We start from the raw sequence: 111,506 nt of genomic DNA on the forward strand, positions 1-111,506 counted from the left end.
GACGAGGCCGAGGTCCTTGTGGCGGTAGGGCGCCAGCGGCTTGCCGCGCACCGAGGCGAGGATGTTGCGGGCCGCCGCCCAGCCCTGCCGCATCGCGTGCTGCGCGGTCGGCGGGCACATCGCGTCGCCGCCCTTGACGATGTCGGGCACCGCGGCCGCGTCGCCGAGCGCGAAGACCCCGTCGAGTCCGGGCACGGTCAGCTCGGGCGTCACCACGAGCCGCCCGCGGTTGGTCTCGGAGCCGAGGGTCGCGACGAGCGGGCTGGGCGCGACGCCGGCCGTCCAGATCAGCGTGTGGCAGGGCAGTTCGCGCCCGTCGGTGAGCGTCACCGTGTCCTCGGTGACGCTCGCCACCGACACCCCGAGCGAGACGTGCAGCCCGCGCCGTTCCAGGATGTCCATCGCCTTGTCACCGAGCCGCTCGCCCAGCTCCGGCATGAGTTTGGGCGCCACGTCGACCAGGTGCCACTTGATGAGCTTCGGGTCGAGTCCGGGATAGCGCTTGACCGCCGCGGTCGTCAGGCGCTGCAGATACGCGGCCGTCTCCGTGCCGGCGTAGCCGCCGCCGACCACCACGAACTGCAGCCGCGCCTCGCGCTCGGCCGGGTCGGAGCTGGCCGCCGCCAGGTCCAGCTGCGTGATCACGTGGTCGCGGATCCAGGCCGCCTCGGCGAGCGTCTTCACGCCGACCGCGTACTTGTCCAGGCCCGGGATGTCGAACTGGCGCGTCACGCTGCCCGGCGTGAGCACCAGGTAGTCGTAGTGTTCGACGCTGACCTCGCCGTTTATCTTCCGTACGACGACGGCCTTCGCCTGCGGGTCCACGCCGATCGCGCCGCCCGGCACGATCTGGGTGCGCCGCAGCATCCTGCGCAGCGGCACGGCCACGGACTGCGGTGTGAGCACGCCGGAGGCGACGTGCGGAAGCAGTGGCAGATACAGCTGGTGCGCGGTGGGGCTGATGAGCCGCAGCACCGCCTCTCCGGGCTTGAGCTCCTTCTCCAGCTTGTGCGCGCACTCCATCCCGGCGAATCCCGCGCCGATGATCAGGATCCTGGGGACGGACGGCGTACGGGAAGCGCTGGTGTTCCGCGGAGTGGTCATGTCGGATCTCTCCTGGGGTGGGCTGCGTGCGACCGGTGAGACGTCGTTGGTCCCTGCGTATCCGGATTCGGCACGCCCGAATCCCGAACTCCCGCCATCCTGCGTCCCGGGCCGGGCCCCCGCACGCGATCGGGAGACCGTACGGACGGTATGGGACACCCCGTCCGCGCCCCACCGCGCCAGGACGACCACCTGCGCAGGGCGCCCCGGCCTAGGCCGTTCGAGCGAGGAGGGCGCAGGAGGGTGTCCAGGGCTCAGATCCCCGGCCGGTACCGGATCGGATGCTCCTGCGGCACCTCGACGAGGACGATCTCGTGGCCGTCCGGGTCCGTGATCCACATTTCGATCAGGCCCCACGGCTCCTTGACCGGCTCCCGGACCACCGTGACGCCCCGCTCGGCCAGCTCCGCGTGCGCCGCGTGCACGTCCGCCACCTGCATCCACAGCTTGAGGCTCGGCACCGGAGGCTCCGCGGAGCGGCCCGCGACCTCCAGGTACCCGCCGCCGAGGAAGTACACGGTGCCCCGCTCGGGCCCGGTGCCGAACTCCCGGTAGACCGCGAGGCCCAGCGCCTCCCCGTAGAACGCCCGCGAACGCTCGGGATCGGTCGGCCGGATCAGGACCCTGCTGCTCAGTACGTGAACCATGCCGACGCAGCGTAGTGCCGTCGCGTTAATCTCGACGGCGCCCCGCACGCTCGTCGCCCCTCACCCTGGAGGCCCTCACATGACCACCGTCGACCTCGTCTTCCGTGACGCCGGGCCCGCGGACGTCGACGTACTCGTCGCCCTCATCGAGTCGGCCTACCGAGGGGACTCAAGCCGCACCGGCTGGACCACGGAGGCGGACATCCTGGAAGGGCAGCGGACGGACCCGCAGGGGGTGCTCGAGGTCATCGAGGACCCCGACAGCCGGCTGCTCACGGTGGAGCGGGACGGCGCGGTCGTCGCCTGCTGCCAGCTGGAGCACCGCGGGGAGCACGCCTACTTCGGGATGTTCGCGGTCAGCCCCGCCCAGCAGGGCGCCGGCCTCGGCAAGGCGATCATCGCGGAGGCCGAGGGCCGGGCCCGCGAGACGTGGGGCGTCAGCGAGATGCACATGACGGTGATCGACGCCCGCGAGGAACTCATCGCCTGGTACGAGCGCCGCGGTTACCGCCGCACGGGACGGTTCAGCCCGTTCCCGTACGGCGATGAGCGCTTCGGCATCCCGCAGCGCGACGACCTCAGGTTCGAGCTGCTCGTCAAGCCGCTGGGCTGACCGTTACGCCGTGAAGCGGCCGGTCCGCTTGATCTCCGGGTAGTCCGTGGTCGCGCCGTCGAGGCCGAGCGCCCGTACGAGCCGCAGATCGTCCTGGGTGTTCACGACCCAGCCGATGATCCGCAGGTCGGCCTTGCGGGCGTGCTCGACGACCTCCTGTGTGAGCCGCCGGATGTTGAGCACCAGCGTCGTGGCCCCCGCGGTGACGGCCCGCTCGACGACGCCGGTGCCGTAGCGGCTGGCGACGAGCGCCGTGCGTACGCCCGGTACGAGCCGGGCGATCTCGGCGATCGCCTCGTCGTGGAACGAGATCACCTCGACCCGGTGCACCAGGTCGCGGCGGAGCATCACATCGGCGAGCGCCCGCGCCGCCGCCGTGTCCTTGATCTCCGCCTGCAGCGGGGAGCCGACCGCGTCGAGCACCTCCTCGAAGACCGGCACGCGCTCGCCGCGCCCGGCGTCGAGGCCGCGGATCTCGGCGAGCGTCTTCTCGGCGATCGGCCCCTGACCGTCCGTGGTCCGCCCGACGTCGGCATCGTGCATGACGACGAGCGCGCCGTCCTTGCTCAGGTGCAGGTCGAGTTCGATGATGTCGAGTCCTCCGCGCTCGGCGGCGACGAAGGACCTCAGGGTGTTCTCGGGTTCGACACCCATGGCTCCGCGATGTCCGATGGTGAGGAAGTTCAAGGTCGTCTCGCCTCCGTCGACTGCGGCTCGGTACTGCCGCGCGGACGCGACAGACTCGTACACTAACGGGCCGTCTGCGCGAGGGAACCGTGCCTGCGAGAAGGAGCGGAGTCGTGGGTTCTGGCTCCCACGACTCCGAGGATCAGTCCAGTGATCACGGCGGCGACGAGGACGGCACGGGTACTCATGGCGGATGCGCCTCCGAGCGGTACGGGCAGGGGTCCGGCCCGTCCTACCGGGCGGGTCACCCTCGGCGCGAGTTCGCTCACCCGGTGGTGGGCGCGTCCCCGTCGGCGTTGACTTCGGGGACGGCGGGCAGCGCGTCCAGGTCCGCCAACATGCCCCGCGCCAGCTCGACTTCGGCCGCGAGGTGCCGCTCGCTCCAGCGCAGCGCGATCTGCGGGTGCGCCCACGCCTCCACGCCCTCGGCCCGCGCGGCCGCGTCCCGCACCTCCTTCAACTCGCCCTCGGTGCGCGCCACATGCTCCTCGACCAGGGTGCGCAGCCGCCCCGGGGCGGCGAGATGCCCCAGCCATACGCGCAGCAGCACCGGGTGCCGCAGCGACACGGCGGCCGTGTCCCGGTCGCCGGCCGCCCAGGCGGCGAGCGCGTCCCGGCCCGCGCGCGTGATGGCGTACGTGCGCTTGGTGCGCGGCTCCTCCGGGCCCGAGCGCCTGGACGTGGCGTAGCCGAGCCGCTCCAGCCTGCGCAGTTCGGCGTAGATCTGGCTGAAGGCGGGGGAGCCGTAGAAGAAGCGCAGTGACGCGTCCGCCCACTTCTTCAGCTCGTACCCGGTCCGCTCGCCGGGCGGGAAGGACAGCAGCCCGAGCACGGCCCAGGCGGTCGGCGGCAGCTGAGTGGTCGGCATGGCTCCGCATTGAAGTCAGCGGAGGTCACGGACGCAAGGGGTCCGAACCGGCCGTGCGCCGCAGCTGTGCCGAGAGATGGTGCTGCGAGGGTCGGCCGACGGCCGCCATGTCGTGGGTGAAAGAAAGTGTGACGGAATCAGCGAATGTGTAACGCCTTTTCGAGCTGTCGACCTGCTTGGCCGTCGGACTGAGGGCCACGTGGTGCGAGGCGAGCTCGACCGTGCCGTCGGTGACGGCGCCGACCATGATCTCCGCGATGCCGGTGGGCTGGGTGATCAGCGCCTCGATGCGGCCCTCGGGCTGGATCCGCCACCAGCCGCTCTCGCGCGCGGCGGGCCGCACGGGGGCGTCGTCGGCGTCGATCAGCCAGGCCCGTGCCTCGTACCGCAGGAAGGGCCTGCCGTCGTGGCTGAACGTGACCTCCTGTGCGTAGGTGAAGTCGCCGTCCAGGGTGGGGTATTCGCCGCGGCCCCGGCCGCTCCAGGAGCCGAGGAGCCCGAGGACGGGCGCGAGTTGCGGGTGCGGCTCGGGGGTCCCGTCGTACGGGTACGAGGGTGCGGGCGCGGGGTCGAACACGAGTGGCTCCTGGGGCTAGGGGGTTACCGGGGAAGCGTAGAGCGTGCCCGGATCGTCGGTGGGGAGCGTCGTGCCTCTTCCCATCTCTGACGGCACGTCATATAGCTATTAGTCATATGGCAGCTCCATGTCCGGGAGGCACCGTGAAGTTCAGCGTCATCTTCGAGGCCCAGCTCGCCGACCCCACCGTCGAACGCGAGCACCAGCTGCTGCGCGACAGCGTCGAACAGGCCGTGTTCGCCGAGGAGATGGGCTTCGACCGGATCTGGGCGGTCGAGCACCACTCCCTCAAGTGGTACGCGCACATGTCCGCGCCGGAGATCTTCCTGACCTGGGTCGCGGCCCGCACCTCCCGCATCCGCGTCGGGCACGGCGTGGTGTGCATGCCGTTCAACTTCAACCACCCCGCGCGCGTGGCCGAGCGCGCCGCGATGCTCGACCTGTTGTCCGGTGGGCGGCTCGACCTCGGGGCCGGGCGCGGCGGCACCACGCAGGAGACGTCGCTGTGCGGGGTCGACAAGGAGCGGACCACGCAGGAGGTCGAGGAGGCGCTGCGGATCATCGGGAAGGCGTGGGAGAAGGACGAGCTGGAACACCACGGGCCGCTCCTCGACATCGACCCGCACCCGATCCTGCCCCGACCTGCCCAGACCCCGCACCCGCCGCTCTTCCTCGCGTGCAGCCGCACGGAGACGCTGCGCCAGGCCGCCGAACTCGGCGTCGGCGCCCTGGTGATGGGGTTCGCGGGCCCGGAGGCGATCGCCGACATGCGCGGCGCCTACGACGCGGCGCGCGCGGCCCGCACCCCGGAGCGCCATGTCTCCTCCGTCGTCAACGACCACTTCTCCGTGCTCTGCCCGACGATCGTGCTCGACGACCGGGAGACGGCCCGCAGCATCGGCATCCGCGGCCAGCGTTTCTTCGCGCAGTCCATCGGGCACTGGTACGGCGGCGCGGGCATCCCCGACGAGGCCGTCGTGGAGGGCGCGGACGAGGCGGAGGAGATGCGCCGGGCCGCCGAGCAGGTCGTCGCCCGCCTCCACGAGCACCACATCCCCGTCCGCCCCACCGCCACGGCCACATTCAACGCCGACCACGCGTACGGCACCGCCGACGACGCCATCGCCTACGTCGAACGCCTCCGCGACGCGGGCGCCGACGAAATCATGTGCCTCATCCAGATGGGCACGGTGCCGCAGGAGGCGTGCATGGAGACGCTGCGCCAGTGGGGCGAGAAGGTGATCCCGCACTTCCGCAACGAGCCGGGCCCCTCCGGCGATTGACCGTTCAAGCCCCGTCGGCAATTGGCCAATCAGTCTCTCCCGTGATGGGCCATTCAGGCCCGCCGCCGATCGACAAATCAAAGCCCCGCCGGCGATTGAGGCGCGGGGTCCGGGGCAGAGCCCCGTGACGTCACCCCCGGCCGACCGCAACCGAGCACCCACCCGCCGACCCCCGCCGAACCAAGGAGCCGCCCATGACCCCCGACCCGCTCGACCGCCTCGCCCCCGAGGCCCGCCCCCTCGTCGACGCCATCGCCGCCGCCTTCCCCGACCTCGGCGGCACCGTCACCGATGCCGCCGAGGCCCGCAGGATCCTCGCCGCCGCCCCGGAGCCGCCGTTCCCCGCGCCCGTGGTGGGGGCCGTCGAGGACCGCGAGATACCCGGGCCGCCGGGCGCGCCCGCGATCCCCGTGCGCGTGTACCGGCCGGAGGCGGACGCGGCGCCGGAACCCCGCCCCGTCGTCGTCTTCTTCCACGGCGGCGGCTGGGTCATCTGCGACCTCGACAGCCACGACCACACCGCCCGCGCCCTGTGCAGGGACGCGGGCGCCGTCGTCGTGTCGGTCGACTACCGGCTCGCGCCCGATGCCCCGTTCCCCGCCGCCGTCGAGGACGCGTACGCCGCCGTGTGCTGGACCGCCGACCATGCGCGCGAACTGGGCGCCGATCCGGGCGCGTTGACCGTGGCGGGCGACAGCGCGGGCGGCAACCTCGCCGCAGTCGTCGCGCAGATCGCGCGTGACGAGGACGGCCCCGACATCGCCCGCCAGGTCCTCGTCTACCCGGCCACCGACGCCCGCCAGAAGTCCGGATCCTTTGCTGCCAACGCCGAGGGCTACTTCCTCACCGCCGCCCACTGCGGCTGGTTCCGCGAGCAGTACCTGGGCGCGGACGGCGACCCCGCCCACCCCCACGTATCGCCGCTCCTCGCCGAGGACCTCGCCGGGCTTCCCGCCGCGCACATCGTCACCGCCGGCTGCGATCCGCTGTGCGACGAGGGCCGGGCGTACGGGAAGGCGCTGCGCGACGCGGGCGTCGCGGTCACGGAGGACCACTTCCCGCGGATGTTCCACGGATTCTTCGGGTTTCCCGAACTGCTCGACGACTCCCGGCAGGCGCTGGCCGGCGCGGCAGAGGCGATCGTCACTACCGCCCGTCACAGGAAAAACAGCGGTGATCTAGGGGGTAGCGCAGGATAATTTCCCGAGACCCCCCTTGTGGTCGGGAACCTCGCGCGCATACGGTGTTCTTACGCGAGGTTCTCCCGTGGAGGTTGGGACATGACGGAAATTCTTGTGCAGGCTGGCGCGGGGGAGACGGTTTCTCCGGCCTCTCCGGTCCAGATGGTCGGACCCAGGGTGGTAGAACACCCGGCCTGGCCCTTGCTCAAGGACGCCGTGGAGGAGTTCAGGCCGCTGCAGAGCAAGGACGGTTCGATCGACTTCGAGGCCGAAGGCGCCCCGGCGAAGGCCGACGCCGAGCGGATCCTGAGCCGTGTCGTAGCGGCGGTCGAGGAGCTCGCGCCGCTGCTGCCGCACGACGCCGCGTACCACGAGGCGCTCGTGCGCGACCTGCGCCGCTGGGCGCAGGGCGGCTTCGAGGTCCCTGACTTCCTGGACTCGCTGCTCGCCTTCCAGCCCGCGGCCCAGCGCCGGGACGGCCTCCAGCACCTGGTGCTCTTCGCGATGTACACGCAGAACGGGAACCCGGACCGCAACCTGGAAGCCGTCGTCCTGAAGATGGTGTGGCCGCAGTGGCTCGCCGAGCTGGAGGCGACCCGTTACGACAACCCGCTGTTCTGCGGCATCACTTTCGAGGACTTCACCTCCGGTTACGACACGAACTCGGCGGTGCTCTTCCCGGAGACGATCGCCGTGCGCGAGGCGCCCGAGCGCTTCTCCTGGGGCGGCATCTTCTGCGACCGCGAAGCGGCCCGCTTCCGTCGCGTCACCGAGGCCGCCGTCGACATCCTCGGCGTCGAACTGCCCGCGGACATCGAGGAGATGGTCGCCGACCAGGACCGCTGCCAGCAGGCGTTCGTGCTCTGGGACATGGTCCACGACCGCACGCACAGCCACGGCGACCTGCCCTTCGACCCGTTCATGATCAAGCAGCGCCAGCCGTTCTGGATGTACGGCCTCGAGGAGCTGCGCTGCGACCTCACCGCTTTCAAGGAGGCCGTGAAGCTGGAGGCCGACGGCGTCCCGCAGGCGCGCGACGTGCAGTACGCCGTGCTCTTCGACCGGATGTTCCGCTTCCCGGTCACCGGCGACCGTGTCAAGAACTACGACGGCCTGGGCGGCCAGCTGCTCTTCGCGTACCTGCACAAGCACGACGTGGTGCGCTGGACGGACAACAAGCTGCACATCGACTGGCAGCGCGCCCCCGAGGTGACCAACCAGCTGTGCGGCGAGATCGAGCAGCTGTACCGCGAGGGCATCGACCGCCCGAAGCTGGTGCACTGGTTCGCCGCGTACGACCTGGTGTCCACGTACCTGTCCCCGCACCCGGGCTCCACCTGGGCGAAGGGTCCCGACGCCCTGGACACGTCCCTGCCGCCGCGCAAACTCGTGGACGAGGTGCTTCCCGACGAGTTTCCGCTCAGCATGTTTTATGAGGCGCTTTCGAAGAAGCTGAAGAAGGTGATCGCTTCTACGAAGGGGATCACCGCGGAGAGCGTCGAGAAGGTGGCCGCGTGAGCCACGGCGGAGAGCAGCAGGAGGCGACTGACATGACCGACACCAACGGGACCAGGGACACGCTGGACGGTGCGGTGATCGCGGTCGCGGGAGCAGGTGGCCCGGCGGGCCAGGCCACCCTCAAGCGCCTCGCGGAAGCCGGCGCCACCGTGATCGGGGCCGACGCGGACGCGGAGCGCCTGGTGACGGCCGTCGACGAGGCGCGCTACGCGCACGGCGGCGCCACGGTCATCGGCGACAACGTCGACCTGCTCGACCTGCACGCCACCCGCGACTGGGCAGGTCGCATCGAGAAGGACTTCGGCCGGATCGACGGCCTCGTGCACCTCGTGGGCGGCTGGCGCGGCGGCGCCACCTTCGCCGACACTGACCTCGCCGACTGGGACCTGCTCGAAAAGCTCCTGATCCGCACGGTGCAGCACACGTCCCTCGCGTTCTACGAGGGCCTGTCCCGCAGCGACCGCGGCCGCTACCTGCTCATCAGCGCAGCGGGCGCCTCCAAGCCGACCGCGGGCAACGCCGCGTACGCCGCCTCCAAGGCCGCGGCCGAGGCCTGGACGCTCGCGCTCGGCGACTCCTTCCGCAAGGCGGGGGGCGAGGCGGGACCGCAGCAGGCTGCTGCGATCCTGGTGGTCAAGGCGCTGGTGCACGACGCGATGCGCGCCGAACGCCCCAACGCGAAGTTCGCGGGCTTCACGGACGTCACGGAGCTGGCCGAGGCCATCTCCGGCGTCTGGGAGCGGCCCGCCGCCGAACTGAACGGGACCCGTCTGTGGCTGACCGAGAAGCCGTGAATCCCCCCAACCCGGTGCAGAGGACCGATGCCCACCGGCACCACGACCCCACCACGCAGGGGTTCGCCAGCGACAACTACGCGGGAGGCCATCCCGAAGTGATGGCGGCACTCGCCCTCGCCAACGGCGGGCACCAGGTCGCGTACGGCGGGGACGAGTACACGGACCATCTCCAGACGGTCATCCGCAGCCACTTCGGCCCGACCGCCGAGGCATTCCCGGTGTTCAACGGCACGGGCGCCAACGTCGTCGCGCTCCAGGCGGTCACCGACCGCTGGGGCGCGGTGATCTGCGCCGAGTCCGCGCACATCCACGTGGACGAGGGCGGCGCCCCCGAGCGGATGGGCGGCCTGAAGCTGCTCACCGTGCCGACCCCGGACGGCAAGCTCACCCCCGAGCTGATCGACCAGCAGGCCTACGGCTGGGACGACGAGCACCGGGCGATGCCGCAGGTCGTCTCGATCACCCAGTCCACCGAACTGGGCACGCTGTACACGCCCGACGAGATCCGCGCGATCTGCGAGCACGCCCACGGGCACGGCATGACGGTGCACCTCGACGGCTCCCGGATATCCAACGCCGCCGCGTCCCTGGACGTCCCCATGCGGACGTTCACGAACGCGGTCGGCGTCGACATTCTGTCGCTCGGCGGCACCAAGAACGGCGCACTGTTCGGCGAGGCCGTCGTCGTCCTCAACCAGGACGCGGTGCGCCACATGAAGCACCTGCGCAAGCTGTCCATGCAGCTGCACTCCAAGATGCGCTTCATCTCGGTGCAGTTGGAGGCGCTGTTCGCCAAGGACCTGTGGCTGCGCAACGCGCGGCACGCGAACGAGATGGCCCAGCGCCTCGCCGAGGGTGCCCGCGCCGTCGACGGTGTCGAGATCCTCTACCCGGTGCAGGCCAACGGCGTCTTCGCCCGCCTCCCGCACGACGTCTCCGAGCGTCTGATGAAGAAGTACCGCTTCTACTTCTGGGACGAGGCGGCCGGTGACGTGCGCTGGATGTGCGCCTTCGACACGCGCGAGGAGGACATCGACTCCTTCGTGGCGGCCCTCAAGGAAGAGATGGCACGGTAGCCGCCCCCACCAGCATGACGCATAGATATGCGATCGCTCGTAAATGTATTGACTTACGAGTGGTCGCATTTCTATGCTCGCGTGCCATGCAGCTGATCCAGCAGAACCCGGACCTGTCCGCGTACTTGGCGGCCGACGACGTCATCGACCACCATCATCCGCTCGTACGAGAGACGGCGGCGCGCCTCGCGCGCGATGTCGCCGATTCATATGTATACGCCCAGGCGGCCTACGAGTTCGTACGGGACGCCATTCCGCACTCCGCGGACAGCGGGGACCCGCGTGTCACCTGGCGGGCGTCGGACGTCCTGGAGAAGGGCACCGGTATCTGCCACGCGAAGGCGCACGCACTGGCGGCGCTGCTGCGCGCCGAGGACATCCCGACCGCGCTCTGCTATCAGCGGCTGACGCACGACGCGGGTGCGGGCTGGTGCGTGCACGGGCTGGTGGCCGTGCGGCTGCGCGGGGCGTGGCACCGGCAGGACTGTCGGGGGAACAAACCGGGTGTCAATGCCCAATTCTCCCTGGACGGGGAGAGGTTGGCGTGGATACCCGACCCGGAAGCGGGAGAGGCGGACTATCCGGCGCTCCACGACACGCCGCACCCGGCGGTGCTCGACGCGCTGCGCGGCGCGCCGGACCGCCCGTACCTGTGGGAGAGCCTTCCGGACGCGCTCCCGGTGTGACTCAGCCGGCCTCTGCGGCCTTGACCTCTTCCGGGGTCGGGGCGGTGCCGCCCAGGTGCGCCGGCATCCACCACGTGTCGTCCGGGCCCTTGGGGCGCACCGGATAGGCGCGCTGCGCGGCCTCGAGCAGCTCCTGCATGCGCGTGCGCAGCCGACGCGTGATCGCTCCTGCGTACTGGTCGCTCGGCGCCTCCATGGCCTCACCGACGCGGACCGTGATCGGGATGTGCTGCCGCTTGAAGTTGCGCGGACGCCCCTTGGTCCACAGCCGCTGCGTGCCCCACAGCGCCATCGGGATCAGCGGTACGCCGGCCTCCTGGGCCATGCGCACGGCGCCCGTCTTGAAGCTCTTGAGCGTGAACGACTCCGAGATCGTCGCCTCCGGGAAGACACCGATGATCTCGCCCGCGCGCAGCGACCGCAGCGCGTGCTGGTACGCGTGCTCGCCCTGGGAGCGGTCCACCGGGATGTGCTTCATGCCGCGCATCAGCGGGCCGGAGATCTTGTGCCGGAAGACCGACTCCTTGGCCATGAAGCGGACGAGACGCTTCTGCGGCAGGGCCGCCAGGCCGTCGAAGATGAAGTCCAGGTAGCTGATGTGGTTGCTGACCAGGACCGCTCCGCCGGTACGCGGAATGTTCTCCGAGCCTTTGCAGTCGATCTTCAGGTCGAGCGCCTTGAACATCGTGCGGGCGGCGCCGATGACCGGAGGGTAGACGAGCTCTGCCATGGAGGGGGTTGGCCCTTCAGTAAGTTACGCGGCCGTAGGTTTTCCGGCTTGCGCAGATGGTGCCCCATCAACGGCCGGGTGGCCAGTCCTGGTTCCAGCACCGTACGAGATCCTGGTCACGTGCCGGGAATACGCGAACGGCCGGAAATCGCTGCACGGAATGCGGCGAAATGGAGGAGGAGCAGGGTGACGGTTGGCGAACAGACGTGGAACGCCGGGCAGTTGGGCGAGGAGCTGGGGGAGCGGGCGACGCTCGTCCAGTTCTCCAGCGCGTTCTGCGCACCCTGCAGGGCCACCCGCAGGGTGCTCGATGAGGTCGCCGCGATGGTGCCGGGCGTCTCCCACGTGGAGATCGACGCCGAGGACCGCCTCGATCTCGTGCGCGACGTGGGCATCATCAAGACCCCGACCGTGCTCGTCCTGGACGCGCGCGGACGCGAGGTGCGCCGGGCGTCGGGACAGCCGCGCAAGGCGGACGTCATCGCGGCGCTGGGCGAAGCCGTGTGAGGCGCCGGGGTGCGGAGGGGAGTGGGCTGGGGGAGAGGGGTGCGTGACGCATTTCCCAGATGACGGAACGCACTTGACTGCATGCGCCACGTATCGTCAGAGTGACCTTATGCCTCCGGAACTCCTTCTCGTCGAGCGGGTCCACGTGGACCTGGCTCGCTGTTCGAGCGCCCGCTGTCCGCGTGTCTGACGCAACCACGGCCCCCCGCTCGAACCCTCCTGCCAGAAGGACAATTCCATGACGGCCACGCCCGACCTGCGCACTGCCCAGGCAGCGACCCCCGACCTGTTCCGCTCCGTCTTCCGACAGTACGCGGCAGGTGTGGCGGTGGTCACCGCTCCCGGTGCGGCTCCCGTCGGCTTCACCGCCACCTCCCTCGCCTCCGTCTCCGCGCGACCCCCGGTCGTCTCGTTCGGCATCGGTCTCGGCTCGTCGAGCTGGCCCACCGTCGCCGAGGCCGAACACGTCGGCGTGCACATACTCGGCGAGCACCAGGCCGATCTCGCGGCGACGTTCGCGAAGAGCGGCGCCGACCGCTTCGGCGCGTCCACCCGCTGGTTCGAGGGGCCCGAGGGCGTACCGATACTCGACGGTGTGCTCGCCTGGCTCGTCTGCAAGGTCATCGCACGGGTGCCCGCGGGGGACCACCAGATCGTGCTCGCGGAAGCGGTCTGCGGCGACCCGGCGGGCGCCGGCCGTCCGCTCCTGTACCACCAGGGCCGCTTCAACGGCCTGCGCGACTGAGAGTTCCTGTGCCGCGCGATTACACAGCGTTGGCAAGGTCACAGTTCAAAGCGCTTGCTCAGTGGGCATAACCTGGGTGTACTGGCGAGTAACCTTCTATTCGGAGCGCGGGCCGCCCCGACCGGAAGAGTCCGCACAAGGCGCATATGCTGCCTGCGAGAAGGCGTTTTCAGCCGTAGCAGTACAGCTAGGCGTGTGGCCAGTACAGCTGGCAGCAAGACAGCCGCCCAGATAAAGACGATTGCAGTAGGAGAGCCGGCGTGAGCTTGAGGATCGTTGTCACCGTGAAGTACGTGCCGGACGCCACGGGCGACCGGGGTTTCGCCGATGACCTGACGTTGGACCGTGACGATGTCGATGGTCTGCTGTCGGAGCTGGACGAGTACGCGGTGGAGCAGGCGCTGCAGATCTCGGAGAACTCCGATGACGACGTGGAGATCACCGTGTTGACGGTGGGCCCGGAGGACGCCAAGGACGCGCTGCGCAAGGCGCTGTCGATGGGCGCGGACAAGGCCATCCACGTGGAGGACGACGACCTGCACGGCACGGACGCGATCGGCACCTCGCTGGTGTTGGCGAAGGCGATCGAGAAGGCCGGCTACGACCTGGTGGTCTCGGGCATGGCGTCCACGGACGGCACCGCCGGCATCGTGCCGGCGCTGGTTGCCGAGCGTCTGGGTGTGCCGCAGGTGACGCTGCTGTCCGAGGTCGCGGTCGCCGACGGCAAGGTGACCGGTCGCCGTGACGGTGACACCGCCTCCGAGCAGCTGGAGGCTTCGCTCCCGGCCGTCGTCTCGGTGACGGACCAGTCCGGTGAGGCGCGCTACCCCTCGTTCAAGGGGATCATGGCGGCGAAGAAGAAGCCGGTCGAGGCGTGGGACCTGGACGACCTGGACCTCGAGGCCGGGCAGGTGGGTCTGGAGGGTGCGTGGACGAAGGTCGCCTCGGCGGATGAGCGTCCGGCGCGCACCGCGGGCACGATCGTCAAGGACGAGGGCGAGGGCGGCAAGCAGCTCGCTGAGTACCTCGCGGGCCAGAAGTTCATCTGAGCTTCCCGCCCACCCATTCCGTCGCCCAAGTTCTTTGTGATTGCAGGAGATTGAAGTCCCATGGCTGAAGTTCTGGTCTTTGTCGACCACGTGGACGGTGCCGTCCGCAAGCCCACCCTGGAGCTGCTCACGCTGGCCCGCCGGATCGGTGACCCGGTCGCCGTCGCGCTGGGCAACGGCGCCGGTGACACGGCCGCCGCGCTGGCCGAGCACGGCGCCGTGAAGGTGCTGACCCACGAGGCCGCCGAGTACGCCGACTACCTGGTCGTGCCGAAGGTGGACGCGCTGCAGGCCGCCTACGCGGCGGTGTCCCCGGCGGCCGTGCTGGTGCCGTCCTCCGCGGAGGGCAAGGAGATCGCCGCGCGTCTGGCGCTGCGCATCAAGTCGGGCATCATCACCGACGCGGTCGACCTGGAGGCCGGCGACGGCGCCCCGGTGGCCACGCAGTCGGTGTTCGCCGCCTCGTACACCACCAAGTCGACGGTCACGTCGGGCACGCCGGTGATCACCGTCAAGCCCAACTCCGCCCCGGTGGAGGCCGCCCCGGCCGCCGGCACCGTCGAGGCCCTGAACGTCGCCTTCTCCGCGCAGGCGACCGGCACGAAGGTCACCTCGCGTACCCCGCGTGAGGCGACGGGCCGCCCGGACCTGACCGAGGCCGCGATCGTGGTCTCCGGTGGCCGCGGCGTCAACGGCGCCGAGAACTTCTCGGTCATCGAGGCGCTCGCCGACTCCCTGGGCGCGGCCGTGGGCGCCTCGCGTGCCGCCGTGGACGCGGGCTGGTACCCGCACTCCAACCAGGTCGGCCAGACCGGCAAGTCCGTCTCCCCGCAGCTGTACATCGCCTCCGGCATCTCGGGTGCGATCCAGCACCGCGCGGGCATGCAGACGTCCAAGACGATCGTCGCGATCAACAAGGACGCCGAGGCGCCGATCTTCGACCTCGTCGACTACGGCGTCGTCGGCGACCTCTTCGACGTCGTCCCCGCCCTCACCGAAGAGGTCAAGACCCGCAAGGGCTGAGACGATTCGCCTGGTCAAGGTTGCCGACGGGGCCGCGTGGTGTGTTCGCACCGCGCGGCCCCGTCCGCGTGACGGGACGAGGTGAGGGGCGACGAAAGTGACCCATTGACGCCGATCACGCCGACGGTTAACTTCGCTATACGGATTGTTGATTCCGTGAAGTGGAAACATCGAGCATATGGAGAGTGCACGAATGGGTCAGCAGGAGAAGGTGTCGACGAGCCTCGCGGGCGCGGTCAGCGAGAGCATCAGCGCCTCACTCGCCCCGGTCGACGCGGAACTCGCCCGCCGCTACCCGGGAGACCCCGGCACCCGTCAGCCCGTTCACACGGTCTACGTCCCCGGTGACGCCTTCGACGCCGAGACCATCCGCACCTGGGGCGACAAGGCGCTCGCGCAGCTCGACGAGCACGCCCCGGACGCCGCCTCCTTCGCCGCCGTACTCGGCCTGAGCGAGGAGCTCGCCGAGCCGGTCTACACCCGCGTACGCGCGAAGCTGGAGCGTGAACCGGTGGAGGACCTGCGGGTCGACTTCGAGGACGGCTACCGGCCCGCCTCCGACGCCGACGAGGACGAGACCGCCGCCCGCGCCGCCCGCGTCATCGCCGAGGCGTACGCCAACGGCACGGCCGCCCCGTACATGGGCATCCGCATGAAGTGCATGGAGGAGGCGGTCCGTGAACGCGCCATCCGCACCCTCGACATCTTCCTCACCGGCCTCATGGAGCACGGCGGCCTGCCTGAGGGGCTCGTGCTCACCCTGCCCAAGGTGACGTACCCGGAGCAGGTCACCGCCATGGTGCGGATCCTGGAGGCGTTCGAGAAGCAGCACGGGCTCGAGGCCGGCCGGATCGGCTTCGAGATCCAGATCGAGACCAGCCAGTCGATCCTCGGCGGCGACGGCACCGCCACGGTGGCCCGCATGATCGAGGCGGCGGAGGGCCGCGCGACCGGCCTCCACTACGGCACCTTCGACTACAGCGCCTGCCTCGGTGTCTCCGCCGCGTACCAGGCCAGCGACCACCCGGCCGCCGACTACGCGAAGGCGGTCATGCAGGTCGCCGCCGCCGGTACGGGAGTTCGCGTCTCCGACGGCTCGACGAACGTGCTGCCCGTCGGTTCCACCGCCAAGGTCCACGACGCGTGGCGCCTGCACTTCGGCCTCACCCGGCGCGCCCTCGCCCGCGCCTACTACCAGGGCTGGGACATGCACCCGGGCCACATCCCGACGCGCTACGCCGCCGTCTTCGCCTTCTACCGCGAGGGCTTCGAGGCCGCCGCCGCGCGCCTGTCCGCCTACGCCAACCAGGCCGAGGGCGACATCGCCGACGAGCCCGCCACCGCGAAGGCCCTCGCCGGTTACCTGCTGCGCGGCCTCGACTGCGGCGCCCTCGACGTCGCCGAGGTCGCCCGCCGCTCCGGCCTCACCCGCACCGACCTGGAGTCCTACTCGGCCCCGCGCCGGGGGGACCTGACGGCTTCGGCGCAGTAAACAGCTTCGGCCCAGTAAGAAGAGCCCACTTCAAGCCCGGTGCAGCCATATAAAGCCCCTGCGGCGATTGAGCAGCGGGGTCCGGGGCGGAGCCCCGAGGCGTCAACCACGGCGCCGCCTGCTCAATCGCCGCAGGGGCTTGATGGGGCCGCACCGGCACTGAGCCGCCCCGGCCCGTCCCCGCTCAGTCCGCCGGCGGCAGTTCGCCCGAGCCGCGCTGGATCAGACGTGTCGTCAGCTCTATCCGCTCGGGCGGCAGCGCCGCCCCGTCCAGTTGCAGGAAGAGACGGTCCGCCGCCGTGCGGCCCAGCTGCGCCGCGTCCTGCGACACCACCGTCACGCCCGGCTTCAGCAGGTCGCCCAGCTCGATGTCGTCGAAGCCCACGAGGGCGACGGGCCGCTCGCGCTCGGCCAGGACGCGGATCGCGGTGACGGTCACACGGTTGTTGCCCGAGAAGATCGCCGTGACCGGATCGGGCCCCGTGAGCATGTCCTCGGCCGCGCGCCGCACCCGCTCGGGTTCGGTGGCACCGAGCGAGACCCACCGGTCGGCGACGGCGAGCCCGGCATCCTCCATGGCGGCCCGGTACCCGCGCACACGCTCGACCGCCGTGTGGATACGGGGCTGGTCACCGATGAAGCCGATCCGGCGGTGCCCCTGGGCGATGAGGTGGGCGACGCCGTCGCGCGCGCCACCGAAGTTGTCGGACAGCACCACGTCCGCGTCGATCTTCCCGGCCGGCCGGTCCACGAAGACGGTCGCGACACCGGCCGCGATCTCCGGCGCCAGGTACTGGTGGTCGATGCCCGCGGGGATCACGACGAGGCCGTCCACGCGCCGCGCGCACAGCGCGAGCACCAACTCCTGCTCCCGCTCCGGGTCCTCGGCGCTCGACCCGTTGATGAGCAGCGCCCCGTGCGCCCGCGCGACCTCTTCGACGGCGCGGCTGAGCGGCCCGTAGAACGGGTCGGCCAGATCCTCCAGGACGAGTCCGATGCTCGCCGTACGCCCCTTGCGCAGGACGCGCGCGCTGTCGTTGCGCCGGAAGCCGAGTGCGGCGATCGCCTCCTGTACGCGGCGCTCGGTGTCCTCGGTGACACCCGGCTCCGCGTTGACGACGCGGGAGACCGTCTTCAGGCCGACCCCGGCCCGCGCGGCGACGTCCTTCATCGTCGGTCGGTTGCCGTAGCGGTTCTCGGTGCGGCGGGCGGTACGGTCCACTGTGCGCTGTCCTGTCCTGTCGTCCCGGCGTGTGGCGTCGAGCATAGGGCCTGGACAACGTTGTCAGATGCGGGAGAGACTGTCCACCACTGATCGGTTGCCGACCGCAGCCGCCCATCCGACCTGCCGTTCCGGGGGAACAGACACTGATGCACATGGACCTCGTCGCCGCGCTCGACATCGGCGGCACCAAGATCGCCGGTGCCCTTGTGGACGACCGGGGCCGCCTCCTCCTGCGAGCGCAGCGGCCGACCCTCGCGCAGGAGGACGGCGAGACGGTGATGGGCGCGGTGGAGGAGGTGCTCGGCGAGCTGACGGCCTCCGACCTGTGGCCGCGGGTACGCGCCGTGGGCATCGGCAGCGCCGGACCCGTGGACCGCTCGCGGGGCACGGTCAGTCCGGTCAACGTGCCGGGCTGGCGCGGGTTTCCGCTGGTCGACCGGGTTCGCGCGGTGACGGGCGAGCTGCCCGTCGAGCTGATCGGCGACGGCGTGGCGATCACGGCCGCCGAGCACTGGCAGGGCGCGGCCCAGGGCCATGACAACGCGCTGTGCATGGTCGTGTCGACCGGTGTCGGCGGCGGCCTGATCCTGGGCGGCGAGCTGCACCCCGGCCCGACAGGCAACGCCGGGCACATCGGCCACATCAGCGTCGACCTCGACGGCGACCCGTGCCCGTGCGGCGCGCGCGGCTGCGTCGAGCGCATCGCCAGCGGTCCCAACATCGCCCGCCGCGCCCTCGCCGAGGGCTGGCGGCCGGGGACCGACGGCGACGCCACCGCCGCCGCCGTGGCGCGGGCGGCCCGCGCCGGTGACCCGGTGGCGACCGCCTCCTTCGAGCGCGCGGCGCAGGCGCTGGCGGCCGGAATCGCGGCGACGGCGACGCTCGTGGAGATCGACATCGCGGTGATCGGCGGCGGCGTGGCGAAGTCCGGCGACGTCCTGTTCACGCCGCTGCGCCACGCGCTGCGCGACTACGCCACGCTGTCGTTCGTGCAGGGCCTCACGGTGGCCCCGGCGTCGACCGGCACGGACGCCGGTCTCGTGGGCGCTGCGGCAGCGGCGCTGCGCGTGGGCCCGGGCGTGAACGGGGTGCGCCGGCAGGCGGTTTGAGGCACCGGCGGGCGCACCGTCGTCCGCTGGGGCCTGTCGTGTGGATCAGGCCCTATCCGGGCGGTTGCCGGTCCCGGCTCAGGGCCTCGCCCACCGTCCAGGTCGGCGCCAGCAGCCCGGTCAGGCCGCCCAGTGCGATGAGGCGGAGGGTGAGGCGGTGGCGGCAGACCACGGTGACGCGGCCGTCGTGCTCGCGGGCCCTGTGCGCGGCGCTCTCCAGCAGCCTGAGGCCGGAGCAGTCGAAGAACGTGCTGGCGGTCAGGTCGACGATCACCACGCGGTAGGGCCCGGCGGCCAGCGAGTTGAGCAGCGGAGAGAGCCGGTGGAACGTCAGGATGTCGATATCACCTGTGAGTTCGACCACGACGCAGTCACCGACGGTGCGCAGGCGGGGCGAGGGTACGTCGTCCTCGGATGCGGACGTGATCTCGATGGTTCCGAAGGCGCTGAAAGCGCCGTCCTGTTGCCCACTCTGTAACATCTGGCCCCCCGGGTCACGTGCCCGGCCGGGTCTGAAGGCGGTACCGGGCGGGCGGAACGAGGCCACCGGGGTCCGGGGTGCCTGGGCGATCACGCTAGTGGCAGGCTTCCCTCGCTGTGGTGGCGTAACGATTCACAAGCGGCTTACGTCACTTGAAGGGGTGAATAGGCCCGAAATCGCTTGACGTCCAGGGTTTTTGCGCTAGAGATGCTGCCCGTGTGTTTCGTGCACCCCCCGTGTGAACTCCGCACCGTCACCGGCCGCGCGCACACGGTGTCGCCCGTCCTCGGGGCGCGCTTGACTGTCTCGGAGAAAGTGCGGGAGGTCATGATCAGGGCCGGTCGTCGACCGCCGGGCAGCGGTGGGCGCCATCCGTCCTGCGGGTCTCCCGTGCGCGACTCCGGGGCTCCCCCCGATACTCCGGAGTCGCACGGGCGGTGTCATGGCGTGCGACCGCCTGGTACGCAGAGCCTGCCTGCCGCGACTTCCCTGGGCGGTGGGCGGGCTCTGCGTACGGCGGGCCCCACGGTCGGCCGTGAGGTCGCTGGCGTGTACATCGATCCCCTCATCAGCGGCTGGTTTCCGTGACAGGGTGTTGCGGGCAAGCCACAGGGGGCCGATGGATGAGGGGGAACCGTGATCGTCTGGATCAACGGGGCGTCCCGCGCGGGAAAGACCACCGCGGCGCGGGAGTTGATCGACCTGCTCCCCGACTGCACACTCTTCGACCCCGAAGTGATCGAAGGCGAGCTCGAGCGGCTGCTGCCCGCCAAGCGTCTCGCCGAGGTGAGTGACCATCAGGACCTGCCGATCTGGCGGCGCCTCGTCGTCGACACCGCCGCGGCGCTCCTCGCCGAGCTGGGCGGCGTCCTCGTGGTGCCGATGGGGCTGCTGCGCCAGGAGTACCGCGACGAGGTCTTCGGTGGGCTCGCGGCCCGGCGGATTCCTGTGTGCCATGTGCTCCTTGCTCCTGGGGAAACGATCCTGCGCGCCCGTGACCCCGCTGGCGAGGCCCCTGCCGACATCGAGCCCTACCGGGCCGCACTCGACGGCTGGCTCGCCGCCGACGCCTACCCCGTCGACAGCGGCGCCCTGTCCCCGTACGAGACCGCCGTGCGGATCGCCGCCGCCCTGCGCACCGGGGACGCGCCGTCCTGCGACATCGTGCAGACGCCCGAGCCCACCGCCGAGACCGTGGCCGCGGGCGTGCTGCTCTTCGACGACGAGGACCGGGTGCTGCTCGTCGACCCCACGTACAAGCCCGGCTGGGAGTTCCCTGGCGGGGTCGTCGAGGCCGGCGAGGCTCCCGCGCGCGCGGGGGTGCGTGAGGTGGCGGAGGAGACGGGGATCCAACTCGACGACGTGCCACGGCTGTTGGTCGTCGACTGGGAGGCGCCCGCGCCGCCCGGCTACGGCGGCCTGCGCCTCCTCTTCGACGGCGGCCGGCTCGCGGGCTCGCGGGCGCGCGAAGTGCTGCTGCCGGGCCCCGAGCTGCGCGCGTGGCGGTTCGTGACGGAGAGCGAGGCGTCCGCGCTGCTGCCCCCCGTGCGTTTCGAGCGACTGCGCTGGGCCCTCAGAGCGCGCGAACGCGGCGCTGCCCACTACTTGGAGGCAGGGGTGCCAGTGGGGTGAGCGTGCGCCACCGCCGCCCGCAGCGCCGCGCCCGCCCGGCCCACCACCGGATCGCCGTGCCCGAAGCAGGCCACATCGCTGTCGAGTGCAGCGAGCCGCCGGTAGGAGGCGATCGCCCGCTCCTTGTCGAGGTTGAACACGCCGAGCATCACCTGCCCGTCCAGTGGTGACACCGCGATCGCGTCGCCGGTGAACAGCACGCCGTGGTGGGGGAGATGGAGCGCGATCGACCCCTCGGTGTGTCCGGGCGCCGCGACCACGTGCGCCCCGTCGCCGAAGTCGAGCACGTCACCGTCGTCCAACTCCCTTACGTAGTAAGGGAGCACAGGGCCGGCCGGAGGCGGCGGGAGCTGGGACAGCGCCTGGGCATGGAGGGGGCGCTCCCAGTCCTCGTACACCGGACCGGGCCCCGCCGCCTCGCCGCGCACATACGGCGCGTCGAGACGGTGCGCGAACACTTCGGCCCCGCTCAGCCGCGCGAACTCCCCGGCCCCGCCCGCGTGGTCCTCGTGGAAGTGCGTGAGCACGATCCGCCGTACGTCGCCGGGCTCGTGCCCCCACGCGCGTACGGCCTCGGCGATGGGGTGTGCGGCGCCGGCCGCACCCGCGTCGATGAGCGTCAACCCGGCCGCGTCGCGCCAGAGGTAGGCCTGCCCGACGGCGAACCGGAGCATCCGGAGCCGGGGCGTGACGTCGATGGTCCCGGTGATCGGATACGCGTCGGTGGTGTCCATGCCGCGACCGTACGAGGCCCGTGCCCCGAGCCGCGTACGACTTGGCTCAGGGCAGAGACGGGTGGTGCGAGGTCAGTTGGCGGCGGCGTACTTCTGTAGGAAGAGGGCCTCCGCCACCGAGAGGCGCTCCAGCTCCTCGGGGGACACCGACTCGTTGACCGCGTGGATCCGGGCCTCCGGCTCGCTGAGGCCGATGAGGAGGATCTCCGCCTCCGGGTAGAGCGAGGCGAGCGTGTTGCACAGCGGGATCGAGCCGCCCTGGCCCGCGTACTGCATCTCCTGGCCGTCGTACGCCTGCTGCATGGCGTCGGCCAGTGCCGCGTACGCGGGGCTCGCGGTGTTCGCGCGGAACGGCTGGCCCTGCCCGACCTGTTCGACCAGGACCTTGGCGCCCCACGGGGTGTGCGCCTCGATGTGCGCCATGAGGAGCTTCGTGGCCTCCGAGGCGTCGGCGCCCGGCGGGACGCGCAGGCTGATCAGCGCGCGGGCGCCCGCCTGCACGGACGGCGTCGCGCCGACGACCGGTGGGCTGTCGATGCCGAGGACGGTGACGGCGGGGCGCGCCCAGATGCGGTCGGCGACCGTGCCGGAGCCGATCAGGCCGACACCGTCGAGCACCTTGGCGTCGGAGCGGAAGGATTCCTCGTCGTACTGGAGGCCGTCCCAGGACTCGGCGGAGTCCAGGCCGTCGATGGTCGTCGAACCGTCCTCGGCGCGCAGCGAGTCCAGGACGCGGACCAGGGCGGCGAGCGCGTCCGGGGCGGCGCCGCCGAACTGGCCGGAGTGCAGGTTGCCTTCGAGGGTGTCGACCTGAACGCGGACCAGCGTCATGCCGCGCAGGGTCGCCGTCGCGGTGGGCAGGCCGACACGGAAGTTGCCGGCGTCGCCGATGACGATCGTGTCGGCGGTGAGCAGTTCGGGGTGCTGCTCGGCGTAGCGCTCCAGGCCGCCCGTGCCCTGCTCCTCGGAACCCTCCGCGATCACCTTGACGTTGACGGGGACCCCGCCGTTCGCCTTCAGTGCGCGGATCGCCAGCAGGTGAAGGAGTACGCCGCCCTTGCAGTCGGCCGAGCCGCGCCCGTACCAGCGGCCGTCCGCGCGCTCCGTCAGCTCGAACGGGGGCGTCACCCACGCCGCCTCGTCCAGCGTCGGCTGCACGTCGTAGTGCGCGTACAGCAGCACCGTCGGCGCGCCCTCGGGTCCTGGCAGGAATCCGTACACCGACTGCGTGCCGTCCGGGGTGTCGAGCAGTGCCACATCCTGGAAACCCTCGGTGCGCAGCGCGTCGGCGACCCAGTTGGCGGCGCCCTCGCTCTCGCTCCTCGGGTACTGCTCGAAGTCCGCCACCGACTTGAAAGCGACCAGTTCGGTCAGCTCCGCCTTGGCCTTCGGCATGAGCGAGGCGACGGTCTCGGCAATCGGATGCGGCGACATGGGCACGCTCCTCGTAGGTGCGACGTTGTGCAGGGTGTGCGGAAGATCCTCCCACAGAGGGCTCGCGCACGGCCCGCCGTAGGATGCCTGGGACAGGTGCGGCAGGCATTCCAAGATGGCCGAAACGGGAGCAGCAGACCATCGTGAGCAGCGAGAATCCGGCGACGGACGGCACGGACGGCAACGACACGGGCGACGGCGGGCCCTCCGGGAGCGTGTGGGACGTCGTCGTGGTGGGCGCGGGCCCGGCCGGCGCCTCCGCCGCGCACGCGGCCGCGAGCGCGGGGCGTCGGGTGCTGCTCCTGGAGAAAGCCGAACTGCCCCGCTACAAGACGTGCGGCGGCGGCATCATCGGCCCTTCGCGGGACGCGCTGCCGCCCGGCTTCGTGCTGCCGTTCAAGGACCGCATCAACGCGGTGACGTTCTCCCTGAACGGCCGGTACACCCGCACCAGGCGTTCCAAGAAGATGCTGTTCGGGCTCATCAACCGGTCCGAGTTCGACGCCCAGCTCGTCGAGCACGCGCAGAAGGCGGGTGCCGAGCTGCGCACCGGTGTCACGGTGACCAGCGTCGAGCAGCACGGCAGCGCGGTGCCCGACCGGCGCACCGTCGCGGTCGGCCTTCAGGACGGCGAGACGATCCTGGCGCGGGCCGTGGTCGGCGCCGACGGCAGCGCGAGCCGGATCGGGGCGCATGTCGGCGTGGAGATGGACCAGGTCGACCTCGGCCTCGAGGCGGAGATCCCCGTCCCCCAGAGCGTCGCCGATGACTGGCAGGGGCGGGTCCTCATCGACTGGGGGCCGATTCCCGGCAGTTACGGGTGGGTGTTCCCGAAGGGGGACACGCTCACCGTGGGCGTGATCTCCGCGAAGGGCGAAGGCGCCGCCACCAAGCGGTACTTGGAGGACTTCATCGCGCGGCTCGGACTCGCCGGCTTCGAGCCGTCGATCTCGTCCGGGCATCTGACGCGCTGCCGGGCCGACGACTCGCCGCTCTCGCGCGGCCGCGTCCTGGTGTGCGGGGACGCGGCGGGGCTCCTGGAGCCGTGGACCCGGGAGGGCATCTCGTTCGCGCTGCGTTCGGGGCGGCTCGCGGGGGAGTGGGCGGTGCGCGTCTCCGAGGCGCGCGATGCGGTGGACGCGCGGCGCCAGGCGCTGAACTACGCGTTCGCCGTCAAGGCCGGGCTCGGCGTCGAAATGGCCGTCGGCAAGAGCATGCTGGCGCTCTTCGAGCGCAAGCCGGGGCTGCTGCACGCGGCGCTCACCTCGGTGCGCCCCGCGTGGAACGCGTTCGCGAGGATCACGCGGGGCTCGTCCACCCTGGGCGAGCTCGTGCGGACGCACCCGATGGCGGGGCGGGCGCTGTCGCGGCTCGACCGCTGAGGGGCACTCGACCGCTGAGGGTCGCCCGGCTGCTGAGGGTCGCCCGGCCGCTGCAGGTCATTTGAACGTGATGCGGAAGACGGGGTGGTCCGGCGCGATGCGGCGCAGCTCGGCCTCGGGGGAGTCGGGGCCCACCCCGTTGAAGAACACGCCGACCTCCGCCTTCCAGCGCTTGAGGTAGGCGCGCAGCAGGGCCGGCTTGTCGTCGTCCCCGACCTCGGCCGCGGTGAAGGCGTCGGCCCGCTTGCCCAGGCGCAGTTCGCCGCCGCCCGCGGCCCGCATGTTGTGGGTCCACTGGACGTGGCCGCGCGGGGCGACGAGGTACTGCTCGCCATCGACCGTCATGAGGTTGACGGGCGTGGTGCGCCACTCACCGCTCTTGCGGCCCCGGACGGCGAGGACGCGGGATCCCCAGACGCTGAGGCCCCGGCGGGTCAGCCACGCCACGGCCCGGTTCATGACGTTCACGGTGAACCAGCCGGGCTTCTGGACGTGCGCGGACGCGGACATGAGGTCCTCCAGGAAAGTGTGAGCGGTGCTCTCGCTTGAGAGCAGTGTGCACCGGTCCGGTGATCCAAAGCAAGAGCGGTGCTCTCTTATTTGAGCGGCGCACCGAAATGTGTGCACCGCTCCGTATCCGTGGAACACTCGGACCATGAGTACGAGCCGCAGCACACCCCCACGAACCAAAAGTGCCGCCCAAGGAGCCCGCGCCCGCGCCCGGCAGGAGGTCACCGCCGCCATCAAGGACGAGGCGCGCAGACAGCTCGCCGAGGACGGCGCGGCCAAGCTCTCGCTGCGCGCCGTGGCCCGTGAACTCGGTATGGTCTCCTCGGCCCTTTACCGCTACTTCCCCAGCCGCGACGACCTGCTGACCGCGCTCATCATCGACGCGTACGACGCCATCGGCGCGGCCGCCGAGCGCGCCGACGTCGGCTTCGTGCGGACGTCCTCGGCCACCGAGCGCTGGGGCGCGGTGTGCGGGGCGGCGCGGGACTGGGCGCTGGCGTACCCGCACGAGTACGCCCTCATCTACGGGTCGCCCGTGCCCGGGTACACGGCTCCGGACAGCACCGTCCGGGCCGCCGCCCGCGTCGGACAGCTGCTCATCGGGATCGTCCGGGACGCGCACCAGGGCGGTGCGGTGACGCCGCCCCCGCTCTCCGACGCGCTGCGGCCCGAGGCCGAGCGGCTGGCCGCGGACCTCGCGCCGGATCTGCCGCCGGAGACGGTGACCGCGCTCGTCGCCGCGTGGGCGCAGCTCTTCGGGCTCATCGGTTTCGAGCTGTTCGGCCAGTTCAACCGGGTCGTCGAGGACCGCTCCGGATTCTTCGCGCACGCCGTGGAGCGGCTGGCCCGTGATGTCGGGCTCGCCGCGTAGCCGTACTCCGCCGGACGCGTAGCCCTACTGCAGCGGACGCGTAGCCGTACTCCTCGGGAAGTACGCGTGATCACCTCGCACGGCGGACGCCCGACGCGGCCCCCGGCGCTTAGCGTGGCGGCATGGACGAGCAGCGCGTACGAGACGGTGGGCCGCCCCCGCAGTGGGACGGCCCACCGTGGCTGCGCGCCCGGTGGGGGAGCGGCCCCGGTACGGGGGACGGGGCGTGGCCGTGGCGGTCCACGCTGCTCGTCACCGCGTTCGTGCTCGTGGGGACGAACTTCGCCGCGCACGGGCAGGCGGGCGAGCGCGCCGACCTGGACGTCTTCGCGCGGCTGCTGATGCTGGCCGGCGGCGCCCTGCTGCTGTGGCGCCGGCGGTATCCCGTGCTTGTCGCGTTCGGGACGGCGGCGTGCGTGACCGTGTACCTGGGCGCCGGGTATCCGTACGGCCCCGTGTTCCTGCTCGTGGCCCTCGCGTGCTTCTCCGCGATCGTCGCGGGGCGCCGGTGGGCGGCGTGGGCGGCCGCCGGGGTGCTCTGGGCGGGGCATCTGCTCATCGGGCACTGGCTGTACGCGTATCTGCCGCCGCCCGGCGACGGGCCCGCCGGATGGGGCGAGGAGGGCATCGTCGCGGCCTGGGTGCTCGCGGTGATGGCGATCGCCGAACTGGCGCGCGTGCGGCGCGAACAGTGGCAGCACGCGCGCGTGGAGCGGGAGAAGGCGGCCAGGCGGCGGGCCGACGAGGAACGCCTGCGCATCGCCCGCGAACTGCACGACGTGCTCGCCCACTCCATCTCCGTGATCAACGTGCAGGCGGGCGTCGGTCTCGCCCTGCTCGACACCGACCCGGAACAGGCACGTACCGCGCTGACCACCATCAAGAGCGCGAGCAAGGAGGCGCTGGGCGAGGTGCGGCAGGTTCTCGACACCCTCCGGACCCCCGGCGACGCGCCCCGCGCACCCGCACCCGGCCTCGACCGCCTCCCGGAACTCGTCGACCAGGCCGCGGGCGCGGGCCTCACCGTCGACGTCAGCACCGAGGGGGCGCGGGCCGCGCTGCCGCCGGGCGCCGACCTCGCAGCGTTCCGCATCGTGCAGGAAGCGCTCACCAACGTCGTACGGCACTCGGGCTCACGCCACGCGCGCGTACAACTGTCGTACGGGGACGCCGCCATGACGCTCACCGTCGACGACGACGGGCCCGCGACCCGCGTCGAGGCGGGCGGCAGCGGCAACGGGCTCGCCGGAATGCGCGAGCGCGCCGCCGCCCTCGGTGGCACGATCGAGGCGGGCCCGCGCGCCGACGGAGGCTTCCGCGTCGTCGCCCGCCTGCCCTTCACCACCACGCCTCAGGAGGCCCCGGAGTGATCCGCGTACTGCTCGCCGACGACCAGTCGCTCGTCCGCGCGGGGTTCAGGGCGCTGCTCGACGCGCAGGACGACATCGAGGTCGCGGGCGAGGCCGCGGACGGCGAGGAGGCGGTGCGCCTGGTGCGCGAACTGCGCCCCGACGTCGTGCTCATGGACATCCGCATGCCGCTGCTCGACGGCCTCGCGGCGACCCGCCGGATCGGCGAGGACGCGGACCTGGAGGCGGTGAAGGTGGTCATGCTCACCACTTTCGAACTCGACGAGTACGTCTTCGAGGCGATCCGCTCCGGGGCCTCCGGGTTCCTGGTCAAGGACACCGAGCCGGACGAACTGCTGCGCGCCGTACGGGCCGTCGTGCACGGCGACGCGCTCCTCTCGCCGGGTGTCACCCGGCGCCTGATCGCCGAGTTCGCGGCGCGCTCGAAGGAGCCGGAGGCCGCGGCCCCGCTCGCCGAACTGACCGAGCGGGAGCGGGAGGTGATGGCGCTCGTCGGCATCGGCCTGTCCAACGAGGAGATCGCCCGTCGCCTCGTCGTCAGCCCGCTCACCGCGAAGACCCATGTGAGCCGCACGATGGTGAAGCTGGGCGCCCGCGACCGCGCCCAACTGGTCGTCCGCGCCTACGAGTCGGGCCTTGTGCGGCCGGGGTGGCTGGGCTGAGCCCGGCCTGATCCACACGACAGGCACCAGGTCACGCGGGACCCCGCGGGGCCACCAGGCCGGATTCGTAGGCGAGCACCACGAGGTGGGCGCGGTCGCGGGCGCGGAGCTTGGACATGGCCCGGTTGATGTGCGTCTTCGCGGTCAGCGGCGTGATCACCATACGCTCGGCGACCTGGTCGTTGGGGAGCCCGTGGGCGACCAGGACGACCGCCTCCCGCTCACGGTTCGTCAGCTCCTCGAGGCCCTTCGCCAGGCCCGGATGCGGGGGCTGGGTGACGTACCTGTCGATCAGCTTGCGGGTGATCGACGGCGCGAGCAGCGCGTCGCCGCGCGCCGCGACCCGCACCGCGTGCAGGAGGTCCTGCGGCACGATGTCCTTCACCAGGAAGCCCGCGGCGCCGGCCCGCAGCGCGTCGAAGACGTACTCGTCCAGGCCGTAGTTGGTCAGGACGACGACGTGCACCTGGTCGAGCGCCGGGTCCGCGGCGATGCGGCGGGTCGCCTCGATGCCGTCGACGACCGGCATCCGGATGTCGATGAGCACGATGTCGGGAAGATGCCGCCGGGTGAGCGCCAGCCCCTGCTCGCCGTCGGCGGCCTCGGCCACCACCTCGATGTCGTCCTCCAGGTCGAGGAGCGCGCGGAACCCGCTGCGGATGAGCGGCTGGTCGTCGACGAGGAGGACGCGGATCGTACCCGGAGCCTCGGTCATAGTGTGCTCCCCGCCTATGGTGTGCTCCCCGCCTGTGGTGTGCGTGCCGCTCATGGTGTGCGCTCCACGGGAAGTTCGGCCAGGACCCGGAAACCGCCCTCGGCGCGCGGCTCCGCCCGCAGGGTGCCACCGAGCGCGGTGACGCGTTCGTGCATGCCGAGCAGGCCGATGCCGGGCAGCGGGGCGGCGTCCGGTGAGGCCAGGCCGTCGTCGTCGACGCGCAGGACGAGGGCGTCCGGGCGGTGGTCGACGGTGACCTCGGCGGTGCGGGCGGCGGCGTGCCGGGCGACGTTCGTCAGTGCCTCCTGGACGATGCGGTAGGCGGTGCGCTGGACGGCGGCCGGCACATCGCGCGGGCGGCCCTCCGTCGTCAGCCTCGTCTCCAGGCCGCCGGTACCGGCCCGCTTCACCAACTCCGGTACGTCGTCGAGGGTGTGCGGCGGGCGGGTGTCGTCGTCCCGCAGCGCTTCCAGGGTCGCCCGCAGCTCCCGGCTCGCCTCGCGGCCCGCCTCCTGGATCGCCAGGAGAGGTTCCGGCACCCGGTCGCCGCGCTTGTGCGCCACGTGCACGGCGACCTCGGCCTGCAGCTTCACGATCGAGATTTGGTGGGTCAGCGAATCGTGCAACTCGCGCGCGATGCGCAGCCGTTCCTCGTCGGCACGCCGCAGCGCGGTCTCCTCTCGCGTGCGCTCCGCCTCGTCCGCCCGCCGCTCGGCCTGCCGCAGCGCTTCCCCCGCGGCGGCGGCGGCGACGAGCCAGCCCAGTTCGAGGGCGCCGCGCGAGTGTGTGAACGCGTCTCCCACCGAAGTGCCGTGCGGGGACACCAGATAGGCGAAGGGGAGGGTCGCCAGGACGGCCACGGACGCCACCGCCGTGCTCGTGCGGTGGCCCTCGCGCACCGCGGCGTACACCGCGAACAGATAGGCCACGACCGGTACGTCGACGCCGGTCGCCTGATACCCGACCGCGCACAGGCCGGTCACCGCGAGGACGGCGACCGGGGCCCGGCGGCGGGCGAAGAGCGCCAGACCGCCGACCAACAGCAGGGCGCAGCCCACGAGTTCGAGTGGCGTGTCGGGACGGTCGCCGGAGAGCGCGGCGGCGAGCAGCATCGCCGCGACGCCGACGGCGATCACTGCGTCCCTGACGCCCGCCCGTACAGCGAGCCGTTCGGTGCCCATGCGCGCAATCTAGCCGCGGGAGGCCCTGCGCGGACCCTGCGTACGGATGATCGGCGGACTACCGCAGTGGCGGCAGCGGCCGGGGGACTACCGCGCCCGCGGTAGTCAACTGCGGCGCCGGGCGCAGTCCGAAGAGTCCGCGGCTGCTGGACGACGGCCGCCGCGCCCCGGCGACATGCTCGAAGCGTCAACTCGGGACGTACCGAAGGCGAACGTACCGAAGGCGAACGTACCGAAGGCGAACGCACCGAAGGTGAACGCACCCAAGGCGAACGCACACAAGGCGAAGGAGAACCGCCATGTCAGGTCTGCTGTCCGTACAGTCCGCGCTGGTCTCGGCTCAGGCGGCCGAGGTCGACTCCACCACGCTCACCGCCGACCGCGTGTGGGCCACGTCCGCCGCGCTGATCGGACTCATCGGAGTGATCGTCGCAGGCCTGGCGTTGGCCCGTGCCGACCGTAGGTACGCCGTCACGGCGCAGGCCGCCGGCCTGATGGCCGTGGTGATCGGCGTCCTGAATCTGGCCCTCGCCGACGGCGGACCCGGTACCGGGAACGGCGTCGTCGGTGGCGGCATCGCCCTCGTGCTGGGCGCGGCCGCCGCGGTCGTCGGACGGCTGGCGCAGCATCGCACCCGCCACGACGGGGCAGTACCGCACCAGCCGAGCCGGTGAGGTCAGACCCCTGAGTTCTCCCGCCAGAGCGCGGCGAGTGTGGCGTCGCCGCGCACGTCCGGGAACGGCAGCCGGTTCCACAGCGCCAGGTACAAGCGCGCCGCTGGACCGGCCAGTTCGCACTCCGCCTCGCCCGAGGCGCCGCGCTCGGTGGCCGGGGGATCCTGCGTGATGCGCACCGTCCATACGGCGTCGGGGCCGGCGTCGGTGGCCCGTACGCGCAGGGTCCGGGGCACGTCCGAGCGGACCCGGCTGCGCGTCCGGGCATGGAAACCGGTGAGCAGCTCGTCGATGCCGTCGGCCGCGAACTCCGGGGTGATGCTGGTGGGTTCCTCGCCGCCGATCCGCGCCTGGGCCGACTGCGCGTCCACGCGGTGCACCGTCGTCTCGTGCGCCTGGCGGCGCGCCCAGAACGCCAGCGGTGAGGGGGCCGGGAGGAAGGCCCAGCATTCCACGTCGGGCCGAGCGTTCGTGAGGGTGTCGACGAGCTGCCGGTGGCCGTCGCGGTACCAGTCGAGCAGGTCGGCGCCGTCCAGGTCGGAGCGGTCCTCCATGCCGTGCGGCTTCTGGAGCCCCTCCGCCACGTACGACGTCGCCCAGCGGTGCACCGCACCCTGGTGGCGTAGAAGATCGCGCACCTGCCAGCCGGGGCACGTCGACACCTTGGCGTCGACGCCCGCCTCCGTGGCGGCCGCGGCCAGCAACCGGCCCTCTTCGTCGACCATTCGAATGTGTTCGGCAATCTGCATGGGCTGAGTCTGCCGCCCGAAGTGCGCACCCATGCAAGCCGATTGATTCAGTTCGTCGCCACGTGCCGTGTCGCGAAGCCGATCGTGGCGGCGACGGCGGCGAGCAGCGCCACGCTCGTCAGGGCCGCGGACAGCGAGAACCAGTCCGCCATGAAGCCGATCGCGGGCGGGCCGAGCAGCATGCCGCCGTAGCCGAGCGTGGACGCGGCCGCGACGCCCGTGGGCCCGGCGAGCGCCCCGGCCCGTTCGATCGCGACGGGGAAGAGGTTCGCGAGGCCGATCCCGGTGATCGCGAAGCCGATCAGCGCGAGCCACACCGTGGGCGCCAGCGAGCCGAGCAGCATGCCGAACGCGCCGGTCAGTCCGCCGGCCACCAGCGTCCGGGTCCTGCCGAGCCGTTCGAGCAGGGTCGTGCCGGTGAGCCGGCCGATCGTCATGGCGAACGCGAAGCACGAGTAGCTGGCCGCCGCGATGCCCGGGTGGGCGTGCAGGTCCTGCTCCATGTGCAGCGCGCTCCAGTCGGCCAGCGCCCCCTCGCCGTACGCCGTGCACAGCGCGATGAGGCCGAAGACCAGGACGAGGAGACGGGTGCGGCCGTCGATGCGGACCGGCTCGCGTCCGCCGTTCCGGGGCGTGCGGTCCGCGGGGACCGGCGCCGGGTGGCGCAGCAGCGTCGGGGCGGCGCACGCGGTGACGATCAGGCCGAGCGCCGCGATCGCCATCAGGTGCTTGGTGGGTGTCAGGTGCGCCGCGACCAGGCCGCCGAGGCCCGAGCCGACCATCCCGCCGAGGCTGAACGCGGCGTGGAAGCTCGGCATGATCGGCCTGCCGAGGGCGCCGACCAGGTCGACGGCGGCGCTGTTCATCGCCACGTTGATGCCGCCGTACGCCGCCCCGAACGCCAGCAGGACGAGGCCGAGCGCGAGGGGCGAGTGCGTGAGGGGCGGCAGGATCACGGTCAGCGGGAGCAGCACGCCGCACGCGACGGTCACCGCGTGCGAGCCGAAGCGCCGGCACAGCCGTCCGGTCAGCATCATCGTGATGACAGCGCCGGCCGATACACCGAGCAGCGCGAGGCCCAGCTCGCTCGCGGACGCCCCGGTCTGCTCCTTCACGGCGGGGATGCGCACCACCCAGCCCGCGAAGACGAAGCCGTCGAGCGCGAAGAACGCGGTGATGGCCAGGCGCAGCCGGGCAAGGGACGCGGCGCGGGGGTCGTCGGCGCTGACGGACCCGAGTTTGTTTAGTAGCGACACAAAGTCAGGTTAGAGCGCGACTCCGTGGCCGAACAAGGGGTTGCCCGCAGGTGTGTGTAGGTCACACGGTGGGCACTCGCACCCCGGTCACACGGTGAGCACCCGCACCCCCGCCTCCTCGAACCGTCCCAGAGTCGCCTTGTCCGCCGCCGTGTCCGTGACGAGGATGTCCACCTGCGTCACGTCGCAGATCCGCGCGAAGGCCCGGTGGCCCAGCTTGCTGGAGTCGGCCGCGACCACCACCCGCTCCGCCCGCTCGCACAGCATCCGGTTGATCGCCGCCTCCGCCTCGTCGTGCGCGGACGCGCCGTGCGTGACATCGAGGCCGACGACGCCGAGCACCGCCGTGTCGAGCGTGACCTGGCCGAGCACTCCGTCGGCGAGCGGGCCGATCAACTCGTACGACTGCGGGCGCGCGACCCCACCGGTGAGCACGATCTTGAACTGGGGCCGCACCGCAAGCTCGTTGGCGATGTTGAGCGCGTTCGTGACGATCGTCAGCGCGGGCGTCCCGGACGCGAGATCGGGCCGGACGGCGAGCGCCCGCGCCACCTCCGTCGTGGTCGTGCCGCCGGTGAGTCCGACCGCCTCGCCCGGGGTGAGGAGTTCGGCGACGGCCTTGGCGATGCGCTGCTTCTCGGCGGCGCCGAGCGCGGACTTGTAGCGCAGTGGGAGTTCGTAGCTGACGCCGTGCACGACGGCGCCGCCGCGGGTGCGCACCAGCATCTGCTGCTCGGCGAGCCCGTCGAAGTCGCGGCGGATGGTCGCGGCCGAGACGCCGAGCTCGCTCGCCGCGTCCTCCACGTCCAGGCGCCCGCGCTCGACGAGCAGTTCCAGGAGGGACTTCCAGCGGGCGTCGCGGGACATCGGCGGCTCCAACTCGTCGTTCGGTTCGGGTTCGGTTCAGATTCGTCCGACGGGCACGACCTTAACTGGCATGCGCACGAATGCTTGATTGTGCGCGAAAGTTGGCTATATCTTGCAGGAACACGCAATCAGTGAGCGCGCCCCCAGAGGCGTGACCAATCGCGGAGTGGGGGCACGGCATGAGCGACACCCAGAAGCAGAGCCACGTCGAGAACGAACTGAACAGCCAGCCGGAGTGCTGGACGCGGGCCGCGGGGCTCGCCACCCGGCACAAGGCGGCGCTGCCCGCCGCGGGGGAGCGGGTGGCGATCGTCGGCTGCGGCACCTCGTGGTTCATGGCGCAGGCCGCCGCCGCGCTGCGCGAGCAGGCGGGCCAGGGTGAGACCGACGCGTTCGCGGCATCGGAGTTCCCGGCCGGCCGCTCCTACGACCACGTGATCGCGCTGACCCGGTCCGGCACCACCACCGAGGTCCTCGACCTCCTCGCCGCCCACCGGGGCAGGTCCCGCACCACGGCGATCACCGGCGACCCGGCCACCCCGATCGCGGACGCCGCCGACGACCTGGTCGTCCTCGACTTCGCCGACGAGCAGTCGGTCGTCCAGACCCGCTTCGCCACCACCGCCCTCACGCTCCTGCGCGCACACCTGGGCCTGCACCCCGAGCAGGCGGTCGCCGACGCGCGCACGGCGCTCGCCGAACCGCTGCCCGAAGGCCTCGTGGAGTGCGAGCAGTTCACCTTCCTCGGCCGCGGCTGGACGGTCGCCCTCGCCAACGAGGCGGCGCTGAAGATGCGCGAGGCGTCCCTGTCGTGGACCGAGGCCTACCCGGCGATGGAGTACCGCCACGGCCCCATCAGCATCACCACCTCCGGCACCGCGACGTGGATGCTCGGCGAGGCGCCCGATGGGCTCGCCGAGCAGGTCGCCGCGACCGGCGGGCTCTGGGTCGAGGGCCGCCTCGACCCGCTGGCCGAACTCGTCCGCGCCCAGCGCCTCGCGGTCGCCGTCGCGGCCCGCAGGGAGCTCGACCCGGACCGCCCGCGCCACCTCACCCGCTCGGTGATCCTCGACGCCAACTGACCCGTCCCGCAAGGCTCTTGAGAAGGGAGGGGCAGTGCCCCTCGCAGCAACAGGGACCCTCGTGGGCGCGGCGGCGGCCCGGCGCGGCGCCGTGGCCGCGTTCAACGTGATCACCCTGGAACACATCGAGGCCGTCGTCGCGGGCGCCGAGTCCGCCGACGCCCCCGTCATCCTCCAGATCAGCGAGAACGCCGTCCGCTACCGCTACGGCCGCCTCCTGCCGCTTGCCCGCGCCGCGGTCGCGGCGGCCGAGGGGGCGCGCGTCGACGTCGGCCTGCACCTGGACCACGTACAGAGCGACGAACTGTTGCGGCAGGCCGCGGACGCCGGGTTCGGTTCGGTGATGTACGACGCCGCGCGCCTGCCCTACGACGAGAACCTCGCCGCGACCCGCGCCGCCGCCGACTGGGGGCACGCGGGCGGGCTGTGGGTGGAGGCCGAGTTGGGCCAGGTCGGCGGCAAGGCGGGCGAGCCGCCCCTGGACGCGCACGCGCCCGGCGCCCGCACCGACCCCGGCGAGGCCCGCGCCTACGTCACCGACACGGGCGTGGACGCGCTCGCCGTCGCGGTCGGCTCCTCGCACGCGATGACCACGCGCACCGCCATGCTCGACCACGACCTGCTGAAGCGGCTCGCGGACGGCCTCGACGTGCCGCTGGTGCTGCACGGCTCGTCCGGCGTGCCCGACGACGAACTGGCGGCGGCCGTCCGCGGTGGCATCGCCAAGGTCAACGTGGGTACCGCCCTGAACATCGCGATGACCGCGGCCATTCGCGAGTTCCTCACCGCACACCCGGAAGCGGTCGACTCCCGCAAGTACCTCAAGGTGGCGCGCGAGGCGATGGTGCGCACGGTCAGCGAACTCATCGGGGTGGTGCGGGGCTGAGAGGGCCGACGCCGTCGGTTCGGGGTCGGCCCCGGGGCAGTACCCGTCCTTCCGCGCCCGCCGCGGTGCCTGCGGTACGTGTGCCGGAACGCGGCCACCGCCCCACTATCCGAGCGTCGCGGGAGGCGCACACCGGCTGAGCCGGCCTGCTTTCACAGGCCGCGCACCAGCCCGCCGTCGACGCGCAGCGCCGTCCCCGTGATGTACGCGGCAGGCGCCGAGCACAGGAACGCGGCTGCCGCGCCGAACTCGTGGGGTTCCCCGTAGCGGCCCGCCGGGATCGTGGCCCGTGACCGCGCCGCGACGTCCTCGGGGGTGCTCCCGAGCCGCGCGGCCTTGGCCGTGTCCAGCTCCGCCACCCGCGCGGTGCCGATGCGCCCCGGCAGCAGCAGGTTCACCGTCACCCCGTCCGCCGCCACCTCTGCCGCGAGGGTCTTGAGGTGGGCGGCGAGCGCGGCCCGTCCGGCGTTCGACGCGGCGAGTCCGGGCAGCGGCGCGGCGATCCCGCTGGAGCCGACCGCGAGCACCCGCCCCCAGCCCTTCGCGCGCATGGCGGGCAACGTCAGTTCCACGAGCCGCTGTTGGGCCAGGAAGAGGGTGTCGAAGGCGGCCGCGTACGCGTCGCCGCTGGTGTCCGCGGCGGTGCCCGGCGGCGGGCCAGGACCGTTGAGCACCACGATGTCCGGCGCCCCGTACGCCTCGTGCGCCGCGTCGACGAGCTGCCGGGGTCCGTCGGGCGTCCGCAGATCCACGGCGACCCCGACCGCCTCCGGCAGCCCGGCGGCGACCTCGGCCGCCCGCTCACCCCGCCGCCCGCTCACCACGACCCGGGCACCCTCGGCGGCCAGCGCCTCGGCGACCGCGCGGCCGAGACCACCGGTGGAGGCGGCGACCAGCGCGACGCGTCCCTTGATTCCGAAGTCCATTCAGCGCACCTCCGTCAGCCGGCTCGCACGGTGAACGCCGTGCGGGCGTTGTGCTGTGTCGTGTCCGGGGCCGGGCACGGTCGGCGCGGTGTCGACCGTGCCCGGACCCCGCATCACGGCCCTCGTCATCGGACGTCCAACCCCGGGGCCAACGCCCCTGGTGTGGCCGCCAGATGGCGGTCCAGCTGTGCGCGGAGCGCCGCGGGCATCGTAGGCGCGGGCGGCCGCACACCGGACGCCTCGATCATGCCCCGGCGACGTATCGCCTCTTTGCGGATGGCCAGGCCGATGCCCGCCTGCGCCTCGAAGTTCACGAGCGGCAGATTCGGCAGGTAGGCCGCGCGGGCCGCCTCGTAGCCGCCGTCGCGATATGCCTTGACGCAGGCCAACAGGCCCTCGGGGCAGGAGAATCCGGTCATCGCGCCGGCCGCGCCCGCCGCGAGTTCGTCGAGCAGGCCGAGGCCGCCGAGCCCGCCGAAGACCGGCACGTCGAGCGCCTCGGTCAGCGCGGCGACGGCGGCGGGCGTGGGCGGCGCCTCCGCCTTGACGGCGGCCGCCGAGGGCAACTCCCGTACGAGGGCGATGAGATCGGGTGTCGTGATCCGCACGCCGCTGCTCACCGGGTAGTCCTGCACCACGATCGGTGCGCCCGTCGCCTTGTGGACGGCCTGAAGGTGCTCGCCGGCCACCTCGGGGCGCGGCGAGTTGACCTGCACCATGAGCGCGGCGAGCCGGTCGCCGAGCGCCGCGCGGATCTGCTCGGCCTCCTCCACGGCGGGCGCCGTGGACAGTGCGGTGACACCGACCACGAGCGGCAGGTCCACCGCGGCGGCCACCGTGTCGAGGACCCGGCGGCGTTCGGCGGCGTCGAGCCGGGCGGCCTCGCCGAAGACGCCGAGCACGGTGAGGCCGCTCGTGCCGATGTCCGCGTAGTGGCGCACGAGACGGGCCAGCGAGACCTCGTCGACGTCGAGCGAAGGACCGGCGAACGGGGTGGCCACCACACCCCAGACGCCGGGCGCGAGGTGATGTGTCATGTCGAGCGCTCCTTGTCGTACGTGGGGTGGTGTGTCAGCGGCCCGGCCACTGCGGCCTGCGCTTTTCGCGGAAGGCGCGGACACCTTCCTGTCCGTCCTCGCTGTCGAGGGCGGCGGTGAGCGCGGGCAGCCGCATCGCATGCGCCTCGCGGGGCGGCAGATGGCCCGCGCGCTGAACCATCTGCTTGATGGCGCGCAGGGACGTCGGCGCGCAGGCGAGCACGTCGTCCACCCACCGCTCGACCGTCGCGTCAAACTCGTCCTCCGCCGCGACCTCGTTGACCAGGCCCATCCGGTGCAGCTCGGCGGCCGGTGCGCGCCGCCCGGTCAGCAGCAGGCCCATCGCCTGGGTGTGCGGCAGCCGGTGCAGGAGCTGGAACACGCCGCCGTCGAGCGGGATGCGGCCCACGCGGGGCTCGGTGAGGCCGAACTGCGCGTGCTCGGACGCGATGACGATGTCGCAGCCGAGGACCATCTCCATGCCGCCGCCGAGCGCGTAGCCGTTGACGCGGGCGATGACGGGGATGTCGAGCGTGGTGCGCAGGCCGAGGCCGCCGAAGCCGTTCGGGTCGAGGTCGGCCCAGTATTCGAGGCCTGTCTTGGGGGTCGCGTCGGCGGACATGTCGGCGCCGGTGCAGAAGGCGCGGCGGCCGCCGCCGGTGACGACCACGGCGCGGATCGCGTGGTCGGACTCGATCTCGGACCAGATGTCGTTCAGTCGAGAAGTCGCTTTGGCATCCAGGGCGTTGAGGACGGCGGGGCGGTCGATGGTGACGCGGGCGACATGGCCGTCCCGGTCCCGCTCGAAGCGGATCTCGTCCACGGGAGGTGTCGTGTCGTCGCTCATCGCAGCACTCCCTGCTCCCGCAGCGACGCGATCCGCTGGGCGTCGTATCCGAGCTGCGTCAGGATCTCGTCCCCGTGCTCCCCGAGCCGGGGCGGCACCCGCCGCACCGTCGCCTCGGCCGCCGAGAGCTTGATCGGTGCGTTCAGCGCGCGGACCGTGCCGGCCACCGGGTGCCGCATCTCGACGATCATCTCGTTGACGGCGGTCTGCTCGTCGGCGAGCGCGTCGGCGAGGCTGCGCACCGGTGCGCACAGGATGTCCTGCTCCTCCAGGCGCTTGACCCAGTACTCGGTGGAGCGTCCCGCGACCGCCGCGCGGAAGATCTCCTGGAGCTCGGGCCGCGCCGCGAACTGCTGGTCGAGCGTGGCGAGTTCGGGACGGAGCGACAGGTCCTCGTCCAGTTCCAGGGCGATGCTGATGTGGTGCAGCGCGTTGTCCCGGAAGCCGCCGACGAAGATGACGGCGCCGTCCGTGGTCGGAAAGACGCCGGTCAGCGGCATGGCCGCCCAGTTGATCTCGTCGCCCCTGTTGAGCTGCTGGCAGGCCTCCTGCATCTGCATGTGCAGCATCGAGTCGTACATCGACACCTCGACCCGCTGCCCCTCTCCCGTGCGGTCGCGGTGCAGCAGCGCGAGCAGGATGCCCTGGAGCAGGTGCATGCCCGTCGTGTAGTCGCACAGCGTGGTGGCGTACAGGCCGACCGGGTCGTCGTCGGCGGGCCTGCGCCACATCACCCCGCTGTAGGCCTGCGCGACGGCGTCCTGACCGCCCTTGTGTGCGTACGGCCCCGAGCTGCCGAAGCCGGTGCCGCACGCCCAGATCACGCGCGGGTTCAGGGCCTTCAGGTCCTCGTAGCCGAGGCCGAGGCGTTCCATCACCCCCGCGCGGAAGTTGGACACGACGACGTCGGCGGTGCGGGCCAACTCCCGTACTGCTGCCAGTCCTTCGGTCGTACGGGTGTCGATGGCGATGCTGCGCTTGTTCCGGTTGATCGACAGGAAGATCGGGTTGTCGAGTCCGGCCTCGTCCGGGATGGACGTGCGGGAGATGTCTCCGGTCCCCGGGCGCTCGACCTTGATGACGTCGGCGCCGTAGTCGCCGAGGAGCTGGGTCGCCGACGGGCCCATGAAGACCTGCGTGAAGTCGAGGACGGTGACACCCGTCAAGGGCTGAGCGGCAGTCATACGAGGGACTCCTCAAGAGGCTGTGCGGTCGTGGCGTTCTCGGCGGGTACGTCGCCGGGGTCGGCCCCCTGGTCGCGCATCCGGCGCTGGATCACGGCCGGTTCCACATCGCGTACGAGAACGCCCTGCTCGACGGCGGTGGCCGCGGCGATCCCCGCCGCCTGCCCCATCGCCATGCACGGCGGGATCTCACGGGACATGCGCTGCGCCTCGGGGGTGGCCGAATAGTGCCGGCCCGCCACGATCAACTGGTCGATGCCGCGCGGCAGCAGCGAGCGGTACGGGTAGTAGTAGTCGCGCCCGCGGGCCACCGAGTCGGTGAAGTGCTGCCGCGTGGTGACGTCGTCCTTCGTCATCACGTACTCGCCTTCGAGCAGGCGGGTCTGCCGTACGCCCATCTGCTCGGCGACGTCCAGCAGATACGCCTTCTCGAAGCCGGGCAGGTCCTGGCGGATGGTGTCGAGGGCGTTCGCGATCCGGTCCCGCGCCTCGAACTCGGCCTCGGTGAGGGAGGCGGGGTCGGTGCCGTCGAAGCCGGTCATGTGGGGGCAGTTGCACCACACCACGCCGGGGATCGGGGTTTTGAGCCACCACAGCTCCCAGGCGCCGCCCAGCATCCGCTTGATCTTGCGGTTGAGGGCGCGGACCTCGCGCGGGTGCTCCTGCTCGTAGCGTTCGGCGGCGTCGGTGTCGATGCCGCCGAGCCGGAAGACGAGCGTGGTGAGGTAACCGGCGCTGGTGTGCGCGGCGCCCGAGCGGGCGGCGACGTCGATGTCCCCGGTGGTGTCGACGACGACATCGCCCATGACCGCCTGCGGTCCCTGCTTGGTCTCGCAGACGACGCCCTTGAGCGCGCCGTCCTGGACGATCGGCCGGGAGAACCAGCTGTGCAGGCGCAGGTTGACGCCGCTCTCGCGCACCAGGTCGTTGGAGACCCGCTTCCAGCCGTCCGGGTCGAAGGCGACCGCGTAGCAGATGGGCTTGGGGTTGGTGTGCTGGTGGAAGTCGAAGGAGCCCCAGCGGCCCCACTTGGCCCACATCTCGGGCGAGGAGTAGCGGTCCTCGACGGGCGGGTAGACGGCGAGGCCGAGCTTGGCCATGCGCTCCACGTACTCGTCGACGACGCCGGTCACGGTGATCTCGGAGCCGTTGATCATGTCGTCGAGCACCAGGACCATGCCGCCGGAGGCGAGGCCGCCGAGCGCCGCGTAGCGTTCGAGCAGTGTGACACTCGCGCCGGTCCGCGCGGCGGCGACGGCGGCGCTGACACCGGCGGGTCCGCCGCCCACGACGACGACGTCGGAGCGCTGGACGACGGGAGCCTCGACCGCTTCGAGCGCGATGCGCTCGCCGGTCAGGGCAGGGGGAACTACAGGCACAGCGATGTCCTTACGTTGAGGGTGGTGGCCGCGGTCAGTCGCCGGCGCGGACCGCGCCGCGGGCGAAGGCGAGCCGGTACAGCAGCACACTGATCAGGCACAGGACGGCCACGTACACGGGGAACGCGGCGGCCGCGCCGTGGTCCTGGAACCAGAGCAGGACGTACGGGGCGGTGCCGCCGAAGCCCGCGACGCCGACGGCGTAGCCGATCCCGACGCCGGTGACCCGGCAGTGCATGGGCATGAGCGTGGCGGCGACCGTGTTGTACAGGCCCATCGTGAACGCGAGGACGGGGGCGCCGACCAGCATCACCACGGTGAACCCGGTGAGTCCGCGGCCCTGGTACACGAGGACGATGAAGACGAGCGCGGCCGTGGCGAGCCGTGAGATCCAGAACGTACGGGAGATCCGCGAGCGGTCGGCGATCCGGCCCACCAGCGGATACAGACACCCGACGAGGACACCCGAGAGCGTGGTGATCGCGAAGACGGAGGAGCTGTCCTCGTGGTGGGTGGTGCGGGCCAGGTTGGGCAGCCCCGTCGTCCACGTGTAGTTGATGGCCTGGGCGCCGGCGACGACGAACACGATGGTGAGCAGGGCGAGTTTGCGGCGGGCGAGCTCGGCCCAGGGACCGCCGGACGGCGCTTCCTCGGCGGTGTCCGCGGTGCTCTCCAGCGTCTCCGGGAGCGCCCTGCGCAGCCACAGGAAGACACCTCCGGCGAGCGCGCCGATGGCGAAGGGGATGCGCCAGCCCCAGGAGTCGAGTGCCTCCTGGCTCATCACGGAGCTGACGCCGAAGCACACCAACGAGGCGCCCACGATGCCCACTTGGACGTACACACCCATGATCGCGCCGAAGCGCGCGGTGTGTCCTTCGGGGGCGAGTTCCACGGCGTACGTGGAGTTGAGCGGGGCCTCGATGCCGGTGGAGACACCTTGCACGATCCGGCTCAGGAGCAGGATCACGCCCGCCCAGGTACCGATCGCGGCATGGGTGGGTGTCACGGTGATGACCAGGCTGGTCGCCACCATCGAGCCGATCGAGAAGAGCATCACCGACTTGCGTCCCGCCCGGTCGGCGATCCGGCCGAAGACGACGGCGCCGAGCGGGCGCGCCGCGAAACCGACGGCGAAGACGGCGAGCGCGGACATCGTGGAGGACAGGGGATTGGAGGAGGGGAAGAACTGCGGGCCTATGGAGGAGGCGAGCAGGCCGTAGACCATCCAGTCGTACCACTCGACGGCGTTGCCGCCGCCGAGGGCGAGCAGGGCACGACGGGTGGAGACCGGCACACGGGCGGGGGATCTCTGCAAAAGCGATGCCATCAGGCACCTCGCTGGTCGAGGATCGGGCGTGCGCGGATGACGGGCGCGCGCCGTGCTGGGCGCGCCCGGTGGGGTGTCTTCAGTTGTCAGGCGTGAGAAGGGGTGCGGCTCACCAGGGGTCGGGCTCGATGAGGGGTGCGGCTCACCAGGTGGGCGGCGTGATCACCCAGACCGAACTGGCCGGCTCGTCACCGGGGTTGGCGTACCAGTGCGGCACACTGCTGGAGTACGTGATGGAGTCACCGGGGTACAGGCGGTGCCGGACGCCGTCGAGATAGACGTCCTTGACCCCGCTCAGCACGATGCCGAACTCCTCGCCGTTGTGCCGGAACGGGGTGTCGCTCGTGTCGTGCCCCGGCTCGGTCTCCACCCAGATCGACTCGAGCGCTCCGCTCAGGGTCGGCGTGAGCAACTCGTAGCGGGCGCCGGTCAGTTCGGCGGCGCCGTGGAAGTCGAGGACCCGCCGCTCGTCGTGGCGCACCACGGGCGAGACCTGGTCCGCCAGGTGGAAGAGGCGGCCGATGGGGATGTCCAGGCCGTGCGCGATCTGGGCGAGCGTGGCGAAGGACGGGTTGCCCTTGCCCCGCTCGACCTGACTGATGAGGCCGACGCTGACACCGGCCGACTTGCTGAGCGCGTCCAGAGTGAGTCCCGCCTGCTTGCGGGCCTCCCTGACCTGAAGTCCCACGGTGGCGACGAGGGCGTCCACATCGGGCTTGAGCTCACTCATGCACGTACCTGCCTTGTCGGTCGGGCTTGTTCACCGACGATTCAACTGCACGCCGAGGCCCACGACAAGGGTCATGATGAAATTCTTCAGGATAGTGAAGTCCGGGGGGTGGGGCCGAACTCTCTGGGGAGTGGAGCTGAAGCCTCAGTCCAACGCCCCCGCGTGGTACTGAACCCCCGGGTTCCACAGCAGGAAGCCCTTGATCCCGTCGGAGCGGGCCGCGTCGAGTTGGGCGCGGACCTCCTTGTCGCCGTAGGAGACGCCGAGGGAGAAGTCCTGGATCCAGGGGACGATCTGCGCGTCGGTGTGCCGGGTCTTCTTCGCGAAGGCGGCGAGGGAGCGCTTGGTGATCGGGTACGGGTGGGAGTTGGGGTCGGAGACGCCGTATTCGCCCTCGGCCCAGTGCGAGGGGTAGATCATCGGCGCGATGTAGTCGGCCTCCTGCGCGAGCAGGCCGACGTCCTGGGCGATCTCCTTCGGCCGGTCGACGGCGATGCCGAACACCGAGACACCGAGGAACGCGTTGTGCTTGCGGACGGCGGCACGGGTCTCGCCGACGACGTCGGCGACGGACCGCTCGGGCGTGGTGTCACCGAGGCCGGGGAAGGACATCTTGCTCATCGGGCCGTCGGGGCGGCGGATGTAGTCGTAGAGGATGTCGTCGAAGCCCAGCTTCGCGGCCTCCGCGGCCAGATCGATGTTGTACTTCCTGACCTCCTTGTTCGCGAAGTTCGTGAACGACAACTGGCCGTAGCTGCCGCCGTTGTAGGCACCCCCGCCCGGAGTCCGCACCACACGGTCGCGGTGGCCGGATTTCCACGACTTGGTGGCGAGGATCGGATCGCGGAAGGCGACGATGCGGCCGACGACCGTGCCGCCCGCGGCGTGGATCTCCTTGATGGCCTTCTTCGCGTCGTAGTACCCCTTGGCGGCGCCGATGCTCTTGGCGAGGGGCACCTTCGAGGCGTAGCCGATCTCACCGAGCTCGTCCTTGATGTCGAGCTGCACCGCGTTGATCTTCTTCTGCTTCAGCATCTTCATGACCGGCCCCCGCAGCGCGTCGGAGGCCCAGCCCTGGGCGCTGACGTGCACGGCCTTCAACAGTGGCCGGTGCACGGTGAGTTCGGCCTCGTGGCGGGCGGTGTTGCCCGCGGCGTCGGTCGCGGTGACCGTCGTACGTCCCGGTGGGCGGGGGAGCCGGACGGCGAAGGCGCCGTCCTTCGCGGGCTTCGCCGTGTGCCCTGCGACGGATATCTTCCGCGCGCCGGCCGCCGTCCCCTTGACCGTGACGGGCCGCTGGAAGCCCTCGGCCTTGGTGTCGGCCACCTTGAGGCGGGGTGCCTCGGTGTCCACCGTCAGTTTTCGGACGACCTCGGTGTCGCCGGTGGGCCACGAACCGGGCTGGACGACACGCAGTTCGTGCGTGCCGTCCTTGAGGTCGCCCAGGCCGACGGAGAGGCTGCCTGCGCTGTCGTGCGCGGCCCGCGTCCGCAGCGGCTTGCCGTCGAGAGTGACCTTGGTGCCCTTGAGTTCGTCGCCCTCGGCGCCGGTCACCTCGAACTCTCCCGCGCGCAGCACCTGCGCGCCCAGCTTGCCGTCGTTCGGGAGGCCGACGAGGTTCAGAGTGGTTCCGTGTGCGGCGCGTAGCGAGAGTGTGCCGCCTATGGCGAGAACCAGTGCGAGCAGTACGCAGACGAGGATGACGGGCCTTCGGCGTGGGAAGCCCGCCGGGGAAGCACTGGCGCCGGGGTCGGAAGCGGAACCGGATGTGGGGGAGGTGGGGGAGCGGAGCCAGTTCTTCCAGTCGAGCCGCATCAGCAGATCCTCCAGGAGGTCTCGTGCGTCGTGGTCTACTGCGTCACCTTCGTGTTCTGCGCGTTCTTCGCGTTCCTCGTGCTCTTCGTGTTCACCGTCTTCTTCGTGTTCACCGTCTTCTCCGGATCGGCACAACTGCCGTAGCTGCTCTGGTCCTTGGGGCGGCCGCGGTCTCCTGTGGCGGTACCGGGAGCGCTGCGCCGGATGAGGGGGGAAAGACTCCGGAGCCCGCCGGTGACCGGCAGGCTTCCCGTTCCCCGACGTCCGGACACCCTTCCGGGGCAGCGAAACCGGCCAAACCTCCGGCGCCGGACAAGGTGCACGCCAACGAGCTGGGCGCCGTGCCGGTGCTCATGTACCACCAGATCCTCGAGCACCCGAAGAGCGCGTACGACCGGACACCCAAGGAACTGCGCACCGAACTGGAACGCCTTGTGCGCGAGGGGTACGTGCCCGTGACCGCGGACGCGTACGAGACGGGGAAGATCGACATCCCGGCCGGCGCCCACCCGGTCGTCCTCACCTTCGACGACTCCACCGACAGCCAGCTCCGCCTCGGCGCCGACGGCGAACCCACCGACGACTGCGCGGTCGGCGTCCTGCGCGCCGTCGCCCGCGAGCACCCGCGCTTCAAGGCCCGCGCCACCTTGTTCGTGAACGGCGACGCCTTCGCCGCCACCGGGCAGAAGAAGGCCCTGACCTGGCTGAACAAGAACGGCTTCGAGATCGGCAATCACACCCTCGACCACGCCAACCTCGCGCAGAGCGGCACCGGCAAGGCGCGCGCCCAGATCGCCGAGGGGCAGCGCTCCATCGAGCGCGACGTCCCCGGCACGGACGTCCGCTCCCTCGCCCTCCCGTACGGCATCCAGCCCGAGCCCGCCGACCTCGCCCTGACCGGCAGCGCCTCCGGCACGGCGTACAAGAACCGGGGCGTCTACCTCGTCGGCGCGAACCCGGCCCCCTCGCCGTACGCGGACTCCTTCGACCCGGCCGCCATCCCGCGCGTCCGCTCGGCCCCCGCCAAGGGCAAGGACGCGAACTACAGCTCCGAACACTGGCTCGACCAGCTGGCCGCGGGGAAGCTCGCCCGCTACACGTCCGACGGCGACCCGGACCACATCTCGTACCCGAAGGACACGGCCGCGCGACCTGACAAGGCGGCGGAGAAGGGGAAGCTCCGGCCGTACTGAGGGACATCCCGGCCGCCGTGCCATCGGGAACAGCCGCGGAGTCATCGGGAACACTGGAACCATGAACGAGCTGTTCGCCCGCGACCGCACGGAGATCGCCCCCGGCGCCGTCCATGTCCCCGACTGGCTCGACGAGCGGGAGCAGCGCCACCTGGTCGAGCTGTGCCGGACGTGGTCGCGCCCGCCCGCCGGCCTGCGCGATGTGCGGCTGCCGGGCGGGGGCCGGATGAGCGTGCGGCAGTTCGGCCTCGGCTGGCACTGGTTCCCGTACGGGTACGCGCGCACCGCGGTCGACGGCGATGGTGAGACGGTGAAGCCCATGCCGCGGGAGCTGGAGGCGCTCGGCCGACGGGCCGTCGCCGCCGCATACGGTGAGTCGTGCGAGCGCGACCCGTACGACATCGCCCTGATCAACTATTACGACACCGACGCCCACATGGGCATGCACAAGGACCGCGACGAGAAGTCGGCGGCGCCGGTCGTGTCCCTCAGCCTCGGTGACACCTGCGTCTTCCGGTTCGGCAACACCGAGACACGTACGAAGCCGTACACGGACGTCGAGCTGCGCAGCGGGGACCTGTTCGTGTTCGGCGGCGACGCGCGGTTCGCGTACCACGGGGTGCCGAGGACCGAGCCGGGGACGGCGCCGCCCGGACTCGGCCTGGGCGGGCGGCTCAACATCACGTTGCGGGTCAGCGGGTTGTCGTGAGGGGGCGCACGGATCGGCCAGGGGGCGTTCACCGGCTACCATTCCTGAGCGTGATCAGGGCGAGGAGTTGCTGATGGGCGGCGGCAAGGCGGCCTCCGGGACCGGGGGCCACACGGCGGGCGATACGGCGGGGCGGCCACCACGTCTGGAGCGGGGGCGCAGCGCGCTCGGTCCCGCGCTCGAACTCGTCCACACCGGGCGGGCCCCCACCCGCGCCGTGCTGACCGCCGAGCTCGGTGTGACCCGCGCGACCGCGGGCGCCGTCGCCGCGGAGCTTGAGGCGCTCGGCCTCATCCGCATCGACGCGAAGCCCAGCGCGGCGTCCGGTTCCCAGGGCCGCCCCTCGCACCGCCTTTCGGTGGCCGACGAAGGACCGGTGGCCCTCGCCGCGCAGGTCCACTCCGACGGCTACCGGGCGGCGCTCGTCGGCCTCGGCGGCGGCATCGTCGCCACCACGCCGGGCTGCGAGATCATCGACCCGGACCCGGCGGACGTCCTGCGTTCGGTGGTGGAGGCGGGCGTCCGGCTCCTCGATTCCACGGGACGACGCTGCGTGGGCGCGGGCCTCGCCGTCCCCTCCGCGGTCGCCGAACCCGACGGCACGGCCCTCAACCCCCTCCACCTGGCCTGGCCGGTGGGCGCGCCGGTGCGGCAGATCTTCACCGACTGCGTACGGGAAGCGGGGCTGGACATCCCGGCGTTCGCGGCCAACGACGTCAACCTGGGCGCGCTCGCCGAGCACCGCCACGGCGCGGGACGCGGGGCACGCGACCTGCTGCTGGTGGCGACCGGCCACAGGGGAGTCGGCGGCGCCCTGGTCCTCGACGGCCACCTCCACACCGGCAGTTCGGGCCTCGCCCTCGAGGTCGGCCACCTCACCGTGAACCCCGAGGGCCGCCCCTGCCACTGCGGGAGCCGCGGCTGCCTGGACGTCGAGGCCGACCCGCTCGCCTTCCTCACCGCCGCGGGCCGCACCCCCGACCCCGGCGGCTCGCTCCTCTCCCAGGCCCGCGACCTGCTGGCCGAGGCGAAGGACGACCCGGCCGTCCGCGCGGCGACCGAGGCGCTGATCGACCGCCTGGGCCTCGGCCTCGCCGGCCTGGTCAACATCCTCAACCCGGACCGCATCGTCCTCGGCGGCCTCCACCGCACCCTCCTCGACGCCGACCCCGAGCGCCTGCGCGCCGTGGTGGCGGACCGCAGCCTGTGGGGCCGCAGCGGCAGCGTCCCGATCCTGGCCTCGACACTGAGCCACAACAGCCTGGTGGGCGCGGCGGAACTGGCCTGGCAACCGGTCCTGGACGATCCGCTGGGGGCGCTCAGCGGGGGGTGACGCCGACCGGCTCCATGACCGGATCCCGCTGCCCCGCCGCCTTGTTGCCGCGCGCCATCAGGTCCGGTACGAGCGAGGCGATGCCGGCGAGGGCGAGCGCCAAGCCGACCCACAGCGGCGCCCGCAGCCCGTACGCGTCGATGACGACACCGCCCACGGACGTGGCGATGACGATGCCGAGCGTGATGAACGAGGAGTGCACGGTGTTCACCAGCGCCCCCGCGTTCCCCTTGCGCTGCACGCGCACCACCATCGCCGGGTTCATGGTGACACCGACCAGGCCGATGCCCAGCATGCACACCACGGCCGCGGCACTCACGTGCGCGAACAGCGCGAACCCCAGGAGGAAAAGGGAGTTGAGGACGAGCCCGGCCAGCAGCACGGTCAGGGTGTGCCGGTCGGCGAGCCGTCCCGTCACCGTGTTGCCGATGACGGTCGCGGCTCCGTAGGCGACCAGCAGGAGCGGTACGGTGCCCGCGCCGAACCCGGAGATCTCGGTCAGGATCGGGCCCAGGTAGCTGAACGCGGCGAACGTCGCGCCGATCACAAGCGTGCTGGTCGACAGCGTGAACCACAGCCGCGCCGAACGGAACACCCCGAATTCCGCCCGCAGTTGACCGGCTCCCCCGCTCTTCGGCACATCCGGCACCCCGACGAGCGTCGCCGCCGCGGCGAGCACCGTGATCCCCGAGATCACCCAGAACGCGGCGCGCCAGCCGAACCGGTCGCCGACGAACGTGGCCAGCGGGAGCCCGAGCAGCGTGCCGAGCATCAGCCCGTTCAGTGCCACGGAGACGGCACGGCCGCGCACCTCGGGCCGGGTGAGCTGCGCACACATCGCGAGACCGATACCGAAGAAGGCCTGCGAGGCGACTCCGGTGACGATCCTCGCCCCCAGCATCACCGCGTACGTCGACGCTGTCGCGGCCAGCACGTTGCCCGCGAGGAACACGGCGAACAACACCATCAGGGCCGCCTTCTGAGCCACCTTCAGCAGGGTGACCGTCAGGAACGGCCCGCCGACTGCCATGGCCGTGGCGAAGGCGGTGATGAGATACCCGATCTGCGGGATCGTCGCGGCAAGACCGTCCGCCATCTGCGGCATCAGACCGGCGACGACGAACTCGCTGGTGACCATGGCGAAAATGCCGAGGGCCAGGACGTATACGGCGCGTGGCATGGGTGTCCCTTCGAGGAACGCTAGTTTTGGATGGATCAGTACAAAAGTGGGGCATGGCTGAGGGTGGGAGTGGCATGGGTCGTGGTGCGGGAGTGGGGGTGCGGGTCAGCCGGTGAGGGCGTCCAGGGCGATGTTCGCCGTTGCCTCGAGGGTGGCGCGGTCGGCGCCCCCTTGCCCGGCGACACGCATCCCGCCGATCACGGTGTTGAGGAAGCGCGCCAGTTCCTCCGGTGGCCGTTTCGAGGTGATCGAACCGTCGGTCTGCCCGGCCGTGATCACGGACCGCAGGGCGGCGAGCCGAATGGCCAGATCCCGCTCGACCAGGCGCGCCGCCTGGGGATCGCGCCCCGCGAACTCCACGGTCGTGTTCACCGTGAGGCAGCCGCGACTGTGGCCGCCCTTGCGGGTCCCGGCCTCGGTGTCGACGGTCCTCGCGAACAAGGCCCGGATCCGGTCGATCGGCGCCTGCTCCGCATCCTCCAGAATCTCCATCTGGTCCGCCGTCATCCGCTCGATGTAACGAGTCAGCGAGCGCGTGAACAGGTCGTGCTTGCTGGCGAACGTGTTGTAGATACTGCTGCGCCCCAGACCGGTGGCCGTGCACAGGTCCTGGGTGGAGGTGGCCTCATAGCCGTTCTCCCAGAAGGCGTGCATCGCCGCGTCCAGGGCCCGCTCCTCGTCGAACATCCTCGGTCGGGCCATACGGGAACGCTATCGGTTTTGGATCGACCAGTGCAATACGTGGCGCGGCCCGCTTTCACTCGCCCCAGTCGATCTGCTCCTCCGGCACCCCGACGGACCGCGCATACGCTTGCGCGGCCTCGCGCCCCGCCGTTTCCCCGCGCGGGTAGTGACACACGTGCCCGGCGAAGACGACGTAGACGTCGGTGTCGCTGCGGAAGTCCGCGTACCAGCCGCCTTCCGGGGACAGGCAATACGAAAGCGCGTCCGCCAAGGGCGCGGCGTCCTGGTCCGTGGCCTCGAAGTCGAGCAGGGTCCACTCGGCCGGCTGGCCGGGAGTGACGCCGGCTCCGCTCACTCGTCGCAACCTGGTCAGCGTGAGCGGTACGCCGCTCAACTCGCAGCCCGCGCGCAGGCTTTCACCGACCAGAACGCCCGTGACCATCGCGCACCCCTCATCCATTCGAATCATCGCCACTCGACCGAGAACGCCTGTGCCGGATTGTCCACCAGGATGCGTTCCACCGCCCCCTCGCCCAGCACCGCTTCGAGGCGCGGGCGGATCCGGCGCAGGAGGTACGGCATGCCGGGGCCGCCGTTCACCGAGCGGGCGCCGGAGGCCGTGGTGTCGCCGCCGAGCAGGAGTCGGTCCGCGTGGCCCGCGTCGGCCAGTGCCGCGAGGGCGTCCGGCATTCGCCAGTCCGTGGCGTGGTTGGCCCGCGAGGGGCCGTCGAAGGCCAGATACGCACCGGAGTCCGCGGCCTCCCGCTGGGTGACGAAGTCGGGGGAGCGGTTGAGGTGGCCGAGGATGACACGGTGGGCGGGCACCTCCAACTCCTCGCACAGCAGGTCGAGTACGTCCAGCGCGCCTGTGCCCAGCTCCAGGTGGACGGCGATCGGGGCGCCGGTCGCGTGATGCGCCTCGGCCGCGGCCGTCATTGTCCAGCGGGCGTGCGAGTCGAGCGCGTGGAAGCCGCCGGCGACCTTGATCAGGCCGGCGCATACGCCGCTGTCGCCGATGCCGTCGGTGAGCTCGCGTACGAAGACCTCGGCGAGGTCGGCGCGTCGTGCCGACACCAACGCCTCGGAGTAGTGGGCGAGTTGGTGCATGCCGGTCGCCGCCACGATGCGCACTCCGGTCGACTCGGCGAGTGTGGGCAGCTCCCCGGCCTGCCGGCCCAGGCCGTACGGCGTCCACTGCACCACGGCGCCGCCGCCCACGGCCGCGTACGCCTCCAGCTCCTGGCGTGCGCGTTCGGCGTCGTCCAGTTCCTGGCCCGGCAGCGCGGGGCTGCGGAAGAAGGCGTGGTCGTGCGCGTCGACCACGCCCAACTGGACCGGCTCCAGGTCGCCTTGGACGCTGTTCTGGACGAAGGGACGCCCGAAGTCGGCGACGATGCCCTGGAATCCGGGGCCCCAGGGGGAGGCGTTCATACCGGCCGACGTGCTCCACAGGTAGAACGGGGCGTACTGGTTCACCGGTGAGCCGTCCACGCCGCGTACCCGCATCAGGTACGCCTTGGCGCCGAGGCCGGGGAAGTCGTCGAGGGCGTGACCAGGAGTGCGAGCAGGCCGCGCACCCCCGCGTCGAATGCCGCCGTGTCGCCCGATGCCCGTGCCAGTACGTAGCCGCCCTGAACCGTCGCCACGACCGCCGCCGCGATCTCGCGCGGCACCAGGTGGGCCGCCAACTCGCCGCTGTCCACGCCCTCTTGGACCACATCGGCGATCCGGCTCTCGACGTACGCGATCGTCTCGTCGACCGGTGCCCGCAGCTCGTCGCTGGTGATCACGTCCGGGTCCATCGTCAGCCGCCCGACGGGGCAGCCGCGCAGCACATCACGCTCGCGGAGCAGATACGCCGCTATCCGCTCGGGCGCCGAACCGCCGCCGTCGAGCAGCCGGTCGACCGCGGTCCGCATCTCGTCCCCGGTGCGCCGGATCGCGGCGAGCGCCAGGTCCTGCTTCCCGGTGAAGTGGTGGTACATGCTGCCTTGGCCGACACCCGCGCGCTGCAGGATCGCCTTCGGGCTGGTGCCCACGTAACCGCGCTCCCACAGGAGCTCGCGAGTGGTCTCGATCAGTCGATCCTGAGTGGTCGCCATGACATCAACCGTACATACCAGTAGTTACAGATTCAATGCGTCGCCTGCGTCGCCTGTGTCGGATGCATCGGCTGCATCGTCTGAGGCCCGCCCTCAAGTCCACTCCTGTCCGGCACCATGCCCTGAACGTACCGGCCGAGCACGCCCAGCATGACGACCTCGCACCCGAGCATCACCCGCTCCACAAGCCCGATCAGCTCCCGGCCCCCCGGCCCCGCCGAATACGCCATCACCCCGGCCCCGGCCACCGCGAGCAGGGCCGGCACACGCAACCACCGCGCCGTACGCCCCGCCGCGGAGCCGAGCCGTCCCGCCAGCACAAGACCCCCCGCCGGCAGCGCCGCGAACGCCGCGACGGACGCGTAGCGGTGCACATATGCGGAACCGGTCAGCTGCGTGGTGAGCGGGTCCGTCGGTACCACGGCCGCGAGCACCAGGCCCGCACCCCAGACGGCCAGCAGCACGGACGGCAGCCCGCGCATCGCCGCGAGCCGCCTCCTCGCCACCACCAGGAGCAGCAGCGAGACCACGCCGAGCGAGGCCATGGCGGTCTCGATCGGCCCACCGCGGTCAAGCGCCGCGAAGTCGCTGACGGTGAGGGACAGTTGGCTGAGCTCCGGGTCGGTGTCCCGAGGGGCCAGCAGCGCCGCCATCATGGCCACGACCACGGTGGTCCACACCAAGGGTGCGAGCCGGTGGCCGAGGCCGCTGAACACGAACCGGCGGCTGAAGGTGTCTCGTCTCGGAGTCGTCACGATCTGATCCTCCAGCCGGGCGGTGCCGGCGCGCCATGGGGGCCGCCCCGGAGTCGCCCCCGACCCGGCCCCTGACACACATCAGGGTCGGCCGGGCGCCCAGGAGCAGTCCCACACCGCTCACGTACTCCCGCGGAGGTACGCACAGTGCCGCTGGCCGTACGACGACCCGGACCCCCTCCCGGCGGGACGCTCGAGTCATCACCACACGTGGACGCCCGGCACACCGGCCCGGCGCCACCGGAACAAGAGGAGATGAGTCGGATGCAGACCCTCGCGGAATTCGGACCCGGCAACGGCCCCGGCCCGTGGATCCTGTTCTTCCCGCTGATCTGGGCGGCTGTCATCGTCGGCGTCGTCACCCTGCTGCGCCGCACCGTCTGGCGCGGCCGGCGCGGACCGTGGGGCCCCGGCCCCGGCGCCCCTCGCCCCCGCCTCGACGAGAACTCGCCGATCGCCGTGCTCGGCCGGCGCTTCGCCGCCGGTGAGATCGACGAGGACGAGTACTGGCGCCGACTGACCGTACTGAACGAGGAGTTCGGCCACTACGGCACAGGCACCGGCACCGACCGCAAGGCCGGCAAGGGCGGCGCGTCATGAGCACCGCCACGACGCTCACCCCCACCACCCTCGCGGCGCGCGTCGACAACGCCGTCAAGGTGTACGGCTCCGGGGACACCGCCGTCCGCGCCCTGGACGGCGTGAGCGTCGGCTTCCGCGCCGGACGGTTCACCGCGATCATGGGCCCGTCCGGCTCCGGAAAGTCGACCCTGATGCACTGCGCGGCAGGTCTCGACACCCTCACCGAGGGGGCCGCGTACATAGGTGACACCGACCTCGGCTCCCTCGACGACCGACGCCTCACCCTGCTGCGGCGCGACCGCATCGGCTTCGTGTTCCAGGCGTTCAACCTCGTACCGACACTGAACGTCGCCGAGAACATCACCCTGCCGATCGACCTGGCGGGCGAGCGCCCCGACCGCGAGTGGCTCGACGCGCTCGTTGATGTCGTCGGGCTGCGCGACAGGCTGCACCACCGGCCCGCCGAACTCTCCGGCGGGCAGCAGCAACGCGTCGCCGTGGCACGGGCGTTCGCGGGCCGGCCCGATGTCGTCTTCGCCGACGAGCCCACCGGAAACCTCGACTCCCGATCCGGCGGCGAGGTGCTCCGCCTCCTCGGCGACGCGGCCCGCCAGGCCTCGCGCACGGTCGTCATGGTCACCCACGACCCGGTCGCCGCCGCCCACGCCGACGAGGTCGTCTTCCTCGCGGACGGCCGCCTCGTCGACCGCATGGAACGGCCCACCGCGGACCGGGTCCTCGACCGGATGAAGGCCTTCGACGGCCCTCCTCCCACCGAAGGCGGTGGCTCGTCATGAACGCCTCCGTACGCCTCAGCCGCACCTCGCTGCGCGCCCACAAGCGGCGCTTCGCCGGAACGTTCGGCGCGGTTCTGCTCGGCGTCGCGTTCCTCGCCGGCACGCTCGTCATGGGTGACACCCTGCGCGCGAGCTTCGACTCGATGTTCGCGGGCGCCAGCAGCGGCACCGACGCCGTCGTGCGCTCCGGCAGCGTGATCACCACCCCCGGCGAGAGCCAGGGCACCCGCCGCCCGGTGGACGCCTCGCTCGCCGACGATCTGGCGAAGGTGCCGGGCGTCGCCGCGGCGGCGCCGAACATCCAGGGCGCGGGCCAGCTCGTCGACGCCCACGGCAAACCCATTGGCGGCCAGGGCCCGCCCACCCTCGCCGGAAACTGGATCGAGGACCCGAAGCTCAACGCGTACCGGCTGGCCGAGGGGCACGCGCCGCGGCACAGTGGCGAGGTCGTCGTCAACCGCGGCGCCGCGAAGTTGGGTGACCTCAAGGTCGGTGACACGACCACGCTGCGCACGCCCGACCCGGTGAAGGTCACCATCGTGGGCCTGGCCACCTTCGGCGGTGAGGACGGCATGGCGCAGACCACCTTCACCGGCATGACTCGAGCCGACGCCGAGAAGTACCTCACCCCGAAGCCGGGGGAGGCGTCCACCATTCAGGTGCGGGCCGGACCCGGAGTCGGCCAGCAGGAGCTCGTCGACTCCCTGAGTGGCCGACTCCCCAAGGGAGTTGAGGCGATCACCGGTGAGGAGTCGGCGCAGGAGAACACCGACATGATCTCCGGCCAGTTCCTCACCCTGTTCACCACCTTCCTGCTCGTGTTCTCCGGCGTCGCGCTGCTCGTGGCGACCTTCTCCATCCACAACACCTTCGCCATCGTCGTGGCCCAACGCGCCCGCGAGAACGCCCTGTTGAGGGCGCTCGGTGCGGCCCGGCGACAGATCGCGGCGGCGACCCTGGTGGAGGCGACCGCGGTCGCCGTGGTGGCCTCGGCCGCCGGGCTCGCGGGCGGCATCGGCATCGCGGCCGGGCTCCACGCACTGTTCCCCGCCATCGGATTCCCTTTCCCGGAGGGCGAGTTGGTGATCAGCCCGCTCTCCATGCTGCTGCCGCTGGCCGTCGGCATCGTGGTGTGCGTCGGCTCGGCCCTGCTGCCTGCCCTGCGCGCCGGGCGCACCGCGCCGCTGGCCGCCCTGCGCGAGAGCGCCGTCGACGACTCCGGTGCCTCGCGGCGCCGCGCCGTCCTCGGTGGTGTGCTGGGCGCGGCCGCGATCGCGGCGACCCTCGTAGGCGTCCTGGTGTCCCCGTCGATCACCCTCGCGGGCGTCGGCGCCGTGCTGGCCCTCGCCTCGTTCATCGTGCTCGGCCCTGTCGCGTCCACGTCCGCGGTACGGGCCCTGGGCGCGCCGCTCGACCGGCTGCGCGGTGTCACCGGCGGGCTCGCGAGGCGCAACGCGCTGCGCAGCCCGAAGCGCACCGCCGCCACGGCGAGCGCCCTCATGATCGGTGTCGCGGTCGTCTCCCTGTTCACCGTCTTCGGGGCCTCGCTGAAGGCGACCATGGACCAGACCGTGAACCGTTCCTTCGCGGGCGACGTCGCCGTCTCCACCCCGTCGTTCGGCGCGGGCGGCAGCGGTCTCAGCCCGAAGCTGGCGCCCGCGATCGCCGAGCGGCCCGAGGTGGCCACGGCGGTCGGCCTCGGCAGCGGCGTCGCCGACGTCGAAGGCAAGGGCCGCGCCCTCACCGTCACCGACCCGGCCGCCCTCGCGAACGCCTTCGACCTCGGTACGGTCACCGGCTCGATGAACGGTCTCGGGAAGAACGGCATCGCGATCACCCGAGCCGAGGCCGACCAGCAGCACCTCGCCGTCGGCGACACGGCACGCCTCGCCTTCACCGACGGCGAGAAGAAACCCTTCACGGTCCGCGCCGTCTACGGACAGTCCGAGCTCGCGGGCGACTACGTGATCTCTCGCGAGGCATGGGCACCGCACCGTACGCAGGACGCCGACAGGCTGGTCTCCGTCACCTTCAAGGACGGCGTCTCCACGGCCGACGGCACGAAGGCGGTCGAGAAGGTCGCGGCGGCGTACGGCAATCCGGATGTGCAGACCCGTGACGCGTACGCGCAGTCCTCGGCGTCCGGCATCGACATGATGCTCACGCTCGTCTACGCGCTGCTGGCCCTGGCCGTCGTGATCGCGCTGCTCGGCATCGCCAACACCCTCACGCTCGCCGTGCACGAACGGACCCGTGAGCTGGGCCTGTTGCGCGCCGTCGGTCAGACCCGCGGGCAGCTGCGGGCGATGGTCCGCTGGGAGTCGGTGCTGGTCGCCGCGTTCGGCACGGCCGGCGGGCTGGTGCTCGGCGGATTCCTCGGCTGGGTGCTGGTGAAGGCGTCCGACGGGGCGAGCGACAGCGCCTTCGCGTTCGCGCTGCCGCCGGGCCGGCTGGCGGTCGTGGCGCTCGTCGGGCTCGCCGCCGGCGCCCTCGCGGGCCTGCGCCCTGCCCGCAGGGCGGCACGCCTGGACGTACTGCGGGCCATCGCCACCGAGTGAGCTACCGAGTGAGCGACGTACCTTTGGTGATCACCGCCCGGTCAGCCTGCGACGGCCGACCGGGCGGGAGCATGCGGGGACACCGTGAGCTCGTGCGTGTCCGTGCGGTGCGCGGGATGCGTCGCGTACACCGGGTACGGCGCGATGGCCATCGCCGGGGCGGGGGCCGGCAGGGCGAACCAGACGACCTTGCCGCCCTCGCCCTGCGCCCGTACGCCCCAGCTCTCGCTCACCGCGGCGATCATCGCGAGTCCGCGGCCGCAGGTGGCGAGGGGGTCGGCGTCCCGTACCTCGGGGAGCCTCGGGTCGTGGTCGTGCACCGAGACGGTGAGCGTGCCGCTGAGCAGCTCGATCTCCACGGTGCAGAGTTTGTCCGGCTCGGCGTGCCGGTGGACGTTGGTCAGAAGCTCGGTGACGCAGAGCGCGGCCATCTCGATCAACGGATCGAGATGCCAGTAGCGCAACTGCGCCGATACGATTCTGCGGACCTGACCTATCCGCGACGGCAGGGCTTGGAGCTCCACCGTGCAATGCCTGTTCGGCTGGCTGATCACGGCTACGACTCCCCGAAATTGAGTCCGGAAGAAGACGAAAACGGATCGAGCGGTGCGACTGCGCTGTGACAGGACTGCCCGCTCCGTGTCCGGCGGGCTGGTTCGCAGCGTTATCGCCGGTAAACCCTGAGTAGTGATGTGTGACCAGCGTTACTCAGGAGGCGTGGGCGTGCAACTTCGCCGGCTGTCCGCTGCGGGGTGGGGTGCTATCCGGTGCGCGAGGTGGCGGCGCGGACGGCCTCGATGAACCGCCGGGCCGCGGGCGGTCCCGAGGTGCCGCCCTGTCCGCCGAGGCGCAGCAGATAGCGCCGCCCGTCCACGGCGGCCATCGCCCGGTCCTCGGCGCCGAACCACGGCCTGCCCGCCCGGACTTCACCCAACGGGGCGCTGTCGATCTCGCTCCCGTAGCTCGTGAGCAACTCCAGCCTGCCGCCCGTGATCCGGACCTGTCCCGCCCGGGTCAGTGATCGCAGGCGCCGGCCGATGCGCACGCCCGTCGCCGTGAACTCAGGCTCCGCCATGCCGTTTCGCCCCCTCGAGTGCGTGTCTGCGGTGCAGTCTGCACGCACCTGGCCAGGAGCACCAGTGCACTTGTGGACGCGCTGTGAAGCACTGGGGGCACCTTCGGTGTGCGCCCCCTCGCACGTACGTTCCCGGATGCTCCGGCATCCCGGGCGCGTGTTCCGCCGCCCTCCCAGCCGTTCCTTTGAGAGGCTCAAAGATGCATTTATGCAGGTGAGAAGCGTGCGCAAGGTGCTTATGATCGTGGTGTCCGGCTGCCGTCGGCGTTCCGGACCGGCGCGCGGAACGACGGTCGGACACGACGAGAAGGAGCCAAGCGGTGAGCACCACGGAACAAGGCCGACCCACGGGCGAGGGCGCGGCGCCCGGCCCCCTGCCGACGCTCGACGTCGACCACACGGACCCCGGCTACCGTGAGTGGCTCAAAGAAGCGGTACGCAAGGTGCAGGCGGACAACAACCGCTCGGCCGACACCCACCTGCTGCTCTTCCCGCTCCCCGAACAGTGGGGCATCGACCTCTACCTCAAGGACGAGTCGACGCACCCCACGGGCAGCCTCAAGCACCGTCTGGCCCGCTCGCTCTTCCTCTACGGCCTGTGCAATGGCTGGATCCGTCCCGGCCGCCCCGTCATCGAGGCGTCGAGCGGCTCGACGGCGGTCTCGGAGGCGTACTTCGCGAAGCTGATCGGCGTCCCCTTCATCGCGGTGATGCCGCGTACGACCAGCGCCGAGAAGTGCCGACTGATCGAATTCCACGGCGGCCAGTGCCACTTCGTGGACGACTCGCGAACGATGTACGCGGAGTCCGCGGCCCTCGCCTCTCGCGCCGGCGGCCACTACATGGACCAGTTCACGTACGCGGAGCGGGCCACGGACTGGCGCGGGAACAACAACATCGCCGAGTCGATCTATCGCCAACTCGCGCTGGAGCGCTACCCGGAGCCCGCCTGGATCGTCGCCACGGCGGGCACCGGCGGCACCTCCGCGACGCTCGCCCGCTACGTCCACTACATGCAGCACGACACCCGCATCTGCGTCGCGGACCCTGAGAACTCCTGCTTCTTCGAGGGCTGGACGACCGACAACCCCGACGCGACGAGCGACTGCGGTTCCCGCATCGAGGGCATCGGCCGTCCCCGCATGGAACCGAGCTTCGTGCCCGGCGCCATCGACCGCATGATGAAGGTCCCCGACGCGGCGAGCGTCGCGGCGGTACGCGCCCTGGAGTCGGCCATCGGCCGCAGAGCGGGCGGCTCGACGGGTACGGGCCTGTGGAGCGCCCTCAAGATCGTCGCGGAAATGGTGGCGGAGGGCCGCACGGGCAGCGTGGTGACGCTCCTCTGCGACCCGGGCGACCGCTACCTGGACAAGTACTACTCGGACGACTGGCTGCGGCAACAGTCCCTGGACATCACCCCGTACGCGGAGGCGATCACGCGCTTGCTGGAAACGGGAGAGTGGCCGAGCAATTCAAGCCCCTGCGGCGATTGAGGCGCGGGGTCCGGGGCAGAGCCCCGATCTTTCAAGCCCCGCACTTTCGACGAGAGCCAGCGGGGTCCGGGGCAGAGCCCCGAGGCGTCCACCCCGGTCGACCGCACCATCACGCCGCCGCCGAAGCCACCCTCCGGTCAAGCGCCCCCACCGCATCCCGAAACGCCTTCCCCAACCCGCCCCGCCCAAGCTTCATCCCCACCCGCACCGCGGCCCCCGCATCCACCGCAAACGTCCACCGCACCCGAGACCCCCCACCGGGAACCCCTTCGACCCGCCACTCCTCCACCATCGCCCGAAGCCCCGGCACATTCGTCTCGTCAACGCGATACGCGTAGACCTCACCGGGCTCCGCGGCGACGATCGTCTCCAGAAACCGCGTCCCACCCTTGAGCCGGACCTCCCGCCGCGCCCCACCGTCCAACGGCCGCGCCAGCGTCACCGCGGAGAACCACTGGGGCCACCCGACGACATCCTCGGCGAGCGCCCGGTACACGGCGTCCGGGGAGGCCGACACCTCACGGGCGAACACGAGCCGCAGCGGCGCACTGTCGACGAAGTCGAGGTCGACGGGGAGAAGACGGCGTGCCATGAAGGTTCAGCCCCCAACGGTTGAATCGGCGGACCCGGCGCTCGACCCAACGGGCGCCGCCCGTGGCCGAGTTGACGCGCTCCAGGTGTACGTGACCGGTCCCGGCCACCATAACTGGCGCACCGTCAGATGTCTGTACCGTCCTCCGCCTCGGCCTCTGCTTCCGGCTCGCCTGCCACCACGAGCCGCATGTGCTCGGCGACCTCCGCCCGTGCCTCGACCGGCAACCCGCCGTCCGTCACCAACGTGTCCACCTGGTCGAGCGAGGCGAACGAACTCAGCCCCACCGTCCCCCACTTGGTGTGGTCCGCCACCACGACGACCCGCCGCGCTGACTGCACGAGCCGCCGATTCGTCTCCGCCTCCGCCAGGTTCGGCGTGGACAGGCCGGCCTCCGGGCTTATCCCGTGCACCCCGAGGAACAGCACGTCGAAGTGGAGCGACTCGATCGCCTGGTCGGCGACAGGACCCACCAGCGAGTCCGACGGCGTGCGCACACCGCCGGTCAGCACCACCGTCGCCGCCCCCTGCCGGGACGCCGCACCGCGCTGCGAGGCGTGGAAGACATCGGCCACCCGCACCGAGTTGGTCACCACCGTGAGGTCCGGTACGTCGAGCAGCTGCTGGGCCAGCGCGAACGTCGTCGTACCACCGGAGAGCGCGATCGCCGTACCCGGCGCGGCCAGCGGAGCCGCGGCGCGCGCGATGTCCTCCTTGGCGGTCAGCTCCAGGCCCGACTTGGCCTCGAAACCGGGCTCATGGGTGCTGGCCTCGACGACCGGGACCGCTCCGCCGTGCACCTTCTCGACGACGCCCTGCCGGGCCAGCGCGTCCAGATCACGCCTGACCGTCATGTCGGAGACGCCGAGTTTCCTGGTCAGTTCGTTGACCCGGACGCCGCCGCGCCGACGGACCTCGTCGATGATCAGGGCGCGGCGCTGCTCGGCGAGGAGGTTCTGATTCTCGCTCACGTCCGTCGGATCCCTTCGGCTCGTCCCGCCTGCCACCACCGCCGTACCGGCCAGCGCTTTCTCGTCATCCTCGCACGCGCCACCGACACCGGGACCACCGCCCGCGGCGCCGACCTGGGCCGCGACGGGGCGACATGGGGTGAATGGGGCGGGGTACGTCGGGGAGATTCCGTGACGAGGGGTGCCCGAGGGGGTGCCGGGCCGGGATCCTGGTCGTGTTCAGAAACGGGGGACACATGAGCACGACGCACGAGCACGAACCACGGAACGGCACCGCGGCGGAGCCGCCGCTGCCGCCACCCGCGACACCGTCCACGGACGAGACCGCCCTGGAACTCCTCGTCCACGGAGTCGGCGGAACCACTCCTCAAGAGATGCTCGACGACCCGCAGCCCGTGCGGGTGTCGGGCGACGAGACGGCGGCCGTCTTCCGCCGCGGCGAGGACGCCGACGCGGAGGCGCGTCCCGACGACTACCGGGGCAAGCCCGTCCCCGAGGCGTACGTGTGGTGCAACCTCACCTCGGGCAACGGATCACGCGCGCTGTGGCTGCTGCTGCTCCCCTTCATGGTGGTGAACCTGTCCCACTGGATGCGCCCCAACGCCCGCCGCAGGTCCCGCACCGTACGCCTCTACGGCCTGCTCGTCCGCCTCCTGTCGCTCACGCTTACGGTGCTGCTGGTCGGCGCCGCGTGCGAGGTGGCCCTGGACCTGACGGCCTGGCAGTGCGCGGGCACGCCCGCCTGCGCCGACCAGCGCGCGTGGCTGGGATTCCTCTCTGTCGATGCGCAGGGAGGCGGCGGCTGGTGGAGCCAGCCCGGCCGCCGGCTCGCCCTCGCCTCGCTGGTCCCGAGCGCCCTCGCGGTCCTGCTCTGGTACCTCTCGCACCGCACCTGGAGCGCGTACGAGGCGCAGCGCCCGCTGCCGCACATGCCCGAGCCCACCGACGGCGAGATCGACAACGCGCTCGGCAGGCCCGGCTTCTGGTACGGGCGGCGCCTGGTGTCCCGCCTGCGCTCGGCGCACACCGCGGCCGCGCTGCTCACGGTGGCGGCGGCCGTCGGCACGTCCGCGGCCCGCTTCGACCGGGCGTCCGGGGGACCGGCCCTGCTCGACGCACTGGGCTGGGCGATCGTGGGCGCGCTGGTCCTCGGCACCCTCGCCGTCATCGGCGTCGTCGTGCACCGCGGCCGCAGCGAGAGCCGGGTCGACGACACCCTGGACCGCACGCTGGTGCGCGCCCTGCCCTACGCGGCGCTGGCCCTGCTCGTCGTGACCATGGTGTACGCGGCCTGGTCGCGCCCCGGTTGGCAGTCCTCCGGCCGGCTGCCCGGCGACACGAGCTTCGGTGGCATCGTCCTCGTCCAGGGCGCGTTGGTGGTCGCGCTGGCCTTCGTCGCGCACGCGATCTACCGCACGGCCCGTGACTCGCGCACCGCGCTGCGCGGCCTCGGCGGCCCCGCCACCGCGATGCTCGCGTGCGCTCTCGGGGGCGTCATGTCCGGTGGCGTGGCGCAGCGCGTGGCCGACTGGCTGGACGGCACCAGCGGCCTCATCAAGGGCCCGCCGGTACTGCTCACCTGGCAGGCCTCCGTCATTCCGCCGCTGCTGCTCGTGCTCGCCGTCCTGTGCGGAGCGCTCGCCCTGCGTACGGCCCGTATCAAGAAGCGCGAGACGGCCCAGGTGGCGGCCGACTACCACCTCGACGAGAAGCCGGGCGCCACCGCCGAGCCCCCGGACGCGGCCCGGACCGCACGCATCGCGGGTACACGCGCGCGTGCCGCCCTCACCGACAAGGCGCCGGTGATGATCGGCGTCGTCGCCTCGGTGGCGCTGCTGCTCGGAGTCCTCGCCGTGGTCGGCGCCTGGACCACCGGGAAGGTGCCGGGCAGTGCGGCCCAGGGCTCGTACGCAGTGGTGCAAGGGGCGGCGGACTCCGCGCAGGCGCTCGGCTCCTGGCTGATCGGCCTGGGCTTCATACTGTTCGTTACCTGGGGACGCCGCGCCTACAAGGACGCGTCCGCACGCCGCACCATCGGCATCCTGTGGGACGTGGGCACCTTCTGGCCGCGCGCCGCGCACCCTTTCGCGCCCCCGTGCTACGCCGAGCGCGCAGTCCCCGACCTGACGTGGCGCATGGCCACGTGGACGCAGGCCACCGGGGGCCGCCTCATCCTGTCCGGGCACTCACAGGGCAGCGTCCTCGCGGCGGCGGCCGCCTGGCAACTGCACCCCTCCGTAAGGAAGCGCGTCGGACTGCTCACCTACGGCTCGCCGCTCGAGCGGCTGTACGGGCGCTGGTTCCCGGCCCAGTTCGGACCCGAGGCGCTGGCCTCGCTGCACCGCCAGGTCGACTGCTGGCGCAATCTGCACCGCAAGACCGACCCCATCGGCGGGCCGATCAACCTGCCGGGCGAGTGCGGACCGCAGGTCGACCACAAGGCGCTCCTCGACCCGCTCGCGTACGGGCGCACCGCCGAACACCCGCTCCCCGCACCGATCCTGGGCCACGGCGACTACCAGGCCGACCCGGTCTTCGCCGAGGAGCGCGCCCGGCTGCTCGCCCGACTCAAGCCGGGCGTACCGCAGCAGCGACCGGAGGGAGACCAGGGGCAGGCCTAGGGCAGCTCCGGCAGGTCCTCCGGGTAGAGCAGCGTGAGGGCGTCGGTGTCCAGGGCGTCGAGCTGGGCGACCCGGCCCGCGTGCCGCTCCACCATCGACTCGAACGTCTGGCGCGCGGTGCGGCCGTTGCCGAACGCGGGTCCCTTCGGGAGCGCCGTGAAGTACTTGAGCAGTGCTTCCGGCGTCCCGTCGGCGAGCCGGTACTCGTGCTCGTCGGCCTGCTGCTCCACGATGCGCAGCAATTCCTCGGGCTGGTAGTCGCAGAACGTGATGGTCCGTGAGAAGCGGGAGGCCACACCGGGGTTGGTGGACAGGAAGCGCTCCATCTCCGCGGTGTAGCCGGCGACGATCACGACGACCTCGTCGCGGTGGTCCTCCATCAGCTTCACGAGCGTGTCGATCGCCTCGCGGCCGAAGTCCCGCCCGGAGTCCTCGGGGGACAGGGCGTACGCCTCGTCGATGAACAGGACGCCGCCGTGGGCCCGCTGGAAGGCCTCCTGGGTGCGGATCGCCGTGGAGCCGATGTGCTCGCCGACCAGATCCACACGGGACACCTCTACGAGGTGTCCCTGGCCGAGCACGCCGAGCGAGGCGAGGATCTCGCCGTACAGGCGCGCCACCGTCGTCTTGCCGGTGCCGGGGGAGCCGGTGAACACCAGGTGCCGCCGCACGGAGGCCGCCTTGAGGCCCGCCTCCTGGCGCTTGCGGCCCACCTCGATCATGTCGGTGAGCGCGCGCACCTCACGCTTGACGCTCTCCAGGCCCACCAGTGCGTCGAGTTCCCCGAGGACGCGCTTGGACGTGCGGGACTCCTGCGCGGGCTCCTGGGACGCCGCCACGGGCCGCTGATCGGGCACGGCGCTGAGCAGGCCGACGGTCTGCGTGGCGGTCTGCACGGCCGGCTGCGGTGCCGCCGCGGCGCCGGGGCGCACGCCGCCGCTCTCGTCGCTCGTGCAGTCCTCGATCAGCGGCCCGTCCTCGGAGAACTCGTAGCCGCCGCGCGAACACCGCTCCGTACGGCACTTCTTGAGGCTCGTACGGCAGCCGTCGATGACGTGGAAGCCGAAGCCGCCGCTGTCCGCGACCCGGCAGCCGTGGAAGCTGCCCCGGCCGCCCGCGGACACGTAGAAGCCGGCCTCGGCGGGCGAGGTGACCGTGCAGCGCTCGATGGTGGGGTCCGCGCCCTTCGTGACGATCACGCCGGTCTGCGTGGTGTCCACCGTGCAGTTGGCGAGCGTGCCGCCGCTGCCGTGGTCGCGGAACCAGGCGCCCGTCGCGGCCTCGCGGATGCGGCAGTCGTCGAGCTGGGCAGTCGCCCCGTCGCTCACCGACACGGCCGTGTTGCGCACTTGGGAGAGATCGCTGTCGACGACGTCCACGCGCGAGCCGCGGTCGAGCACGAACAGCGCGTCCGGCACGTCGTGCACCCGGCAGGAGTCGAGCACGGCGGTCGCGCCGTCGCTGACCCAGACGGCCGGATAGTCGCCTGTACTGTCGTGGATCTCGGTCTGATTGGCGTCCACGCGCGTGCCGGGGTCCCACACCGAAAGGCCGTTGCGCCCGAACCGGCGCACGGTGGAACGCGTCAGCGTGAGAACGGACCGGGAGCGCAGGTCGATCGCGTTCTCCGGGACGTCGTGGACGCGGCAGTCGGCGAGGGTGAGCACCGCGTCCGTGTCGAGCGTTATGCCGTCCCCCGTCGTGCGGTGCACATCGCAGTCGGTCAGGTGCGCGGCGGCCCGCCCGGTGATCTGCACACCGGAACCCTTGACCTCGTACACCTCGCAGCCCACGGCCTCCAGGCCGGAGTGCTCGCCGGTCGCGGACAGGCCCGCACCGGACGTGTGGTGCACCCGGCAGCGCTCGAGCCGGGGATGTGCGCCGCCGCGCACCGCGACGCCCGCCTGTCCGGCGGCGACGACCTCGCACTCCTCGAACACGCCGCCCCCGCCGTCCAGGACGGCGATGCCGAGGCCGCCGGGATTGTCGACGGTGCACTGCCGCACCGTGGGCCGGGCGCCGCCGCGGACCTCGACGCCGGCCGCGGACCGGGTCACCACGCGGACGCCGACGATCTCCGGAGCGCCCTCCTCGACGAGCAGCGCGGGCGCCGCCGCGTCCTGCCCTTCGACCTGCATGTCCCGCACGGTCGCGGAGGCCCGTACGGTCAGGGGGACGCCGTCCGCCGGCGCGATCCGCACGGAGCCGGGGGAGCCCTCGGGGCCGCGCAGCGTCACGGCCCGCCGCAGCACCAGGTTCTCCCGGTACGTACCGGGGGCCACGGTCAGTACGTCGCCGTCGGTCGCCGCCTCCAGGGCGGCGGCCAGCGACGCGTACTCACCCGTGCGGCGCCGCCACCGCGAAGTGCTGGTGTGCGTCACCTGGACCGAGCCCTGTGCCATGGCGCTGATCTGCCCCCACCTCGTCGTACGCAGGAAGTGTGCGCGCCTCGCGCGGCGCTGTTCCTGGCTGCTTCCTGCGCTCTGCCTGCCTAAAGGTGGCTCCACCGTAGCGTGCGCGGAGCACGGCAGTTGACCAGAGCGGCGAGCCTGTGGGTGGCGGTCAGCTGCCCGTGCCGGTCCTGCCCCAGTCGGGTCCCGCGATGTCCCAGGCGCTGTCCCAACGCGCGTACCGGCGGCGCATCATGCGCCACAGGACGAGGCGCCGGGTGCCTTCCACCAGGCCGGTGACGGCGACGGCCGCGCCGAATCCGGCGAGCGCCGCGTGCGTGGCTGCGGTGGGCCGGTCGAGGGGGCGGCCGACGGCGCGGCCCTGGTCGTCGGTCCACACGGTGAACTTGTCGCCGCGGTGCGGGGTGCTGAGGGCGGCGACGACGCGGTCCTGGCGGGCGGAACCGTCCGGGGCCTTCCAGGTCGCCACCACGCGCGTGTGCGCGTCACGCGCCGTGGAGGTCTCCGGGTCGGGGTCCAGCGGCGGCTGTGCCACCTTGTGCACCACGGTCGCCGTCACCTCGTGGCGCATGCTGCGCTGCTCCTCCACGGAGCGGTACAGAGCGTCACGCGAGACGGACCCCGCGACGACGCCGGCCACCGGTGCGGCGACGACGATGAGGAACAGTGCGATCAGGGCGACCCAGGCCTCTGCCAGGTCGGTCCCACGGCACACCGGATTGTGGCGCCAACGCCAGAGCCCGATCAACGCTCGCACGGTCTGCACCCCCTTCCGGGTCTGTCTTAACCCCGAACGGCAGCGCCCGCATGCCGGAGGGGAGAAGAGAGAGCGACGTCACCCGATCCAGGTCCCGGCTCGCCCCTGACCACCGGCGCTTCCGACACTGCCATTGTCTCTCAACGAGCATGTCGCGGCGCCGGGTTCCCCGACCGGATGACGGTTATTCGAGGATGCTCAAGGGATCTCCGATACGCATGGTGCCGGTCGATTCGGGTACCAGGTTCGTGCCGAAGCACAGCTGGTCACCGAAGCGGCGGTGCCGCGCCAGGGTGCGCAGCGGCTCCTTGCCACGCTCCGCGGTCTGCTGGTTCGTCGTCGTGACCACGCAGCGGCCGCTCTTCTTGGTGATGCGGAAGGCGACGTCGCCGATCGCGATGCGCGACCAGTCGTCCTCCGCCCACGGGGGTGTCCCGGAGACGACGACATTCGGCCGGAACCGGTTCATCGGAAGCGGGCCCTCGTCGGCGTGGTCACCTTGAGCGATCAGCGAGTTGAGGGCGTCGAGGGACGAGAGCGTCGTGAGGAGCAGCGGGTAGCCGTCGGCGAAGCTCACCGTCTCGCCCGGACGCGCGTACGCGGGGTCGATGGGGCGCCTGGTCGCCGGGTCGTCCAGATGCATCAGGCGTATCTCGGTGTCCAGGTACGCGCTCCACCACGCGTGCGCCGCGCGGTCGGCGGGGACCGCCTCGACCTTGTCCGACCAGACCTCGATCGTGGTCGTCTCCCGCGGCTCGGGCACCTCGACGCTCAGCGGGTCCATCGCCGGGGCCGACAGGCGAACGCCGCCGCCGGGCAGCTGCTCGGCGGCGGCCAAGGCCAGGCGTGGATGCGGCCGTTGGGTGACGATCTTGCCGTCCGCGCCCACCAGCACCCAGCGCCGGTCCCCGGCCAGGCCCCACGGCTCGACGACGGCCTCACGCGGAGCGTGCCCCCGAACCGCCTTGAGCGGGTGGACATGGATCGAACTGAGTGCTGGCTGCGACATGCCGGTAATTCTGCCAGCAGCCACGGACATCGCCCGTGGCTGCTGGGGGTGGGCCGGGGCGCTCCGGCCGTGTCGGGTCAGTAACCGCGGTACTGCTGGCGGTTGTACGGATCCTCGTACGGCGCGGGGGCGGGACGCGGCGTGGCCGGGCGCATCGCCTCGTAGCCGGTCGCCTGGCCGGGCGCGGGACGCTGCGGCTGCTGGGCCTGCGGGCCCGGATAGCCGCGCTGGGCGTGCGCCTGCTGCGGGATGTACGCGGCCGGGGCCGCCTGCGTCGGGGCAGCCTGCGGATGCGGATAGCCGTACTGCGGCGCGGGCGCGGAGTGCGCCGACGGCAGGGCGGGCAGCGCGGCGGGCAGCGCCGGCAGGTGGCTGTTGCTGTCGTACGCGGAGGGAACCCGGATCGGGGCGATCTGCGGAGTACCCCGTTCCGCGACGAGTGAGTCGTAGATCGGAGTGTCCGGGAAGGACGGCGCGGAGTAGTAACCGCCGCCATATGTGGAGCGGGGGGAGGTCATGACACATAAGTTAAGCCCACGATGTGGTCGTTGGGGTAGACCGATAAGAGGGTTCTTTTGCGTGTCGTGTGTGACCGCGCGTCCTCAATGCGAGCGAACTTGGGGAAAACGGTCGTCGCCCGGGGGAGTTTTCCTGTAGAGGCCAAGATTTCGGGGGGTTACCGGCGGTTGGCCAGTGATCTTCGAACGAGCCTCTGGGGGTCGGAAGGCCGCAGGGAATATGTTGGCCGGTAAGCCGAGGGCGGGCGTTTGGGGCGGACATGACAATGGCTAAAGGGGCGAATGTCGGGGTGCGGGCTTCGGCCGTACGCGTCGAATTGGTCCGGCGTTCAGGACCCGGCGTGCCCGACGTCGACGCCTCGGCGCTCCTGCTCGCCGCCGGAAAGGTCCGCTCCGACGCGGACTTCATGTTCTACAACCAGCCGGCGCACGCCTCCGGGGCGGTCCGGCACGAGGGCAGGTCCACCGGCGGGGGCGTTGTCACGGACACCCTCTTCGTCGACCTCGCGCGCGTGGAGCCCGCCATCGAGCGAGTGGTCCTCGCGGCGTCCGCGGACGGCGGGGCGTTCGGACAGGTGCCGGGCCTGTACGTCCGCGTCGTCGACGCGGCGGACGGAACCGAACTCGCCCGCTACGAAAGCGCGGACGCGACGGTGGAGACGGCCTTCGTCCTCGGCGAACTGTACCGCCGTCAGGGAGCCTGGAAGTTCCGGGCCGTGGGCCAGGGCTACGACAGCGGCCTGGCAGGCCTCGCGACGGACTACGGCATCACGGTGGACGAGCCGCCGAAGGCGGCGCCGCCCGCCGCCGCGCCTTCGGCGCCGCCCACCCGCGCGGAGCCCGTACGGCTGACCAAAGTGACGCTCACGAAGGCCGCTCCCACGGTTTCCCTGGCGAAGCAGGGCGGCACGTCCGGCGCCCTGCGCGTGAACCTCAACTGGGAGACGCGCAAGCAGTTCGGCGGCCGGGGGAGCAAGCGCGCCAGGGACCTCGATCTCGACCTGTGCGCGTTGTACGAACTGAGCGACGGGCGCAAGGGAGTGGTGCAGGCGCTCGGGACCGCCTTCGGCGCGGTGGGCCGGGCCCCGTACATCCACCTCGACGGCGACGACCGCAGCGGAGGCCTCACCGCCGGCGAGAACCTCACCATCAACCTCGACCACACCGACGCGTTCCGCCGCATCCTCGTCTTCGTGACCATCTACGAAGGCGCGCGCAGTTTCGCCGACCTCCATGCGACGGTCACGCTGCAACCGGCACACGGAGCGCCGATCGACTTCTCCCTGGACGAGTGCACGGTGCCCTCTACGGTGTGCGCACTGGCCCTGCTGACGAACGACGGCGGCGACCTGACGGTGCGGCGCGAGGCCCGCTATCTCGTCCCGGAACGGGGCGTCAGCCCGCAGCGCACCGTGGACCGCGCCTACGGGTGGGGCATGAACTGGACGCGGGGCCGCAAGTAGCGTGCCGTGGCGAGGCGTTCACCCTCGATCGGGCGCGGCGTACGTGCGCCCCTTCCAGGCCGCGCCCCGCCCCCTGTAGTGCTGCACGGCGGAATCCACCGTCATCAGGAGGTACAGCAGCGCGGTGAACGGCAGCAGCGGCGCCAGCCACAGCGTCTGCCGGTAGTAGCGCAGCATGGGGATGTACGTTCCCGCCATCACCGCCCAGGCGAGCGCGCCGAGCACCGCGGTCGGCGCGCTGCCCGCGACCAGGCCTGCGATCAGCGCCGCGGGCGGCACCAGGTAGACCAGGGCGAGCCCCAGCACCGTGGCGAGCAGCACCAGCGGGTTGTGCCGCAGCTGTGTGTAGGCGCTGCGGGACACCATGCGCCACAGGTCCGCGAGCCGCGGATACGGCCGCACGCTGTCGACGCGTTCGGCCAGGCCGAGCCAGATGCGCCCGCCCGAGTGCTTCACGGCCCGCGCGAGCGACACGTCGTCGATGACCGCCTGCCGGATCGCGTCCGGGATCCGCGCCCGCTCGGCCGCTTCGGTGCGCAGCAGGACGCAGCCGCCCGCCGCCGCGGCCGTGCGCCCGCCCTGCCGCGCGATCCAACGGAACGGGTACAGCTGCGCGAAGAAGTACACGAACGCGGGCACCACGAGGCGCTCCCACACGCTCTCCACCCGCAGCCGTGCCATCTGCGACACCAGGTCGAAGCCGCCCGTGCGCGCCGCCGCCACCAACTCCCGCAGGCTGTCCGGCTCATGTGCGATGTCGGCGTCGGTGAGCAGCAGGAACTCGGGGCCACGCGCGCGTGCCAGGCCGATGCCGTGCCGCACCGCCCACAGCTTCCCGGTCCAGCCCGCGGGCGGCTCGCCCGGTGAGTCGACCGTCAGGGGAAGCCCGCCGAACCGGTCCGCGAGGGTGCGCGCCACCTCGCCCGTGCCGTCCGAGCTGCCGTCGTCCACCAGGAAGATCTCCGCCCGCCCCGGATAGTCCTGGGCGAGCAGCGACGGCAGGCTGTCGGGCAGCACCTGCGCCTCGTCGCGGGCCGGCACCACGACGCACACATCCGGCCAGCTCTCAGGTGCGGTGCGCGGTGGCAGGCGCAGGTCCGTACGCCAGAAGAAACCCTGGCACAGCAGCAGCCACAGCCACGCGGCGAGCGAAGCCGCGGTGATCCACACAACGACGTCCATCCGCCGCAGTCTGCCCCACCGGCACGGGCATTGTCGGACCCATCGTCTATGGTTTCCGGGTGAAGATCGCGCTGATGGACTCCGGAATCGGACTGCTCGCGGCCGCCGCCGCGGTACGGCGCCTGCGCCCGGACGCCGACCTCGTGCTCTCCTCCGCCCCGGAGACCATGCCCTGGGGCCCGCGCACCCCCGAGGATGTGACCGAGCGGGCGCTCGCCGTCGCCGAGGCCGCCGCCGCACAGGGCCCGGACGCGCTGATCATCGCCTGCAACACCGCCTCCGTGCACGCGCTGCCCGCGGTGCGCGCCCGGCTCGAGCCCGGCATCCCGGTCATCGGCACCGTCCCCGCGATCAAGCCTGCCGCCGCGGGCGGCGGCCCGGTCGCCATCTGGGCCACCCCGGCGACCACCGGAAGCCCCTACCAGCAGGCGCTGATCCGGGACTTCGGGGGCGGCGCCCAGGTCACCGAGGTGCCCTGCCCCGGCCTCGCCGACGCGGTGCAGTGGGCCGACGAGGAGGGCATCGACCGGGCCATCGAGGCCGCTGCCGCCCTCACACCCCGTGATGTAAGGGCCGTCGTCCTGGGCTGCACCCATTACGAACTGGTCGCGGAGCGTATCCGCGCTGCGGTGCAGCAGCCCGACGCGCACCCTTCCCCAAGCTCTCAACAGAGTTCGAGCAGGGGAGACCCCATTGTCCTGCACAGCAGTGCGGGCGCCGTCGCCGCACAGGCGCTGCGCCGGATCGGCGAGAGCACGCAGGCCGGGTCCGACGCGCGCGGCCGGCTCACCGTGCTGCTGGGCGGCCGGGAGGACACGCTGCCCAAGGAGGCACTCGCCTACGTGGAAGGCCGCGACCTCCAGGCACTGAGCCACGCGGGCTGAGCAACCGCACCGGCCTCGGGCCTGACCCAAACGACAGGCCCTGGCCCACAGGGCTGCGCAAGCCGGTGCCGGACCCGCGGAACATGAGTAGGCTCGATTCCATGAGGGAACACGCCCCCGACGAGCACGCAGGGCGACGATCTTCCGCCCCCGCGACCGACATCTGGACCGGCCGCGCACACAACCGTGTGCAGTGGTTCCTGGCCTGCGGCGGGCTCGCCTGCCTGGCCCTGGGCATCGAGCTGGCCGTGGACAACTCCTGGGCCACCGGCATACTCGCCCTGGCCATGTCCGTGGTCGGCCTGATCGCCGTGGGCCTGCTCATCCTGTTCGGCACCCTCGCCTTCCTGCACGTCGCGGTGAAGGTCGACAAGGACCATCTCGAAGTGCGCTGCGGCCACGTGGGCCTGCCGCGCCGTCGCATCCCGCTCGCCCATGTGGTGGAGGCGGACGTCGCGCCCCGCGTCACGCCCCGGCAGTGGGGCGGCTGGGGCTACCGCTGGCGCCCGGAGATCGGCACGGCGATCGTGGTGCGGCGCGGCGAGGGCGTGGTACTCCGCCTCGGCGACGGCCGCAGGTTCACGGTGACCGTGGACGACGCGGAGAGCGCGGTGCGGCACATCCGCGACCGCCTGAAGCCGACCGCCGCGGGCCCGGCCGTCTGAGCCGAGGTTCCGGCCGTCTGAGCCGAGGTTCCGGCCGACGGAGCCGGACCCGGCCGACCCACTCAGTCGAGGCCGCCCCGGAATTCCTCCGGGGCGGCCTCGTCGTCGTGTGGCAGCCCGTCCGTGAACGGTTCCGCCGTGGCGATCCCGGCGAGCAGGCCCACGCCCGCCGTCACGGTCGTGAAGCTGAGCGCGTTGCCCACCGTCGCCATCGCCGCCACCGCGGTCAGGGCGGCGCCCGCCGCCAGCACCACCTGCGTCGAGCGCGCGGAACGCCACAGGACGTACAGCAGCCAGCAGTAGGCCGTCGCGAGCAGCAGCACGCCGATGAGCCCCTGCTCGGCCGCCATCTGGAGGACGGCGGAGTGCGGCTTGCCGTCGGAGAGCGGGGACTGCGCGAGCGTCGGGCTGAGGTCCTCGAAGCGCCCGGGTCCCGTGCCCAGGGCGGGATGCCCCTCGGCGAGGTGCACGGCGTCGTGCCACAGCATGATCCGCCGGTGCGAGAGCCACGTCTCCAGGGAGGCCGTCGGCCCCGCCGGCAGGACACCCTTGGCGAGCGCCACACCGAGACCGGCCACCACCGCCGTCGTGAGGCCGAGGCCTGTCAGGCCGAGCGCCCGACTGCGCAGGCGGGCCGCCGCGAGCGAGCACAGGACGACGCCCGCGCACACCGTCACCCCGGCCGGCGAGTCGACGACGGCGGCCACCGCCACGCTGCCCGCCGCCAGAAGGTGCAGCACGATCCGCAGCGCCGACTTCCGCGCCGACCAGGCCGCGCAGCACAGTGCCCCCGCCGACAGGGCGAGCAGCGCCGCCGTCGCGCCGACCCGTCCCAGCGGCGTCACGACATCGGGCGCGGGGGCCGCGTACGGGGCGGTGAGCGCGAGGCACAGGCCGCCGAGCCCGACCGCACAGGACGCGGCGACCGGCACGAGCGCCCCGCCGATGCGCCCGCACGCGTACCCCGCGATCACGGCGAGCACCGCGAGAAGGATCCCTTCCGGTCTGCCCGCGCGCGCGGTCGCGCTGATCAGCGACCACGCCGCACAGCACCCGAGAACCGCGACCCCCACGGCGTCCGGGGCGCCGCGGCGCTCTCGCAGCGTGCCGTCCGTCGCCGCACCCGTCGTCCACCCCGTCGCATCCACCCGTCGCCCCCCGACGTAGCCGGACCCCGCACGCGCGGCCGGACGCGGCCGCGCTGTCGGGAACCGGGCCACACGCTAACTGCTGGCGGGCCGCGGCGGACCGGTGTTGCACAGGAACGATTCGCCGCACGGGCCGACGCGGGGCGCGCCGACCGGCATGTCGGCGTGACAGTGCCGCGCCGTACACTCCCCGGGTGACCGCCACCGCACCTCCCGTAGCCCCGTCGGACGAGCCCGCAGAGCAGTCGAGGGTCCGCTCCCACCTGCGGCGGTTCGTGCCCCTCGCGCTCGCGGTGATCGCCGGACTGCTCCTGTACGTGAGCTTTCCGCCGCGCGAGCTGCCGTGGCTCGCGCCGATCTCCTTCGCGCTGTTCGGCGTGGCCGTGTACGGGCGGCGGCTGAGGGCGGGCTTCGGACTCGGCCTCGCGTTCGGGCTCGCCTACTTGGTGCCGCTGCTCTCCTGGACCGGCGTCGACGTCGGGCCGCTGCCGTGGCTGGCGCTCGCCGCCGCGGAGGCACTGCTGGTCTCGCTCGCCGGCATGGGCATCGCCTACGTGTCGCGGCTTCCCCTGTGGCCGCTGTGGGCCAGTGGCGTCTGGATCGCGTCCGAGGCGCTGCGCGCGCGTGCCCCGTTCGATGGGTTCCCGTGGGGGAAGGTCGCGTTCGGGCAGCCCAGTGGGGTGTTCCTGCCGCTCGCCTCGCTGGGCGGCACGCCCCTGCTCGGCTTCGCTGTGGTCCTGTGCGGCTTCGGGCTCGGCTCCCTCGCCCTGCGGGTCGGGAAGGTGCGCCGGGCGTCGTCCGAAGGCGCGTCGCCCCTCAAGGGACTGTCCTTCCTGAAGGACAAGGGCATCGCTGTCGCGGCCGCGTTCACCGTCGCTCCGGTCGTCGCCGGAGCGCTCGCCATGCCGCTGGTGGCGACTTCCGCCGAGGCCGGTACCGCGCGCGTGGCGCTCATCCAGGGCAACGTGCCGCGGATGGGCCTCGACTTCAATTCCCAGCGCCGGGCCGTGCTCGACTACCACGTGCGCGAGACCATGAAGCTCGCCGCGAAGATCAAGTCGGGGCAGGTGGAGCGCCCCGACCTGGTGCTGTGGCCGGAGAACTCCTCGGACATCGACCCGTACATCAACCAGGACGCCTACGACGAGATCACCAAGGCCGCGCAGGCCGTCGGGGCGCCCATCTCGGTGGGCGCCGTGGTGACCGCGCAGGACGGCACGCCCCGCAACCGGCTCATCCAGTGGGACCCCAAGACGGGCCCCGGAGCCGTCTACGACAAGCGGCACCTGCAGCCGTTCGGCGAGTACATGCCGTACCGCAGCTTCTTCCGGATCTTCAGCAAGGACGTCGACCGGGCGGGCAACTTCGTGCCCGGCAAGAAGCCCGTCGTCTTCGACATGGCGGGCACCAAGGTCGGCAACGTCACCTGCTACGAGGCCGCGTTCGACGACACGGTGCGCGACCAGGTCCGTGAGGGCGCGCAGATCCTCTCCGTGCCGAGCAACAACGCGACGTTCGAACGCAGCCAGATGACCTACCAGCAGCTGGCCATGGACCGGGTGCGGGCCGTCGAGCACGGACGGGCCGTGATGGTCCCGGTCACCAGCGGGGTCAGCGCCGTGATCCGGGCCGATGGCTCGATCGCGCAGCAGACCGGCATGTTCGAGCCCGCCACCCTGCTCGCCGACGTCCCCAAGCGCACCTCGCAGACGCTCGCCACGCGCGCGGGTGCGTGGCCCGAGGCGCTGCTCGTCGCGATCGGTGTGGGAGGACTCGGCTGGGCCGTCGTGCGGGCCCGCGCGAGGCGTCGCTCGGACGTCTGAGGGGGCTTGTGGCCTGCCGGTTCGTTGGGGCGTACAGGTAGGCTCGCCGGCATGGCGACTCCTGAATTCATCCGTACGATCCGGGCCACCGCGGGCCACCAGCTGCTGCTTCTGCCGGGGGTCAGTGCCATCGTCTTCGACGACGAGGGCCGGGTGCTGCTCGGGCGGCGCGCCGACTCCGGCAAGTGGTCGATCATCGGCGGGATCCCCGAGCCGGGCGAGCAGCCCGCGGACGTCGCGGCGCGCGAGGTCTTCGAGGAGACCGGCGTCGAATGCGTCGTCGAGCGGGTCGTGCTGGTGCAGGCCCTGCAGCCGATCACGTACCCCAACGGCGACCAGTGCCAGTTCATGGACACGGCCTTCCGCTGCCGGGCCACCGGCGGCAAGGCGCGCGTCAACGACGACGAGTCGCTCGACGTCGCCTGGTTCGCCCTGGACGCGCTGCCGCCGCTGGAGGAGTTCTCGCTGTTCCGGATCAAGCAGGCCCAGTCGGAGGGACCCACATGGTTCGAGACCATGACCGAGCGCTGAAGTATGGGTGCTGCCCACATCGGGCGACGCTGATCGGCTGCCTAGGGTGCCAGTCATGACACCGCACACCCCGCTGACCGCACCCGCCGCCCCCGGACTGGATCTCGGCGGGCGCACCGCACTCGTCACCGGCGCCGCCAGTGGCATCGGCCGGGCCTGCGCCCTGCGTCTCGCCGCGGCGGGCGCCAAGGTGAGAGCCGTGGACCGGGACGCGGCGGGGCTCGAGACACTCGCTGGGGAGGCCGACGGCGTCGAGCCGTACGTCCTGGACCTCTCCGACCTCGACGCCGCGGAGGAGGCCGCCGCCGGCACCGACGTCCTCGTGAACAACGCCGGGATCCAACTGGTGCGGCCCATCGAGGAGTTCCCGCCCGAGGTCTTCCACACCGTGCTTACCGTGATGCTGGAGGCCCCGTTCCGGCTGCTGCGCGGCGCGCTGCCGCACATGTACGGGCAGGGCTGGGGCCGCATCGTGAACGTGTCGTCGGTGCACGGCCTGCGGGCCTCCGCCTACAAGTCCGCGTACGTCGCCGCGAAGCACGGGCTGGAGGGACTGTCGAAGACGGCCGCGCTGGAAGGCGCGGCGCACGGCGTCACCTCGAACTGCGTGAACCCCGGCTATGTGCGCACGCCGCTTGTCGAGCGGCAGGTCGCCGACCAGGCCGCCGCGCACGGCATCCCCGAGGAGCGGGTGATCGGCGAGGTGATGCTGCAGGACAGCGCGATCAAGCGACTCATCGAACCCTCCGAGGTCGCCGAGGCCGTCGCGTATCTGTGCACGCCGCAGGCCTCGTTCATGACCGGCACGTCCCTCGTCCTCGACGGCGGCTGGTCCGCGCACTGAACTCCGGTTCATTTGTCCGGTGTTGATGGGTTTCACGAGTAATGTTGCCCCTCGAACGGGTGACCGCGATTTCGTGAAGACTCGAGTTGTCCACAGGGCTGGCAGGCCCGACGCCTCGACAGGTAATGCTTGTCCGCATGTCGCGCCACCCATCGCACTCGGCCGCCGCCTCCGGCCCGGTGACCACCGAGGACCCGCAGGCCCCGTTCCTGGCGCTGCTCGCCAGGGGCGCCTCCGCCGATGCCTACGAACAGCCCGTGCTGCTCGCCCGGGCCGAGGGCGCGACGCGCGAGCGGATAGCGGCGCTCGAGGCGGCCAAGGCGCTCGCGCTGCGGGTGCGCGCGGAGATGGAGGGCAGGCGGCGCCGCGAGGCGGAGCTGTCCGCACTGTTCGAGACCGCGCACGATCTGGCGGGCCTGCGCGACCTGGACGCGGTACTGCAGGCCATCGTCCAGCGGGCCCGCTCGCTGCTCGGCACCGACGTCGCCTATCTGACGCTGAACGACCCGGTCAGGGGCGACACATACATGCGCGTCACCGAGGGCTCGGTGGCGGCGCGCTTCCAGCAGCTGCGCCTCGGCATGGGGGAGGGGCTCGGGGGCCTCGTCGCGCAGACCGCGCGGCCTTACGTCACCGATGACTACGGGCACGACGTGCGCTTCCAGCACACCCACAGCATCGACGCGGGTGTGGGGGACGAGGGGCTCGTCGCCATCCTGGGCGTGCCGCTCATGCTGGGGGCGCAGGTGATCGGGGTGCTGTTCGCCTCGGACCGGCGCGCGCGGGTCTTCGAGCGTGAGGAGATCGCGCTCCTCGGATCGTTCGGGGCGCTCGCCGCCGCGGCCATCGACACCGCCAACCTGCTCACCGAGACCCGCCAGGCACTGAACGAGCTGGAACGCGCCAACGAGATCATCCGCGACCGCAGCGGCGTCATCGAGCGCGCGTCCGACGTGCACGACCGGCTCGCCGAACTGGTGCTGCGCGGCGGCGGAGTGCACGACGTGGCCGCGGGCGTCTCCCAAGTCCTCGACGGCACCGTGGAGTTCACCGAGGCGGAGGCGGCCCCCGGCCGCGCTCTCGAAGCGTCCCGCGCCGACGGGCACGCGGTGCGGCACCGCGACGACTGGGTCGCGGCCGTCGCCGCAGGCGGTGAGCTGCTCGGCGCCCTCGTGTTGCGCGGCCACCCGGGCCTCGACCCGGTCGACCAGCGCACCCTGGAGCGTGCCGCCATGGTCACCTCGCTGCTGCTGCTCGCCCGGCGCTCCGCGGCCGAGGCCGAACAGCGGGTGCGCGGCGAGCTGTTGGACGACCTCCTGGACGGACGGGACCGGGATCCGCGGCTGCTGCGCGAGAGAGCGGAGCGGCTGCACGCCGACCTCGCCGCGACCCATGTGGTGCTCGCCGCCCGCTTGGAGAGCACCGGTGACGCCGAACAGGAGGCGGCCGCGCGCCGCCGCCTGTGGTCCGCGGGCAACCACCTCGCGGCGACCCGGCACGGCCTCGCCGCCGCACGGGACGGCGGAACCGTCCTGTTGCTCCCGGCGCACACCACCGCCGCGTCGGAGCTGGCGTCCCAGGTCGCGGCCCGGCTCTCCGAAGCGATCCACGAGAGCGTCACCGTGGGCGCCTCGGCGCCGGTCGCCGAGCTGGTCGAGACGGCGGCCGCCGCGTACGCCGAGGCGCAGCGCTGCCTCGACGCGTTGCGGCTGCTCGGCAGAACGGGGCAGGGCGCGGCGGCCGAGGACTTCGGCTTCCTCGGACTGCTGCTCGCCGACAGCCGGGACATCGGCGGCTTCGTCGCCCGCACGCTCGGCGAGGTCGTCACCTACGACGAGCGCAAAGGAACCGATCTGCTGCGCACCCTCGACGCCTACTTCGCTTCCGGCATGAGCCCGGCCCGCACCAAGGACGCGCTGCACGTGCACGTGAACACGGTCGCGCAACGCCTGGAGCGGGTGGGCCGACTCCTCGGCGAGGACTGGCAGACGCCGGAGCGCGCGCTGGAGATCCAACTCGCTTTGCGCCTGCACCGGTTGGCTGCCCAGGACATGGCCTGACTCCGTCTGCGGCAGCTCGCGGCCAGTTGGTGTCGTTGGACCAGTGGCTCACACCGTGGGCCTCGATTCGGGCAGAGTGAGGGCCGAATGGGCCGGTCGTCTCTCCGGGGTCGGCATGGTGGTGAGACTGCGCAGTCTGTCGTTGCGCTGCTCCAGGGCCTGGGGTGTGGTCGGGAAGAGTGTGGCGCCCCCCTTGCCGACCAGCGCCTGGTTCATGGTCACGAACTCGCGGGTGTGGTGCTCGTAGGCGTCGAAGCCCGTGGTGTGGTCGTTGTCCGCCAGGGAGTGGGCGAGCATGTACGCGCCCACCAGCGCGAGGCTGGTGCCCTGTCCGGTGAGGAAAGAGGGCGCGTACGCGGCGTCGCCGAGGAGGGCGACCCTGCCGCTGGACCAGCGGGGCAGGTGGATCTGGCCGACCGTGTCGAAGAACACATCGTCCGCGTCGCGCATGGCGGCCAGCATGTCCGGGACGTGCCATCCGGCGTCGGCGAACACCTTGGCGACCAGGCCGCGTTGGGCCATCGGGTTCCTGGAGACGTCGAACGGTGGGGTCGACCGGGCGAAGTTCAGGAAGGCGTGCACCTCGTCGTCGTCCCCCGCGGCGTACAGTGCCGCGGCTCTGCCCGGGGCGTTCCACATCACGGTCTCGTGGGAGAGCCCGAAGGTGTTGCGCATGGGAAACACGGCGAAGCAGTAGCCGAGGTACCGCTGGAACTGTTCCTCAGGGCCAAAGAGCAACTCCCGTGTACGCGAATGCATCCCGTCCGCGCCGAACACCATGTCGAACGTGCGCCTGCCGCCCCCGTGGAACGTGACGTCGACTCCGTGGTCCGACTGGTCGAGGGTGGCGATGGAGTCGTTGAACATGAACTCCACGTCGTCCCGGACCGCTGTGTAGAGGGCGTCGGTCAGATCCCCGCGCCGCACCTCCAGGTCATGCCCCGCGACACCACCGGTGACGTGGTGCGGGTGGACCGAGGCCACCTGGGTGCCGTCTCCTTCGAGGAAGGTCAGGCGGCGCAAGTCGATGTGAGCGTCGCGCAGTTGCGGCAGGATGCCCATCCTGCGGACGACCTCAAGTGCGGTGCCGCGCACGTCGATGGGGAAACCGCCGCTTCGAAGCGCGGCCGCCTTCTCCACCACCGTGACGGAGTAGCCGTGGCGGTTCAGCCAGAACGCGAGGGCGGGGCCCGCGATGCTGGCCCCGGAGACGAGGGCCGTGCGCCTCGGTGCGCCTCGTGTGCCGGTCGGCTCTTCAGTGCGTGTCATTCCTTGGCTCCTTTGCTCATGGTGCGTGTGACGAAGAGGGACAGCGCTGTGACGGCACCGGCGATGACGAAACCGGTGACGAAGGCCGATTCGGCCGGCACATCCGACCCGGACGGGGTCTGGGCGGTGAGGAGCGCACCTGCGAACTGCGCACCGACGGCGAAGCCGATCACGCGGGTCACCAGGACCAGGCTGGTGGCGATGCCGGTGTCACCTTGATCGACGGAAGTGGCGGTGCTTGTCACCATCGCCGTGACGCACAGCCCGTTGGCCAGGGCGATCAGGGCCTTGCCGACGACGAGGTGCCAGATGTCCGTGTGGACGGCCGACAGGGCGAACAACGCGGCGGCCATCATGACGACTCCGGCAGTGACCACCACACGCGAGCCGCATCGCCGCGCACCGATCCCACCGATCGGCCCCGCCAGCGAGGCGAGCACGGCGCCGGGCAACAGGAAGAGGCCGATCTCGGTGGCACTGGCCCCGCATCCGTAGGCGTCGGTGGGTACCGCGAACAGCTGCGGCACGAGATAGACCGCCATCGAGGTGCCTACGCAGATCACGAACGTCAGCACGCACGACTTCCACACCGCGGGCCGGGACAGCATGCGCAGATCCACCATCGGTGAGAGCGCTCGGCGCTCCACCGCCGTCCATCCGGTCACCAGCCCGGCCAGGACCACGAGGAGGGCGCCGAGCACGAGTGGCTGCGAGCCGATGTCGGGCGCCGTCGCGAGGACGAGCATCAGCGTGACCAGCGTCCCGCTCAGGAGAAGAAGGCCGGGCCAGTCGATCCCGGCATCGTCCGACCGTCCCGGTGGATCATGTGGCATCAGTCGGTTCACCAGCAGGGTGGACCCCATGACCGCGATCGTCGGCAGCGCGAACATCCAGTGCCGGGACAGGCCTTCGGCCACAGGGCCGGCCACCAGCGTTCCCGCCATCCCGCCACCGACGAACAGACCGCTGACCACCCCGATGGCCACCTTCGACTCTCCCGCCGGGAGGTGCTTGCGCACCACGATGAACGACAGGGGCAGCGCGCCCACCATGGCGCCCTGCAGTACCTGGCCGAGCAGCAGTACGGGCAGGTTCGGTGCCAGGGCGGACACCAGGCCACCGGCCGAGACGACGGCCATGAGCCGCGTGAGGACCCGCTTCCCGCCGAAGCGGTCCCCGAACTTGCCCGCAACGGGTGTGATGAGCGCGCCGGTGATGAGGAGCACGATGCTGAGGAGTGCTCCTTCGGAGGGACTCATGTCCAACTCGCGTTGCAGGAGCGGGAGCGTCGGTGTCACCACCGACTCCAGGGCGCCGGTGGCGACCGCCAGCAGGCCGAGGGCCCCGACTGCGGTCCTCCCGATGGGGACCGGTGGCGCCAGGGTCGTGGTCATGAGCGTCCCTTCGTTCATTGCCGGGTGCAGAGGTCTATGGGCGGGGCCGATGCGGATGTGGTGCGGAGCCCTCGTTCACGCCGCCAGCGCGAAGTAGCCGAATCCCGCCGCCAGTAGGCTCGCCGCCGCCCGACGGACCACGCCCGCGTGGCTCCATGGGGCCTCCAACGGCCGGGCGAACCTGGCGATCGCCACGAGCAGCCCCGCGAAGAGGGGCATCCAGGCCAGCCGGGCCAGGACCCATCCGACCGTGTCCGGTGCGGTGGTCAGGCCGGGTATCCCGCCGATGTAGGAAGCGGGGACCGCGGCGGCGAGCATTGCCGTCTGGTGCCAGCACAGGATCGTCATCGCCGACAGGTTGATGACCACCACCGGGGCCCACAGGGCCGGGCGCTTCAGCAAGCGCGCCAGCTTGTCGCGCAGCAGGATCGCCGCGCCGGACTGGGCGGCCGCGAGTGCGAGGACGAGCAGGGACGGCGGATGGGAGTTGGTGCGGGCCTCACCGGGCACGCCCACCATCGACGCCGGGTAGTGGAAGGCGAGCAGCAGGGTGGCGAACAGCGCCGTACCGCCCGCGAGCAGCAGCCATGCCTCGCGGCGTCCGAGCCGCTTGTCCGCCCAGGAGACACCCAGTTGGTAGGCGAACATCCAGCCCGGGAGGAGGTTCAGCAGACTCAGCCAGGACGGCATGGAGTCCCCGAAGGGCCCGTAGCGCAGGAAGTCGACGACGGCGACCGAGCCGAGCAGTGGGGCCGCGGCCCAGAAGCCCAGGCGTTTGGAGGCGCGGACGCAGTACGGCGTGAGCGCAGTGATCACCGCGTAGATGCCGACGAACCACAGGGGTTGGACGACCAGGGTCGACGCGGTGTGCAGCGTGGAGGTGGGGACGCCGAAGCCGTAATGCAGGACTGGAAGCAGCAGCGCGCACACGGCCGTGGCACCGAGGACCGGACGGCCCAGGCGCTTGAGACGGCCGGTGATCCACTGGCGGGCGGAGCCCTTGCGGCGCTGGTAGGAGAGGAACGAGGCGTAGCCGCCGACCAGGAAGAAGATGCCCAGCATCTGGAGGATCCAGCTGGCCGGGGCCAGTCCGCCGAACGAGGTGAGCGGGCTGGCGTTGTGCAGGCCGCCGCCGGCGTCGAGGGTGAAGCCGCCGAGCAGCCAGTGGCCGGTCGGAACGGCCAGCAGCGCCAGTGCGCGCAGGCCGTCGATGGCTCGGTCGCGGTGCGCGGGCGTCCGCCCGTCGATCTTGGCGGTGAGATTCGTCAGCTTCGTGGGGATCTTCAGGGGTTTCATCGGAGCTCTCCGTCGGCTATCGCCGCGAACGCGGTCAGGGTGGAGGTGCCGGGGGCGAAGTACTCGTCGTGCGCCGGTACGTCGTCGGCGGGCAGGGCCGTCGCCCCGAAGCCGGGCGAGGTGGGGTCCGCGCCGTGGCTGAGGCCCAGGACCTCGACATTGGGGACGCGGTCGATCCAGTCGTGCGCGGACTTCGCCGCCCAGACATGGGCGTCGGTCCGGAGTGCGGTGACGTCATCGGCGCGCATGCCGGGCGAGCCCATGACGACGATGTCGCTCGCGTCGGTGTCGGGGGCGGCGAGGCCGCAGACTACCGAGCCGTAGCTGTGGCAGAAGAGGGCCGGGTCGGGGAGCCCGGTCGCGTCGAGCCCCTCGGTGAGACGGGGCAGGCGCTCGGCGCCGGAATCGGCGAGGCGGCCCGTCGCCTGGTCAAGGCCCACGCCGGACGGGGTCGTGTAGCCGGCCCAGGCGATGACGGCCGTGTCGTCGCCCGCCTTCGCCTGGAGGTCGGCGGCCCGCTGTGCCGTCCGGTCGAACCTCGATGCGTCGACATCCGAACCCGGGACGATCACCGCTACGTGGGTGGCGTGCTCCAGGTCGCCCGCGACCAGACGTTGCCGCTGAGCGTCGGTGAGACCGGCGAAAAAGGCCGCCACCTCGGACGGGGTGGCCGTGGCCGGGTCCGGCAGCTGTCGGCCCAGTGTGTCGTCGGCCAGCCAGGCGGCCGTGCCCTGAACCGGCCCGTTCGGCGCGCTCACGCTGCCCGCCGAGGCCCAGCCGGCCGTGCCGCCGACCACCAGAGTGGCCAGTACAGCGGTGGTCAGCAATGTCCTGAAGCGGCGCATCCACCCGTCTCCTTCTGTCTCGTCCGTGGTGACGAGGAGAAGGTAGGTAGGCGGTATGCGCCGGGGCGTCACACTGGGGAGCCAAGTCGGCAGTGATACCCCGGTAGGGGGTGGAGCCCTCTGGGAGCCCTCTGGTAGGGGGGGCGGGCGTCTCGTGACCGAGGCCGAGGCCGAGACCGTGGGCGAGGCCAACGGACCCCACCACTCGCGCAGTTGAGTGAACCGGGGGCCGGCAAGAGCCCGGCCGAGTGGGCGAAGCCGGGATGGAGTCGCACGGCGTGGACCACGCCATGTAGCCCCCGAACCCACTACGAAGCCCCGCGGTGTAGTGGGCCGACACATGGATGGAAGGGCGCGGCGACCCTAAGTTTCCGGCCGTGAGGCGTACACGACCAGACGCGCTCGCCCGCTCCCGCCGCTCAGCCCGGCACGTGAAACCGTCCCCGTCCGCCGTCCCGATCGCCAAGTCCCCGGCAAGTGAAACTGGTGACCTTCATGAATGACACCCAGACCGCAGGAAAGGCCGAGCCGGCCCGTTCCGGCGGCATCGGCCGCATCGTGGCCGCGAGCCTCATCGGCACCACCATCGAGTGGTACGACTTCTTTCTCTACGGCTCGGCCGCGGCGCTGGTGTTCAACACGCTGTTCTTCCCCAACAGCGATCCGCTCGTCGGCACCCTGATCGCCTTCGTCACCTACGCGATCGGGTTCGCCGCCAGGCCGCTGGGCGGAGTGGTGTTCGGCCATTTCGGCGACAAGATCGGGCGCAAGAAGCTTCTGGTGATCAGCCTGCTCATGATGGGCGGCGCCACCTTCGCGATGGGCCTGCTGCCCACCTACGCGTCGATAGGTGTCGGCGCACCCGTGCTGCTCACACTCCTGCGCCTCATCCAGGGCTTCGCCCTGGGCGGCGAGTGGGGCGGCGCGGTGCTCCTCGTCTCCGAGCACGGCGGGGACAAACACCGCGGCTTCTGGGCCTCCTGGCCGCAGTCCGGCGCCCCCGGAGGCAACCTGCTCGCCACGGGTGTCCTGGCACTGCTGGCCGCGGTCCAGTCGGAAGAGGCGTTCCAGTCCTGGGGCTGGCGCATCCCCTTCCTCCTCTCCGGTGTGCTGGTGATGATCGGCCTGTGGATCCGTGTCTCGGTCAGCGAGTCCCCGGTGTTCCTGGAGGCCCAGGCCAGGGCGGAGGCCGCGGCGGCGCAGGGCGTCGAGGAGAAGCCGCCGGTCGTGGAGGTCTTCCGCAAGAACTGGCGTGGTGTCATCGGAGCCATCGGGACCCGCTTCGGCGAGAACATCTCGTACTACGTCCTCACCTCCTTCGTACTGGTCTACGTCACCACGCATCTGGAACTCTCCAAGAGCACCGCCCTGAACGCCGTCCTCATCGGCTCCGCCATCCACTTCGTCACCATCCCGCTGTGGGGCGCGCTGTCGGACCGGATCGGCCGCAGGCCCGTGACCCTGATCGGGTCCGTCGGCATGGCGGGGTGGGCGTTCGCCTTCTTCGGACTCGTGGACTCGAAGTCGTTCGGGGTGATCACTCTCGCCGTCACCGTGGGCCTGGTGCTGCACGGCGCGATGTACGGGCCGCAGGCCGCGTTCATCTCGGAGATGTTCGACACCAAGGTCCGCTACTCCGGGGCCTCGATGGGCTCCCAGCTCGCCTCGATCATCGCCGGCGCGCTCGCCCCGATCATCGCCGTCGAACTCCTGAAGGACTTCGACTCCTCCACGCCGATCGCCATGTACGTGTCCGCTGCGGCAGTGGTCACGACGATCACGGTGGCGATCCTGAAGGAGACCCGAGGGCGCGACCTGAGCGAGGTCAGGACCGGGGGCTCGGCAGCGGTGCCTGATGCGTCGGCGGCTACGGCGGGCAGGGCGAGCCAGTAGCCGCCGACGGGCGATTGTCGGTGGGTGGATTTCAGAGCGGGGGCAAAGCGGGGGCAACCGTCAGCCGTCGGCTTCATGGACCTTGCCCCCGCTCGACACCACCCCGAGCGAACGCCGGTTGGATGGGTGACGTCGAACTGGGTTGACCGGCTGTGTTGTTGAGGCGAAGCGGGGGTTCCTGTGTCGTCCCCGCAGCCCATGTACCGCACGAGGAACTCACCTGGCCGGCAGTTCCTGGCGTACCGGGCTGCCGGGGTCCAGAACCAACGCCTCCACATGGCAGTTCGGCCTGGAGAAGGACGGCCGTGGAGGAGTGAGCCGGCCACCTGATTCGGCTACCGTCGGCCATGTCTCGTGTGAGGCCGTCCTGCTCCCGCCCGGCTCGTATGCGGAGTCAGGCGGGAGCGGTGCGCTCGCCCCCTGGTAGTTCCGGCACGGGAGCGGGCCCTTCCGGATGGAAGGCCGACACCGAGGTGTCTGCTCTCCATTGACGGGGGTCCGGGACGCGAATGCAAGGAGAACAGGGAACAATTCACCGCTCTGGTTACCGACTGATCATGCGTCAAGTACGGAGCAGTCAGGTGCGAGCGGTCTGTGACCGAGTTTGAAGCCTGCTCTGCGCACGGCGGCCCAGGATGTTCCCGTCGCTCGGCATTGTTCCGTGAATCCATTATCGCGTGACGGATCAACTCCCGTACGAGTAAACCTGGTTCACCTTCCCGGTGGACGGACTCGGCATCCGTTCGACCGGGACCCTGCCAGCTTCCGGATGGGCTGGCAGTCCGGTGGAGCGCGACTGCTCGCCGGAGGCCGAACACCCAGGAAGGACCCTGCCAGTGAACCGGAACATCGGGATCGTCATCGCTGCAACAGCGTTGACGATCCTCGTCTCGAGCATGGCGATGATCGTCGCGGGCCAGGCCGCGGCGATCGCGACACTGCTCGCTCCCGCGCTCGCCGTGGCCGTCCAGCAAATCCTTCACGCCGTACGCCGGCCTGCCGCCCCCGCGGCCGACGCGCCCGAGACGCGGCCCGTCCCCAAGTGCGGGGAGGGCAAGACCTCGTGACCGCCCACCCGCCCATGGATCCCGAGGAGTCTCCCGGAGCCCGGCAGGCACGACTCGGACGACCCCTGCGCGACATAGTCCAGGACTGCGACACCGGCCATCGCGCCTGGCTGGAGCCGACCCGTGAGGCCTATCTGAACTCGACGCTGACCATGAGCGTGCTCAGCTCGCGACTCCACATGGCCAAGTCGAAGATCAGCGAACTCTTCAGCGGACGTCTCTACCCCCGCTGGGACCAGCTCGCACCCTTGGCACTCCAGCTCTCGATCCCGACCGGACCGCTGTACCGGCTGTGGCGGCAGGCAGCCCCGGAGATCCGTCTGAAGACCACCACCCCCTGGCGCGAGGAGAACACGACCGAACCCGATACGCAGCCCCTGCCACCGTTGGACCACTCGGCGTTCCGCGACCTGACCGAGACGCAATACGACTTCTACGCCGGTGTCTTCCTGCCGGACGCCGAGCGGAGGGCCGCGATCCACGACACCTACGACCAGCTGTGGCTGACCTGGACGAAGGCCCTGTCCAGCGCCGACATCCGGCGGTACGCCTGGAGCGTGCTGCGTACCACCGTGATGCGGCGCACCCCCCACTTCGACGGGCGCCCCCGCTTCGAGCACTCCGCCTTCGACACTCTCGTCCTGCGGGAGCTGAACGGACTGGACCACGCGCAGCAGGCCGCGGACCAACTCGTCGAAACCCAGGACCTGTTCCGCGCCATGAGCCGACTGCCCGACTCCCAACTCGACGTGATGGTGCTGCGCGCGCTGGGAGGCCTGAGCGAGGAAGCCGTCAGCAGCCTGCTGGGCGTTCCGCTGGCCGGCGTCCGCTCCGACGAGCGCTACGCGATTCAGGTCCTCGCCAGCATCCTGTGCTGTCCGCCGCACTCCTCGGAAGGGAACCCCACGTGACCAACCACAAGACCACCATCCAGGCGATCCTGTCCCGTGCTCTGTTGGCCCGCGAGCGCAGGGTGCCGACCGACATCGTCCCCCCGCGCACACCCCGCGCCGCCTCACGGCCGGCCCCCGGTGCACCGGGCGAAGCCCCTGAAGCGGCGGACGAGGCCGGCGGGTACCTGAGGGACATGTGCGAGACCGTCCTGTCCCAGATCACCCCCGCCCAAGTCGACTTCGTCACCGACGACTTGCCCGGACCCCTAGGCGCACTCGCGCTGGCCTGTGTCCTGCAGCTCACCGACACCGACGACGGCGCCCGGTTCTGGTGGCAGTACGCCGCAGGCGCGGGGCAGGGCGCCGCCGCATATTGCCTCTACCTCCACCACTTGGCCTCCGGCGAGGACGAACTCGCCCAGTGGTGGCTCCGCCAGACCAATGACATCGCCGCTCCCGTGATGACCGATGTCTCCCCGGCGCGGACCGACGACGAAGAAGAGCGGGCATCGGCCAACCATTTGCTCCTCGGCGCACCCATCACCACCATGCTCCGTCTCCTGCGCTGCCTGGCGGCCAGCCCCCGCCACCGAAGTCCGGCGGTCTCCCAGCTGATGAACTACCTGCCCACCGCGGTCGGTGTCGGGTACCTGCGCCACGACTTCGAGATCCCGCTGCCCGGCGCCGACTTCGCCAGTCAGGTCGCCGCTCGGCTCCTCCCCGACTCCGACGGCAAACCAGGAAATCGAGGCCTCCTCCATCACTGTGCCTGAGGCCGGGCCCACGAAACTGTGCCTGAGGCCGGGCCCACGACTACGAGTTGGGGGAGCGGTTCGGGTTTGTGATGACCGTGGAGGGCTACCGGGATCCCATGAGTGAACCGAACAAGGGAACGGATCAGCAGAACGAGACGACGAAGCGGGAGACCGCTTCCCGGGCGCGTGACAGCGCCGACAAGGCGACCGCTCCCGTGAGCGACGCCGCCAAGAAGACCGAGGCCAAGGCCGGCCGGCAGGCGGCCGCCGCGGCGACCGGGCAGGTCACCACCGTGGCCCGGACGGCCTGGACCGCCGTGGCCCGCCGGAAGATGCTGGCCATGGGCGTCGGGGCCGGGGTCACCGCCGTCGGCGCCGCTTCGTACGCGGCGGGGCGCCGCGCGGGACGGCGGCCATAGGGCACGGTGCGCCGGGTGCCCCGCGTCGCCCGGACACTTCACCGGGAACCCGGACTGAGTGCGCTGTGTCGGGGAACGCGGCGATGCATGGCTGTACTGAGGAAATGCGCTCGTCCGATGCTCGCCTCCGCGTTCGTGGCCGGCGGGCTGTCCACCGTCCGTGCCCCTGAGCGCGTGGCGCCCGCCGCGGAACCGGTGGCCGTGCCCGTCGCCTCCCGCGTGCCCCGGCTGCCGGAGAATCCCGAGCAACTGGTCCGGATCAACGGCGCCGTGCACATCGGTGCCGGGCTGCTGCTCGCCGCAGGCGTCGTCCCGCGGCTCGCCGCGCTGGCTCTCGCCGGGACGCTCGTGCCGACGACGCTGGCCGGTCACGCCTGGTGGAAGGAGGAGGATCCCGAACAGCGCGCCCAGCAGCGCACCCAGTTCCTGAAGAACCTGTCCCTGATGGGCGGCCTGCTCATCACGGCGGCCGACACCCATGGCAAGCCGTCGGCCGCCTACCGGGCCCGTGGAGCCGCCGCGACCGGACGCTCGTCCGCACGTCGGGCGCGGCGCGACGCGACTCGTACGCTGCGGGGTGCGACCGGCTCGGTGCGTGGTGCGACCCGCGATGCGGCCGGCTCGGTGCGTGGCGCGACCCGCGAGGTGACCGAGAGCGTGCGCGGCGCCGCTGACCAGGTGCGCGCGCTGCCGGCGCAGGCCCAGCAGGTGATCGACAAGCGACTCTGAGGCGCCTCCCGCGCGGCGTTCAACGGATGCCGGTCGCCAGGTCGTACGGCACGCTGGAGACGTACGCGTAGGTGCGTGGCCGGAGGTGGCGATGGAGCCCGTGCGGGCGCTGGAGCGGATCGCGTTCCTGCTGGAACGGGAGGGCGCGCCCACCTACCGGGTGCGCGCCTTCCGTACCGCCGCGGATGTGGTCACCGACCTCGGGGACGCCGAGGTCGCGCGGCACGTCGAGGCCGGATCCCTGGAGTCGCTCAAAGGCATCGGCCCGAAGACCGCCGCGGTGATCCGGCAGGCGGCCACCGGGCAGGTCCCCGACTACCTCACGCACCTGGAGGACGAGCTCGCCCGCACGGTGCCCTTGGAGGGTGACGCGGGCGTACGGCTGCGGTCCTTGTTGCGCGGCGACTGCCATCTGCACTCCGACTGGTCGGACGGCGGCAGCCCGATCGAGGAGATGGGCCGTGCCGCCCAGGACGTCGGTCACGAGTGGGCGGTGCTCACGGACCACTCGCCGCGCCTGACGGTGGCCCGTGGGCTGTCGCCGGAGCGGCTGCGGGAGCAACTGGACGTGGTGGCCGAACTCAACGCGGCCTGGGCGCCGTTCCGCCTGCTCACCGGCATCGAGTGCGACATCCTCGACGACGGGTCGCTCGATCAGGAGCCCGAGCTGCTCGACCGCCTGGATGTGGTTGTCGTGTCGGTGCATTCCAAGCTGCGGATGGACGCCGCCGCGATGACCCGCCGGCTGGTGGCCGCCGTCGGCGACCCGCACGCCGACATCCTCGGCCACTGCACCGGCCGGCTGGTCACCGGCAAGGGGCGCCCCGAGTCGCGGTTCGACGCCGACGAGGTGTTCGCGGCGTGTGCGGCCAACGGCACCGCGGTCGAGATCAACAGTCGGCCCGAGCGGCTCGATCCGCCTCGCCGTCTGCTGCGCAAGGCCGTGGCGGCGGGCACGCTGTTCGCCGTCGACACGGATGCGCATGCGCCCGGGCAGCTCGATTGGCAGCTCTTCGGGTGTGCGCGTGCCGAGGAGTGCGGGGTTCCTGCGGAGCGGGTGGTGACCACGTGGCCGGTGGAGAGGTTGCTTGCCTGGACCGGCGGTGACTCAAGCCCCGCTTGAGGGTTGTGCGGCAGCGGGGTCAAAGATCGGGGCTCCGCCCCGGACCCCGCTGCTCAATCGCCGCAGGGGCTTGATCGGTCGGAACCGTGCGAGCACCCTCACGCTCGCCCACCGGTTCGTCTGGTGGGACGGTGGCTCCCGCCGCACCCGAAGATCTTGGCGGGCGGACCCCTTTCGAATCCGGGGCCGGTACGAGATATCTTGATGTCGAGCAATCTGAAAGATGCAGACGACGACGTGGAAGACGTGGAAGCGGAGCACCCGGTGACTGACTCGACCATTATTTACACGCACACAGACGAGGCCCCGGCCCTCGCGACGTACTCCTTCCTGCCGGTCATCGAGGCCTACGCGTCCACCGCCGGTGTCGGCGTCGAGACCCGTGACATCTCCCTGGCCGGGCGCATCCTCGCCCAGTTCCCGGAGTACCTGACCGAGGAGCAGCGCGTCCCGGACGCCCTCGCCGAGCTCGGCGAGCTGGCCAAGACGCCGCAGGCCAACATCATCAAGCTGCCGAACATCTCGGCCTCGGTCTCGCAGCTCAAGGCCGCGATCGCCGAGCTGCGCGAGCACGGCTACGCGCTCCCGGCCTACCCGGACGAGCCGAAGACCGACGAGGAGCGCGAGGTCGGCGCCCGCTACGACAAGGTCAAGGGCTCCGCCGTCAACCCGGTCCTGCGCGAGGGCAACTCCGACCGCCGCGCCCCCGCCTCGGTGAAGAACTACGCCAAGGCCCACCCGCACCGCATGGGCGCCTGGACCGCCGAGTCCAAGACGAACGTCGCGACCATGGGCCAGGACGACTTCCGCTCGACCGAGAAGTCCACCGTCATCCCGGCCGACGACAAGCTGAAGATCGAGCTCGTCGCCGACAACGGCACCACCACCGTGCTGCGCGAGTCCGTACCGGTCCTCGCCGGCGAGGTCGTCGACGCCTCCGTGCTGCACGTCGCGCCGCTGCGCGAGTTCCTGACCGCGCAGATCGCCCGCGCCAAGGAAGAGGGCGTGCTGTTCTCCGCGCACCTCAAGGCCACCATGATGAAGGTCTCCGACCCGATCATCTTCGGTCACGTCGTGCGCGCCTTCTTCCCGGAGACCTTCGCCCGCTTCGGCGCCGACCTGGCCGCCGCGGGCCTGACCCCGAACGACGGCCTCGGCGGCATCTACAAGGGCCTCGAGACGCTCGCCAACGGCGCCGAGATCAAGGCGTCCTTCGACGCCGAGCTGGCCGCGGGTCCCGACCTGGCCATGGTCGACTCGCACCGCGGCATCACCAACCTGCACGTCCCGTCCGACGTCATCATCGACGCCTCCATGCCGGCGATGATCCGCACGTCCGGCCACATGTGGAACAAGGACGACCAGGAGCAGGACACCCTCGCGGTGATCCCCGACTCCTCGTACGCCGGTGTCTACCAGGCCGTCATCGACGACTGCCGCGCCAACGGCGCCTTCGACCCGTCGACCATGGGCACCGTCCCGAACGTCGGCCTCATGGCGCAGAAGGCCGAGGAGTACGGCTCCCACGACAAGACCTTCGAGATCAAGGCCACCGGCACCGTCCGCGTGGTCAACCAGGCCGGCGACGTCGTCCTGGAGCAGCAGGTCTCCGAGGGCGACATCTTCCGCGCCTGCCAGACCAAGGACGCCCCGATCAAGGACTGGGTCAAGCTCGCCGTCACGCGCGCCCGCGCCACCGGTGACCCGGCCGTGTTCTGGCTGGACGAGGGCCGCGCCCACGACGCCCAGCTGATCAAGAAGGTCGAGCAGTACCTGCCGGAGTTCGGCCCCGAGGGCCTGGACATCCGGATCCTCAACCCGGAGGACGCCACCAAGCTCTCCGTCGAGCGCATCCGCCAGGGCCTGAACACCATCTCGGTCACCGGCAACGTGCTGCGCGACTACCTGACCGACCTCTTCCCGATCCTGGAGCTGGGCACCAGCGCCAAGATGCTCTCGGTCGTCCCGCTGATGAACGGCGGCGGCCTCTTCGAGACGGGCGCCGGCGGCTCCGCCCCGAAGCACGTCCAGCAGCTCGTCAAGGAGAACTACCTGCGCTGGGACTCCCTCGGTGAGTTCCTCGCGCTGGCCGTCTCCTTCGAGCACCTCGCCACCACCACGGACAACGCTCGCGCGAAGGTCCTCGGCGAGACGCTGGACCGCGCCACCGGCACCTTCCTCAACGAGGACAAGTCGCCGACCCGTCGCCTCGGCGGCATCGACAACCGCGGCAGCCACTTCTACGTCGCCCTGTACTGGGCCCAGGAGCTGGCCAAGCAGACGGAGGACGCGGAGCTGGCCAAGGCCTTCGGCCCGCTCGCGGAGAAGCTCGCCGCGGGCGAGCAGAAGATCGTCGACGAGCTGATCGCCGTGCAGGGCTCCCCGGCCGACATCGGCGGCTACTTCCAGCCCGTCCCGTCCAAGGCCGACAAGGTCATGCGCCCGTCGCAGACCCTGAACGAGGCGCTGGCCTCGCTCGCCTGATCCCAGCCGGATCAGCGCTGCGCGAACACTGCCCCCGGACGGCCCGTGCCGTCCGGGGGCAGTGTTGTTCTCGCTGCGCGGAAGGCGCCGTATTTGACGCTCTTCCTACGCCCTGACCTGGGTAAGGTGCAGCGATGAGCACTCTGGATGACGCACGCCCGGGCATGGACCCGGCGATCCGACCGCAGGACGACCTCTTCGGGCATGTCAACGGCCAGTGGCTGGCGACCGAGCCCATCCCCGACGACCGCTCCAGCTGGGGCCCCTTCGTGGAGCTCGTGGACGTGGCCGAGCAGCGGGTCAAGGAGATCATTCAGGAGATCGCGGCCGGCGGCCCCACGAGCCTGGACGCGGACGAGGCGCGCAAGATCGCCGACCTGTACGCGTCGTTCATGGACGAGGAGGCCGTCGAGGCCCGCGGGCTCGACCCGCTGCGACCGCTGATCGACGAGGTGGCGGGCCTCGACGACGTGCGGCAGCTCGCCGGCTTCCTCGGCCGCTTCGAGCGCAAGGGCGGCTCCGGCCTGTTCGGTGCCTACATCGACAGCGACGACCGGAACTCCGACCGCTACCTCTTCAACATCCTCCAGGGCGGCCTCGGTCTGCCCGACGAGTCGTACTACCGCGAAGAGAAGTTCGCCGAGATCCGCGAGAAGTACGAGGCGTACCTCACCGAGCTGTTCACGCTCGGGGAGCACACCGACCCGGCCGCCGCCGCGCGCACCGTCCTCGCCCTGGAGACCCGGCTCGCCGAGGGCCACTGGGAGCGCGCCGAGACCCGCGACGTACAGAAGACGTACAACCTCACCACCTTCGACGAACTCACCGCGCTCGCCCCGGCGTTCGACTGGCGGGGCTACGTCACCGGGCTCGGCGGCAAGGACGAGACCCTCGCCGAGTCGTGCGTGCGCCAGCCCTCGTATCTGACGCATCTGTCCGCGGTTCTCACCGAGGTTCCCATCGAGCAGTGGCGCGACTGGCTGCTCGCGCGCGTGCTGCGTTCCGCCGCGCCGTACCTGTCGACGCCGTTCGTGCGTGTCAACTTCGAGTTCTACGGCAAGACGCTCAACGGCACCCCGGAGCTGCGCGCCCGCTGGAAGCGCGGCGTCGCCTTCGTCGAGGGCGCCATCGGCGAGTCCGTCGGCAAGGAGTACGTGGCCCGGCACTTCCCGCCGCGCTCCAAGGCGCTCATGGACGAGCTGGTGGCCAACCTGCTGGAGGCGTACCGCCAGTCCATCTCCCGCCTCGACTGGATGACGGACGAGACGAAGGAGCGGGCGTACGACAAGCTCGGCACGTTCCGGCCGAAGATCGGCTACCCGGACGAGTTCCGGGATTACTCGGGTCTTTCGGTTGTGGCTGATGACCTGCTCGCCAATGCCTACGCCGCCGATGCCTTCGAGCACGACCGGCAGATGGCGAAGATCGGCGCGCCGGTCGACCGCGACGAGTGGTTCATGCTGCCGCAGACCGTGAACGCCTACTACAACCCGGGTACGAACGAGATCTGCTTCCCGGCCGGCATCCTGCAGAAGCCGTTCTTCTCGCCGGAAGCCGACGCCGCGGAGAACTACGGCGGCATCGGTGCGGTCATCGGGCACGAGATCGGGCACGGGTTCGACGACCAAGGTGCGCAGTACGACGGGCAGGGCAACCTGAACGACTGGTGGACCGCCGACGACAAGACCGCCTTCGAGGCCAAGTCCAAGGCGCTCGTCAAGCAGTACGACGGGTTCTCGCCGCGGAACCTTCCGGGGGAGTTCGTCAACGGGTCACTGACCGTGGGGGAGAACATCGGTGACCTCGGTGGGCTGACCATCGGGCACACCGCGTACAAGATCGCGCTCGACGGTGCGCCTGTGCCGACGGAGGGTGAACTCACCGGGTCCCAGCGGCTGTTCATGAACTGGGCGTACTGCTGGCGTACGAAGCGGCGGCAGGAGCAGGAGCAGCAGTATCTGACGATCGACCCGCATTCGCCGCCGGAGTTCCGGGCGAACATTGTGCGGAATCTGGATGAGTTCCATGAGGCGTTTTCGACGGTGGTCGGGGACGGGTTGTGGGTGGAGCCGGGTGATCGGGTGCGCATTTGGTGAGACGGTGCGGGGCGGGGCCGGATGGTTGAGGCCGTCCGGTCCCACGTCGCGGGGCGCTGCCCCGGGCCCCGCTGCTCAATCGCCGCAGGGGCTTGAAAGATCGGGGCGCTGCCCCGGACCTCGCGCCTCAATCGCCGGCGGGGCTTGAAGGATTGGGGCGTTGCCCCGGGCCCCGCGCCTCAATCGCCGGCGGGGCTTGATTGTGGGCACCAGAGCGGTTCGAGTTCAGGATTGCGAGAAGCTCGATGCCAGGAATTCGATCGTTGACGTCCATGCCTCGTGGGAGGCCTGCTCGTCGTAGGTCTCTGGGCGGCCGTCGTTGAAGAAGGCGTGGTCGGCCGGGTAGATGCGGAAGTCGGGGGTCACGCCCGACTGGGATGTGATTGCGGTGCGGAGGCCGTCGAGGGTGGCCTGGGGGATCGCCTCGTCGCGCTCGGCGTAGTGGCCCAGGATCTGTGCCTTGAGACGGGAGAAGTCCGGGACCTCGCCCTGGATCACGCCGTAGAACGGGACGGCCGCGCTCACCCGCTGGTCCTCGGCGGCCAGGTACAGGACGAAGCCGCCGCCCATGCAGAAGCCGACCGCGCCGACCGTGTCGGACGTGACCTGGGGGAGGGCGAGCAGGCAGTCGACCGCGCCGGACAGGAGTTCCACGCCGCGCTCCACCGGCAGGTCCCGCATCATGGCGAACGCTTCCTGGGAGTCGTGCGCCACGTTCCCGCCGTACAGGTCGGGGGCGAGTGCCACGAAGCCCTCGGCGGCGAGGCGGTCGGCGACGTCGGCGATGTGGTCCGTCAGGCCCCACCACTCCTGGATGACGATGACGCCGGGACCGTGCCCCGGGGCCGGCAGCGCCAGATAGCCGTGGGCCGTGCCGCCCTGGCTGTCGAACGTCACGTTCTGGCGCGCAGGGCGGCCCGTGGACCTGGGGGTGTGCGGGGTGTGCGGAGTGTGTGCCATGAAACCACGATGCCACCGCGGTCGACCGCGGTGGCATCGTGGGGGCCGAACTGGCCGTGTCAGTCCTTCTTCTGCGCCGACTGCAGCGCCGTGATGCACATCGCGATCGCCGACTGCAGCTCCTCCAGGCGCTGCAGCATGTCGTCCTCGACGATGTCGTCGATCTCCTCGGCGGCGACGTCGTCGAACGTCAGCTCCTCGAAGGCCTTGGTGGCCTTCTGCAGGCTGCTGTAGAACTTCGCGCGCCGCTCCTGCACCCGCAGTTCGGGGTCCTTCTCGACGGTCTCGGCGACGAGCGTGCGCACGGTGTCGTACGCCTCGCGGGCCCACTCGCCCGCCTCCTCGTCCTCGTCCAGCTCGTCGATGAGGGACAGGTGCCGCTCGGCCTCCTGGCGCAGCTCGGGGGAGGCCTCGATCTTCTGGCCCGCGGGGGTCTTGACCTGCCCCTCCTCCGCGATCCTGCGTACGTACTCGAGCTGGCCGCCGGTCTTGGTCTCCTCGGCGACGGCCTTCTTCAGGTCGTCCGTGCGCACGACGTCGCGCGCCATGCCCGTGCGCAGCACCGGGTCCTCGTCGAGGCGGTCCATCAGCGCCTTGCGGGCGGCCTCGGCGGTGCCGGGGTCGGCGAGGATCGCGGCACGCAGCGCGGTCGGGTTCTCCGCGACCTCCAGGGCCTTCGTCGGGCGGATGCCCTCGGACTCGGCGGCCGCGGTGATCGCCTGACCGCGCACCGAGGTCGCGCTGTTGCGGGACACGTAGTACGACAACCAGACGTCGGCGTCCGGGAGTTCGACGTCGGTACCGGGCTCGAGGGCCTCGAACTGGGGGACCAGGCCGTCGTCCGCCGCGCTGTCCCACGCCTTGTAGAACCGCATGACGCGGTCGGGGGAGCAGTCGGCCAGTTCGGCGAACTTCCGGGCCGATACCTTCACGGACTCCCCGGCGGACTGCCCGCCGGGCCGCACGCTGCGGGCCACCTTCAGGGCGAAGGCCCAGCCGCCGGTGCGGGCGTAGACGCCGAACTCGTGGGCGTCGCGGGTGATGGCCTCCGGTACGTCGCCGGGGGCCGGGTCGTCCTCGGCCTCCGCCTCGGCATCGACCTCGGAGCTCTCCGCGAAGGGGACCTCCGTGGGCGGCGTCCAGAAGTCGCCGGACGGGCTGTCGGACGCGCTGTCGGACGCACCTTCGGGGGCCGCGGCGGTGGCGTCCGGGGTATCGGTGGTCGGCGGGGTCCACATGTTCGCGGTGTCCCCGGGCTCGGCCGTCTCCTCGTTCGCGGGCGCGGCGGGGCCGGCGTCAGGGGCGACGGCCGGCGCGGGCACGGGCTCCGCGGGAACGTCGTCGCCGGACGGGATGGCGGCGTCGGACGAGTCGATGGCTACGGACACGTAGGCACTCCTGAGTGATCGGGCGCGTGCGGGTTGACGAGCCACTTTATCGTTCCGATTGGGCCGTTTTGCGCGCGAGTTGCCACAACGGCGCGGCGGACGCGTGTGCGAAGCCCGGGCGGCCCGTCCTGGGCGGTGGCACGGGTGGGGCGTGGTACGGACGGGCCCGCCATTCGCGGCTCCCCCTTCTGCGAACAGCGGGCCCGGGCTCGGCCTCGACCGCGCGCCGCGGCGGGAGGGCGAGGGCACGGGAGGCTCGATACCGCAGCATCTCAGCGCGCGGCCCCGCGGCGGACGGGGCCAAGGGGCCCTCCCGGTGGGCCGAACGGCCCCGATTCAACAGCCGGCTCGCATTCATCCGTGCGGCGCGGACGCGGCGCCGGCGCCGCGCACCACCCGCAGCAGGTATTCCTTGCGGTGCAGCGGGTCGTGGTCCGTGCGGGAGCGGCGCGGCACGCCCGCGCGGACCGGGGCGTAGTGGTCGAAGGAGGCCTCCAGGACGCCTTCGCCCCGGGTGAGGGACGGCAGTTGCTGCTCCAGGGCGCGCACCCGGGCCGCGGGGATCAGCCCGTCGACCTAGGTCGTCGATCACCCCGGCCGTGTGCAGGGGCCGCTCGGTCAGGCTGGTCTTACCGGCGTCGACGTGCGCGAGAATGCCAAGATTCAGCGGGATCCTGCGCGGAACCTCAGGCGTTCACGCATGGGAGGAATCGCATCCCGTGACCGCGACGCGGAGCGTCGCAGCCACGTGCTTGTGGTCGAACACAGTGCCGCTTGGTCGCCGGATCGTGGGATGGATGTACGGAACTCGCCCTCGTGTCCGTTTGGGTGCGTAGGGTCGCGGCCATGAAGCTGGTGGTGCGGGTGAAACTCCTGCCGACGCCCGTACAGGCGGCGGCACTTGAGGCGACCCTGCACGCCTGCAACGAGGCGGCCACCTGGGCCGCCGAGGTCGCCTTCGAGCAGCACGCACGCCGTCCGCTGCTCCTGCGCAAGCACACCTACACCGCGATCCGACAGCGTTGGGGCCTTGGCGCCCAGGCCGCCCAGCACGCGATCAAGAAGACCTGCGACGCCTACACCACCCTGGCCACCAACCTGCGCGCCGGACGCTACGGACGCCCCGGAACCAGGCGCCACACCCTCGCCTCGGGCAAACCGGTCACCTTCCGGGACGATGCCGCCCAGCCCTACGACGACCGGATGCTGTCCTGGCAGCACGCCGCGCGCACCGTGTCGATCTGGACCACGGCCGGCCGGATGAAGGGCGTGGCGTTCACCGGGCAGGACGAACAGCTCGCTGTCGTGGCCGCGCACCGCAGGGGCGAGTCCGACCTGGTCCGCCAGGGCGGCACGTGGCTCCTGATCGCGACCTGCGAGATCGAAGAGGCCGCCCTCAACGCCCACCCCGCAGAGTTCCTCGGCGTTGATCTGGGCATCGTGGACATCGCCACCACCTCCGAGGGCGAACGCTACTCGGGGCGCCGCGTCAACCGTCAGCGCGCGAACGATCGCCGACTGCGGTCCACGCTGCAGAAGAAGAACACCAAGTCCGCCAAGCGGCGGGCCAGGAAACACGCCGGGAAAGAGGCCCGGCGCAACAAGGACATCAACCACAAGATCAGCAAACGGATCGTGGCGGAGGCTGAACGCACCGCACGCGGCATTGCCCTGGAAGAACTGACAGGCATCCGCGAGCGGGCACGGCTGAGAAAGCCCCAACGCACCACGCTCCACACCTGGCCCTTCGCCCAGCTCGGCGCCTTCATCGCCTACAAGGCCCGCAGCGCCGGGGTCCCGGTCGTGTACGTCGATCCGGCCTACACCAGCCAGGAATGCTCCCACTGCCACCACACCGCACGCCACAATCGGCTCTCCCAGGCCGAATTCACGTGCCGGGTCTGCGGTTTCGTTGAACACGCAGATGTCAACGCGTCCCACAACATCCGCCAAAGAGGCTGGATGGCGTGGGTCTGCGGGGCCCAGTCAACGGCCCCTGAACTCACCCTCATCGCGTGAGCTCTGGACGCAGCCGAGCCTCGCCACAGCCAGTGACGACTCGAGCAGCAAGCCCGGGAAATTCATTACCGGGTAGTTGACTGTGTGCACTGACAGTCATGTCCTTGAGGGAGAGGGCAGGGGCCTTCTGAAGGAACATGTCTGCAGTGCGCATGGATCGGTCCTCACGGTAGGGGCGCGCGGGATTGCCGCTGCCGTCAGTGCAGCAGGGGGCCGCGCGCCCCGGCAACCGAATTACGCGCCGTCGGCCAGCCGCGCCGACCACCGCTGCTCGACCCTGGCCAGGCGCCAGTAGGCGATCGCCGCCACCCACACGGCCACGAACAGGCCCACGATCACGTACCCGACGTTGTCGAGGTCGAGACCGGCGATCCACCCGGTGACCGCGTCGGACAGGGCGAGCTTGTCGTGCAGGACGCCGACGAGCTCGATCGTGCCGATGAAGAACGCGACCGCGATCGACAGACCGGTGATGGTGAGGTTGTAGAACACCTTGCGCACCGGGTTGGAGAACGCCCACTGGTAGGCGAAGTTCATGAACGTGCCGTCGAGCGTGTCGAACAGGCTCATGCCCGCGGCGAACAGCAGCGGCAGGCACAGGATCGCGTACCACGGCAGGCCCGCCGCCGCGCCGCTGCCCGCCATCACCATCAGCGTCACCTCGGTCGCGGTGTCGAAGCCGAGCCCGAAGAGGAAGCCCAGCGGGAACATCTGTCCCGGCCGGGTGATGGACTTGGTGAAGCGGCCGAGGATCCGGTTCATGAACCCGCGGGAGTCCAGGTGCTCCTCGAGCTTCCGCTCGTCGTACGAGCCCGCGCGCATCGCCCTGAAGACCTTCAAAATGCCCATCAGGGCGACGAGGTTGAGCGCCGCGATGAGGTACAGGAACGTGCCGGAGACGGTCGTGCCGACGACGCCGAGCACCTGGTGGGTGCGCGAGTCGTCGTTCAGCAGGGTGCCGGCGAGCGCCGCGCCTCCGGCGACGAGCGCCGCCATGGCCACCACCACGCTGGAGTGGCCGAGGGCGAACCAGAAGCCGACGGAGACGGGCCGCTTGCCGTCCGCCATCAGCTTGCGGGTGGTGTTGTCGATGGCCGCGATGTGGTCGGCGTCGAAGGCGTGCCGCATGCCGAGCGTGTACGCCGTGATGCCGAGGCCGATACCGAAGGCCTTGTTGCCTACTTCGTAGTGCTCGGGGACGACGAGCAGGAACAGCACGCCGAACGCGACGACGTGCAGCGCGGCGATCACCGCGATCAGGCCGGCCGTGCGCAGCGTGTCCTCGCGGCGCCAATGGAAGGCAGGGGAGGGGGAAATGGGGGAATTCTGGGAGTTCCCGGGCAGGGTCATGCGTCGATCACGCTCCAGCACCTCGTGGATCACTTCGTGAGATGCCGCGGCCGGTCTCCTGGCTTACGGGCGTGCCCGCCGCTCCGGCCTTCCCGGCGGCCGTCGGCCGCCAGTGGCGTACAGGGTGGAACGGCGCGCTCCGGACGGCGCTGTCCGAAACCCGATCACAGTGGCGAGGGCCGCTCCGGAATGGGCCCCTGAAGGGCCGTCACCGGTCTTCCCGAGCACCACGGCCCGGCCACCCTACTACCTACCCGGAAGCGCGCTCACGGGCCCGGTCGATCTCCTCGTACGCCTTCTCCCGGCCCTCCCAGTGGGAGCCGTCGACCGACTTGCCCGGCTCCAGATCCTTGTAGACCTCGAAGAAGTGGGTGATCTCCAGGCGGTCGAACTCGGGGATGTCCTCGATGTCCCGGGTCGCGTCGTGCCGTGGGTCGTGCGCGGGCACGCACAGCACCTTCTCGTCCGGGCCCTTCTCGTCGCTCATCACGAACATGCCGATCGCCCGGCACTCGATGACGCAGCCGGGGAACGTCGCGTCGCCGGTCAGGACGAGCGCGTCCAGGGGGTCGCCGTCGCCGCCGAGCGTGCCCTCGATGTAGCCGTAGTCCGCGGGGTACTGCGTCGACGTGAACAGCATCCGGTCGAGCCGGATCCGGCCGAGATCGTGGTCCATCTCGTATTTGTTCCGGGACCCCTGCGGGATCTCCACGATCACGTCGAACGCCTCGGCGCGTGCCTGACTGCTGCCCAATGTGGCCTCCTTGCCGCATTCCGACGCCCACGAGTGTGCGCTGTGGCGGGCAAGGGCGGAAGACCTCAGACGGCCGGAGGAATGGCGAATTCGAGTTCGGGCCGGTCCCAGGCGACGGCCGGCGGGCGCGCGGGCACCGTGCCGGTGCGGTGCGCGCCCATGGAGCGGTAGAAGCCCTCGGCGGGCGGGTGTGCGACGACGCGGACGTGGTCGAGGCCCGCGGCTCGGGCCTGCGCCCGCATGTGGTCGACGAGCAGCCGGCCGATGCCCCGGCCCTGCGCCTCGTCCGCGACGAACATCAGGTCCAGCTCCGGCGGCTCGGTGAGCAGCGCGTAGAAGCCGAGCACTCGCTCGTCGCCCTGATCCACTGCTACGTAGACGTGGTGCGCCTCTACGTAGTCGGGTCCCACCCGGTAGCCCGCGACCATGGAGGCGTACGGGTCCCGGTAGGCGCTGGAGCCGCGCACGAGGCGGGTGAGGCGCCGGGCGTCCTGGGTGGTGGCCCGCCGGATGGTGACCGCCCGGCCGCCTCCACGGCGCGTCATGCTCGCGTTCATGCGTCGAGTATTACGCATGCGGGGGTGCGGTCAGGTGGTGGGCACGGTCGACTGCGCCTGGCGCAGGAACGTGGCGTTGTCCGGGCTCTGGCGCAGCTTGTCGAGCAGGGCCTCGTAGGAGGCGGCCGGGTCCCGGCTCTGCAGGGCCCGCCGCAGTCCGCGGACGACGGTCAACTCGGGGGCGGAGAGCAGGAGTTCCTCGCGGCGGGTGCCGGACGGGGTGAGCTCGACGGCCGGGTGGACGCGGCGCTGCGCGAGGACGCGGTCCAGGCGCAGCTCCATGTTTCCGGTGCTCTTGAGCTCCTCGAAGTAGTAGTCGTCGGCGCGGGAGCCGGTGTCTACGAGGGCGGTGGCGAGGATGGTCAGCGACCCGGCCTCCTCGGCGTCGCGGGCCGCGCCGAAGAAGCGCTTCGGGCCGTGCAGCGCGGCGGCGTCGACACCGCCCGACAGGGTGCGGCCGCTGGTGGAGGCCGCGTTGTTGTACGCGCGGCACAGCCGGGTGAGGGAGTCCAGGAGGATCACTACATCGCGGCCCTGCTCGGTGAGCCGCTTGGCGCGCTCGACCGCGAGTTCGGCGAGCGCGATGTGCGCCTTCGCCGGCTGGTCGAACGTCGAGGCGTACACCTCGCCGCGCACGGAGCGGCGCATGTCGGTGACCTCCTCGGGGCGCTCGTCGACGAGCACCACCATGAGGTGCGCCTCGGGGTGGTTCGCGGCGAACGCGGCGGCGAGCTGCTGCAGCAGCACCGTCTTGCCGGTCTTCGGCGGCGCGACGATCAGGCCGCGCTGCCCCTTGCCGACGGGCGTGAACAGGTCGACGACCCGTCCGGCGAGCCCGGCGGCCGGGTGCTCCAGACGGAACCGTTCGCTGGGGTGCAGCGGGGTGAGATCGGCGAAGTGCGGGCGGCGGCGGGCCGTCTCCGCGGGCGCGCCGCCGACGGTCTCGACGTGCGCGAGGGAGCGTGGCTTCCCGCATGTCCCGTCGACGAAGTCGCCCTTGCGCAGGCCGAGTTGGCGGATGAGGTGGGCGGGAACCTGGACGTCGTGCGACGTCGGGATCAGGTCGGTCGCCCGCAGGGAACCGTGCCCGTTCCCGCCGATGTCGAGGACGCCGGCGGCGCGGACGGGTTCTTGGGGTGTGGTGGTTTCTCGGGTTGTGGTGGTGGCCGTGGTCATGGCGATCACAGGTCCTTTCGCGGGCCGGGCCGCGGACGCGGCAGGCGTACAAGAGCAGGGAAGGGAGGGGATCCGGCGAGTGGCAGGGGCGGCTGAGCGCGCCCCGCGGCCGGGGAAAACCTGGTGCGTGCGGCAACGGGTGAAGAGCCCGCCAGAAGCCGCTGACCAGGGATGACGTGCGCTGTGTGGCGACGGGAACACCGTCGGACCGAAAGCGCTGAAAGGAGAGATTCGGTACCGGCGCCTCGAAACGGGCGAGCACATGTACCGCTAAGACCGTACCACCAGATCCCTGCCGCGCGGCAAGCCCCGACTTCGGCGGCGGCGCGCCCTATGCTGATCCGCCATGTTCACCGATCAGGGTCCCACCCTCCGCGAGCTGGCCGTTCAGGCGCTTTCCTCGGTCGAGCGGGGGTACGACCTGCTGGCGCCGAAATTCGACCACACGCCGTTCCGCACCCCGGATGCCGTGCTCGATTCGGTGGGCCGCGCGCTCGCCGGACTCGGCCCGTATGCCACCGGGCTCGACCTGTGCTGCGGCACCGGCGCGGGCCTGCGCGTGCTCCGCGAGGCGGGCGTCGGGCGGTCCGTGGGCGTGGACTTCAGCGGCGGCATGCTGGACGTCGCGCGGCGCGGAGAGCCGACGGCCCACTGCGTCCGCGCGGACGCGCTCACGCTGCCCTTCGGTGAGGTCTTCGATCTGGTGGTGAGCTTCGGGGCGTTCGGGCACTTCCTGCCGCGTGAGTGGCCCCGGCTGTTCTCCGAAGTGTGCCAAGTGCTGCGCACCGGCGGGCAGTTCGCCTTCCCGCTGCCCGCGCCCGCGGCCCCCGGTTCGGTGGGCTACTGGGCGATGCTCGGCTTCGACGGCGCGATGCGGGTGCGCAACGCGGTGTGGCGGCCCCCGTTCGTCATGTACTACCGCCCGTTCCGACTCGGCGACGTGCGCCGGGAGTTGGACCGCGCCGGATTCGACGTGGCGCTGCGCGCGCTGCCCGAACTCGGCGAGCGGCCCGACGGCAGCCCGCGGTGCAGGCTGGTCGTGGCCACGCGCCGCTGAGGGGGTCGGGCAGGGGGCCTCGGGGTTCCCCGTATCGCTCTCAGTCGTCCTCGCCGCCCGCGAAGGGCGTCGTCTGCCAATGCTCGACAGCGGGCGCGAGGTACTCGGTCAGCTCGGGCAGCTGCGGCACGAGCGTGAGGATGTTCGCGGGCGGCGAGGGTGCCAGGTGGACGACGACGGAGAAGACGTCGTGCAGCACCGCCGCGTCCGTGATGGTCAGGCCGAGCTCACGCCCGGCCGCGACCGCCGCGTCGACGGCGGCGGAGCGGCGGCCCGCGCGCTGTTGTGGTGTCAGGAAGGTGGTCATGGGTTCCTCGGTGGGGAGACGGGGCGTCCGGTGGAGGGCCGGGGCGGCTCCGGCACGGGTGTGCGTGGCGGGGCCGCCCCTGCGTGGATCAGTGGCGGCGGCCCGCGCGCAGTTCGAGGCGCTCCCCTTCGAAGCTCGCGCGGAAATCGCGGTCGTGCGACACGACGACCACCGCTCCCGGGTACGTCGCGAGCGCCGCCTGGAGGTCCTCGACCAGGTCGAGCGCGATGTGGTTGGTCGGCTCGTCGAGGACGAGGAGGTCCGCGGGGCGGGTCACCAGGCGGGCGATCTGCAGGCGCCGCTGCTGGCCCGCGGACAGGGCGGCCACCGGTACGTGCAGGTCCTCCTCGCGGAACAGGCCGAGCGTCAGAAGCTGTTCGGCGTACTCGTCCGGCGCTCCGGGGCGTCCGGCGGCGAACGCCGCGAGCAGCGGGAGCCGCGTGGAGTGGACGGGCAGTTCCTGCGCGAGGTAGCCGATCCTGGCGGGGCGGCGGGCCGTGCCCGCGTCCGGTTCCAGGTCGCCAGCCAGGACGCGTAGGAGGGTCGTCTTGCCCGCGCCGTTCTCGCCGGTGACCAGGAGCCGGTCGCCGGGCGTGAGCGTGAGGAGCCCGTCCAGGCGCAGCCGTTCGCCGACCCGTACGCCGTCGAGCTCGGCGAGGGGTCCTTGCACGGCGGCGGGTTCGTCCGTCGCAGACAGTGCCGTCGTGAAGCGCAGTGGTGCCGGGGGCTTCGGCACCGGGTTGCGGCGCAGTTGTCCCAGGCGTTCGCGGGCGGAGCGCACCTGGCCGCCGAGCTTGGCCTCGCTGGAGCGGCGGTGCTTGCCGAAGCCCTGTTTCGGGTCGCCGCCGGTGACGGCGAGGCGCCTGCCCGCGGCCTCCAGCAGTTCCTCCGTGCGGGCCACCTCCTCGACCCAGTCCGTGTACCGCTGCTCCGCGCCGCGCCGGGCGGCGGCTTTCGCGGCGCGGTAGCCGGCCCAGCCGTCGCCGTACCGGTGGACCGTGCGCGCGTCCCGGTCGACTTCGAGGATCGTGGTGGCGATGCGCTCCAGGAAGCCGCGGTCGTGGGTGACCGCGACGACGGTGCCGCGGTGCGCGCGCAGGTGTTCCTCCAGCCAGCGCACGGCCGCCGCGTCGAGGTGGTTGGTCGGTTCGTCGAGGAGGAGCAGTTCGGGGGCGGCGGCCAGGACACAGGCGAGCGCGAGCCGGGACTGCTCGCCGCCGGACAGCGATCCGAGCACCCGGTCGCGGGTGATCCGGGCGAGCCCGAGGCCGTGCATCGCGGCGTCCACGCGGGCGTCCGCCTCGTATCCGCCGCGCTCCTCGTAGGCGATCAACAGCTCGCCGTAGGCGGCGAGTTCGACCTCCGAGGCCGCGCCGAGGGTCTCCTCCGCGCGCCGCAACCGATGTTCCATGGCGCGCAGTTCGGTGAGGGCGAGGTCGACGGCGTCCTGCACGGTGCGGTCCGCGTCGAGGTCGAGGGTCTGGGTGAGGTGACCGATGCCGCCGGGGAAGCCGACGGTGATCTCTCCGGAGTCCGGCGCCTCGGCCGCGGCGAGCAGCCGCAGCAGGGTCGACTTGCCGGAGCCGTTCTCGCCGATGACGGCGGCCTTCTCGCCCGGACGGACGGTGAAGCGGATCTGGTCGAGGACGGTCCGGGTGTCGTAGGACTTGGTGACGTCCTTGACGGACAGCTGCGCCACAGCAGTGGCAGGGGTGGTGGGCACGTCGGTGGACACGGCGGCATGGGCGCGTGAGCGCATGGGGCTTCCCTGGAATGCGAAGGAGGGTCTACGGGCAGCGGAAACGGCGGCATCGGCCGTGCCGGACTCAGACGTAGAAGTAAAGGAAAGCCATGCCGTCACTATAACAAGACGAACCGTCTCGCCTCAACCGCGTAAGCGGGAGCGATTGCCCGACCCCACCGGATCGCGCGGCAGGCCCGCCGCGCCTAGCGTGGACGCATGCCTGCCGGGCCGCGTCGTGCCCGGCGACCGACCGAAGGGTGTCGCTCATGTCTGCTCGTCCTGAAGGCGCGCCGGTCTGGGCCGACGCCATGTTCCCCGACGTGGAGGCCGCGAAGAGCTTCTACGCGGAGCTGTTCGGCTGGACCTACGATGAGGGCAGCCCCGAGTTCGGCAACTACACGCAGGCGAAAACGCCCGACGGCAAGCGGGTCGCGGCGCTCGTGCCGCAGATGCCCGGCGCGGAGGGTGTGCACCCCGCCTGGAATCTGTACCTCGCCACCGCGGACATCGGGTCGGTCGCCGAGCGGATCAAGGACGCGGGCGGCAGCCTCATGATGGACCCGATGCAGGTCGCTTCGTTCGGCACGATGGTCACCGCCCAGGACCCCGCCGGCGTCGTCTTCAGTGTCTGGCAGCCCGACACCCACGAGGGCTTCGAGAAGGTCAACGAGCCCGGCGCGTTCTGCTGGGCCGAGGTCAACACCCGCAACGCCGCGAAGACCGACTCCTTCTTCCCGGCCGTCTTCGGCTACGGCGTGAAGAAGATGGAGGACGACCAGATCGACTTCGACGTCTGGGAGCTGAACGGCGAGCCGACCATGGGCCGCATGGCGATGACGGACGACTTCCCGCCGCACGTGCCGTCGTACGTCAACGTGTACTTCGTCGTCGATGACTGCGACGCCGCCGTCTCCACCGTGCAACGCCTGGGCGGCAAGCTGCACTTCGGGCCCTTCGACACCCCCTTCGGCCGGTGCGCGGCGGTCGGGGACCCCCAAGGTGCCGCGTTCTCCGTCATCGACGTGACGGCGGCCAAGGGCGAGATGCCGACGCTGTCCTGACGCTCAGTCGGACGACACGTTCAGTCGGACGCCGGGAGGTCGAACCCCAGCTCCCGCGCGGCGAGTTGGGGCGTCGGCTGCGCCCAGCGCTCCACCGCCGCGGCGCTCTGCGTGGACGACAGGGACCGCAGCTCGGCACGGTCCAGATAGAGCGTGCCGTTCAGATGGTCCGTCTCGTGCTGCACGATCCGCGCGGGCCAGCCCGTGAACTCCTCGTCCACCGCGTGCCCTTGCTCGTCGAGGGCGCGCAGCCGCACGTGCTCGTGCCGGGCGGTGACGGCCTGGTAGCCCGGCACGCTCAAGCACCCTTCGTAGAACGCCACTTGGCGCGATCCCACGCCGTCGTACGACGGGTTGATCAGGACCCGGAACGGCTGCGGCACCCGCCCGCGCGCCGCCCGCACCTCCTCGCTGACGGCCGCCGCGTCCTCGATGACGGCGAGCCGCAGCCCCACCCCGATCTGCGGCGCGGCCAGGCCCACGCCGGGTGCGGCGTGCATGGTGGCCCGCATCGCGGCGATCAGCCGGGCGAGCAACTCGTCCGGGAGCTGACCGTCGAAGGGCTCGGCGGGGCGGCGGAGCACCGGGTCGCCCGCCGCGACGATCGGCAGCGGCTCTCCGGGGGCGAGGAGGGACTTGACGTGATCACTCAATGACGTGAACGGCATCGCGCCAGGATGCCAAGCGTGATCGTGCGCGCATGGTGCGGGGTCCGCTGTGGAGTCCGCTGTGGGGTCCGTCGCGGGGTCAGGGAATGTGTCGGCCCTTCCGGCGGTTCTGATCTTGTGGCCGCATCGCACGGATGGTGCGGCAGTGGCACAGGAGAAGGTTCGAAGGTTCCGACGGATGACGCAGACGCCGACGCATACGCAGCCGTACGCACCGCACGAGGGCGCCACCGGCCCCGCCGCACCGCACGCCGAGGACGGTGGGTTCCACCCCCTCGACCACCCCGCGTACGCCGCGCTGACCGGCCCGCACGCGCACTTCGCCGAGCGCAGCGGCCGCGCCCTGCGCTATCCCACCGCCGTCACGCCGTGGACCGCGCTGCCCCCTGAGCCGAGCCCCTCGGACTGGGCGGGCCTCGCCGCCTTCGCCGCCCCCGACGGAACACTGCCGCTGCTCGGTACCGATTTCGAGCTGCCGGAGGGCTGGGAGACGACGGTGGACCACGCGGGCGTGCGCATGGTCGGTGACGCGGTCGAGGCGAGTCCCGACCCGGAGGCCGTCCTGCTGACCGCCGACGACGTCCCGGAGATGCTCGACTTGGTGGCCCGCACTCAGCCGGGCCCGTTCACGCCCCGCACCATAGAGCTCGGCACGTACCTGGGGATCCGCCAGGACGGCGCGCTCATCGCCATGGCGGGGGAGCGCCTGCACCTGCCCGGATACACCGAGGTCAGCGCCGTGTGCACCGACCCGGACCACCGGGGCAAGGGCCTCGCGGGGCGCCTGGTGAAGGCCGTCGCGGCCGTCGTCCAGGAGCGCGGCGAGACCCCCTTCCTGCACACCGGCGAGGGCAACGAGAGCGCGATCCGCCTGTACGAGTCCCTGGGCTTCCACCTGCGCAACACGACCCGTTTCAGGACGGTGCGCGCGCCCCGGTAAGGCGAAGTGGCCTACGCGCCGGGGTCCTCCTGCGCCGCGTGATTGTAGCGCACCAGGTAGTCCGCGAACCGCTCCAGGTCCTCCTCCGGCCAGTCCGCCAGGCGGGCGCCGAAGATCTGGCGGCGGTTGACGGTCACCTGGCGCAGGACGTCGGCCCCGGCCTCGGTCGGGTGCAGGACCTGGACCCGGTGGTCGTCGGGGTCTACGCGCCGGACCACGAGGCCGGCCCGTTGCAGCGCGGCCACCTGGCGGCTGACGGTCGACTTGTCGAGGGCGTAGTGCGCCGCCAGGTCCGTGGCACGGCAGCCGCCCCGCTCGTCGAGGTGGGCGAGCAGCGAGTACGAGACGAGCGAGAGCTCCGGGTGCATCCGCGCGGCGGTGGCCCGCGCGCGCCGGGCGAACGAGGTCAGCTCGCGCTGAATGGTCTCCACGGCCGCCTCGCGGTCGGCCGCGTGATCTTGCTGTGCCACGGCGGTTCCTTTCGGGATGCTCGTTGCACTCTACAACCCAGCCCGGCCCCCGGGGCGGTCGGACGTGGCGCGGATCTCTTTTGCAACTTGTTGCAAAACATAGGGCGGGTCCTCTACAACTGACTCGACCGTTCACCGCTCACGGAGGGCCCCATGAGCCGCTATCCGCACCTGCTCGCCCCGCTCGACCTCGGCTTCACGACGCTGCCGAACCGCGTTCTGATGGGCTCGATGCACGTGGGCCTGGAGGAGGCGCCGAACGGGTTCGCGCGCATGGCCGAGTTCTACGCCACCCGTGCCCGCGGCGGCGTCGGCCTCATGGTCACCGGAGGCATCGCGCCCAACGCCGAGGGCTGCACCTTCGACGGCGGCGCCAAGATGACATCCGAGGCGGAGGCCGCGCAGCACCGCGAGGTCACCGACGCCGTGCACGCTGCGGGCGGCAAGATCGCCATGCAGATCCTGCACTTCGGCCGGTACGCGCACCACGCGGGCCTCGTCGCGCCGAGCGCCGTGCAGGCGCCGATCAGCGCCCACGTCCCGCGCGCCCTCACCGACGACGAGGTCGAGCGGACCATCGAGGACTACGCGCGCGCCGCCGAGCTCGCCAAGTCCGCCGGGTACGACGGCGTCGAGGTCATGGGCTCCGAGGGCTACCTCATCAACGAGTTCATCGTCTCCGCCACCAACCACCGCGAGGACCGCTGGGGCGGCTCCTACGAGAACCGGATCCGGTTCGCCGTCGAGATCGTGCGCCGCGTGCGCGAGCGGGTCGGCCCCGACTTCATCCTCATCTACCGGCTGTCCATGCTGGACCTGGTCCCCGGCGGCTCGACCCTCGACGAGGTCGTGCACCTCGCCAAGGAGATCGAGGCGGCCGGAGCCACCATCATCAACACCGGCATCGGCTGGCACGAGGCCCGCATCCCCACCATCGCCACGTCCGTGCCGCGCGGCGCGTACACCTTCGTCACCAAGAAGGTGATGGGCGAGGTGAACATCCCGCTGGTGACCACCAACCGCATCAACACCCCTGAACTCGCGGAGGAGTTGCTGGCCGACGGCGCCGCCGACATGGTCTCCATGGCGCGCCCGATGCTCGCCGACCCCGAGTTCGTGAACAAGGCCGCCGCGGAGCGGTCCGACACCATCAACACGTGCATCGGCTGCAACCAGGCCTGCCTGGACCACATCTTCAGCCTCCAGATCACCTCCTGCCTGGTGAACCCGCGCGCCTGCCACGAGACCGAACTGGTGCTGACCCCCACCCGGTTGAAGAAGCGCGTCGCCGTCGTCGGCGCGGGCCCCGCCGGACTCGCCTGCGCCGTCAGCACCGCCGAGCGCGGCCACGACGTGACCCTCTTCGACGCCGCCGCCGAGATCGGCGGACAGCTCAACGTCGCCCGCCAGGTCCCCGGCAAGGAGGAGTTCAACGAGACGCTGCGCTACTTCCGCACGCAGCTCGAACTGTACGGCGTGAACGTCAAGTTGGAGACCCGCGTCGAGGCCGGCGACCTCGGCTCCTACGACGAGGTCGTCGTCGCCACCGGCGTCGCCCCGCGCACCCCCGCCATCGACGGCGTCGACCACCCGAAGGTCGTCGGCTACCTCGACGTCCTGCGCGGCCAGGCGCCCGTCGGCGACCGCGTCGCGATCATCGGCGCCGGCGGCATCGGCTTCGACGTCGCCGAGTACCTCACCGACGGCGGCGAGAAGGCGAGCCTGGACCCGGCCACGTACTTCCGGCAGTGGGGCGTCGACATGGACTACGCCGACCGCGGCGGCCTCGCCAGGCCCGAGCGGCCCACCCCGCCGCGCCAGGTGCACCTCGTGCAGCGCAAGGCCACCAAGGTCGGCGCGGGCCTCGGCAAGACGACCGGCTGGATCCACCGCACCGAACTGCGCCACCGCGGCGTCACCATGGTCGCGGGCGCCACGTACGACCTGATCGACGACGCGGGCCTGCACGTCACCGTCGAGGGCGAGCGGTCCCTCATCCCTGTCGACACCGTCGTCCTGTGCGCGGGCCAGGAGCCCCACCGCTCGCTGTACGACGACCTGGTGGCCGCCGGACGTACCCCGCACCTGATCGGCGGCGCCGACCTCGCGGCCGAGCTCGACGCCAAGCGCGCCATCAAGCAGGGCACCGAGGTCGCGGCGGCTCTGTAGGACTCTCTCCGAGACCGGGTGGTCACGTGTCCGGG

Annotated in this window: 104 protein-coding genes, 2 pseudogenes and 1 riboswitch (1 of these 107 only partly in view); of the genes and pseudogenes, 50 read left to right on the plus strand and 56 right to left on the minus strand. The window is 71.5% G+C overall.

The genetic code is table 11. The annotated features are described in order from the left end of the window. Positions 1-1,104, minus strand: partial view of an NAD(P)/FAD-dependent oxidoreductase gene (locus tag ACIRHA_RS01830; RefSeq protein WP_403838744.1) — the 5' portion only. It extends 327 nt beyond the left edge of the window; the window shows 1,104 of its 1,431 coding nt (coding positions 1-1,104); it begins with the start codon at positions 1,102-1,104; the stop codon falls past the left edge of the window. 254 nt (positions 1,105-1,358) lie between these two features. Further along, positions 1,359-1,751, minus strand: coding sequence for a VOC family protein (locus tag ACIRHA_RS01835; RefSeq protein ID WP_403838746.1), 393 nt, complete (start codon positions 1,749-1,751; stop codon positions 1,359-1,361). Between the two features lie 79 nt (positions 1,752-1,830). On the opposite strand from ACIRHA_RS01835, the gene ACIRHA_RS01840 reads away from it, so the two are divergent. After that, positions 1,831-2,364 (plus strand): GNAT family N-acetyltransferase, encoded by a 534-nt coding sequence (locus ACIRHA_RS01840; RefSeq protein ID WP_403838748.1) that lies wholly within the window; start codon positions 1,831-1,833, stop codon positions 2,362-2,364. Between the two features lie 3 nt (positions 2,365-2,367). On the opposite strand, the gene ACIRHA_RS01845 is transcribed toward ACIRHA_RS01840, so the two are convergent. The 3 genes from ACIRHA_RS01845 to ACIRHA_RS01855 form a co-directional block, all read right to left on the minus strand. Then, positions 2,368-3,051: a glycerophosphodiester phosphodiesterase gene (locus ACIRHA_RS01845; RefSeq protein WP_403838750.1), complete on the minus strand. Its 684-nt coding sequence runs from the start codon at positions 3,049-3,051 to the stop codon at positions 2,368-2,370. A 265-nt stretch (positions 3,052-3,316) separates the two neighbouring features. Further along, a complete protein-coding gene (locus ACIRHA_RS01850; protein WP_403838752.1) occupies positions 3,317-3,919 on the minus strand; it encodes a PadR family transcriptional regulator in 603 nt (200 codons plus the stop codon). Positions 3,920-3,944: 25 nt separating this feature from the next. After that, complete coding sequence (locus tag ACIRHA_RS01855) at positions 3,945-4,496, minus strand: FABP family protein (RefSeq protein ID WP_403838754.1); 552 nt, start codon at positions 4,494-4,496, stop codon at positions 3,945-3,947. 143 nt (positions 4,497-4,639) lie between these two features. Between ACIRHA_RS01855 and ACIRHA_RS01860 the strand changes: the two genes are divergently transcribed. From ACIRHA_RS01860 to ACIRHA_RS01885, 6 genes are all read left to right on the plus strand, one after another. Beyond that, complete coding sequence (locus tag ACIRHA_RS01860) at positions 4,640-5,779, plus strand: LLM class flavin-dependent oxidoreductase (protein WP_403838756.1); 1,140 nt, start codon at positions 4,640-4,642, stop codon at positions 5,777-5,779. A gap of 194 nt (positions 5,780-5,973) precedes the next feature. After that, entirely contained in the window at positions 5,974-6,978 is a 1,005-nt protein-coding gene (locus tag ACIRHA_RS01865) for an alpha/beta hydrolase (protein ID WP_403838758.1), read from the plus strand. 81 nt (positions 6,979-7,059) lie between these two features. Then, the gene (locus tag ACIRHA_RS01870; RefSeq protein WP_403838760.1) at positions 7,060-8,478 is read left to right on the plus strand and encodes a DUF6421 family protein; all 1,419 of its coding nucleotides are present in this window, start codon (positions 7,060-7,062) and stop codon (positions 8,476-8,478) included. Between the two features lie 32 nt (positions 8,479-8,510). Next, positions 8,511-9,272, plus strand: a complete 762-nt coding sequence (locus ACIRHA_RS01875; RefSeq protein ID WP_403838762.1) for an SDR family NAD(P)-dependent oxidoreductase — start codon at positions 8,511-8,513, stop codon at positions 9,270-9,272. Further along, on the plus strand, positions 9,269-10,351 hold the full coding sequence (locus ACIRHA_RS01880) for a threonine aldolase family protein (RefSeq protein ID WP_403838764.1): 1,083 nt from the start codon (positions 9,269-9,271) through the stop codon (positions 10,349-10,351). The genes ACIRHA_RS01875 and ACIRHA_RS01880 overlap by 4 nt, the downstream gene beginning before the upstream one ends. Before the next feature lie 86 nt (positions 10,352-10,437). Beyond that, on the plus strand, positions 10,438-11,037 hold the full coding sequence (locus tag ACIRHA_RS01885) for a transglutaminase domain-containing protein (protein ID WP_403838766.1): 600 nt from the start codon (positions 10,438-10,440) through the stop codon (positions 11,035-11,037). A 1-nt stretch (position 11,038) separates the two neighbouring features. On the opposite strand, the gene ACIRHA_RS01890 is transcribed toward ACIRHA_RS01885, so the two are convergent. Then, complete coding sequence (locus ACIRHA_RS01890) at positions 11,039-11,767, minus strand: lysophospholipid acyltransferase family protein (RefSeq protein WP_403838768.1); 729 nt, start codon at positions 11,765-11,767, stop codon at positions 11,039-11,041. A gap of 186 nt (positions 11,768-11,953) precedes the next feature. Here ACIRHA_RS01890 and ACIRHA_RS01895 point away from each other — a divergent pair, with 186 nt between their 5' ends. The 5 genes from ACIRHA_RS01895 to ACIRHA_RS01915 all read left to right on the plus strand — a co-directional run bounded on the left by ACIRHA_RS01895 (position 11,954) and on the right by ACIRHA_RS01915 (position 16,583). Beyond that, entirely contained in the window at positions 11,954-12,274 is a 321-nt protein-coding gene (locus ACIRHA_RS01895; protein ID WP_403838770.1) for a TlpA family protein disulfide reductase, read from the plus strand. A 238-nt stretch (positions 12,275-12,512) separates the two neighbouring features. Then, positions 12,513-13,019 (plus strand): flavin reductase family protein, encoded by a 507-nt coding sequence (locus ACIRHA_RS01900; protein ID WP_403838772.1) that lies wholly within the window; start codon positions 12,513-12,515, stop codon positions 13,017-13,019. Positions 13,020-13,279: 260 nt separating this feature from the next. Next, complete coding sequence (locus tag ACIRHA_RS01905; RefSeq protein WP_403838774.1) at positions 13,280-14,068, plus strand: electron transfer flavoprotein subunit beta/FixA family protein; 789 nt, start codon at positions 13,280-13,282, stop codon at positions 14,066-14,068. 60 nt (positions 14,069-14,128) lie between these two features. Continuing rightward, entirely contained in the window at positions 14,129-15,091 is a 963-nt protein-coding gene (locus ACIRHA_RS01910) for an electron transfer flavoprotein subunit alpha/FixB family protein (RefSeq protein ID WP_403838776.1), read from the plus strand. A 193-nt stretch (positions 15,092-15,284) separates the two neighbouring features. Beyond that, on the plus strand, positions 15,285-16,583 hold the full coding sequence (locus tag ACIRHA_RS01915) for a DUF6986 family protein (RefSeq protein WP_403842053.1): 1,299 nt from the start codon (positions 15,285-15,287) through the stop codon (positions 16,581-16,583). Between the two features lie 184 nt (positions 16,584-16,767). Here the strand turns inward: ACIRHA_RS01915 and ACIRHA_RS01920 are convergent, their stop codons facing one another. Further along, the gene (locus ACIRHA_RS01920) at positions 16,768-17,805 is read right to left on the minus strand and encodes a LacI family DNA-binding transcriptional regulator (protein ID WP_403838778.1); all 1,038 of its coding nucleotides are present in this window, start codon (positions 17,803-17,805) and stop codon (positions 16,768-16,770) included. Between the two features lie 149 nt (positions 17,806-17,954). Here ACIRHA_RS01920 and ACIRHA_RS01925 point away from each other — a divergent pair, with 149 nt between their 5' ends. Continuing rightward, positions 17,955-18,917 carry an ROK family protein gene (locus ACIRHA_RS01925; RefSeq protein ID WP_403838780.1) on the plus strand — a complete coding sequence of 321 codons (963 nt, stop codon included), beginning with the start codon at positions 17,955-17,957 and terminating at the stop codon, positions 18,915-18,917. A 52-nt stretch (positions 18,918-18,969) separates the two neighbouring features. Here ACIRHA_RS01925 and ACIRHA_RS01930 read toward each other — a convergent pair whose 3' ends face one another. After that, positions 18,970-19,398 carry an STAS domain-containing protein gene (locus ACIRHA_RS01930; protein WP_403838782.1) on the minus strand — a complete coding sequence of 143 codons (429 nt, stop codon included), beginning with the start codon at positions 19,396-19,398 and terminating at the stop codon, positions 18,970-18,972. Positions 19,399-20,034: 636 nt separating this feature from the next. On the opposite strand from ACIRHA_RS01930, the gene ACIRHA_RS01935 reads away from it, so the two are divergent. After that, on the plus strand, positions 20,035-21,030 hold the full coding sequence (locus ACIRHA_RS01935; protein ID WP_403838784.1) for an NUDIX domain-containing protein: 996 nt from the start codon (positions 20,035-20,037) through the stop codon (positions 21,028-21,030). Here the strand turns inward: ACIRHA_RS01935 and ACIRHA_RS01940 are convergent. Together ACIRHA_RS01940 and ACIRHA_RS01945 are read right to left on the minus strand one after the other, a co-directional pair. Then, a complete protein-coding gene (locus ACIRHA_RS01940) occupies positions 21,000-21,764 on the minus strand; it encodes an MBL fold metallo-hydrolase (protein ID WP_403838786.1) in 765 nt (254 codons plus the stop codon). The genes ACIRHA_RS01935 and ACIRHA_RS01940 overlap by 31 nt on opposite strands. 72 nt (positions 21,765-21,836) lie before the next feature. Continuing rightward, positions 21,837-23,198: a dipeptidase gene (locus ACIRHA_RS01945; RefSeq protein WP_403838788.1), complete on the minus strand. Its 1,362-nt coding sequence runs from the start codon at positions 23,196-23,198 to the stop codon at positions 21,837-21,839. Between the two features lie 143 nt (positions 23,199-23,341). Between ACIRHA_RS01945 and ACIRHA_RS01950 the strand changes: the two genes are divergently transcribed. Next, entirely contained in the window at positions 23,342-24,580 is a 1,239-nt protein-coding gene (locus tag ACIRHA_RS01950) for a geranylgeranyl reductase family protein (protein ID WP_403838790.1), read from the plus strand. Between the two features lie 57 nt (positions 24,581-24,637). Here ACIRHA_RS01950 and ACIRHA_RS01955 read toward each other — a convergent pair whose 3' ends face one another. Continuing rightward, positions 24,638-25,090 carry a nitroreductase family deazaflavin-dependent oxidoreductase gene (locus ACIRHA_RS01955; protein WP_403838792.1) on the minus strand — a complete coding sequence of 151 codons (453 nt, stop codon included), beginning with the start codon at positions 25,088-25,090 and terminating at the stop codon, positions 24,638-24,640. Between the two features lie 145 nt (positions 25,091-25,235). Between ACIRHA_RS01955 and ACIRHA_RS01960 the strand changes: the two genes are divergently transcribed. The 3 genes from ACIRHA_RS01960 to ACIRHA_RS01970 all read left to right on the plus strand — a co-directional run bounded on the left by ACIRHA_RS01960 (position 25,236) and on the right by ACIRHA_RS01970 (position 27,993). Continuing rightward, positions 25,236-25,961 (plus strand): TetR/AcrR family transcriptional regulator, encoded by a 726-nt coding sequence (locus tag ACIRHA_RS01960; protein WP_403838794.1) that lies wholly within the window; start codon positions 25,236-25,238, stop codon positions 25,959-25,961. 122 nt (positions 25,962-26,083) lie between these two features. Continuing rightward, entirely contained in the window at positions 26,084-27,331 is a 1,248-nt protein-coding gene (locus ACIRHA_RS01965; RefSeq protein ID WP_403838796.1) for a sensor histidine kinase, read from the plus strand. Beyond that, positions 27,328-27,993: a response regulator gene (locus ACIRHA_RS01970; protein ID WP_403838798.1), complete on the plus strand. Its 666-nt coding sequence runs from the start codon at positions 27,328-27,330 to the stop codon at positions 27,991-27,993. The genes ACIRHA_RS01965 and ACIRHA_RS01970 overlap by 4 nt, the downstream gene beginning before the upstream one ends. 31 nt (positions 27,994-28,024) lie before the next feature. Here ACIRHA_RS01970 and ACIRHA_RS01975 read toward each other — a convergent pair whose 3' ends face one another. Together ACIRHA_RS01975 and ACIRHA_RS01980 are read right to left on the minus strand one after the other, a co-directional pair. After that, positions 28,025-28,708, minus strand: coding sequence for a response regulator (locus tag ACIRHA_RS01975; RefSeq protein ID WP_403838800.1), 684 nt, complete (start codon positions 28,706-28,708; stop codon positions 28,025-28,027). A 50-nt stretch (positions 28,709-28,758) separates the two neighbouring features. Further along, positions 28,759-29,889: a sensor histidine kinase gene (locus ACIRHA_RS01980; RefSeq protein ID WP_403838802.1), complete on the minus strand. Its 1,131-nt coding sequence runs from the start codon at positions 29,887-29,889 to the stop codon at positions 28,759-28,761. Positions 29,890-30,188: 299 nt separating this feature from the next. Here ACIRHA_RS01980 and ACIRHA_RS01985 point away from each other — a divergent pair, with 299 nt between their 5' ends. Further along, the gene (locus tag ACIRHA_RS01985) at positions 30,189-30,563 is read left to right on the plus strand and encodes a DUF6223 family protein (RefSeq protein WP_403838804.1); all 375 of its coding nucleotides are present in this window, start codon (positions 30,189-30,191) and stop codon (positions 30,561-30,563) included. 2 nt (positions 30,564-30,565) lie between these two features. Here the strand turns inward: ACIRHA_RS01985 and ACIRHA_RS01990 are convergent, their stop codons facing one another. From ACIRHA_RS01990 to ACIRHA_RS02000, 3 genes are all read right to left on the minus strand, one after another. Next, a complete protein-coding gene (locus ACIRHA_RS01990; protein ID WP_403838806.1) occupies positions 30,566-31,312 on the minus strand; it encodes a maleylpyruvate isomerase family mycothiol-dependent enzyme in 747 nt (248 codons plus the stop codon). 47 nt (positions 31,313-31,359) lie between these two features. Then, positions 31,360-32,568, minus strand: coding sequence for an MFS transporter (locus ACIRHA_RS01995; RefSeq protein WP_403838808.1), 1,209 nt, complete (start codon positions 32,566-32,568; stop codon positions 31,360-31,362). A gap of 87 nt (positions 32,569-32,655) precedes the next feature. Then, positions 32,656-33,435 carry a DeoR/GlpR family DNA-binding transcription regulator gene (locus tag ACIRHA_RS02000; RefSeq protein ID WP_403838810.1) on the minus strand — a complete coding sequence of 260 codons (780 nt, stop codon included), beginning with the start codon at positions 33,433-33,435 and terminating at the stop codon, positions 32,656-32,658. A gap of 179 nt (positions 33,436-33,614) precedes the next feature. Between ACIRHA_RS02000 and ACIRHA_RS02005 the strand changes: the two genes are divergently transcribed. Together ACIRHA_RS02005 and ACIRHA_RS02010 are read left to right on the plus strand one after the other, a co-directional pair. Continuing rightward, on the plus strand, positions 33,615-34,517 hold the full coding sequence (locus ACIRHA_RS02005; RefSeq protein ID WP_403838812.1) for an SIS domain-containing protein: 903 nt from the start codon (positions 33,615-33,617) through the stop codon (positions 34,515-34,517). 34 nt (positions 34,518-34,551) lie between these two features. After that, on the plus strand, positions 34,552-35,403 hold the full coding sequence (locus ACIRHA_RS02010; protein ID WP_403838814.1) for a class II fructose-bisphosphate aldolase: 852 nt from the start codon (positions 34,552-34,554) through the stop codon (positions 35,401-35,403). Positions 35,404-35,555: 152 nt separating this feature from the next. Here ACIRHA_RS02010 and ACIRHA_RS02015 read toward each other — a convergent pair whose 3' ends face one another. The 8 genes from ACIRHA_RS02015 to ACIRHA_RS02050 all read right to left on the minus strand — a co-directional run bounded on the left by ACIRHA_RS02015 (position 35,556) and on the right by ACIRHA_RS02050 (position 44,648). Further along, entirely contained in the window at positions 35,556-36,329 is a 774-nt protein-coding gene (locus ACIRHA_RS02015; RefSeq protein WP_403838816.1) for an SDR family oxidoreductase, read from the minus strand. Positions 36,330-36,454: 125 nt separating this feature from the next. Further along, the gene (locus tag ACIRHA_RS02020; protein WP_403838818.1) at positions 36,455-37,366 is read right to left on the minus strand and encodes a dihydrodipicolinate synthase family protein; all 912 of its coding nucleotides are present in this window, start codon (positions 37,364-37,366) and stop codon (positions 36,455-36,457) included. Between the two features lie 34 nt (positions 37,367-37,400). Then, complete coding sequence (locus ACIRHA_RS02025; RefSeq protein ID WP_403838820.1) at positions 37,401-38,213, minus strand: enoyl-CoA hydratase-related protein; 813 nt, start codon at positions 38,211-38,213, stop codon at positions 37,401-37,403. Next, the gene (locus tag ACIRHA_RS02030) at positions 38,210-39,397 is read right to left on the minus strand and encodes a CaiB/BaiF CoA transferase family protein (RefSeq protein WP_403838822.1); all 1,188 of its coding nucleotides are present in this window, start codon (positions 39,395-39,397) and stop codon (positions 38,210-38,212) included. Before ACIRHA_RS02030 ends, ACIRHA_RS02025 begins: the two co-directional genes overlap by 4 nt. Next, a complete protein-coding gene (locus tag ACIRHA_RS02035) occupies positions 39,394-40,776 on the minus strand; it encodes an FAD-dependent oxidoreductase (protein ID WP_403838824.1) in 1,383 nt (460 codons plus the stop codon). The genes ACIRHA_RS02030 and ACIRHA_RS02035 overlap by 4 nt, the downstream gene beginning before the upstream one ends. A 34-nt stretch (positions 40,777-40,810) precedes the next feature. After that, positions 40,811-42,103 (minus strand): MFS transporter, encoded by a 1,293-nt coding sequence (locus tag ACIRHA_RS02040; protein ID WP_403838826.1) that lies wholly within the window; start codon positions 42,101-42,103, stop codon positions 40,811-40,813. Between the two features lie 142 nt (positions 42,104-42,245). Continuing rightward, positions 42,246-42,833 (minus strand): helix-turn-helix domain-containing protein, encoded by a 588-nt coding sequence (locus tag ACIRHA_RS02045; RefSeq protein ID WP_403838828.1) that lies wholly within the window; start codon positions 42,831-42,833, stop codon positions 42,246-42,248. A 144-nt stretch (positions 42,834-42,977) separates the two neighbouring features. Further along, entirely contained in the window at positions 42,978-44,648 is a 1,671-nt protein-coding gene (locus tag ACIRHA_RS02050; protein WP_403838830.1) for a putative glycoside hydrolase, read from the minus strand. A 317-nt stretch (positions 44,649-44,965) separates the two neighbouring features. Between ACIRHA_RS02050 and ACIRHA_RS02055 the strand changes: the two genes are divergently transcribed. The 3 genes from ACIRHA_RS02055 (at position 44,966) to ACIRHA_RS02065 (ending at position 47,883) form a co-directional block, all read left to right on the plus strand. Then, positions 44,966-45,841 (plus strand): polysaccharide deacetylase family protein, encoded by an 876-nt coding sequence (locus ACIRHA_RS02055; protein ID WP_403838832.1) that lies wholly within the window; start codon positions 44,966-44,968, stop codon positions 45,839-45,841. Positions 45,842-45,902: 61 nt separating this feature from the next. Next, on the plus strand, positions 45,903-46,550 hold the full coding sequence (locus ACIRHA_RS02060; protein WP_403838834.1) for an alpha-ketoglutarate-dependent dioxygenase AlkB family protein: 648 nt from the start codon (positions 45,903-45,905) through the stop codon (positions 46,548-46,550). A 73-nt stretch (positions 46,551-46,623) separates the two neighbouring features. Next, a complete protein-coding gene (locus tag ACIRHA_RS02065) occupies positions 46,624-47,883 on the plus strand; it encodes an ROK family protein (protein WP_403838836.1) in 1,260 nt (419 codons plus the stop codon). Here ACIRHA_RS02065 and ACIRHA_RS02070 read toward each other — a convergent pair. The 6 genes from ACIRHA_RS02070 to ACIRHA_RS02095 form a co-directional block, all read right to left on the minus strand. Then, on the minus strand, positions 47,870-49,063 hold the full coding sequence (locus ACIRHA_RS02070; RefSeq protein WP_403838838.1) for an MFS transporter: 1,194 nt from the start codon (positions 49,061-49,063) through the stop codon (positions 47,870-47,872). The two genes, ACIRHA_RS02065 and ACIRHA_RS02070, sit on opposite strands and share 14 nt — an antisense overlap. A 105-nt stretch (positions 49,064-49,168) precedes the next feature. Beyond that, positions 49,169-49,765, minus strand: coding sequence for a TetR/AcrR family transcriptional regulator (locus ACIRHA_RS02075; protein WP_403838840.1), 597 nt, complete (start codon positions 49,763-49,765; stop codon positions 49,169-49,171). A gap of 55 nt (positions 49,766-49,820) precedes the next feature. Beyond that, the gene (locus tag ACIRHA_RS02080; protein WP_403838842.1) at positions 49,821-50,189 is read right to left on the minus strand and encodes a hypothetical protein; all 369 of its coding nucleotides are present in this window, start codon (positions 50,187-50,189) and stop codon (positions 49,821-49,823) included. Between the two features lie 23 nt (positions 50,190-50,212). Beyond that, a complete protein-coding gene (locus tag ACIRHA_RS02085; RefSeq protein WP_403838844.1) occupies positions 50,213-51,253 on the minus strand; it encodes a phosphotriesterase in 1,041 nt (346 codons plus the stop codon). After that, positions 51,253-51,849 (minus strand): TetR/AcrR family transcriptional regulator, encoded by a 597-nt coding sequence (locus ACIRHA_RS02090; RefSeq protein WP_403838846.1) that lies wholly within the window; start codon positions 51,847-51,849, stop codon positions 51,253-51,255. Before ACIRHA_RS02090 ends, ACIRHA_RS02085 begins: the two co-directional genes overlap by 1 nt. A gap of 32 nt (positions 51,850-51,881) precedes the next feature. Beyond that, positions 51,882-52,604, minus strand: a complete 723-nt coding sequence (locus ACIRHA_RS02095) for a DUF998 domain-containing protein (RefSeq protein ID WP_403838847.1) — start codon at positions 52,602-52,604, stop codon at positions 51,882-51,884. A 264-nt stretch (positions 52,605-52,868) separates the two neighbouring features. Between ACIRHA_RS02095 and ACIRHA_RS02100 the strand changes: the two genes are divergently transcribed. Genes ACIRHA_RS02100 through ACIRHA_RS02110 form a run of 3 tightly spaced genes read left to right on the plus strand, consistent with a single transcriptional unit; the run spans position 52,869 to position 56,541 of the window. Next, a complete protein-coding gene (locus tag ACIRHA_RS02100; RefSeq protein ID WP_403838849.1) occupies positions 52,869-53,204 on the plus strand; it encodes an SHOCT domain-containing protein in 336 nt (111 codons plus the stop codon). After that, positions 53,201-53,983, plus strand: coding sequence for an ABC transporter ATP-binding protein (locus ACIRHA_RS02105; RefSeq protein ID WP_403838851.1), 783 nt, complete (start codon positions 53,201-53,203; stop codon positions 53,981-53,983). Before ACIRHA_RS02100 ends, ACIRHA_RS02105 begins: the two co-directional genes overlap by 4 nt. Then, complete coding sequence (locus tag ACIRHA_RS02110; protein WP_403838853.1) at positions 53,980-56,541, plus strand: ABC transporter permease; 2,562 nt, start codon at positions 53,980-53,982, stop codon at positions 56,539-56,541. The genes ACIRHA_RS02105 and ACIRHA_RS02110 overlap by 4 nt, the downstream gene beginning before the upstream one ends. 41 nt (positions 56,542-56,582) lie before the next feature. On the opposite strand, the gene ACIRHA_RS02115 is transcribed toward ACIRHA_RS02110, so the two are convergent. Then, positions 56,583-57,095, minus strand: a complete 513-nt coding sequence (locus ACIRHA_RS02115) for an ATP-binding protein (protein WP_403838855.1) — start codon at positions 57,093-57,095, stop codon at positions 56,583-56,585. Between the two features lie 206 nt (positions 57,096-57,301). Beyond that, positions 57,302-57,616: a hypothetical protein gene (locus ACIRHA_RS02120; protein WP_403838857.1), complete on the minus strand. Its 315-nt coding sequence runs from the start codon at positions 57,614-57,616 to the stop codon at positions 57,302-57,304. 320 nt (positions 57,617-57,936) lie between these two features. Here ACIRHA_RS02120 and ACIRHA_RS02125 point away from each other — a divergent pair, with 320 nt between their 5' ends. Then, on the plus strand, positions 57,937-59,109 hold the full coding sequence (locus ACIRHA_RS02125; protein WP_403838858.1) for a PLP-dependent cysteine synthase family protein: 1,173 nt from the start codon (positions 57,937-57,939) through the stop codon (positions 59,107-59,109). A gap of 109 nt (positions 59,110-59,218) precedes the next feature. Here the strand turns inward: ACIRHA_RS02125 and ACIRHA_RS02130 are convergent, their stop codons facing one another. Beyond that, positions 59,219-59,701 carry an SRPBCC family protein gene (locus tag ACIRHA_RS02130; protein ID WP_403838860.1) on the minus strand — a complete coding sequence of 161 codons (483 nt, stop codon included), beginning with the start codon at positions 59,699-59,701 and terminating at the stop codon, positions 59,219-59,221. 125 nt (positions 59,702-59,826) lie between these two features. Continuing rightward, positions 59,827-60,672, minus strand: coding sequence for a DeoR/GlpR family DNA-binding transcription regulator (locus ACIRHA_RS02135; RefSeq protein WP_403838862.1), 846 nt, complete (start codon positions 60,670-60,672; stop codon positions 59,827-59,829). Between the two features lie 236 nt (positions 60,673-60,908). Between ACIRHA_RS02135 and ACIRHA_RS02140 the strand changes: the two genes are divergently transcribed. Next, the gene (locus tag ACIRHA_RS02140; protein WP_403838864.1) at positions 60,909-63,293 is read left to right on the plus strand and encodes a hypothetical protein; all 2,385 of its coding nucleotides are present in this window, start codon (positions 60,909-60,911) and stop codon (positions 63,291-63,293) included. Here the strand turns inward: ACIRHA_RS02140 and ACIRHA_RS02145 are convergent. The 4 genes from ACIRHA_RS02145 to ACIRHA_RS02160 all read right to left on the minus strand — a co-directional run bounded on the left by ACIRHA_RS02145 (position 63,290) and on the right by ACIRHA_RS02160 (position 67,988). After that, positions 63,290-65,695, minus strand: coding sequence for a right-handed parallel beta-helix repeat-containing protein (locus tag ACIRHA_RS02145; protein ID WP_403838866.1), 2,406 nt, complete (start codon positions 65,693-65,695; stop codon positions 63,290-63,292). The two genes, ACIRHA_RS02140 and ACIRHA_RS02145, sit on opposite strands and share 4 nt — an antisense overlap. Before the next feature lie 160 nt (positions 65,696-65,855). After that, entirely contained in the window at positions 65,856-66,461 is a 606-nt protein-coding gene (locus tag ACIRHA_RS02150) for a hypothetical protein (RefSeq protein WP_403838868.1), read from the minus strand. A gap of 184 nt (positions 66,462-66,645) precedes the next feature. Beyond that, a complete protein-coding gene (locus tag ACIRHA_RS02155; protein WP_403838870.1) occupies positions 66,646-67,470 on the minus strand; it encodes an MOSC domain-containing protein in 825 nt (274 codons plus the stop codon). Positions 67,471-67,547: 77 nt separating this feature from the next. Next, a complete protein-coding gene (locus ACIRHA_RS02160; protein WP_403838872.1) occupies positions 67,548-67,988 on the minus strand; it encodes a DUF6643 family protein in 441 nt (146 codons plus the stop codon). A 266-nt stretch (positions 67,989-68,254) separates the two neighbouring features. On the opposite strand from ACIRHA_RS02160, the gene ACIRHA_RS02165 reads away from it, so the two are divergent. Continuing rightward, positions 68,255-69,451 carry a TerD family protein gene (locus ACIRHA_RS02165; RefSeq protein ID WP_403838874.1) on the plus strand — a complete coding sequence of 399 codons (1,197 nt, stop codon included), beginning with the start codon at positions 68,255-68,257 and terminating at the stop codon, positions 69,449-69,451. 18 nt (positions 69,452-69,469) lie between these two features. Here the strand turns inward: ACIRHA_RS02165 and ACIRHA_RS02170 are convergent, their stop codons facing one another. Then, the gene (locus tag ACIRHA_RS02170) at positions 69,470-70,633 is read right to left on the minus strand and encodes a glycosyltransferase (RefSeq protein ID WP_403838876.1); all 1,164 of its coding nucleotides are present in this window, start codon (positions 70,631-70,633) and stop codon (positions 69,470-69,472) included. 59 nt (positions 70,634-70,692) lie between these two features. On the opposite strand from ACIRHA_RS02170, the gene ACIRHA_RS02175 reads away from it, so the two are divergent. Then, complete coding sequence (locus tag ACIRHA_RS02175) at positions 70,693-71,517, plus strand: glutamate racemase (RefSeq protein ID WP_403838878.1); 825 nt, start codon at positions 70,693-70,695, stop codon at positions 71,515-71,517. A gap of 101 nt (positions 71,518-71,618) precedes the next feature. Beyond that, positions 71,619-72,182 (plus strand): hypothetical protein, encoded by a 564-nt coding sequence (locus tag ACIRHA_RS02180; protein ID WP_403838880.1) that lies wholly within the window; start codon positions 71,619-71,621, stop codon positions 72,180-72,182. 62 nt (positions 72,183-72,244) lie between these two features. On the opposite strand, the gene ACIRHA_RS02185 is transcribed toward ACIRHA_RS02180, so the two are convergent. After that, positions 72,245-73,330: an O-antigen ligase family protein gene (locus ACIRHA_RS02185; protein ID WP_403838882.1), complete on the minus strand. Its 1,086-nt coding sequence runs from the start codon at positions 73,328-73,330 to the stop codon at positions 72,245-72,247. A 194-nt stretch (positions 73,331-73,524) separates the two neighbouring features. Here ACIRHA_RS02185 and lnt point away from each other — a divergent pair, with 194 nt between their 5' ends. The 4 genes from lnt to ACIRHA_RS02205 all read left to right on the plus strand — a co-directional run bounded on the left by lnt (position 73,525) and on the right by ACIRHA_RS02205 (position 78,588). Further along, a complete protein-coding gene (gene lnt / locus ACIRHA_RS02190; protein WP_403838884.1) occupies positions 73,525-75,153 on the plus strand; it encodes an apolipoprotein N-acyltransferase in 1,629 nt (542 codons plus the stop codon). A gap of 51 nt (positions 75,154-75,204) precedes the next feature. Next, positions 75,205-75,684: an NUDIX hydrolase gene (locus ACIRHA_RS02195; RefSeq protein WP_403838886.1), complete on the plus strand. Its 480-nt coding sequence runs from the start codon at positions 75,205-75,207 to the stop codon at positions 75,682-75,684. Between the two features lie 55 nt (positions 75,685-75,739). After that, positions 75,740-76,528, plus strand: coding sequence for a 3-hydroxybutyrate dehydrogenase (locus ACIRHA_RS02200; protein WP_403838888.1), 789 nt, complete (start codon positions 75,740-75,742; stop codon positions 76,526-76,528). Positions 76,529-76,665: 137 nt separating this feature from the next. Next, the gene (locus ACIRHA_RS02205) at positions 76,666-78,588 is read left to right on the plus strand and encodes a helix-turn-helix domain-containing protein (RefSeq protein ID WP_403838890.1); all 1,923 of its coding nucleotides are present in this window, start codon (positions 76,666-76,668) and stop codon (positions 78,586-78,588) included. A gap of 48 nt (positions 78,589-78,636) precedes the next feature. On the opposite strand, the gene ACIRHA_RS02210 is transcribed toward ACIRHA_RS02205, so the two are convergent. The 4 genes from ACIRHA_RS02210 to ACIRHA_RS02225 form a co-directional block, all read right to left on the minus strand. Then, positions 78,637-79,857 (minus strand): FAD-dependent monooxygenase, encoded by a 1,221-nt coding sequence (locus ACIRHA_RS02210; RefSeq protein ID WP_403838892.1) that lies wholly within the window; start codon positions 79,855-79,857, stop codon positions 78,637-78,639. After that, entirely contained in the window at positions 79,854-81,251 is a 1,398-nt protein-coding gene (locus ACIRHA_RS02215) for an MFS transporter (protein WP_403838894.1), read from the minus strand. Before ACIRHA_RS02215 ends, ACIRHA_RS02210 begins: the two co-directional genes overlap by 4 nt. 75 nt (positions 81,252-81,326) lie before the next feature. Continuing rightward, positions 81,327-82,547 (minus strand): acyltransferase, encoded by a 1,221-nt coding sequence (locus ACIRHA_RS02220; protein ID WP_403838896.1) that lies wholly within the window; start codon positions 82,545-82,547, stop codon positions 81,327-81,329. Continuing rightward, positions 82,544-83,392: an alpha/beta hydrolase gene (locus ACIRHA_RS02225; RefSeq protein WP_403838898.1), complete on the minus strand. Its 849-nt coding sequence runs from the start codon at positions 83,390-83,392 to the stop codon at positions 82,544-82,546. Before ACIRHA_RS02225 ends, ACIRHA_RS02220 begins: the two co-directional genes overlap by 4 nt. A gap of 495 nt (positions 83,393-83,887) precedes the next feature. Here ACIRHA_RS02225 and ACIRHA_RS02230 point away from each other — a divergent pair, with 495 nt between their 5' ends. The 9 genes from ACIRHA_RS02230 (at position 83,888) to ACIRHA_RS02270 (ending at position 94,851) form a co-directional block, all read left to right on the plus strand. Then, on the plus strand, positions 83,888-85,285 hold the full coding sequence (locus ACIRHA_RS02230; RefSeq protein ID WP_403838900.1) for an MFS transporter: 1,398 nt from the start codon (positions 83,888-83,890) through the stop codon (positions 85,283-85,285). An 836-nt stretch (positions 85,286-86,121) separates the two neighbouring features. Beyond that, positions 86,122-86,352 carry a hypothetical protein gene (locus ACIRHA_RS02235; protein ID WP_403838902.1) on the plus strand — a complete coding sequence of 77 codons (231 nt, stop codon included), beginning with the start codon at positions 86,122-86,124 and terminating at the stop codon, positions 86,350-86,352. After that, a complete protein-coding gene (locus tag ACIRHA_RS02240; RefSeq protein WP_403838904.1) occupies positions 86,349-87,263 on the plus strand; it encodes a sigma-70 family RNA polymerase sigma factor in 915 nt (304 codons plus the stop codon). The genes ACIRHA_RS02235 and ACIRHA_RS02240 overlap by 4 nt, the downstream gene beginning before the upstream one ends. Further along, positions 87,260-88,018 carry a hypothetical protein gene (locus ACIRHA_RS02245; RefSeq protein ID WP_403838905.1) on the plus strand — a complete coding sequence of 253 codons (759 nt, stop codon included), beginning with the start codon at positions 87,260-87,262 and terminating at the stop codon, positions 88,016-88,018. The genes ACIRHA_RS02240 and ACIRHA_RS02245 overlap by 4 nt, the downstream gene beginning before the upstream one ends. Before the next feature lie 98 nt (positions 88,019-88,116). Further along, positions 88,117-88,419 carry a hypothetical protein gene (locus ACIRHA_RS02250; RefSeq protein ID WP_403838907.1) on the plus strand — a complete coding sequence of 101 codons (303 nt, stop codon included), beginning with the start codon at positions 88,117-88,119 and terminating at the stop codon, positions 88,417-88,419. Between the two features lie 87 nt (positions 88,420-88,506). Continuing rightward, positions 88,507-89,148, plus strand: a complete 642-nt coding sequence (locus ACIRHA_RS02255) for a DoxX family protein (RefSeq protein ID WP_403838909.1) — start codon at positions 88,507-88,509, stop codon at positions 89,146-89,148. A gap of 91 nt (positions 89,149-89,239) precedes the next feature. Further along, positions 89,240-90,271 (plus strand): PHP domain-containing protein, encoded by a 1,032-nt coding sequence (locus ACIRHA_RS02260; RefSeq protein ID WP_403842055.1) that lies wholly within the window; start codon positions 89,240-89,242, stop codon positions 90,269-90,271. Between the two features lie 264 nt (positions 90,272-90,535). Further along, on the plus strand, positions 90,536-92,755 hold the full coding sequence (locus tag ACIRHA_RS02265) for an NADP-dependent isocitrate dehydrogenase (RefSeq protein ID WP_403838911.1): 2,220 nt from the start codon (positions 90,536-90,538) through the stop codon (positions 92,753-92,755). A gap of 134 nt (positions 92,756-92,889) precedes the next feature. After that, a complete protein-coding gene (locus tag ACIRHA_RS02270) occupies positions 92,890-94,851 on the plus strand; it encodes a M13 family metallopeptidase (protein ID WP_403838913.1) in 1,962 nt (653 codons plus the stop codon). 225 nt (positions 94,852-95,076) lie between these two features. Here the strand turns inward: ACIRHA_RS02270 and ACIRHA_RS02275 are convergent, their stop codons facing one another. From ACIRHA_RS02275 to ACIRHA_RS02290, 4 genes and pseudogenes are all read right to left on the minus strand, one after another. Then, positions 95,077-95,811 (minus strand): dienelactone hydrolase family protein, encoded by a 735-nt coding sequence (locus tag ACIRHA_RS02275; RefSeq protein ID WP_403838915.1) that lies wholly within the window; start codon positions 95,809-95,811, stop codon positions 95,077-95,079. A gap of 59 nt (positions 95,812-95,870) precedes the next feature. Further along, a complete protein-coding gene (locus tag ACIRHA_RS02280) occupies positions 95,871-97,199 on the minus strand; it encodes a hypothetical protein (RefSeq protein WP_403838917.1) in 1,329 nt (442 codons plus the stop codon). Between the two features lie 354 nt (positions 97,200-97,553). After that, positions 97,554-97,775, minus strand: a pseudogene (locus ACIRHA_RS02285) (GTP-binding protein); the annotation flags it as partial. Then, positions 97,774-97,872 (minus strand): annotated as a pseudogene (locus ACIRHA_RS02290) (GTP-binding protein); the annotation flags it as partial. The pseudogenes ACIRHA_RS02285 and ACIRHA_RS02290, both read right to left, overlap by 2 nt. A gap of 173 nt (positions 97,873-98,045) precedes the next feature. Between ACIRHA_RS02290 and ACIRHA_RS02295 the strand changes: the two are divergent. Next, a complete protein-coding gene (locus ACIRHA_RS02295; protein WP_403838919.1) occupies positions 98,046-99,218 on the plus strand; it encodes an RNA-guided endonuclease InsQ/TnpB family protein in 1,173 nt (390 codons plus the stop codon). A 234-nt stretch (positions 99,219-99,452) separates the two neighbouring features. Here the strand turns inward: ACIRHA_RS02295 and ACIRHA_RS02300 are convergent, their stop codons facing one another. The 4 genes from ACIRHA_RS02300 to rho all read right to left on the minus strand — a co-directional run bounded on the left by ACIRHA_RS02300 (position 99,453) and on the right by rho (position 103,055). Next, complete coding sequence (locus ACIRHA_RS02300) at positions 99,453-100,568, minus strand: HoxN/HupN/NixA family nickel/cobalt transporter (RefSeq protein ID WP_403838921.1); 1,116 nt, start codon at positions 100,566-100,568, stop codon at positions 99,453-99,455. A gap of 30 nt (positions 100,569-100,598) precedes the next feature. Further along, a riboswitch (cobalamin riboswitch) is annotated at positions 100,599-100,829 on the minus strand. Next, complete coding sequence (locus ACIRHA_RS02305; protein WP_403838923.1) at positions 100,819-101,322, minus strand: inorganic diphosphatase; 504 nt, start codon at positions 101,320-101,322, stop codon at positions 100,819-100,821. (Overlaps the previous riboswitch by 11 nt.) A 65-nt stretch (positions 101,323-101,387) precedes the next feature. Further along, positions 101,388-101,879 (minus strand): GNAT family N-acetyltransferase, encoded by a 492-nt coding sequence (locus ACIRHA_RS02310; RefSeq protein ID WP_403838925.1) that lies wholly within the window; start codon positions 101,877-101,879, stop codon positions 101,388-101,390. A gap of 30 nt (positions 101,880-101,909) precedes the next feature. Next, a complete protein-coding gene (rho, locus tag ACIRHA_RS02315; RefSeq protein ID WP_403838927.1) occupies positions 101,910-103,055 on the minus strand; it encodes a transcription termination factor Rho in 1,146 nt (381 codons plus the stop codon). A 346-nt stretch (positions 103,056-103,401) separates the two neighbouring features. Between rho and ACIRHA_RS02320 the strand changes: the two genes are divergently transcribed. Continuing rightward, positions 103,402-104,112, plus strand: a complete 711-nt coding sequence (locus tag ACIRHA_RS02320) for a class I SAM-dependent methyltransferase (protein ID WP_403838929.1) — start codon at positions 103,402-103,404, stop codon at positions 104,110-104,112. Positions 104,113-104,152: 40 nt separating this feature from the next. Here the strand turns inward: ACIRHA_RS02320 and ACIRHA_RS02325 are convergent, their stop codons facing one another. Both ACIRHA_RS02325 and abc-f read right to left on the minus strand, forming a co-directional pair. Then, positions 104,153-104,419: a hypothetical protein gene (locus ACIRHA_RS02325; protein ID WP_403838931.1), complete on the minus strand. Its 267-nt coding sequence runs from the start codon at positions 104,417-104,419 to the stop codon at positions 104,153-104,155. An 88-nt stretch (positions 104,420-104,507) separates the two neighbouring features. Next, on the minus strand, positions 104,508-106,178 hold the full coding sequence (gene abc-f / locus ACIRHA_RS02330) for a ribosomal protection-like ABC-F family protein (protein WP_403838933.1): 1,671 nt from the start codon (positions 106,176-106,178) through the stop codon (positions 104,508-104,510). A 251-nt stretch (positions 106,179-106,429) separates the two neighbouring features. Between abc-f and ACIRHA_RS02335 the strand changes: the two genes are divergently transcribed. Then, positions 106,430-107,224, plus strand: a complete 795-nt coding sequence (locus tag ACIRHA_RS02335; protein ID WP_403838935.1) for a VOC family protein — start codon at positions 106,430-106,432, stop codon at positions 107,222-107,224. Between the two features lie 20 nt (positions 107,225-107,244). Here ACIRHA_RS02335 and def read toward each other — a convergent pair whose 3' ends face one another. Continuing rightward, positions 107,245-107,892, minus strand: a complete 648-nt coding sequence (gene def / locus ACIRHA_RS02340; RefSeq protein WP_403838937.1) for a peptide deformylase — start codon at positions 107,890-107,892, stop codon at positions 107,245-107,247. 178 nt (positions 107,893-108,070) lie between these two features. Between def and ACIRHA_RS02345 the strand changes: the two genes are divergently transcribed. After that, complete coding sequence (locus ACIRHA_RS02345) at positions 108,071-108,832, plus strand: GNAT family N-acetyltransferase (protein ID WP_403838939.1); 762 nt, start codon at positions 108,071-108,073, stop codon at positions 108,830-108,832. 11 nt (positions 108,833-108,843) lie between these two features. On the opposite strand, the gene ACIRHA_RS02350 is transcribed toward ACIRHA_RS02345, so the two are convergent. Beyond that, positions 108,844-109,302 (minus strand): MarR family winged helix-turn-helix transcriptional regulator, encoded by a 459-nt coding sequence (locus ACIRHA_RS02350; RefSeq protein ID WP_403838941.1) that lies wholly within the window; start codon positions 109,300-109,302, stop codon positions 108,844-108,846. 153 nt (positions 109,303-109,455) lie between these two features. Here ACIRHA_RS02350 and ACIRHA_RS02355 point away from each other — a divergent pair, with 153 nt between their 5' ends. Continuing rightward, the gene (locus tag ACIRHA_RS02355; RefSeq protein ID WP_403838943.1) at positions 109,456-111,471 is read left to right on the plus strand and encodes an FAD-dependent oxidoreductase; all 2,016 of its coding nucleotides are present in this window, start codon (positions 109,456-109,458) and stop codon (positions 111,469-111,471) included. Positions 111,472-111,506: the final 35 nt, after the last annotated feature.

Source organism: Streptomyces sp. NPDC102360, assembly GCF_044766085.1.
In the GTDB taxonomy this organism is placed as follows: Bacteria; Actinomycetota; Actinomycetes; order Streptomycetales; family Streptomycetaceae; genus Streptomyces.

Bases quoted from the DNA above. Each gene is read 5' to 3' on its own strand.
- ACIRHA_RS02085 (WP_403838844.1), bottom strand. From the start codon at position 51,253: ATGCGGGTACGCGGCGTGGACGGCTCACCGGTGAACCAGTACGCCCCG.
- ACIRHA_RS02110 (WP_403838853.1), top strand. From the start codon at position 53,980: ATGAACGCCTCCGTACGCCTCAGCCGCACCTCGCTGCGCGCCCACAAG.
- ACIRHA_RS01885 (WP_403838766.1), top strand. From the start codon at position 10,438: ATGCAGCTGATCCAGCAGAACCCGGACCTGTCCGCGTACTTGGCGGCC.
- ACIRHA_RS02050 (WP_403838830.1), bottom strand. From the start codon at position 44,648: ATGCGGCTCGACTGGAAGAACTGGCTCCGCTCCCCCACCTCCCCCACA.
- ACIRHA_RS02045 (WP_403838828.1), bottom strand. From the start codon at position 42,833: ATGAGTGAGCTCAAGCCCGATGTGGACGCCCTCGTCGCCACCGTGGGA.
- ACIRHA_RS02260 (WP_403842055.1), top strand. From the start codon at position 89,240: ATGGAGCCCGTGCGGGCGCTGGAGCGGATCGCGTTCCTGCTGGAACGG.
- ACIRHA_RS02155 (WP_403838870.1), bottom strand. From the start codon at position 67,470: ATGTCGCAGCCAGCACTCAGTTCGATCCATGTCCACCCGCTCAAGGCG.
- ACIRHA_RS02225 (WP_403838898.1), bottom strand. From the start codon at position 83,392: ATGCGCCGCTTCAGGACATTGCTGACCACCGCTGTACTGGCCACTCTG.
- ACIRHA_RS02060 (WP_403838834.1), top strand. From the start codon at position 45,903: ATGAACGAGCTGTTCGCCCGCGACCGCACGGAGATCGCCCCCGGCGCC.
- ACIRHA_RS02310 (WP_403838925.1), bottom strand. From the start codon at position 101,879: ATGAACGCGAGCATGACGCGCCGTGGAGGCGGCCGGGCGGTCACCATC.
- ACIRHA_RS02040 (WP_403838826.1), bottom strand. From the start codon at position 42,103: ATGGCATCGCTTTTGCAGAGATCCCCCGCCCGTGTGCCGGTCTCCACC.
- ACIRHA_RS02140 (WP_403838864.1), top strand. From the start codon at position 60,909: ATGAGCACGACGCACGAGCACGAACCACGGAACGGCACCGCGGCGGAG.
- ACIRHA_RS01965 (WP_403838796.1), top strand. From the start codon at position 26,084: ATGGACGAGCAGCGCGTACGAGACGGTGGGCCGCCCCCGCAGTGGGAC.
- ACIRHA_RS01925 (WP_403838780.1), top strand. From the start codon at position 17,955: ATGCACATGGACCTCGTCGCCGCGCTCGACATCGGCGGCACCAAGATC.
- ACIRHA_RS02320 (WP_403838929.1), top strand. From the start codon at position 103,402: ATGTTCACCGATCAGGGTCCCACCCTCCGCGAGCTGGCCGTTCAGGCG.
- def (WP_403838937.1), bottom strand. From the start codon at position 107,892: ATGCCGTTCACGTCATTGAGTGATCACGTCAAGTCCCTCCTCGCCCCC.
- ACIRHA_RS02205 (WP_403838890.1), top strand. From the start codon at position 76,666: ATGTCGCGCCACCCATCGCACTCGGCCGCCGCCTCCGGCCCGGTGACC.
- ACIRHA_RS02170 (WP_403838876.1), bottom strand. From the start codon at position 70,633: ATGGACGTCGTTGTGTGGATCACCGCGGCTTCGCTCGCCGCGTGGCTG.
- rho (WP_403838927.1), bottom strand. From the start codon at position 103,055: ATGACCACGGCCACCACCACAACCCGAGAAACCACCACACCCCAAGAA.
- ACIRHA_RS02250 (WP_403838907.1), top strand. From the start codon at position 88,117: ATGAGTGAACCGAACAAGGGAACGGATCAGCAGAACGAGACGACGAAG.
- ACIRHA_RS02255 (WP_403838909.1), top strand. From the start codon at position 88,507: ATGGCTGTACTGAGGAAATGCGCTCGTCCGATGCTCGCCTCCGCGTTC.
- abc-f (WP_403838933.1), bottom strand. From the start codon at position 106,178: ATGCGCTCACGCGCCCATGCCGCCGTGTCCACCGACGTGCCCACCACC.
- ACIRHA_RS02325 (WP_403838931.1), bottom strand. From the start codon at position 104,419: ATGACCACCTTCCTGACACCACAACAGCGCGCGGGCCGCCGCTCCGCC.
- ACIRHA_RS02105 (WP_403838851.1), top strand. From the start codon at position 53,201: ATGAGCACCGCCACGACGCTCACCCCCACCACCCTCGCGGCGCGCGTC.
- ACIRHA_RS02165 (WP_403838874.1), top strand. From the start codon at position 68,255: ATGGCTAAAGGGGCGAATGTCGGGGTGCGGGCTTCGGCCGTACGCGTC.
- ACIRHA_RS01915 (WP_403842053.1), top strand. From the start codon at position 15,285: ATGGGTCAGCAGGAGAAGGTGTCGACGAGCCTCGCGGGCGCGGTCAGC.
- ACIRHA_RS01875 (WP_403838762.1), top strand. From the start codon at position 8,511: ATGACCGACACCAACGGGACCAGGGACACGCTGGACGGTGCGGTGATC.
- ACIRHA_RS01930 (WP_403838782.1), bottom strand. From the start codon at position 19,398: ATGTTACAGAGTGGGCAACAGGACGGCGCTTTCAGCGCCTTCGGAACC.
- ACIRHA_RS01840 (WP_403838748.1), top strand. From the start codon at position 1,831: ATGACCACCGTCGACCTCGTCTTCCGTGACGCCGGGCCCGCGGACGTC.
- ACIRHA_RS02210 (WP_403838892.1), bottom strand. From the start codon at position 79,857: ATGACACGCACTGAAGAGCCGACCGGCACACGAGGCGCACCGAGGCGC.
- ACIRHA_RS01870 (WP_403838760.1), top strand. From the start codon at position 7,060: ATGACGGAAATTCTTGTGCAGGCTGGCGCGGGGGAGACGGTTTCTCCG.
- ACIRHA_RS01910 (WP_403838776.1), top strand. From the start codon at position 14,129: ATGGCTGAAGTTCTGGTCTTTGTCGACCACGTGGACGGTGCCGTCCGC.
- ACIRHA_RS02160 (WP_403838872.1), bottom strand. From the start codon at position 67,988: ATGACCTCCCCCCGCTCCACATATGGCGGCGGTTACTACTCCGCGCCG.
- ACIRHA_RS02015 (WP_403838816.1), bottom strand. From the start codon at position 36,329: ATGGACTTCGGAATCAAGGGACGCGTCGCGCTGGTCGCCGCCTCCACC.
- ACIRHA_RS01940 (WP_403838786.1), bottom strand. From the start codon at position 21,764: ATGGACACCACCGACGCGTATCCGATCACCGGGACCATCGACGTCACG.
- ACIRHA_RS02130 (WP_403838860.1), bottom strand. From the start codon at position 59,701: ATGGCACGCCGTCTTCTCCCCGTCGACCTCGACTTCGTCGACAGTGCG.
- ACIRHA_RS01955 (WP_403838792.1), bottom strand. From the start codon at position 25,090: ATGTCCGCGTCCGCGCACGTCCAGAAGCCCGGCTGGTTCACCGTGAAC.
- ACIRHA_RS02065 (WP_403838836.1), top strand. From the start codon at position 46,624: ATGGGCGGCGGCAAGGCGGCCTCCGGGACCGGGGGCCACACGGCGGGC.
- ACIRHA_RS01980 (WP_403838802.1), bottom strand. From the start codon at position 29,889: ATGGGCACCGAACGGCTCGCTGTACGGGCGGGCGTCAGGGACGCAGTG.
- ACIRHA_RS01865 (WP_403838758.1), top strand. From the start codon at position 5,974: ATGACCCCCGACCCGCTCGACCGCCTCGCCCCCGAGGCCCGCCCCCTC.
- ACIRHA_RS02090 (WP_403838846.1), bottom strand. From the start codon at position 51,849: ATGGCGACCACTCAGGATCGACTGATCGAGACCACTCGCGAGCTCCTG.
- ACIRHA_RS02020 (WP_403838818.1), bottom strand. From the start codon at position 37,366: ATGACACATCACCTCGCGCCCGGCGTCTGGGGTGTGGTGGCCACCCCG.
- ACIRHA_RS02295 (WP_403838919.1), top strand. From the start codon at position 98,046: ATGAAGCTGGTGGTGCGGGTGAAACTCCTGCCGACGCCCGTACAGGCG.
- ACIRHA_RS02195 (WP_403838886.1), top strand. From the start codon at position 75,205: ATGGCGACTCCTGAATTCATCCGTACGATCCGGGCCACCGCGGGCCAC.
- ACIRHA_RS02275 (WP_403838915.1), bottom strand. From the start codon at position 95,811: ATGGCACACACTCCGCACACCCCGCACACCCCCAGGTCCACGGGCCGC.
- ACIRHA_RS01985 (WP_403838804.1), top strand. From the start codon at position 30,189: ATGTCAGGTCTGCTGTCCGTACAGTCCGCGCTGGTCTCGGCTCAGGCG.
- ACIRHA_RS01900 (WP_403838772.1), top strand. From the start codon at position 12,513: ATGACGGCCACGCCCGACCTGCGCACTGCCCAGGCAGCGACCCCCGAC.
- ACIRHA_RS02145 (WP_403838866.1), bottom strand. From the start codon at position 65,695: ATGGCACAGGGCTCGGTCCAGGTGACGCACACCAGCACTTCGCGGTGG.
- ACIRHA_RS01990 (WP_403838806.1), bottom strand. From the start codon at position 31,312: ATGCAGATTGCCGAACACATTCGAATGGTCGACGAAGAGGGCCGGTTG.
- ACIRHA_RS02355 (WP_403838943.1), top strand. From the start codon at position 109,456: ATGAGCCGCTATCCGCACCTGCTCGCCCCGCTCGACCTCGGCTTCACG.
- ACIRHA_RS02215 (WP_403838894.1), bottom strand. From the start codon at position 81,251: ATGACCACGACCCTGGCGCCACCGGTCCCCATCGGGAGGACCGCAGTC.
- ACIRHA_RS02270 (WP_403838913.1), top strand. From the start codon at position 92,890: ATGAGCACTCTGGATGACGCACGCCCGGGCATGGACCCGGCGATCCGA.
- ACIRHA_RS02030 (WP_403838822.1), bottom strand. From the start codon at position 39,397: ATGACTGCCGCTCAGCCCTTGACGGGTGTCACCGTCCTCGACTTCACG.
- ACIRHA_RS02220 (WP_403838896.1), bottom strand. From the start codon at position 82,547: ATGAAACCCCTGAAGATCCCCACGAAGCTGACGAATCTCACCGCCAAG.
- ACIRHA_RS02025 (WP_403838820.1), bottom strand. From the start codon at position 38,213: ATGAGCGACGACACGACACCTCCCGTGGACGAGATCCGCTTCGAGCGG.
- ACIRHA_RS02180 (WP_403838880.1), top strand. From the start codon at position 71,619: ATGAGGGAACACGCCCCCGACGAGCACGCAGGGCGACGATCTTCCGCC.
- ACIRHA_RS02200 (WP_403838888.1), top strand. From the start codon at position 75,740: ATGACACCGCACACCCCGCTGACCGCACCCGCCGCCCCCGGACTGGAT.
- ACIRHA_RS01975 (WP_403838800.1), bottom strand. From the start codon at position 28,708: ATGACCGAGGCTCCGGGTACGATCCGCGTCCTCCTCGTCGACGACCAG.
- ACIRHA_RS02100 (WP_403838849.1), top strand. From the start codon at position 52,869: ATGCAGACCCTCGCGGAATTCGGACCCGGCAACGGCCCCGGCCCGTGG.
- ACIRHA_RS02000 (WP_403838810.1), bottom strand. From the start codon at position 33,435: ATGTCCCGCGACGCCCGCTGGAAGTCCCTCCTGGAACTGCTCGTCGAG.
- ACIRHA_RS02070 (WP_403838838.1), bottom strand. From the start codon at position 49,063: ATGCCACGCGCCGTATACGTCCTGGCCCTCGGCATTTTCGCCATGGTC.
- ACIRHA_RS01850 (WP_403838752.1), bottom strand. From the start codon at position 3,919: ATGCCGACCACTCAGCTGCCGCCGACCGCCTGGGCCGTGCTCGGGCTG.
- ACIRHA_RS02120 (WP_403838857.1), bottom strand. From the start codon at position 57,616: ATGGCGGAGCCTGAGTTCACGGCGACGGGCGTGCGCATCGGCCGGCGC.
- ACIRHA_RS02335 (WP_403838935.1), top strand. From the start codon at position 106,430: ATGTCTGCTCGTCCTGAAGGCGCGCCGGTCTGGGCCGACGCCATGTTC.
- ACIRHA_RS01835 (WP_403838746.1), bottom strand. From the start codon at position 1,751: ATGGTTCACGTACTGAGCAGCAGGGTCCTGATCCGGCCGACCGATCCC.
- ACIRHA_RS02300 (WP_403838921.1), bottom strand. From the start codon at position 100,568: ATGACCCTGCCCGGGAACTCCCAGAATTCCCCCATTTCCCCCTCCCCT.
- ACIRHA_RS01945 (WP_403838788.1), bottom strand. From the start codon at position 23,198: ATGTCGCCGCATCCGATTGCCGAGACCGTCGCCTCGCTCATGCCGAAG.
- ACIRHA_RS02075 (WP_403838840.1), bottom strand. From the start codon at position 49,765: ATGGCCCGACCGAGGATGTTCGACGAGGAGCGGGCCCTGGACGCGGCG.
- ACIRHA_RS02080 (WP_403838842.1), bottom strand. From the start codon at position 50,189: ATGGTCACGGGCGTTCTGGTCGGTGAAAGCCTGCGCGCGGGCTGCGAG.
- ACIRHA_RS02345 (WP_403838939.1), top strand. From the start codon at position 108,071: ATGACGCAGACGCCGACGCATACGCAGCCGTACGCACCGCACGAGGGC.
- ACIRHA_RS01960 (WP_403838794.1), top strand. From the start codon at position 25,236: ATGAGTACGAGCCGCAGCACACCCCCACGAACCAAAAGTGCCGCCCAA.
- ACIRHA_RS02230 (WP_403838900.1), top strand. From the start codon at position 83,888: ATGAATGACACCCAGACCGCAGGAAAGGCCGAGCCGGCCCGTTCCGGC.
- ACIRHA_RS02005 (WP_403838812.1), top strand. From the start codon at position 33,615: ATGAGCGACACCCAGAAGCAGAGCCACGTCGAGAACGAACTGAACAGC.
- ACIRHA_RS01890 (WP_403838768.1), bottom strand. From the start codon at position 11,767: ATGGCAGAGCTCGTCTACCCTCCGGTCATCGGCGCCGCCCGCACGATG.